Genomic DNA, 84,318 nt, shown 5'->3' on the forward strand with positions numbered 1-84,318 from the left:
TTCAATATAATCTGAGCGACACTGTAGAAACACAAAGTCAAAATTCTCTGAATAATACCAGGGGAGAATTGAATATACCTAACCCTGTCGCTGCGGGAAAACAAGTTCGTGATGATTCTACTCTCTACTCCAGATCGGATAAGTTTGAAAATAATGCCGCCGTGCGTGGAAATTTAGTTGGTAATGAATTGAATCGTGTAGTTACCCGTGGAGCAGCAGAAAGCCTTCTTGGTAATAATGGACAGATTCGGTCAAAAGCAAAGTTAGAAAATATTCAACAAGCTATTGAGCGGGTTACAGATGTCAACAATGATAATGATTTAGATAGCGAAATTGATAAATTTAAGCAAAAAGTTCTAGCAGGTCTTAAGAATATCCAAGGAATAATTGATCCTACACAAACAGCAATTGCTGAGGGTTTAGGTACATTACTAGCTGCTAATCAAGAAACACTTAAAATCCAAAAAGAGCAGATAAAAATTGTTGGCGAATCATACGCAAAATCTACGCAATTAGAACAGGCTTTGCAATATTCTAACTTAAATTTGGCCACTATTTCACAACAAACAGAAGAAGCCAATCGCGCTCGGAGAGTAGAAACATCTACAGAAGCGGCACGACTTTTACGAGCTACTTCTCAAATAGATTTGTTTGGAAGAGAAGTTAATAAGTAAAATTTTATGATTCAAAAAATTATGATTTCGTTAGGATGTAACATACATTTAAATCAGCAGTTATAAAACGAGCGAATCTAATTCGCTTAACAAACACCTCCTATCAATAATATTGTTACTCTGCGAATACAAAAAATATAAAATAAATCAAAATGAAACTTGCTATTCAACTAATTTTTGCCCAAGTAGGCATTGATGATGTTCTTGATAATGGTGTCGCAACTTCCCAAAGCATTGCTCAAGGTTGGGATAAACAATGGCTAGATTTATTACAAAATAATACCACTAATAACTTGTATGGAGCTATAACAAACCTGGGTATTTTTTTTGCAGTCGGAACGTTGTTATTTTTTATGCTACAATTCCTGAAAGATTTAATATCCTACGAATATAGCCGTCCAATATCAGCTTTGATTTGGCCTTTTCTAGTGGTAATCCTATTAAGTAATTCAGGTACTGGAAGTATACTTTCTAATTTGACGCTGGGAGTACGGAATTTTTTAAATACTGTGAATCAGCAAGTTGTGGCATCCGCAGATGCAGACAAAATGTATCAGCAAGCACTGAATATGAGTATTGCTGAAGACATAGCCGGTTCTTTGCTGCGTCCTTGTGAATCACTGACTGGCGAACAACAAAGTCAATGCTTTGTCAAAGCTGCTGAAAAAGTAAATGTTCTATGGCAGAAATATAGAGATAATTATGGAAATAAAAGCTGGATAATTAGACTGCAAAATAAGGTAGATAATATTAGATATGGCACTGGCTTTGTATCAGAAGCGTCTTTTAATTCCTTGTTAGGTTCTACAGTCCAAACAAGCATCAAAAACTTTTTAGTTTCCTTACAATATGCGTTTCAAAATTTGATAGAAGCTACTATGTTGCTAATAGCAGCTTTAGGGCCAATAGCTGTAGGTGGATCTTTACTACCTGTAGCTGGGAAACCAATCTTTGCATGGCTAACCGGATTTTTATCTATTGGAATCGCCAAGATTTCATTCAATATTATTGCTGTGCTAACTGCCGCAGTTATTGTCAATGGGCCAGGACAAGATGCTAATGTTGATCCAGACTTAATGTGGTTTATAATTTTTCTGGGAATTTTAGCACCAATTTTATCGTTACTTGTGGCTGCTGCTGGCGGTTTCGCAGTCTTCAGTGCTATTAATAATACGGCTTCTATAGTCAAGGAAAGGATATAAGGAATGGAAAATCCCAAAAGAATAATCTAGTCTTGGCTAGTCTCCTAGCTGCTGAATATATGCAAATTATTATATATAATAGCTGAAGTTTTTTTGGAGGAGGAGATGAGTAAATGGTGCGTTTACTAGAAAAAAAGCAAAGAATAGGAAGTGTTTTGACAGTTTTTGCGATCGCTACCTTCAGTTTACATATATTAGTTTTACTTTTCTTCATATTTCAAGGCATAAATATTCGTCAACTCAGTCTGAGAAAACCTCCCAACTTTGTGCAATTAATAGATGGGAAACCAGTAGCTAATATTGATGATTTAGAAAGAGAACCAGAAGTAATTCGCCGATTCATCAGCAAAACGATGATATCAATGTTTAGCTGGTCTGGAATTTTACCAGCACAAACTATCGAAGAATTTGCCAACCCAAAAGCAGATTTAGGAATTCCGATTAGAACACCCCAAGGCAGTAGCCAAAAAATTAGTACTAGCAGTTGGATAGCTAGTTTTGCCTTATCAGAAGACTTTCGCAAAGGTTTCTTAAGCACAGTTGCAGAAATGACACCGCCAGAAGTTTTCTCTGAAAACCCCAGCCTGGTTATGACATCACAATTAGTTATTAAGCGGGTTTATCCACCAAAACAAATTGCCCCAGGTAAGTGGCGAGTAGGTATGGTAGCTGACTTAATTCAAAAAAAACGAATTGGTGATGCAAAACTAATAACTCCTTTTAATAAAGATTTGCTTGTCCGGGCAACAGATTATTTCGCTAACCCACAAGTCGGCAATAGTACTATTTTGCAAAAAGCTATTTATAGTACCCGATCTGATAAATTAGAAATTTATGAGATTCGTAATTTATGCTTGCTAGATGACTACAATAATTTGAATGAAGAGAGTTTAAAAGAATGCAGAAGTAGAAGTGGTAGCTTCATAAGATAATCAATTTCTAATTTCATTGATAATAGTTAAATTTTAATATAAAAAATAAATTCCTAATGCAGCTACTTAAACCAGAAAATAAAAAAAATAACCCTTTACCAGTCTTAGCAGTAGGAACATTTGGTTTGCATCTGTTTACCTTGCTATTACTAATATTTAACGGGTCTATGTTACAACAGTTAAGTCGGCAACTTACACCTCAAAGTTTAGTACAACTTGTTGATGGTCGCGTTATAACAGTAGACCCACAACAAAATTTAGAGCGACAACCAGAGACGATTCGGCGCTTTGTGGGTGAAACTATGAGCTTAATGCTTACTTGGTCGCAGCAGCAGCCGCCACCAGAGGTCTGGGAAGTTAGTTCCCAACTGGTAGCTGATGATTTTAAACAAAAGCTTAAGTCAGAAATTACTAATTTAAATCCAGATAGCCAATTTGAAACCGTTACTAGAGGAAACGAGAATGTATTAGTAATACAAAAAGTTTCACAACCTACCAAAATAGGCGATGGAAAGTGGAAAGTGGAGATCCTCGCCAATCAATTAATCTTTAACGGTTATGATAAGTTGGGAAAATCAGTTTCCTTTAATAAACAAATTCTAGTTAAAGCTATAGATGAACCAGCAACTTCACTACCAAATGCAGCACTACCATTGCACTTCGCAGCTTACCGCCTCGGTGAAGCTAGGTTAGAAATTTATAATGTCTGTGAAATTCAAGATAAAAATTGTTCTGGGAATCCCAACCAAGTTCTACCATGACTAGATATTCAATTCCCGCAGAAACTCCTCCACAAAATCTATTTACTCTAACTACCGACGATCGCCAAATAGAATCTGTCGAATCTTTTGATTGGGAATCGCGGATGGCAAGGTTGGTGGGCTTTGAAGAAGAATCTTCTTCTGGCTATACCGAAGTTTCAGAAGACTCTGCAACGCCGCAAGAAGCGCTTTCTCAACCACAAGAAGTTCAAACGAAGGAACCTCTTTCATCTAACCCTTTTGCAAAATTAGGTTTAGTGGGGGCTGGTACCTTAGCTGTAGTTTTGGTGGCTGGTTTGTTTTTGTCTCAGTTGATGAACACTAGCAGTCAAAAACCAAAAAATATTGTTTCTCCCCAAGCGCGATCGCAGCCAATTAATGAATCTAGCTCTCAACAGCTAGCAAGCGAAGTAGATACTCTTAAAACGAAATTGGCTCTAACTGAACAAGCAGAGTTAGTGAAAGCCGCCCAACAAAATCTCAGAATGGCAAAACCAACGCCTACAGTAGCCGTACAACCAGAACCGTTAGTTTCTTCCAGAGGTAGACAGAGAGTGATACCAACATCCCCACCAATAGCTTACGTGCCTCGGACAGTCACAGTCGAGCGCATCGTTAAAGTGCCTGTTTCTCAACCTTTGCCAATAGCCCAGCTACCAGTTGTGAAGCCAGAGACTCAACCCGTAGTCATTACAACTTCACCACCGCCACCAAGCCCACTTGAAGAATGGGCAAAGTTAGCAAAATTAGGTAGCTACGGTCAAGTAAATGTCACCGATCAACCTAGTAATGTTGCAGCTACTTATGCACCTCCAAATGATAGCCAGGTGCAACGACAGCCGCCAAACCCCAATCCCGAACAAACTCCACAACCAGAAACTCCTGCTCCTGTGGTTAGTCAAGCGCAACAGCAGGGACAGAAATCTGTAGCAGTAGGAACCAGCGCCAAGGCTGTTTTGGCAACCGCAATATTTGGAGAAACTACTAAGTCAAGTAATGGGAATGACGCAGGTGAAGGGAAAAATGTCTTTGTGATCCGATTGAAAGAACCGCTAAAATCTACCGATGGTGCGATCGCTCTACCTGCAAACACCGAATTCTTAACTGAAGTTCGTTCCCTTTCCGAACAAGGTTTTTTACAGATGAATGTAGTAAAAGTTGTCTCGCAAAATAATGGCAACCTTACAGAAAGAAGCTTACCCACCAATGCAATTATTATTCGCGGTACCCAAGGTAAACCTTTAATCGCAAATAAATTTCCCAGTCAAAGTTCGTCCATAGCATCAATGGATGCAGGACTATTCGTTTTGGGAGGTATTAGCAAAGCCGCAGAGTTAATAAATCGCAGTGACACCGAACTCCAACCACTTATTTCAACAGTTACCAACGCCGATGGCACTACCAGCAGCAGCAGCCAACTTACAACTGTGACTACCAACAGACGCAACCTTGCAGCTGGTGTTGTAGAAGGTGGTTTGAACTCTGTAGTACCCCAAATTGCCCAACGCAATCAACAGGCGATCGCCCAAATGTCACAACAAACAAATGTTTGGTTTTTGCCAGCCGGTACAAATATTGAAATATACGTTAACCAAGTAACCCAATTTTAGGAGCTAGAATTTATACCAATTTTAGATTGTTGATTGGGTAATGGTAATTGGTAATAGTTTTCTTTCTATCTGCATTGTCTCCACTTGTTTTATCTACCAATGTCCTCCATTTGCAACGATGAAAAAGAATACTAACTTGTCAGGAAATACGCTAAATAATTCTTATTTCCTACCAATAGCTTCCTTAATTTTCTCGGTTGCTATATTGTTATTGGCAGGTCGGGCTGTAGCTAATAACGCCGTTCTGCGTTCCATCTTTTCCTGCCAAGCGCAAGGCTTAGGCGGACTAATACCTACAATTGATGTTTCGTATCAACAAGGAACAAACTTAAGCTTTATTCCGGCTGGAGAAGTAATTAAAAAAGTTTGGTTAAACGATCCATCACAGGTAACTATGGATTTTGATGGGCCAGTGTGTATGCAGTTTGGTTCCAAACCTGATAATAGTGCAGGAGATTGTAAAAACTCAGCAGCGAATGTCATTCAACTCAGACGAATTAAAAAACTGGATATTCCTGGGCTTCCAACCACTAGCAATACACTTTTAACAGTTGTTACTGAAGCGCAAGGGAAAAATAAGTTGTATACTTTTCGAGTGATGTATGGAACAGATAACCCTGAATATCACACTTTAGCTGTTTTTCCCGATCCTTCTGGTAAAGAAGCCTCTTGTGTCAGAGTTTCACAATAAACTTTTAGTAAAATTACCCTACAGGGCGACGGAAATCACTCCATAACAAGCGCTTGATAAACGCTAGAATTTAAATGTATTGGCTTAATCAGCCGTTCCCAGCCGCCATCTTTATAAATCTTCAGATAAAAGATAACCACAAATTCTAAATCTGTGTAAATATAAAGAAAAGCTTAAGAGGTTACAGACTCATGGTGACTGCTAAAATGATGCAACAGCTTTGGACTGTAATCGAGTCTACCCAGGTCAACACCCTGCTCCATTTTGACGATGCAGCTTTAGTACAATTGCTCCTCCAGCAGTTAAAAGCAAAGCAGGTAATTGATGCCCAGGCAGATAGCAGCCTCAATACTTATATAAAATCTAAACTGCCTCTTATTCGTGATACGGCTGAAGGTCGGTTATCCTTCGGGCAAGGCGGCAATCATTAGCACGAGAAATCGATTGCTCACTGCCAAGCATACGCTCAGAGTTCAAACAGTTGAATATTATGAATCACTGGCTAGTAATTGCCCTAGTAGCTTATCTCATTGGAGCAGCAATTGAAGGGGTAACTACAGCCAGTCAGCTATCTCGTTCAGTACCAGAACTAGCTAAAAGTACACAAGATCGCCCTTCAGAATCTCCCACTGACCCTAGTTCAAGTTGGCGAGTTTTGGCTGCCGTCGCCTCAGTAAGTATTTGTGGAGCTTTTTTCTGGCCTTGCCGCCTTATCCACCGTTTAATTAAAGGGAACGTTCATTCCTAAGCTTAAACCTGGCTGAACAAAAAATATATTTACAGGTGGTAAATTAAGCTATTTGTTCTGGTTCCGTCGCTACATTTTGCCCAATTTTTGGCTCAGTACCAGCAAACAGTCGTTCAATATTAGTGCGATGGCGCAAAATCACATACAATCCGCCGGCAATCCCAAACAGAATATAGGGTAACGGCTGATGCAAAAATACCATGAAAATGGAAACTGCGATCGCACCTGCAATTGAACTCAAAGAGACAATCCGCGATATCGCCACAACAACGGCAAACACACCGGCTGTTGCTAAACCTACCTGCCAACTCATAGCCAACAAAATCCCCAAGCTGATAGCAACAGATTTACCACCCGTAAAGCCCAAAAAAATCGATTTACTATGTCCCAAGATGGCAGCTAACCCAGCTAAAGTTACGATCCACGGTTGCCACAGTTGTACATCTACCCTTGGGGGGATAAAATTTTGACTTGAGGCAAAATTGAATAACCAGTAAACTAGAGCGATCGCTAATACTCCCTTTAAGGAATCAAGTACTAAAACGAATGCTCCTGGCCCTTTCCCCAAGGTTCTTAGCACATTAGTTGCGCCAGTGGAACCCGAACCAATTTGCCGAATATCAATACCCTTTAACTGCTTCACAGCAATGTATCCAGTGGGAAAAGAACCCAAAAGGTAAGCTATAAGTACAATTACGCCGCACAGAGTTAACCAGATAGCCATAATAAAATTTAAAAATCTAGAGAAATACCTCTTAATACCCTTTCTTTTTGAAAATGCGCCTATAGCAATTAAACAAAACTACATACTAGAGAGGCAATTCCTGAATTGCCCCTATGTAAATACAGTCAAGCATAGAATTGGTATGACCAATGACTAATTAAAAATCATCATCATAGTTTCTCACGGTTTTGGGATCGGGAGCAAAAGCTAACCACAAAGGAAATTGCAGTAGGGACAAACTGATTTGCTCCTCAGAGTCGTCAATGATAATTAAAGGCAATTGATTGGCTTTCGTCAATCGGTCTGCTTTCTGAGCCAGAGCATCAGATGCCTCAAATAATACCACGCCTCGGTCTGGGCCGAAATCTGGGCGACCGATTCCCAGACAGTCTTGCAAGCCGCGCCGCCATTCACCTAATCGCTCTGGTGTATTAGCTAAGACTAAAGTACGAATGCGATCGCCATACAGCTTGTGTAATATCGAAATTGCAGATGAGGCAATCAGAATATTTTGTAAGCGGCTGCCCATTGTCCGCAAACCACCCCGTCCCCCTTGGGTAAAAAACCAGTTAGAAACTCGTTCTGCGTGGATTGGTTCAAAGGTACGGCGTAGTTGCCATGCTGGGCCGTAGTAATCAGGTTTATTGCGGTATTGGTCAATTAGGCGGCGAATTTGCTTTGTAGTATCTTGAAACTGCTGTTGGGCAAATTGCGGTATTCCAGGTTGGGGTTCAACTGGTTTAGCCTCTTTTACAGATGGTTTTTCTCGTTCCACCACAGTTGGTGTTAATTGCAACTGTTCAGCTGCAACAGCCAAATCCTGTAAGCTACCCGTGAGATAGTCTTTAAAACCCTGTACCCGAATTGCTAAGTCTTGGGATGTACCAGCAAAAGTGGTTCGCATCTCGTTGCGGATACGTTCTTGACGACGTTCTAGTTGTTCTACAGAAATTTGTAGGGTTTGTTTGCGTTGTTCTAACTGCACCAGCGACTCTTGCACGAGTCGTCCCAGTGAAGTTTGAGTTTCACTCACTTGTACCTGAAGGTTTTTGTAAAAAGCTTGCAGCTTGGCTATTTCTTCTTTTAGGGCTACTTCAGCGCTCTGCAACTCTGCCACTCGCTGCTCTGCTTCTGCATATAATAAAGATCCTATTTCTGACCCCAGTGCGGTATTTTCTGGTTCCGACTGCGCCACAAACTCGCCATTTGAATTTTCTGTTAGCTCTACTGTAGTATCTACCACTTCTGCATTGGAGATGAGTGGCTCAAAAGTTGCGTAGTCTTCTGATGAGCTAACGCCTCCTGTTTCTCCCACTGACTCAACAGATGGATTGACTGGATGTTCAACTGCATTGTTCTGTTCTTGTATTTCTGCCAACCGCTCATCAATTGGTTCTGGGGTTTGAGATGCCTCTGGGTTCATAAACAATAGTGTAATTCCTATGACGCGAATAAATAGCTTTCAGAAATATTACAATTGACCGGCTATAAAAGTCGTGAGTAATGAGTGCTGAGTTATGAGTTTAGATCGAAACGACTCAGCACAGATGAGACTCATACCAGTTCTTTATAAAGCTGCATAAAATCAACTTTAGTAATATTTGGGGATTTTGCCCCAATTTCGGGATAAACCTCAGATTTAATCAGTATCAGCACTAAATACGACTAAATACGCGGGCAACGTTGTTCTAAGCAAGTTTTCAAGGTGTTAGGGTCAAACAAAATCGGCAAAAAGTGAATACTTTTAATTTCTTTAAAGTAAAACAGGATAGGGACTCCATTCCAGAAAATCCGCCAGTTTTGCCATTCCTGGTAAGGAAAGCGCCGAATTAATTTTTCGCCTCTGTAAATATCTAAGTCGGTGACGGTAAATTGCAAACGCAGCGTTAACGCCTGAAACATGAGAAACAAACCAAATAGTGTGAAAATGGAGCCTACCCACGGTTGTACCAACAGTAGGGGAATAGCAGTAATTACCAACACTATAGGTATGTTGTAACTAGGCTTTAGTTCCACAGTTGATGTGGAGTTAGGAGCAAATGAACTGGTCACAGTCTTAAATCCTGCTTTATTTAGTAGGCATATCTCCTATTTTAGGAGTCAGGAACTAAGAGTGAGGAATTCGGAGTTTTAACTCATAACTCTTAACTCCTGCACAGACGCGATTAATCGCGTCTCTCTTATAAGCCTTTCAAGAATGCACTGCCAAGCCCTTGAAACATTAACCAAGAAAGAAAGAAGTTGCTAACAAATATAATCAGTAAGGCAGTCACAACAGCAGTTGTGGTTGACTGTCCTACACCTTTGGCTCCTCCTGTTGTCGTCAACCCCCAACTGCAACCAATTACGGCGATTAAAATTCCAAAGCAACACGCCTTAATCATCGCACTCAAAATATCCCAGATGCCAAGAAAGTTACGGGCTGAGTCTATAAATACCGTATCAGATAGGTTGTAGACATTTGTAGCAATTAGAAATCCTCCGAACATCCCTGTTACCAAAGATAAGAGGGTTAAAATTGGTAGCATCAAACAGCAAGCAAGAACGCGGGGAATAACCAGGTAATCGATTGGATCTGTTTTTAACATCAACATGGCATCGATTTGTTCTGTGACTCGCATGGTACCGATTTCGGCTGCAAAGGCAGAACCGACTCGTCCCGCCAAAACCACTGCTGTCAACACAGGAGAGAGTTCTCGTGTCAACGCTACAGAAAGCACTCCGCCGATAATGTTTCCTGCGCCAAAGTTGATAAATTCCCGCGCCACCTGAATGGTAAACACCGCGCCGACGAAAATAGCCGTCAATAGGGCAATAAATAGGGAATCGGGCCCAACTGCTGCCATTTGTTCCAAGGTGTTGCGCCGATGGATTTTGCCTCTCAATAGGTGAACTAGGACTTGCCCACCCAGAAAAATCGCCGCCAGCAATCGCTGACTCCATTCTCCTAAACTGGATTTGGATGTAGTCTGGTTCAATGTTCTGTAGCTAACTCGGTAACTGCCTTAAGAATAGCGGAAGTCATTGGGATAGGGAATGGGGGATTGGGGATTGGGGATTGATTATTTCTCCTTCCTGCCTCTTACTCACAATGGGGGTGATTATTAACTTAGATTAAAGATGCTCTCAGAAAATGAAGCTGTTACTAAAGGTACCGCAAGCCAATAATATAGGTGTTAACTTAGTTTTAACCTTGATTTTGCAAGGCTTTTGGAGATTTAATTCATTTTATTATATCCCCAGCACGTGCTGTAACTAATAGCCGTTTATTTTAATTAAAACTTAAGATTCTTGACAGATTGTCTGCTTAGGAGCGATCGCACGTATTGTAGAAAATGACAAACCGCTATCTAGCTATTGTCATCTCTACTCACGGAGTTTGTCGTAAATGACTATTTTCATTAACTTTCTCCGCTCTTTACTACTCACAATCATTTTTAGTTTTGTCGCTCCCATCTTCCTCGTTGGCGGCGGACTGCTGTTTCTATCCCTCATTGGTTCCTTTCCAGGTTTACAAGACTTAACAGAGGCGATCGCTACTCAGATTATGCACTTTCTTGCCACCTTTGGCAGTGGAACTCCCCTCCGGGGATTATTTGTGATTAGCTTGACCTGTAGTTTCGTTGGGGCGCTGTTTGATACGTATGTTTGCTATCGGTATCAAATTTTACGGATAGATTCCTGAAGAGTGTAAATAGCTTCGTCAGGTATTCATGGCCTGTACAACAGAGGAAAAATTGATATTTTCCAAAGTGAAAGTACTACTGGTCTTAACCTAAATAGGGATTAGTGTTGCTGAATGAATTTTTATTAATTAAATTGAATACCGAAATTATTAAATTAAATACTTATTGTTAATTAGTTATTAGTTATTAATTACTGAGGATTTTTGCATGGGCGCGATCGCAGTAAAACAATCCTAAAACAGTCAAAAAGCTAGTATAGTAAGGGCTTTGAAACTTTGAATTATGCAAAACAGCTAAAATAGTCTGTGCTAAACCACCATGTTGGACGCTAAACTAGAGTTTGGCATTTTGTATTGACTGCAATTTTTCAGGAATTTATTAATATTCATCGAGAATATCAAATAAAACTCACTGCAAAAGATAAAAACTTCCTTAAAATCCTGATGAGCAAAATGCCTGCTCATGTTTCTTAACAGAGCAAAGGAGGTCGTCTGACCTTTGGGGATCTTATATTAAGTTTATTACGAGGTATGTTTACAGCTCATGGTTTGGCCGTTTAAGCCCAAGTTTAGAAAACAAATTGCGCGGATTGAAATTACTGGTGCGATCGCCGGTGCTACTCGCAAACGCGTCCTAGAAGCACTGAAAACTGTAGAAGAAAAGAAGTTTCCGGCATTATTGCTACGTATTGACAGCCCTGGCGGTACAGTCGGAGATTCTCAAGAAATCTACAGTGCCCTGAAGCGTCTGCGCGAAAAAATTAAAATCGTCGCAAGCTTTGGCAATATTTCGGCTTCTGGAGGTGTCTACATCGGTATGGGAGCGGAACACATCGTCGCTAACCCAGGGACAATTACGGGTAGTATTGGTGTGATTTTGCGCGGAAATAATTTGGAACGCTTGCTAGAAAAAATTGGTGTTTCCTTCCAGGTAATTAAGTCTGGGCCTTATAAAGACATTTTGGCTTTTGACCGGCAGCTGACTCAACCAGAAGAAAACATCCTGCAAGAGTTGATTGACACAAGTTATCAACAGTTTGTCCAAACGGTAGCTGATGGCCGTTCTTTAACAGTAGAAGCTGTGAAAAGTTTCGCTGATGGTCGGATTTTTACTGGACAGCAAGCCCTAGAATTGGGTGTTGTAGACCGCCTGGGCACAGAAGAAGATGCCCGTCGCTGGACAGCAGAATTAGTCGGACTCGATCCAGAAAAAACTCTCTGCTATACCCTAGAAGAACGTAAACCCTTATTGAGTCGTCTTCTACCAGGGAGTCGTCAGGTTTCATCAGGAATTCGAGCTGGTATTGATTGGCTTGAATTTGAAATGTCTACTAGTGGTTTACCGTTGTGGTTATATCGGCCATAAATGGTTATTTGTCATTGGTCATTTGTCCTTTGTCCTTTGTTCAGAGTCAAATAACCAATGACCAATAGACCAATGACCAATGACTAATTAAGGAGGATTTTGGCGTGGAGTGGCAAATGCGGGCTATTCGTGGAGCAACAACTGCTTCAGAAAATACTGTTGAGGCAATTCGAGAGGTGGTGACAGAACTACTAGATGAATTGGAAAACCGGAATCAATTCCAGCCGACGGATATGATTAGTGTGACTTTCTCTGTGACACGTGATTTGGATGCGATTTTTCCAGCTGCGATCGCCAGAGCGCGACCAGGTTGGGATAATGTGGCTATGTTGGATGTGCAACAAATGCACGTTGAAGGTAGCTTACAGCGCTGTATTCGGTTCTTAATTCACGCTTATCTGCCAGCCTCCGCCTCAATTCATCATATCTATTTACGCAATGCCGCTAGCTTGCGTCCCGACTGGAATTTGCCTCAGCCTTTACAAGCATCACACCCAGCAGTTAAGTCAAAAGTGTAAATTATTTCAGAAAATTCATGTAAAAAACTACAAAATTATCTGCTGATGTTGATTTGTGAAGGTGGTTTGCAATGAATCATGAAAAACATCTCACTGCAATACTTGTTCCATTCTATTTAGGAGAACAAAAAGATTCACAAGGTCGCACGATTCAAGAGATGTGGGCTTGGGATTTTGAAGAATTAGAGTGTGCCCACGATTACATTCAGTGGTTGTTTCCTTTGCTTGAGCGAAGTGCATTCAATCCTGATGCACCCATCGTTGATGAGGAAGTAATTCAAGTATTTCAAAATAACCCCCACCTCCGTCAAAATTTGCTGCACTCCTTGACAGTTATGCTTCAGTTTTATGGGTTGCAACGCCACGAAAGTAATGACGGAAAAATAGTTGTCAGCCAATCAGAAGACTATCAAAATCGCAAACGCGAATGGGTCTGTATATTTAACCACAATTATCTTCGCATCACCTGGATATTAAAGTGCTTAATCACATTCGGGTTGGAGAATGAAGCCGAAGCATTTTATGAATGTTTGCGGCAAATCTACCGTGAAGATAGCGATCGCATTGGAGGTGAAACATTTCAGTATTGGACAAATGCAGTGAAACCTAATACAACAATGTAACAATCTCGTTGGATGCCGATGGGATTGAAACTGCTGGCTAACACTAAAAGCCTACAAATATCAACACTTTAGTTAGTCTTAGCTTGATGCCAAAGAGTATCAACAGTCACAAACTCATAGCCTTGTTGTAGCAGTCGCGGAATGAGAATGTGAATTATGGCAGCAACATCTTCTCCACCGCAAACACCATCATGCAAGACAATCAGCGAACCATTTTTTACCTGCTGCATAACTCGCTCTACCACAGTGTTGACACCTGGCCGCACCCAGTCTTCTGGGACAACGCTCCACATGACTGGGCGATAATTCCACTGAAAAAATAATTTTAAACTAGCAGGTGTAAAAAAACCATTTGGGGGGCGGACATCTCGCACTTGTTCGGGTTGTAGATTGCAAGCATTGTAGATAGCAGCTTGGGTTTTTTCTAAACTGTCCTTCAAGTCATTTGGGGAAAGTAGGGGAAAAGAGCGATGATCGTAGCCATGCAATCCGATCCAGTGGCCGCTACCGCTAACGGCTTTAGCGATCGCTGGTGAACGGTTGACGCAAACACCCAACCAAAAAAAACTAGCTGTAATCTGGTAGCGGTCTAACACTGCCAAAACTTGGGGTGTGTATTGAGGATGTGGCCCATCATCAAAGGTTAGTGCGATCGCTTTAGTATGAGGATTTCCACGCCAAAGGCAATTGGGAAAACTCGGTTGGAGAATACGATAGACAATTGGGAACAAGGGAGCTAGTTGCATTTGCGTTTATCTGCTACTGACAACTTTTTGTAGATGTTGCTTGCGAATTGTTTCGAGATTGCTTAGTTGTGCTAATGCGGGTAATTTATATTTCTTGTAACTCAGATTTTAACCTCCAAAGTCAAATGTTCATCCCTTGGAAGACCGCATCTCTGTGTGTTTGTGCTAATGTTGCACTAATTGGGGTCGTAGACATAGAAATCACTCTCCAGTAAGTTTCTCAAATCTAGAGTGCCCAGATATACAACATAAATTTTCATTCATAAAATAAAGCTGGTTATTCTAATAAAGACTGATTAGGTGTTAACTCGCTCTCAAAACGGCTATAAACGACTTGGGTTGGATACCAAGAAGAAAACCAGTACAAATCTTGAATAACTTTGTCAGAATTACTCGCATCTGCAAACTCAAAATGAACCAGAGCTAAATTATTCAATCCAACTACTTCTCGCCCGTCTTGAAACCAACGAAATTTCCAAAACATCAGGGATTGTAACCATTTCCATTTAGCATTCTCGGCTCGTTTCCAGGGAGCTACCAATGGTGATATATCTGCTCCAAAGCGAGAAGTCTGAACGCTGTTTCGAGGTATCCACTCCAGCACACAATGCCAGTCAGAGTTAGTCAGCATCTGGCGATTATGGTGTAATTGTTTTGCAGAAACTTCTACCATATTGGGTGGATGAATCCACCCGATCCAATGTCGCACCTTTTCTGGTAGCAGCCAATCTTTCAATCGTGTATGAATTAGCCGCGTCAAAGTTTCTTCATTCTTCAATGCACTAGCGGTTAACTGCACTAAGACAGACTGCAATTTGGAATGGGTGCGTGTATAAGACAAGTGAGCAACAGAACTGTAATGGATATCTCCAGAGAGAATAACTATTTGTTGACGTTCTTCAAACAAGGTGATTAGAAATTTCGCCAGTGCCCTCATATTAATGTTCCAAGCATCTCCGACATCAGTTGAAAAAACTTTCTCTTGTTTTAAGTTCCAATGGTGAATCCAATCAACGACTTGCATTCCAAATACATTCGTGGGTGCAATCACAAATGTATTTTGAATCTGAGTTTCTTCAACTACTTGTTGTAAAGGTAAAACTAGTTGTTGCTCAAAGGCTTGCGGAGACAACAGCATCGGCGGCGCGATTGGTTTTTGATCGGCTGGATAACCGCGCCAAGTGCGTGTATCTAGCACAATTACTTCATGGCAATCGCTCCTGACTATATAGTGCCAAGTGAGTGCTTCCGGATCTCGATCCAGAATAAATACCGCACCGTCTCGGACTAAAATAGGTAAGCCTGTAGCGGGATCGTTGGCTGGCATCCCGACATAACGAGCGATCGCTTCATCAGCCTTTGCATCCATCCCAAGGGAAGCTGACCAAGCTTGTGCAGCCGTCAACAGCTTTTCACCGGCTTTACCCTTTGCAAATTGCTCTGGTGTATTGCCCCACCCTTGAAATACCGTGTAAGCTAACAAGGCATTTTGGACTATTCTTCGCCCCAAGGGACGACCCAGCACTCGCAAACACCAAGCTTGGTTTAAGTTCCAGTCATCACTAACATCATGGTCATCAAAGATAGTGTACGTGGGAATATTAGCAAGGGCGCGACGCACTTTCCAAAGCGTATAGATGAATTGCCGTAAATGCCAGACCGCTTGGTTCCAGTCTTTGATAGCATGGCGATCGCGCGTTACTTGATGTCCTTGGGGAAATGTAGTCGGCCAGCACACTGGCGACCAAGCTAGTAAATAAGTAGCGTAATATTCACCCAGGCTGAACAGATGACTGTTAACTTTTTCCGATTTATTATGTAATCCTGCGGTCAAACCAGCTTGATTTGTGGCAACATCAGTCCGCTCTCCAGGGGGTAGCTGCTGGGGGGTGCAGTAAACTCCATTTACTGGCAGTTGTTCTTCCCAACCCAACAGGGCATCACCCAGACTAGTGGCAACCCACAGCGATGGATCTGCTACATCATCACCGTAAATTTGATCTCCAGTGAGGAACAGCTGATGAGGGCGATGTTGGGGTTGATTAGCTGAAGCCTCAATCAAACTGTCAAGAATCGGCAGTGCATCAAACCCATGACCATGAGGTTTACGGCAGGAAGCATGGACAATTTGCAAATCTTGAAGACGGTTTGGCGGCAGAACAAAGGTTGGTTTCTGATGCTCAAAGTAGCTGATGCTGACTGTAGGAGAAGAATTTGAGCATAATGCTTGTTGCATTTGCCGGGTTTGGTCAGCAAGCGTAAACTGGAGGTCGTATGCATAGATGTAACCTCCTGTTAGGCGATACCCAATTGGAGATCGAGCCGTTATAGCAACTACATGAAGATTTTTACCTAGAGCAAAGCTCGATCGTTCTGCCTCCAACAAGCAATTTCCTAGCGCTTCACCATCATTTGTTGTTTCATAAACCTTGAGTTCTACTTGACAAGACTGTTTTAGAGCCACCCATACTGTCACTGACTCTGGTTCAGTATGTTTTAGAATTGGCCCCGCCAAAATTAGCGGCAGTTGTTGTAAAAACTCGTCCCCAGCTTGATACTTCACTCTAGTAATTATCCTTTGTCCACTCAAACTAAAATTCATTAAGCAAGAGTCATTCCCTTTTTGCGACATTTTAACTGTCCAGTGAACTATCTATACTGCTCACTGGACAGTTAATTAATTTTGCTGGTTTGCGTTCGCCCTTGGCGTTGGCGCAGCTATCGCTCTAGATAACTCTCTAAATAATAGATTCGCTACCTTAGACATCAGCTTATTTTGTAAGTGCTTGCCGTTGAGTAGCTGTTTACCAGAACCATCAACATTTTTTTTGAGCGTTTCTTTGTAATCAGCAATTTCCCTCCCTATAAGATTATCAGGCAACCGTCCATCGACTTCGATCTTAGTGATCACGTGCTGCCAGAAGTTCATTCGACATAGAGCGCTGCCGGCTCCTTTTTCAACTAATTTGTCCCCAGACTGCTCTAAGACAGTTCCCATGCCTAGCCTGAGCTTGAAAGCGTCTCTTGAACGGTTGCGCTTGACTCGCTTGACATCACCAGGGAGAAATTTCACCACAGATTTACCATTCTCGCGGCTAACTTGTTTTTTCTTTACCTCCCGGATTTCTCGTTCAATCAGTTGTTTACCATTACTCAGAAAAGCTTCAAAGGGGTAAATTCGGCTGAGTAAGCGAGCGCGAATCCTAAGACCAAAAGCAAATTGGTCAAAAATCAAGTTGTAAATTAAGAAAAGCTCATCATTGACCAGCGACTTGAGATTTGTTTCTAGTCGCTGCTCCTCGATGTCGATGTCACACAACCAATCGGCATGAAGGCGAACAGTCGGATCTATGGCTAACCCAAATTGCACCGCCGCCGATTGCTGGTACTTCTTGGATATGGATTTGTAACTTTGTGGGTGTACCTCTAATTCCCTTTCGGCCAACCAGCCCCAAAGCGGCGGAACGTTACCCAATTTAGTACTTTCAGTTTTACTGTGTGCTTTTTCTGGGAATTGCCACGCTAGGATCTGGCGAGTGTAGTTAATAATCGGTGATTGAACACGGTTTAGGTGTTCAAGTTGCTGAACCAGTTCTCGCACTTGGTCAATTAGCTCTGGACGGTGCATTAGAAATTGACGTGGGTTAAGTTCACCAGACTCTAAATAGTTTTCCTGATCTACAGCGTAGGCAGCCATAGCTAAAGCATCGGCCTCATCAGATTTATTAGGTAGATTCTTTCCACCGCGATAGCGGCGTAACTCAATGTGACCAACCCAGAGTATATTTATTCCTAAGCTTTCCAGAATTCTCGCCCATAACCTAGAATAATGATTTCCTGTCGGTTCAAGGATTGCCACATCAGGTTTATTCTGGGTTACATAATCAGCAAAATCAAAAGCTGATTTCTGCTTGCTTTTGCGCTTGGGACTAGAGTAAAAAGTTGGGAATAAAGTGTTAGCTTTAGTTCTGCTTTTTTGCCAGTAGGTCTTCAATCCACCTATAGGATATTGTGTTAAAATATGGCAAGTTACGCTTGACTTACTAACATCAACTCCCAAGGATATAATAGATTTAATTGTCATGGTTCGGCTGATTAATCGGGGTTTTTTGACATTCGTGTTGCTACCACGAATTATTTAAAAGCCCAGTTTGTACGCTTGAATCCCCTAACACCCCACCAAAAGAGGGGCGCGATTCACTCTTAACGCTGGGTTTAACCCGGTAGTTCTAGAGAAGGTGCGCTTGAAGTATCCAACACCCCACTTTTGGGTGTGCGATTCATTGCTAACGCCCCATTCTCTAGAAACAGTGGGACGGGTGCTTTGGACACAACCCGCAACGGTGGCATCGTTTCCACCGTTTCGGCTACTGTGTCAGGTAGCCCACGCTGTTAGCGCGATCGCAATTACGATTCATCAGGCGGTTTTAAATCTTTAATAGAATCAACTATTTCCTGGATTTCTCGACTAGATAATTCTCTGTATTGCTTACTAGCTATTCCACTTACATATTCTTTCCATGCTTTTATTTCTTCCCCTGTTAGTTTGGCAAGAAATTGTATAGCTACTCCCATAGCTAAAGTGTTTAGTACAAATACATCCTTGGGTACAAGAACAAATTTATCAAGTGATTCCTTAGTCATGGTCATCGGAATAATCTGTTAAATGGTTTTCGATAAGTTCTTCTAGTTGTTCTAAGGCTGGCTCAAGTATTTGCTTAAGCTTTTCATCCGTTGTGTTGTCTGCCAGTTCTTCACCAGAGATAAACTTCACTCCAGCGTTAATTTTATTTTTGATAGCCTCTAATAATTGCCAGACTTCGTAATAGTCCCAATCTGGATCTGGTTGGGAAATATTCAAATTATTCATAAATTTCGTCCTCATCAAATTCGTCGTAACCAACTAATGAATATGAGTTTTCGGGGTCAACTTGATTGAGAACATCAGTCATTGCTCGACCACTCAAAACTTCAAACACTGAGTAGCTACGACTAGCGATCGCAAATTCAATCTTCCTCATCTTTAGAGCTTGCTCCAGTTCTGGAGTTCTCAAGCGTGGGTCAACATCCTCAATAGAGTTAATCGGCGGCGGCACTTCATCCCCTTCAATCCAGCGATCGCGCTGGCTGTTATAAAATTCTGTGTATGCACGAGTACTCGGTGGCTGTGGTGCAGTTTCAAAAAAATCCGCCAGTTCCTTTTGCCTTTGGATACCTTCGTCGCCGCATTCCATAGAGTCAACCCACTGATGCTTCATAGCAAAGCCACCAACGCCGACTGCCCCAGATGCAACTTCAGTTGGATCAGCACCAGAACTGTCAGCAATAAGTTGAGCTATGGCGATAGATTGAATGCTACTGAGGCGTTCCAAATCAATAATCCACAGAGCTAGTTGTTCCCCGTCAGTTGTTTTGACTCGCTCCATTGGGAAAGGGTCACGCACGGGTATGCGTCCCCCTGTAAAGAGTTTTAAGATTGACTCGTAAGGATTGCCGGGTTTGAGTTTCACCCAAGTATCATGTTTAGTCATAGCAAAAATGTGATATTTTTTACTTGTACAAGTTTGAAGTGTTGGGAAAAAGCGATCGCACTTCTCCCAAAGCGCGATCGCAATTCAATTACCCCCCGAACTGTTTTCTAAGTCGCTCCAGCAGCGCTGCCCCCTCCCCATAGCGCTTGCCAGTGAAGCCAAGGACTTCCGTCACGATCGCACTATCACTTTTTCCACCTCCCAGGCGTTGAATTAGCCGCCAAAGTACCCGGTCATTCTCGGAACAATTTTCCTCCAAATCCGCTCTCGAAGCGGGTTTAAGGTCATTTTTAGCCTGTTTTTCGGGGTTGATCGCGAAGTCAACGTAAGGTTGTACTATGGTCGAACCACCGCGAACTGTTGCGGCTTTCATCTCCCTGTATGGAGGGAGTTTCAAGGGCTGATCGTCAAGTAAACAGTGTGACTGGTCAGTTTTTAACCAGTTAATAAGCTGCTCATTTTTCAATGATTTGGCGTGGGCTATCGCCTTTTTACCGAGGCGAATACGGTAGAAAGCATCAGCTAAATCGCTCTTACCGTCTAGTCCCCAGGCGGCTACTCGGTCATATTGGCTGAGAAGAACAGCAAAACGTCGGGCTTTACGTCCCCTCCTGGCGTGACGTTCTAGCCATTCGCCGGAACTTGACACTTTTGATACCAGTTCGGGGTACTCTTCCGCGATCATGACTCGTTCAGTTCCAGCCAAAGCACCATCACCGCGTTCGTTCCGTAGCTTTAGCTGGTTGCTTAAATCGTCTAGATCCTCAGCCATACCGCGCTCAATTGCGGCCCAATTTTCGCCTTTACCAATTACCTCAAGCCCTTGCCAGTCGGTCGGTGTACCTTCACACTCGTAGACGCGAACCCGTCCGCCCACTGTGTAGGCTAGGTATTGGGCTAGGGTTGATTTGCCAGTACCCATCTCGCCGATGATCATTACCTGTTTACCCTCAATGGCGGCGATGATATCGGTGATGATTTCCAGTGGTTCCTCAATTACCGCAGCGCTGGCTTCAATGACTTGAGACATGGGAACACCAGCATAAGGCAAGGCATCGTAAACCTTCAGGAGTTTTTTGATGGCGTTCTCGGTAGCTTGGGTGATGGTAATACCCAATTTCAGGGCAGCAGTGACACCATAAAGACTAAACAGCCCAAGGGAAAAGGCTACACGCCCTATTCCCCATGCACAATAACGTCCAAGGGTTTTGGCATTGGGTAAATGCATCTCTACCCAGGTGTGGGCTGTGGTGGATCTTGGGGGCGCTGCAACTTTGATATCTATTAGATCATTTGCCATATTGCACCTCAATTTTTAAGTAAAAAGGATGCTGAGTTTGCTGTTTACAAAGTGCAATGATGCCGATGATTAGCGCTGAAGCAATGAGAATCAGAATGAAAATTTGATTCATCCTTTCACCTCAATTTCAGGGATTTCAGGAACCGTAAGTGTTGGTGGATCAACTTCACAACTTAGGTAATCAAGCGCTGTTTGAGCATCACCTAGAGTCAGGTCTGGGTAATATCCTTTGGCTACAAGTAGTTTGTAGTCTGGATGAATAGCTATTTCATCCATTAGCTGTGTGGCTTGATTAATTAGTTTGATCAGTGGTGTCATCAGCCGATCCTCTTATACATGAAGGAATTGCTAGCAGAACCTTCACCGGCTACCAGTTCATCGTCTGGGGTATCGGCTATGATGTCAGCCCAGCCTGTTTTATCGTTGTTGCGGATGTTATTTTCTGCGATCGCACCCAGCCCAGGACGGGCCGATTCAAATTCGTCAACTACTTTCTGTTCTTTGGGTTTTAGTGGTTTCATGGTAAGTTTTGATTAGCTAGTAGACGATTCAATCGTCTTTTAACAAGCTCCAGGTCAAGACTGGGGCTTGTTTTGATTTGGATGATTTGACAAGGAGACTCGAAAACAGACACCGCCGCCAACCATGATCACCTCACGATCTGCAAGGCGAACAGCTTTGCTACGGCTGACTTTCATTAGGGGAAATGAACCATCTGCTGAAAGACTAAACATTTCATAATTCTTCAGGGAGTCCCATTGAACCCCTGTCCTGTCAGCCAAACCTGAATAATCGACTGAATTCATATCTGCAATCGCGGCGGCAGCTTGTAAAATTGGCAAGTTGCGTTTGCGCTTGTCTTTCTTTGGCTTTTCTTCGGCGCTTAGTGGTGTTTTAGTGCCATTGCTAATGGCTTCTAGTATTTCCATAGTGATTGCATATTAGGGTTATGGTGAGTTTTAATCATGCTCAAGCAGCACTTAAATAGGTCTTAAGTGACGGTTAAATCGGTGTTAGAGGTGTTTAACTACTGCTTTAGCAGTCAGGTCATTTTGGTCAAAAGCTTGTTATCACTGAGTTTTAGCACTTTTTAGTTTCCCTCCTCCCCGTCTTCGGTTTCACCGATCACTATTTCTACGGTGTTAATCACAGATTGGTAATCAACGATCGCAAATTCAGTATCGTCAACATCTCTTATGACTACTACCGTCTCAAGAGGATAATGCTTCAGGTTTTCGATCAGTTCTCGGATTGTGGTTGGCATGTTGGTTCATGGGTAAGTTTGTTTCATGTAAAGGGTGTTTCCGCTCCGGGCAATGGTGCGGGTGCTTTCTCCGGTTTGACCACGCAAGGTCTAGGCGTGGGGGAGCGAGATCACAGAAGCTTTACTTCTGAGTGAGAGACTGAAAAAAGACCAATCAAATAACGCACTTTTCCGAAGCCAGTTAGCTTGGCTGGTCTTTTGTTGTCTATACAAGTCTCATTATGAGGCTTCATTGTTGCTTATGTCAACAAGAGGCTTCATAATGAGATACGAACGGGTAAGATGAACGCAAAAAGCAAACGACAGAAACAGGAGAGTGATTCACCATTGGACGCTCTAAGGATAGAACGAACCGATTTAAACCAAGATGAACTCGCTATGCGTTGCGGTATTCCTAGAGCCACCTACCAAAGATGGATCTCAGGAAAGACCGAAGCCCGGCTCACCGTATCTCAATTTAAAAAGTTATGCCATGAACTAAAGATTGAGCGAGTTAACGAGTTACCCGAACATTTTGGGCCCCAGTCCAAGTAACAAAGTTACGAAAATCTAAAAAAAGCAAAAAGCCACCCAGATATCTAGTCGGTGGTGGCTTTCTGATTGAAATCAAACTAACAATATTATGCCAGAAAATAGCATACAAAATCAAGCTTTTTATCCACAACCCAAAGTTGTCTCTATCTCTAAAAACACAGAGAAGAGAGAACCAATTAAATACAATAAACCCCATTGCATAATCCCAGTAGCGGATATGACATGGGTGTTAAATCAAGCTAAAAGCATCCAATCATTGTGGAATGAATCTTGGCAAGCAGACCCCTTTGGTAGTCGATGGGTCAAGCTAACAACCACATTAAAATCATCAGCATTTAGATTAGCAAGACTTGCTTTATCAAAGAAAGGTCTGTTTCAATTCAAGCGTGAGACTTCCACAGATGATTCACGCAAAACAGAGTCATGGTCAGTCATCAATTTACACGGTGCTAGACGTATAAAAGACTTTTGGAACTCTGAAATAGCCGCCACAGATTCAGAGATATCCGCCATAGATTCAGCGATATCCGCCATAGATTCAACGATATCCGCCACAGATTCAACGATATCCGCCGCAGCCGTGGCGGATATCAAGAGTGAAAGCATTGCAAAGACTGGGGTTCCAGAACCTCTCAGTAACTCTTCATTATCTTCTCATGAACTTCTCAAAGAAGAAGTTCATGAAGAACCCACTATGAACGAACTCTTTGAGAGAGTTCGTTCTCGTGGGACAAAAATCGCGGATAAATTGGCAGATGCTATGGAGCGCTGTATGAAATTGTCCAGAGGAGAAGAACCCGAACAGTCTTTTAGGGAATTATTTGTTAGCAGGTACAAATGGCAAATTGATGAGGACAGATTTAAACAACTTCTTCAACTCACTAAAGAATGTACCCTTTCATTCTTTCAGAAATTCAAATACTTATACCAAAATGACGGTATGAGCGCCCCTAGAACATTTGATAAAGCCATAAGCCTTGTAATAAAAAATGCCTCAACTATCAATGAAGCAGTGAAATTACAGCTAGAAGCTTTCAATTATCAATCCACAAGTTGATTGATAAAAAAAGGCCGCTGTCACGGCCATGAATTCTTACTTCAAAAACATTATGAAACATAATTCTGATGTGCCTGGGCAATTAGCATTATTTGCTATTGCACCAACTTTTGAAAAAAGCACTACCATTCACGATCCTTACTGGGATGAAATACTTGCGCCCCAACACGAGGAACCAGAACAGAGGTGGAATCCTGCTGACTTTGGAGAAGTACCCCACAAATTAGACTCGGACGGTCAACTGACAATTTTCTACGACGATAGCGACGAGCCACCAGACCCAGACGATTTTAAAAACTTGGATGATTATCATCAAGCCTGGGCAGAGTGGCGAACACGTGTTGGGGCGCAAGTTACCACAAGCACCGTTGCGACCACAGTAGAATCTCGTGTTGGGGCGCAGGTATCACACATTACCCAAAAAGTTGCGCCCCAACACGATACCCACTGGGTAGAGCGCTACTGGGTGGAAAGGTCTGGTAATAAATATTGGTATTTTCGGTATTGTTGGATGACGGGCAGGAAGAAAAACCGCCGCTATATCGGCAGTGTGGACAGTATTACCGCAAAGGGGAGAAGGGAGTTGGTAGAAACTGCGATCGCAGATGGTAAATTACCAATTGAGATTGAGAAATTAATCAAAGGCTGGAAACATGAGCCGTCCACCATGCCCGAAATGCCACGGAATGCGCGTTTTTAAAAACGGCAGCTACAAGCTGTCTAACGGCCTTCTAAAACAGCGTTGGTTTTGTCAAGCTTGTCGCCAAGGCTTTATTCCTTCAACAACTCAGGAGATTCCCTCAGCAACTTCTGAAACTTCCGTAGTTCATCCTAGGTGCGAGCGGTAATATCCGGTTTTGTAAATTTCTGGGTAGACCGATAATTTTGAGTTCTCCAAGCAATGTAGCGGTCAATAAATTGTAAAAAATCCCCTGTGAGTTCGGGGATATTTCGAGATTCATCAAATATCAGCTTGGAATCTACCGCTCTAGCGTAATCCAAAATCTGATTTTCTAAGACAATGGGCACGCGGATAGTTTTCGTTTTCCCGTGGTTCCAGGTTGGCCCGAAGCTGGTGCTGTTTTTTCCTGGTCTGAGCATTAGCTGTTTCTTTAAATGCCTGTGTCAAGGCAGGATACAGCGATTGACAAGAAAATGCAATTACGAGTTACGAATTTGTTTTGCGATCGCCATTCGCCATTCCCCATTCCCTATTCCCCAATGACTAATGACTAATGAAAAGCGATCGCCACTTGCGTGCGATGGTGTACCCACCCTTTCCGTTGGCGATCGCAAGAACTATGAGGTTAGGTGTTATCAACTGACATTAGAGTATCCTCTGAAGCTGTGTTTTCACAAATATGGGTAAACCTGGTCTACCTCATCCCATGCCTGACTCGCTAAATTTTCGAGTGCCATCGCCAAGTACAGGGGATGGTCATATTCCCCTTGCTGCAAGCGCTCAAAGAAGATTTCGATTTGGAGGAATAGGAGTTTGGCATTCATAGAGTTGCTATAGCGCCGCGGCGTTCGTCCATTTCAATTTCAAAATAAGGGTCAAGTCCCTTGTTGTCGCGGTGTCCAGTGAAAGTGCGGATAATTTCTTTAGCAACTCCCGCTCGCCGCAATTTGTTGACCATACTCCGGCGGGTGCTATGAGTAGAAATTCCTTTAGCCTCAAATCCTGCCCCGTCCGATGCCCGCATGAAAATGTTATAGGCATTTTTCCAACAGATTGGCTTAGTTCCACATCTTGAGGGAAATAGCCACTCACTATCCGTTTGGGGTTGGTATCGCTCCAGGGACTCCTTCAAAATTTGATGCACTGGGATTTCCGTTGTTTCAGCTGTCCCGTCTGGCCTGTGTTTTCTGATGATGGCGGGGAAAATGATGTCTGACTTGGGCTGGCCTTTGCGATCGTAAACATCGCTCACCTTCAGTTGTACCAAAGCGCCCCACCTTTCACCCGTAAACCACGCTAAGTCTAAAAGCAATCTGTACTTCTCAGTTCGGATCTGCCGTCTAATTTTTGAATATTCACCATCTGTCAAGACGGCGGCTTTCCCCTTTCTGTTATTCTTTGGCATAGGTTCAGAATTAATTTTATATATTCCGCTTTTACCTGAGTCAGAGGTGAAAGCGGAATTATCTAAATATTTACTATTAGCAAATATTCGCTCAATCCTATTCGCAGCAATGGATACACCGCATCAGTGAATATTCCACTTCTACATAAAAGTGGAACATTTACATGAATTTCTAAAGCGAATACAACGGATTTATTCACTTCAAGAGAAAATTCGTTATGCAACCTGGAATCACTGACTTGTTTGGTGCAAACTCAACATTTTCCGGTTCACCAAAAGTATTAGAAATTCCTCTGACTTCCCTGCCTGCTCTTACAGGCGCAAATCCAACCGCTTTGGAACTGTATGCAGCGCTCGTCAGCTTTGCTCACAATTGGATTTCTGCAAACACCGACCAATCTGTATTGGTTGATAGCACTTTAACTATTTCATCGCCCATCACAAAAAACGGTATTGCGAGAACTCAATTTCAGTATGCTGAACGATTTTATGGCACTTACACTGCTCCAACTTTTGATCCTAATGCAGTTTAGATAAATGAGTAATTGCTATAGATTTTCTGGACAAGGGGTAAATAATGATGCCTTCTATGAATATTTTGCCTGTGGGGATTCCCCTTCTTTTCAAGCAATGGAAGGGGGACAAGCTTTATTTTTAGATGGCAGCCGACTAGGGGGAGGTGGATTTGTTTTTCGTACAGGAACTCAAGCCGTCTCTAGTTCCACAAACGACACACCTACCAGTGGCTATCAGACGTTTGGAAATTGTACAGCTTGCAAGCCAGTTATAGCTTTATATGATTGCATCAATGGGAAATGTACTGTTTCAACCCAATACAATACTCCTGGACTTTACGCTAACTTAACTGATTGTCAAGCCGTCTGCGCTAACGGCGGTGCTTGTGCGGCGGGCAAAAAATGCGTTGACCCGACGACATTCTGTCCAGATGGTAAAGTTTGCATCGACCAGGGCGAATTTGATTCAGCTGAAGCGTTGATTTCTAAAATTGGGAGTGAGGTTTGTTAGATGTCTAGTGCTGGTCAATCCTTAATTACCTCACTTTCAAATATCAGCAATTGCGCTGGACATCAATGTGATTGCTGTCAGCAATTACAGAGTCAAATTAATGAATTAAGGAATTTAATTAATAGTTCAAATAATGCGAATCTTCAGGGCGAGATTGATGCACTTAAACATCAGTTAGCTGATGTTTACCGCCAATTAGCACAAGACGAAATCCAAATTGGGAACCTAGAAACTGAACTTCACGATCTAGAAGCAAAACTAATCGCAATTGGTGCTGGAATTGCCGCAGTAGTAGCAGTAGTAGCCGCTCCTTTGATTGCTGCTGCACTTGAAGGTGTGTTTGCTGCGATCGCGGCATTAGGAGCAGAAGTAGCGGCTGCTGTTGCTGCTGCTGCCGGACTTCAAGCCGAAATTGTTGTGATGGAAGCCGAAATAGTGGGAGTAGGTGCAACTGCTGGCTCTGCTTTGGCATTAGCCACATCGGCTCAAGCTGAAATTATTACTTTAGAGGTCGAAATAGTGGGAGTGGGTGCAACTGCTAGCTCTGCTTTAGCTCTTGCTGGAACTGCTGAAGGAACTGCTGGTTCCGCTCTAGCTCTTGCCGGAACTGCTGAAGCTACAGCTAACTCTGCATTAGGAACAGCATTACCAGCATTAACCCTAGCTCAGAAAGCAGACTTGACAGCAGATTCAGCATTAGGATTAGCTGTTACGGCTGAAGGAACAGCCGATTCAGCATTGTCAATTGCTCAGATTGCGGAAGTTTTAGCTGGAACTGCTGAAGAAACAGCTATTGCAGCAGGTTCAACGGCTGGCATTGCTTTAACTACAGCAGAAACTGCGATTGCAGAATTGCAACCAATTGCGGCGCAAGTTCAATTTCAACAAGCAGAGCTTGCGTTCCTCGAACCACAAGTAAAAGTAGCTATCAGCTTGGGGACTGTAGCAGAAGGAGAAGCTGCCGCCGCCCTCGCTGCTGCTGAACTAGCAGAAGGTACAGCAGCTTCAGCGCTCCAACTTGGCACTGTAGCAGAAGGAGAAGCCGCCGCCGCTCTTGCTACTGCTGAACTTGCACTAGCTACAGCAGAAGCATCACTAGCTAAACCAATTATTCCAGGGCCCCCAGGGCCACAAGGTGAACCAGGACCAAAGGGCGATCCAGGAATACCCTTACCCCCATTGCAAGGCCCTCCAGGTGAACCAGGCGCTCCAGGACAGCCAGGGCCACAAGGTGAACCAGGAATACCCTTACCCCCATTGCAAGGTCTTCCAGGTGAACCAGGCGCTCCAGGACAGCCAGGGCCACAAGGTGAACCAGGCGCTCCAGGACAACCAGGGCCACAAGGTGAACCAGGCACTCCAGGACAACCAGGGCCACAAGGCGAACCAGGCGCTCCAGGACAACCAGGGCCAAAGGGCGAGCCAGGAATACCCTTACCCCCATTGCAAGGCCCTCCAGGTGAACCAGGCGCTCCAGGACAACCAGGGCCACAAGGCGAACCAGGGCCAAAGGGCGAGCCAGGAATACCCTTACCCCCATTGCAAGGTCTTCCAGGTGAACCCGGCGCTACAGGACAGCCAGGGCCACAAGGCGAACCAGGGACAAAGGGCGAAAACGGAAAGGACGCAGAAGTGAATTTAACAACAATTACCGTTCCATTTTTTGAAGGATGTAGCGATACTCACCAGCCCAATTATGGAACCCGAACAATAACTGTTATTCAAGGCACTGAAGTTCAAGAACTATTGAAATTCCAACAGATGGCAGAAATTGCAGGCGAGCAATGCAAAGTTGAAAATTCTGGCTCGTCAAATGTTATTGCAATAGCATCATTGCCTGAACGCTATCAACTTTCTCCCGATGGACATATTCCGCAATTAGTTTGTTTATTCCGTGAGTTGAAAAGTGATAATTCGCTAGGAAGTGATTGGTATCCAATAACAATCCCACATCCAAAAAACTCAATTGAAACTGAACAGACTTCTCTGCCAAATTACAAGAAAGGTTCATGGGAATTAATCTTGACTTTAAAAGACAATAGCAAAGTGTTTGTAAATGCTTTCTCTCAACAAGATGCAGAACAATTCTTGACAATTATTAAGACTCAGATTGACGCTGTGTATTTAGAAAATTCTTTTACAAAGATAGGGCAGAGAAAAGGACAAGCCTTAAAAGAAATAACAGTAAAAATGGTACGAGCAGATTATTATCCACAAGGTTCTATTAATTCCAAGCCGCAATGGTCTAAAAAGTTTGTCTAACGGGTCTAAAAAGCTTGGCTAATAACTCTCTTTGTACATACGTTGCTACGGAGCCTTAACACCTCCGCTCGTTGAGCTGTCGTTGTCGAAGCTATACTGTGTACAAATAACAACACAGTTGCTAAGTATGGCAAATCTAAAATCTTATCTATTAGTAATTGACAGTATCAATTACGCTCTGCACCTTGACAGTGATATTTACGACGGTATTAAAGAAATGGTTGGTTTAACTGATATGCCTGCCAGTCCTCCCGCATCTCTTAGGCAGACTTCTATAGCTGAATTAGAGAAGAATGGATTAGCTCATAAAATTAGCGTAGGTCTTGCGGGGACAGTAAATGGCAAGATCACAAAACGCAAAATAGTTTTTTGTCCTTCTACAAAGCCATTCAAAAACATGATCGGCAAACAGATTAAGAGCCTTTTTGTGAAATCTGCCAGCGTCAAAACCCATCGTAATTTTATCTAAGTAATAACAATAACTAAATAATAGGAGAAGCATGGCTGGACTTTATTCAACTCTAGCGGTTACTGGTACTCAGCTTGCACTTGATGCAACTGAAAAACCGTTTACATTTTATTTTCGAGGAGCAAAAGAACTTTACAAAGACAATGAGTGGTCAACAGCTACGGGAATTAAAGATGTTACTGAAACTCACGCAGGTCAAGTTGTTCTTACAGATATAGGCGATTTACTTTTACATGGCATTGTTCGGACTGCTGAAGTTGAAATTAAAGATTCTGATTCGGGTAAAGTTGTTGCGATAAAAAGAGTACGCTATGCCGGATCTAAGTCTTCAACAGTTGAAGAGAAAAAAGCTGACGGTGGAATTGTAGGATTAACTTGGAAAGGAGCTGGTAAGTTCCTTGGAAAACCAGTGACAGCAGTAATTGAAACTAGGAAGATGATTGTTGATTAAATTCATTAAATAAAATCTTCTAGTAAGTATGGATTTGTCTAGTGGTTGGACTTCTGTTGGAAATGGCAGTTTTACCTCTTCTAATGGCTACATTCCCACATTCACTGTACCAAGTCTTCTCAATGCCCAAGTCGTTGCAATTAAGATTTCGACAGATAACGCTAAACCTACTTGGTACACCGGGGCATGGGTAGATCAGAAAGTCTTGACCGGGCTAGATGGCTCAACTCCGTGGATTACTTTCTCTAAAAAAATTGGGCTTGGAGGGAATATTATCTTTTTCCCTCAAGTCATTTCTAACTATTTAGTAGATATTAGTTTTCCGACTTACTTTAAAACTGTATCTGTTGGGGTCTGGATACAATGATGAACACTCCAAAAGGCACTATTGCAGTTACCACTAATCCACAGCAAGGGATAGTTATAACCCTAGAAACTACAGAGATATTCTTAGCAACCCTTGTTAGTGTATCTATCTTATCTGGGGTGGCTATTCGAGTTATCAGTAAGATGAATACCATCTCATCTTCAATTACCCAAATTGAGAAAGCGCTTAAAGAGCAGGCGAGTAATACTGAAAAGATTGCTCGACTTGACCGGACTTTGGATTTACATATTCAGGAATATGTCAACCGAAAAGATGTAGTTCAAATGTTGATGGGACAGCTTGATCAAAAGATTAATCATAAGTTCAAAAGGCTGCTCTTTTATACAAGGGATATTCAACGCTTTCTACAGAAAGGCGGAAATTTCACAATTCGAGAATACGAAGAAAATACAGAGGAAGAATAAAATGTCTAAATCAACACTCAACACGCTTTCTACAATCGTTGGGTTGATTGCCGGCGGTTCATCTCTACTCGGCAGCACTGGGCTAATCAATCACTCTATTGCCGGAACTATTGGAGGCATTGCTACGGCTATTCTTGGCTATCTAGTCCAGCAGCCTGCCTCTGGTGAACAACCTCAACCTCAAAAGTAATAGATATGCCGCGAATCACTGAAGTTTTGCAAATTGTGAATTCACAAGGTAGGGGAATTGGCAAATGGCAATTAACTACTAGAGTTGATGAAAACAGCAAACCTCAAGGATTATGCAACCATCTACACAATTCTTACGATGAAGCTTGGAATTGTCTTGAGGCTTGGCAAGCAGCGAAAAAACTCTCTGGGGATTCATTGCAAACAGTTGACAAAATGGTGGGTTTTAGATGATATTGCTTTATTTATATAATCCAATCACCAAATGGGGACGAGTATTTCGCCATTCCTTAATCTCACTAGAAAGCGAGACGCGAGGCGTAGCTTGCTTCCCCGTAGGGGTGCGGCGGGCTATGCCTACACTAAACTGTAAGAATATGCTCATCAACAAAGGCAGGATGTAGGAATTTAGAACAGGATTTAACCCCATCTAATACAAAGCTTCCATTTTGGAGATTTTGGTGGGGACTTAAACCCGGATTTCTCACCACATCTCGATTAAGCCTGCGCTTGAGCAGGGGAGCAGGGGAGCAGGGGAGCAGGGGAGCAGGGGAGCAAGGGAGCAGGGGAGCAGGGGAGAGTTCAAATACCAAGTTCTTTCCCCTCTGCCCATCCTTCCCCTCAAGCTTGTGAGAAATGCGGGTTAAACCATTGCTTCCTCTGGTCGCAGGATCTTTGCAGATAGCAACACGAGAAAGCGAGTCCGCGAGCGTCAGGCAATCTTCCTCCTGGCTTCTGTCCTCTGCTTCCTGGGGCTTTCCAAGAAATAAATTATCCATTTTGTGGGATGGGCATCTTGCCATAGGTGTCAAGTTAAGGCAGATGCCCAAATGTCAAGTGAGGTTGCGGCGTTGCGTCGGTGTCGCTGACGCACTGCCTTAACTAGTCCCATAGAGCGTTGATGCTCAACCACCCAAGGAATAAGTTGTAGTTGTGGGTTTTGTAAAAGTGCGCGGTAAAAAAAATACAAACTGCGAAAAACCATTTCGACAGAAATACGTTCAATAGGCTGTTGCAAAGCCACAGCTACGTCGGCAGACAAATCATTGAGTACTGCATAAAAAATCCAGGTAGCATAGATTTGCATTTGCACACCATTAGTGCCGCCAACCCATAAATAAGATAAACCCAACAATCTTTTTGTGAGTAAAAATGCATCCTCAATTTTCCAACGTCGGCGATACAAATCACAGACTTGCTGTGGTGAAAGCTGTTGCGGGTCAAGGACATTAGTCAAATAATGATACCAAGTTTTACCCCAGAGTACTGACACTTGGCGCATCGGATAACCACAAGGATCAGTATGGTTGAGTCCCATTTGAATAATTTCATCTTTGTAATGAGAACTACTCGAAAGGCAGCGTACTACTTGATAGCGCACCTTGGCTTTTTGTCTAGTTAAAACATATTTTCCTTGCTGTGTTAGACTATCAAACCACTCAAACCCATAAAAACCCATATCTGTAATCAGTAAACCACCCACTGGCAGGCGTTGTGTTATTTCACTCCACCATTTGGTTTCGTTGCGTTTGGCATCAGCGTCAAAAAACGCAGCAACTGGGCGATGGCTAAATGCTTCTACTAGCATCAGCATCTTTCCCCCTAAAACTGCACCTGTTTTTTCTTGAAGTTGCCCCAAGTGTTTTTTGACTGCTTCCAAAGTCGATGCATCCGCAATCCATACTGCACTAAACTTCTCTCCTACTGATGCCCAAGGGAGTGCAATTCCAATTGGATTTTTTTTGGCTGCTAGGCGCTCTACTACTTGCTCAAACAGCTTACTAAACAACTGTGCTGGCAAGCTCTCAAGCCGTTGAGATAATGCTTGCCGACTTACAGACATTGCCTCTACCCACAACAATCCTTCAACTTCCAGGCAGCGAAGCACATCTGTTAAATAATTTATTTGTCGATATACCAAACTCAACATTATTGCTGCCATCACGGGTAGGGTTAGTATCCGCGATGCCTACGGCGGGCTGCGCCTACGCAAATTTCTCTGTTTGTCTTTTACATCTTTGAGATTGGCAAATGTCTCCGGACTTACCAGTTCAATCAACCGTGATTCTATCTCCTGATTTGTTGGGGCTGGGCAAGTTACCCGATGTCGAAAGTCTGGATTTCCTTGTTTTTTGCGTGGCTTACTCATGGCTATGAATTAACACCCTTGTGTTGAGTTTAACCACTGAGTTTGACCTACTTGACAAGTTTCTATTTTTCTTAACTTGACACCTATGGCAAGATGCCCATCCCACAAGAAAATTTGGGATATTTTTTTATTTGGAAGTCCCCTGCCTCCTTCACTTAATTCCGAGCGATACCTTCTTGACGGGCTGCTTGTTGTACAGCAGCAGCAACAGCGTTGACGACTCGCTCATCAAAGACTGAAGGAATAATATGTTCCCGATCCAAATCTGAAGGTTTGACTAAAGAAGCGATCGCATTTGCGGCTTCTAAATACATCGTGGTGGTAATTGTCTTTGCCCGACAATCTAAAGCCCCACGGAATACCCCAGGAAAAGCTAGGACGTTATTGATTTGATTGGGGTAATCACTGCGACCGGTAGCGATAACAGCAACATCTTTGCTGATTAATTCTGGCTGAATTTCTGGAATGGGATTTGCCATTGCAAACACAATTGGGTCTTTCGCCATTGAATTCACCATTTCTGGTGTCAAAACTCCTGGGGCGCTGACACCAATAAACACATCTGCCCCTTGCATTGCACCCGCTAATGTACCCTGAGCTTTCACGGCAAATTCGAGTTTTTCTTCTGTCAAATCGGTGCGACTGGTAGAGATAATCCCTTTAGAGTCGCACATCCAGATTTTTTCTACCCCAGCTTTACGGAGTAAGCGAGCGATCGCTACTCCTGCCGCCCCAGCACCGTTAATCACGATGCGGATTTCTGCCATTGTCTTATTTACCAGTTTTAGAGAATTAAATAACGCTGCCAAGGTGACAATGGCTGTACCGTGCTGATCGTCATGAAAAACGGGGATATCTAACTCTTCGCGCAATCTCTTTTCAATTTCAAAGCAGCGAGGTGCAGCGATATCCTCTAAATTCACACCTCCAAAAACTGGCGCGATATTCTTAACTGTCTGGATAATCTCTTCTGTATCTTGGGTGGCGAGACAGATGGGAAAAGCATCTAGTCCAGCAAATTCCTTGAATAGCATTGCTTTACCTTCCATGACTGGGAGAGATGCTGCTGGCCCCAGATTTCCCAATCCCAAAACGGCACTACCATCGGTAACAATGGCAACAGTGTTTTGTTTGATGGTTAACTTGTAAACTTCCTCTGGATCTTGAGCGATCGCCGTACAAATTCGACCAACTCCAGGTGTGTAAGCCATTGCTAGATCGGATACACTCTTCAGAGGAATTCTGCTAGTAATGCTGATTTTGCCACCGCGATGCAAATTAAACGTGCGATCGTAAACACTGAGTAGCTTGATGTCTGGCAAGGCTTTGACTGCTTGCACAATGGTTTCAGCATGTTCAGTACTAGCAGCATCTACAGTCAGATCGCGGATGGACTCTTTGCGGGTTTGCTCGATTAAATCAATTTGACCAAGATTACCGCCAGTAGTTGCGATCGCCTGTGTTATCGATGCCAACATCCCTATCCGATTGGGAATCTGCAAGCGCAGCGTCAAACTAAAACTAGAATTAGGAGTTAGGTCTGCCATGTTGATTTTGGATTTTAAGTTTTAGATTTTATATTGAATTGAGACGAAAACTAAAATTTCAGACTTGTAGTCAGTAGAAACACAATTAATGTCGTCAGTAGTTAGTTTACTCACTGCTGGCAGTTTTGATAATTATTTTTATTTATATCAGTGTATTTACTAATATAAATGAGTCACAATTTAGTAATTGTACCCAAAGACAGCAGATATTTTTTTAAAATTTTATTACTCAGCAACCTTGCCTAGCTAAATGTTCAACAAATTCGTCCGGCTTGAAGAGAAAATTACCACTTGAATCCCATATACTAGGCTCCGTTAATTCTATTTATGACTGGCTTTGTGATGTGGAAGCATCGCTATCGAACAAAATCTACTACAGGATTATATTAAACGGCCCGTTTTTTTTAAATAGGTACAAATAAAAAGCGCCCCCCATTTCTGGAGGGCGCTTTTTATTTAGCTAATCTTCAGAATTAACCGTTGATAGCAGGAGCAGTCATTGCTACAGGAGTGATTTCACCAGCAGCTAAGTCTAGGGGGAAGTTGTGAGCGTTACGCTCGTGCATTACTTCCATACCCAAATTAGCGCGGTTGATTACGTCTGCCCAAGTGCTGATAACGCGACCTTGGGAGTCAATGATTGATTGGTTGAAGTTGAATCCGTTCAGGTTGAACGCCATCGTGCTGATACCCAAAGCGGTGAACCAGATACCGACAACAGGCCAAGCTGCTAGCAAGAAGTGCAATTGACGGCTGTTTTGGAATGATGCGTATTGGAAGATCAAACGACCGAAGTAGCCGTGGGCTGCAACGATGTTGTAGGTTTCTTCTTCTTGACCGAACTTGTAACCGTAGTTAAGAGATTCGGTTTCGGTGGTTTCACGCACTAATGAAGAAGTTACTAGAGAACCGTGCATTGCAGAGAACAAGGAACCGCCGAATACACCAGCCACACCTAACATGTGGAAGGGGTGCATCAGGATGTTATGTTCTGCTTGGAACACAATCATGAAGTTGAAGGTTCCAGAGATACCCAAAGGCATACCATCAGAGAAAGAACCTTGACCGATAGGGTAGATCAAGAATACTGCGGTAGCGGAAGCCAAAGGTGCGCTGTAAGCTACGCAGATCCAAGGACGCATACCCAAGCGGTAAGAAAGTTCCCACTGACGACCGAGGTAGCAAGCGCAACCGATCAAGAAGTGAAAAACTACCAACTGGTAAGGTCCACCGTTGTACAACCACTCATCTAAGGAAGCAGCTTCCCAAATTGGGTAGAAGTGCAAACCGATAGCGTTGGAGGAAGGTACTACTGCACCAGAGATGATATTGTTCCCGTAGATCAATGAACCTGCGACTGGTTCGCGGATACCATCAATGTCTACTGGAGGTGCTGCGATGAAGGCAATTACGAAGCAGACAGTAGCAGCTAGTAGGGTTGGGATCATTAGAACACCGAACCAACCAACATATATACGGTTGTCGGTGCTGGTGATCCACTCGCAAAAGCGATCCCATACGTTAGCGCCAGAGCGCCGTTGTAAGGTTGTGGTCATGGTTTTATAAGTGCTGTTTTTTGTTAAAAATGGAACAAGCGGATATTATTTTCGCCTGTTAGATTACAGTCTACATGAATTTACTTGGATGCATACTGTGGCTTAATATTCTGTAATTAAATTCCTTAAAAAGCTCATCAAACTGTAAAGTTTTACTACTTAAACAAGACTGATAAGAGTGATAGATTAACTCTCTGTAAGGCATTTCAACACCAGACTAGCTATAACTTTCAATGATGCGATCGCCTATTTAATTCTCTTTACATTCGTTTACAAATCGCCTGGTTAAAAAATTTTAATTTTTGTTGATTCGTGAAAAAATAATAAGTTGGAAATTGCCTTATGTTGCTGTCGATTGTTGCTAGAAACTTAAAAATCAAAGTATATATAGGGCAAACTACCTTCAGGAGCTAATAACCAAACAGCGTAGAAACATAGAGGGACAAAGACAAGCTTAATAGGCCAGTTAAACTCTAACTTCAGCATTCTGTTGAAGGTATAGACTATAGCCATCATGGCCGCTAATGCTACAAGTACCCAAGTAAGTTGGTATTGACTGATGTTTAAGGCTTCTACATAGACTTTTTCAGCAAACTGAGCGTCAGCAGGATAACCCAAAAGGTGTCGAATTACTAAAGAAGAGTCTTGGAGATTAGGTAGACGGAACCAAATCCAAGAGGTAAAAACCATCAGTTGAGTCAATAACCAAGCGACAAAGATACCTAGAGGATTTTGCCAGAAATGTTCTAGATTTTCAAAGCGATCGCTCATCGCATCTGTAAGTCGATGAACCACCAAAGCTAACCCGTGGAATATGCCCCAAATGACATAACCCAAAGAAGCCCCGTGCCAGATACCAGCGATTAGCATCACAATAAATAAATTCCAGCAGGTACGGATTAAACCCCGACGGGAACCACCCAAAGGAAAGTAGACATAGTTACGTAGCCAATCTCCTAGAGTCATGTGCCAGCGCCGCCAAAATTCTCCAATACTGGTGCTGAAGTAGGGAAAGTCAAAATTCTCAGGTAGAACCAAGCCAAAAAGCAAGGCACTCCCACGGGCAATATCTACGTAACCATTGAAATCTAGATATAACTGCAAGCCGTAGGCGAATATAGCTAACCAGAGATCGGTACTACCGGCCCGTTGTAAGTTACCAAAACATAAATCGACAAAAATTCCCAGGTGGTCTGCAAAAATACCTTTTTTGACTGCCCCTCTGGCAATTAACCATAGCGCTTCTGCTACTCTATCGGCACTGGGAAAATCTAGCGTATTGAATTGATTTGCTAAGTTGTGATAGCGCGTAATCGGGCCAGAAATCAGTTTAGCGAAGAATAATTTGTAGGTGGCAAATTTGAGAAACTGCTCAGTAGCAGGGGCACCGCGATAAACATCGATTAAATAGGCAATACATTCAAAGGTGAAAAATGAAATTCCCAAAGGTGCAATCAATTTAAAGGAATTATCTGGTGAGTTGGTTTGGATATTGAAAACAAACTTGAATAAAGGGGTTAGATACTTAAAAGTTAATAATAGTAAAACATTTAGAGTTATACCCAACCACAAAAGTTTTAGACGACGACGATTCCAGTCACCTTGAGCAAATTGCCACTCTTCATTAGAAATTTGCCAGTCAAGAGAATGTTTTCCTGGTGATGTATTTTTTCCAATCTCCAGTCCCACACGGAAATTAATAAACGTCAATGCTAATAGTAATGGTATGTATTGGATGTGCAAAGATGCATAAAAAACCAAACTAGCAATTAACAATGTCCACAATCGCAATTTCTGTTGTGCTAAAGACCAGTAAATTCCTAAAACACTCAACAAGAACAGCCCATAGAAAATTGATATAAAGTTCATTTTTTAGTCATTTGTCATTTGTCATTTGTCATTCGGCATGTAGATTATTCTCCTTCGTCCCCAATCTTCGATCCCCTACTGCCTACTTCACTGGCCAAGGAATCATCGGGTCATTAGCCAACTTTTTAGAGACTTCGTATGCGCCAAAACGGTTGAGATGGCTGGGATCGGAAAAGTAGTCATTTGCTTTTGGCCACTTTTGGCTTAAATCTCGATAAATAAAGTTGGGATTAGTGGCTAGACGCAACATATATTGCTGAAATTGTTGCTCATATTGCTTCCGCACTGGATCTAAATAATCTGCCGTGAGAGGCATGTTAACAAAGACTAAGGAAATTTTCTGAGATTGGGTAAACTGAAGCACTTCTTGGAAAGCAGTATCTTGCTGTCCTTCTACTTGGAAAGATTTATAGTCGTTGTCGTAATTTCCGGGAACTCTAGAATGTTTTTGATAGTACCTAGCAGGATTGAAGCGAATAGACAAAGGTAGAAAGCCATCAAAGTCAACTGCTTGCTGAGAAATACTCTCATCTGAAGTCCCATCTGTTAGCTGTTTTTCTGATGCAACTGTCTGACTTCGACCAAGTACAAGCAATTGTTTTTGCAGTAAACTCTTTATTTGGTCGCGGTTTTGATAGCTAGCAGAAACAGATGCTAGAGCTTGATTTAACGACTGATTGACAGCTTGATATGTACTGACCTCTTGTTTTTCTTCGTTGGTTTTTTGTTCTGCCAAATTTACTGTATTCTCTTTTTCTGGCAAATCATTGGTACTTCCAGTTGTTGGTGTTTTTTGGAATGCTTGTTTATAACCGGCTGATGCAGCAAGGGATTTAAAGGTAATATCCTCGCGTCCACCGTTGAAAGCACGCGCACCATCTGCCCAAATAATTATTTTGGGTAGTTCTGATGGTTCCAGCACGTGACGAATTACAAAGTCTACAACTTGTGCGGTAGCACCGTTGATCCCAAAGTTAAACACGTCAAGATTTGGATAGCCCTGAGTTGCTAAAGCTTTAGAAAGTGCTGCCGGATCTACTCCTCTAAGGGCGCGGGAGGAGCCGATAATTAATACATCTGGCGGAGTACCGGTTCTAGCCAAACGTTGTTTGTACAGTGCTAGCTGCTCGTCTAACTGTCTAACATTGAAGCTTGGCAGCTGCGATCGCGCTGCTAAAAGAATAGCTGTTGCGGTTGCTTTTTCTTTCAGTGGTGCGGCTGCCAAATTCTTTGTCGGGGTATCATCACTTTGCGTAAATTCCGAAGCATTAAATACAGAACTTTGATTTGGCGGAGATTTTATTTTAGAAGTGTGGCTAAAAAATGTCGTTTTCTCACTCTGAGTTTTCCCAGATGTCAAAGATGTCTTTTGCCCAGAAGATGATGAAGCCACAACACTGGCTACTTTTGGCTGCGGCGTAGTTTGTGCAATAATTCGACCCAACACCCAATCAGTTTGCAGGGTGAGTAATAATCCCAGTGTTCCCCAAACTAGAGCAATTTTAAGTCCTTGATCGTCAGGGTTTTGTTCTACTGGCTGGTCGCTTTCAGTAAATAGCTGGCTTTTTAACAGGAATTTTTTCGCGGTTGCACTTGCCGTTGCTATCCAATCTCGCGCTACTTCTGTCACAAAACTTTGAACTTCTTCTGTCGTTAAGTCGGGGCGCAAAATTGGCTCACTAGTCTCAGAGGGTACTAAATCATTAACGTATTTAGAAGTAGCAGCGAATTCTGGGGTTGCTTCTGGTACTAAACGTTGGCGATGTTCGAGATCAACGCCATAGTGCCAAAAAGGTTCTTTATTCCCAGCCCGGCGACCGTAGATACGTACTCCCATAATACCGGGAATTTTCAAATGGCGAATAAACTGCGTAATTTTACTTGCTACTTGTTGACGACCTGGACAAACAGGCGCATCACATAAAATATGCAGTAAATCATTTTTTTTCAACAGGAGGACGCGAATTCCACCTGTCAATAAACGCCAATCCAGGTCAGGATTGAGTAAACGCTCCAGTAAAAATATGATGGCTGGTTCATCGCCAGTATTTGCCAAATCTAGCGGAGATGTGGCAAAGGCGGGATGGTTTGTGGCGGGTAAAGCTAGCCAATCAATCCAAGTGGGTTGCTTGTCGCCTGCTTTTTGTCCGTATACGGTGGCGGCAAGAATGCCTTGAGGGGCGATCGCTTCTAGCTGCGGTACAATCGCCTTTAAGCACACTGCTTTTTCGGGAATTGGCGCAGTTCCTAAAGGGTCAAAAGCTGGCGTACAAAAGATATGTAGTGTTGATTCTTTCAGAGAAGCTTGGACAGCAACTTTTAATCCTGATAATACCTCAGTTAATAATCGGGCGATCGCTTGGATATCACCCCAACGCGCCCATTCTTTCAGCATTACCTCTGGCGGCGTTAAATCCACACGCAGCAGCCAATCAGGGGCAGTTTCGCCCTTTACCTGGGAAACAATTACGGCATCTTGGTAGCCGGAAAGCTTGAGATAACGCAACTTCTGTGCTATTGGTTCAGCAAGCAACGATGCATCGGGGCTATAGCTCGACTGGCAAAATATCCACAGGCGATTTTCTTCTGGTTGAGAGTTCTTTGATGATTTATATGGCTTAATCTTTGCCTGTACTGACACCCCTAACGTACTTAGAGTTTCGCTGAGATATCGAGCGATCGCCTCTGGGTTCCCTTGACGTGCCAAACTTTCGTTAGAGACAATTAGCGCCCCACCCGATTGTTTTGATTTTTCTGAATCTGCTAGCAAGGCTTGTTCCACCTGCTCCAGATGCTTATCTATTTGATTCAAGTAAACCCGATGGCACCATTTGGGGCGCTGTTCCCCTTTTCTTCGGCCATAGACAAATACTTGATATATTGAGGTTTGTTCGCTGTTTGTGAGGATATCTAAGTTTGTTTGCTGTAGTGCTTGCAGCAAATCAGACAAAGTACGCCAACGCTGTGGACATTCTGTACCTTCACAAAGAATATGAAGATCATTTCCCCGTAACCGAACTTTCACCCCGAAAGTGTTGATCCCTGTGGCTTGGCTTACCCATTGCACTAAGGATTGCTGGCGATCTGGTAATACTGTTTTCATGGGAAGTTAACTTTACAGTCAGCGATTGTTGGGGGATAGTGCCTGCACTTGTAAACTAGAACCATAGGTCTATCACACTCTGACGTTTTTTTTTAACAATTTTGTTACCTTCGGAGCTCACAAAATCGGCCAAGATAGTCTTGTACGGGTTGCAAGTCTGACTAATATTGAGTTTTGCGTTTATTTTACTAATAGGGAGTCACAATTCAGAAGTCAGAAGTCAGAATAATTCTATATGACTAACTGATGACTTGTCCTTTAATACCGGATTCGCGTCTACTGTACCTGATGGACGAAACAGACAACAAGTTTATCTCATTTAAAGTCCATCCCTCGATCGTTGGAGTCATCTTAACTCCTAATTTCTGACTACTGTACAGACGCGATTAATTGCGTCTCTACTCATATCCCATAACCAAAAATTAGCAATGCCTCCTGTCAACCAAGAACCCTCAACCAACCCGCCATCCAATCTCGATTTATTTACCATTCCCAAATCGTTCCTTTTACAAGTAGGTACAGCGTCTATATTACTGCTGCTAATTACCGGAAAAACCACCGTAAGGGCACTAGAAACCATCGGGGAAGCCAGTGAAGAATTGTTTCGAGGCGATCGCCTACCCATTCTCGACTTCCCAGAGGAGCGCGAAACTAATCAAACTTAGAAAATATACACCAAATAATTATTTGCTCAGGAATAACCCGATGAGCATTCAGTAGAAAACCTAGAAGCGTAAACAGTAATTAGCTTTACAAGATAGAGAATATGGGTTCCCTTTTATACTCTTCGTCTCAAACTGCGGATATATACCCGGTGTCGGAATTATTTTTGCGTCATCGTCTCCAGGTAGTGGAAGAATTGTGGGAGTCAGTTCTCCGGCAAGAATGCGGACAAAATATGGTAGATTTGTTGCGGCAGTTGCGCGATTTGTGTTCGCCAGAAGGACAGGCAACAAATGACCAAGCATCCTCAGCCGTCAAATTAATTGAACAACTAAATATCAACGAAGCAATCCGTGCGGCTCGTGCTTTCGCTCTCTATTTTCAGTTGATTAACATCATTGAGCAGGAATACGAGCAACGGCAGCAATTGAGTCGCTATGAGGCAGAAACAGAAGCGACAGAGGCAGAAAGAGCATCTAATGTCAACTATTCGTCCAATCAAAGAGAAAATGACGCGCCTGTTAGCAAGGGACTAGCAGCAGAATTCCTGACTAAGAATTATCTAGAAAAAGCACCAGTCAAGCCAAAAGGGACTTTCGCTGCTTTGTTTCCCTATTTATTTAAATTGAATGTACCACCCCAGCAAATTCAACGTCTAATTGCTCATCTAGATGTCCGCTTAGTTTTCACAGCGCACCCGACGGAAATTGTTCGTCATACTATCCGTGATAAACAGCGACAGGTGGTGCAACTCTTGCAAAAACTGGATGCTTTGGAAAACCGTTCTGGGGCTGCATCTGGCGGATATGCTTGGGAAGCAGCAGATGTTCGCGAACAATTACTCGAAGAAATTCGCTTGTGGTGGCGCACTGACGAACTTCATCAGTTTAAACCCACGGTGTTAGATGAAGTAGATTATGCCTTGCACTACTTCCAAGAAGTTTTATTTGATGGCATTCCCCAACTTTATAAACGTTTCAAACACACCCTATCTAGTACCTTTCCTTGGCTAGAACCACCGAGTAAAAACTTTTGCTCTTTCGGCTCCTGGGTAGGCTCAGACAGAGATGGGAACCCATCAGTAACACCAGAAATTACCTGGCAAACAGCTTGCTATCAGCGCAAAATGGTGCTGGGGAGATATATTCAGTCAGTGAAAAATCTGATTGAATTGTTGAGTGTGTCGATGCACTGGAGTGATGTCTTACCAGATTTGCTGGAATCTCTAGAGTTAGATCAGTCCCAGTTGAGTGAAGTGTACGATGCACTGGCGCTGCGTTATCGACAAGAACCTTATCGGCTGAAACTAGCTTATGTGCTGAAACGGCTAGAAAATACCCGCGATCGCAATCTCGCTTTGTACAATCGAGAAACGCCAAAAAATCAAGATAGTCCCCTATATCGTTCGGGAGACGATTTTTTAGCAGAACTGCGGATGATTCAGCGCAACTTGACAGAAACAGGTTTAAGCTGTCGGGAATTAGAAAATCTCATCTGTCAGGTAGAAATTTTCGGTTTTAACTTGACACAGTTAGATATTCGTCAAGAATCATCCCGCCACGCCGATGCGCTGAATGAGATCCTAGAATACCTGCAAATATTACCTCAACCTTACAACGAACTATCTGAGGAGCAAAGAGTCGCTTGGCTCACAGGAGAACTGCAAACCCGTCGGCCATTAATTCCGGCAGAATTGCCATTTTCCGAAAAAACCAACGATGTAATTGAAACCTTTCGCATCGTGCGATCGCTCCAACAAGAATTTGGTCTTAACATCTGCCAAACTTACATTATCAGCATGTGCCGCGACGTAAGCGACGTGCTAGAAGTACTACTGTTAGCCAAAGAAGCCAGACTTTTTGACCCCGCCATAGCTGTGGGAACCATTCAAGTTGTCCCCCTATTTGAGACAGTAGAAGACTTACAACGCTCCAGAAGCGTCATGCGGAACCTGTTTGAACTCCCCTTATATCGTGCCTTGTTAGCCGGCGGCTACGAACAGACAAAAACAGAGACTGTTGTGGATGAAAATTCATCCCCCCCTGCCTCCCCTGCCTCCCCTGCTCCCCCCGCCCCCTCTTCCCCTCTCCCCGTGAACTTACAAGAAGTAATGCTGGGATATTCTGACAGCAACAAAGATTCTGGTTTTTTAAGCAGCAACTGGGAAATTCATAAAGCCCAAAAATCACTGCAACAAATAGCAGAAAACTACAATCTCAATTTACGGATTTTTCACGGACGCGGCGGTTCTGTGGGGCGGGGTGGCGGCCCTGCTTATGAGGCGATTTTGGCTCAACCAGGTCATAGTATCAATGGGCGAATCAAGATTACCGAACAAGGAGAAGTTTTAGCTTCTAAATATTCCTTGCTGGACTTGGCTTTGTATCACATGGAAACCATCACCACTGCTGTGATTCAAGCTAGCCTGCTGCGGACAGGGTTTGATGATATTGAACCTTGGAATGAGATTATGGAAGAGTTAGCAGCCCGATCGCGTCAACATTATCGGGCTTTAATCTACGAACAGCCTGATTTCGTTGACTTCTTCCACCAAGTAACCCCAATTGAAGAAATTAGCCAGCTACAAATTAGTTCCCGTCCAGCCCGCCGTCCATCTGGTAAGAAAGATTTAAGCAGTCTGCGAGCTATTCCTTGGGTATTTAGCTGGACACAAACCCGCTTTTTGCTTCCTTCGTGGTACGGCGTTGGCACAGCTGTACAAGAATTCTTGAACACAGAACCAGAAGAACACTTGAAATTGCTGCGCTACTTTTACGTTAAGTGGCCCTTTTTTAAAATGGTGATTTCTAAAGCCGAGATGACTTTGGCAAAAGTAGATATGCAAATGGCACATCACTACGTTCAGGAATTGTCAAAACCAGAAGATAGACTTCGTTTTGCAAAGGTTTTTGACCAAATTGCCAGCGAGTTCTATCTCACAAGAGATTTGGTCTTAAAAATCACCGATCACAATCGACTGTTAGATGGCGATCCTGTCTTGCAACGATCTGTACAGTTACGCAATGGCACAATTGTTCCCTTGGGATTTATCCAAGTTTCCTTGCTGAAGCGTCTACGCCAGTCTATGAATACCAATGCTACTTCTGGAGTCATCCATTCTCGTTACAGCAAAGGCGAGTTACTGCGAGGAGCATTGTTAACTATTAATGGAATTGCAGCTGGGATGAGAAATACAGGTTGAACCACTGTGTGGAGTCATTTGTCATTTGTCCTTAGTCCTTGGTAATCTTCAAATGACAAATCACAAATGACAAATGATTAAAAACAGAGTTTTAGTTTGCACTTTTTTGGCGCTGTCATCCGGTTTCTTTGGTGCTTACATCAGTGGGCAAATCACCATAATGCTGCATAGCCAAAAGTGTCAAAATCAACCTTGGGGTTTAAAAGAAATGTGCAACGCTTGGATGACACCAGGAGCAATATGGCAAGGTAGCACAACAGGACTATGGACAGGCACTATTTTAGGAGCGTTTGTTGGGGGTTTGGTAACGCGACAAGTTCGTGATTAATCTCAGTGGGAAAAAGGTGTCAGCAAGGCTGGTAAAATCTACCCATAGCCTTAAGAGCAAATCACTATGCCTACTGATACTAACCCAGGGAATCAAACTACCACAGGTGCTGATGCTATTGATGAAGCGATCGCACAGGGAATTGATTTTGATGGTTCTCCGATTCCGCCTGCCAAATTAGAACTTTATGGTAAAGTCATGGCGCTAGAGGGTAATAGACAACGCAGTGGCGTATCTAATACCATGCGATCGCGCATTGTGCGAATTGGTGCAAAACATATTCCCCAAACAGAACTCGACCAATTACTTGTAGATGCTGATTTCGCACCCCTAAAAGAAAAAGAAATTGCCTTTTTTTATAGCGGCAAATAAATATAGCTGGAGCAAATAAATTCGCGTCTACACAAACTCTCGTCCGCCTCCGCTGACTAAGAGAAAATTAAGGTTTTAACCCACACCGATGGTTAAACCCGCATTTCTCACAAGCTTGAGGGGAAAGATGGGCAGAGGGGCAGAGGGGAAAGAACTTGGTATTTGAACTCTCCCCTGCTCCCCTGCTCCCCTGCCCCTCTGCTCCCCTGCTCAAGCGCAGGCTTAATCGATATGTGGTGAGAAATCCGGGTTAAAGTCTCGTGTAGACACGGATTATAACCGCCGCTTTAACGTCAAATTAACTCTCTACCTCACACACCCAAAATTGCCATCGGTATTTTGGCTTCTTTAGTATTTTCCCAATCGCTTCAAAAACTGTATCTTCAGCAAGATATTGTCAAGTTTGCCTTGCATTTTGAATTGGCACACAGCTATATGTACTTAAGTAATAGCTGAAAGACTTGGAGAACAGATGTCAGGAACTACGCCAAATTCAGAAATGCTATATCGAGTTCTCGGCAATACCGGAGAAAAAGTTTCTGCGATTGGATTGGGTGGTTGGCACATTGCCTTAAAACACGTTGACGAGCAACTGGGTATCCGAATTGTTAGAACAGCGATCGATCGCGGCATCAATTTTATGGATAACAGTTGGGATTACAACGATGGAGTCAGCGAGATTCGCATGGGAAAAGCTCTGCGCGATCGCTACCGCGATAAAGTTTTCCTGATGACGAAAATCGATGGTCGCTCTAAAAAAGAAGCAGCAAAACAGCTAGACGAATCACTTCAACGCCTGCAAGTGGATTGCATCGATCTCGTTCAGCACCACGAAATTATTCGGTACGAAGACCCGCATCGAGTTTTTGATGAAGAAGGAGCGAATGCTGCCTTAATTGAGGCACGGAAGGCTGGCAAACTCCGATACATCGGCTTTACTGGACACAAAGACCCCCATGTTCATCTGCACATGCTGGAAGTTGCAGATGCTCACGGCTTTAAATTTGATACGGCTCAGATGCCTCTCAATGTCATGGATGCTCACTACCGAAGTTTTGCAAAGCTGGTTGTACCAGAATTGGTACAACAAAATATCGGCGTGCTAGGAATGAAAAGTATGGCAAATGGTATTCTTTTAAAATCCAATACTGTAACGCCGATTGAGTGTCTACACTATGCTTTGAATCTACCTACATCGGTTGTGATTACCGGAATTGACAGTATGGAGATTTTAGAGCAAGCTTTTGAAGCTGTGCGAACATTTCAGCCAATGAATGACGAGCAAGTGCGATCGCTCTTAGCAAAAACGGCAGAAGCGGCATCACGCGGCGAGTTTGAGCCTTTCAAAACCTCATCAATCTTTGATAGCACTGCCCAAAATCCAGATTGGCTAGGAGAGGAACCAGAGCGCATCCAACAATTGATGTCAGCGTAATGCTTTCTTAGTGTTGTCTCTAAAGAAGTTCACAAAATTATACAACACTAAAGCATCTTGCCGTTTAGTAATTGCATTGTCACGCTATTTAATGCAACCTCTGACAATAGGATTGTTTTAACTGACAATGCGAATGTTTCGACTGACAATGCGATTGTTTCGGCTGACAAAGGGATTGTTTCGACTGACAAAGGGATTGTTTCGACTAACAATGAGATTGTTTCGACTGACAATGCGATTGCGTAAACCCGCAAAAATAAACTCACGCTTTTTTTAACTTTGTTCTACCTAAAATCTGTCCATCTTCACGGCGTACATCTGTGCAACTGTTAGTTATATTGTTTCAATGGGCACAATAATAATGTCCCTTATAGCAGTATATATGCCTGTTCAGGATAAAACACGCCGTTTACCCTCTCAATCAATTAGTCAAGATATAACTTCATTGCACGGTTTACAAACCATCAATACATACAATACAACCCGTGCTGATGCGTCTTTAGCAAATTTACAACAAGCTTATCAGGCTATGTTGGTGCAGCAACAAACCGAAACCGAGAAACTAACTTTATACCGTGCTGCTGCTGATGCTGCGCGATTAGCAGAATGGGAATTTCATAATGCTGTGTTAGCCATGAAAGAAGTTGTGCGCGGACAATATGGATCGGATAGCGATCAAGCTCAAGCAGTTGGACTGAAGAAAAAATCAGAACGCAAGCGTCCCAACCGGAAAAAGTCAGTTGAGATTGCAAATTAATTAACTCAAAAGCGATCGCTGACTTTTCCCCAAGCGCGTTAGCGTAGCTCACCGTAGGTATCGCCCGTGTCTAAAATCCCGTAACCTGTTTAATTACCAGCAAAAAATCTTGACTCAAAATTCAATCTATCAAAATAGTGAACTTGTTTCATAACTAATGATGCAAGAACTTCTATCTAAGGATTGATATGGCAAATCAGCTAAATGAAGTAAAAATAGTATACTAAATCACATGAGATTGCATTCTATGAAATCAAATTCTTTTACAAAACAGCTTTCCACGGTAAAACGCTGGATGGCTACGACGCTGTTTTGTATGTTAGCGATCGCTTTTGTTTGGCAAGGTGCATTTTTCTCGAACACCTCAGCAATGGCCGATCCTGCTGCAACCTTGATCGCATCCTCAGACTCAGGCGATCGCGCTCAAGAAAAAGCCAGTAGAGATGCTGGACGAACCAAAAATTTTATTGATGATGCGGCAGATAAAGTGAAGGATGCTGCCAAGAGTAATGCCAGTAAAGTTGACCAAGCAACAGACAATGGTAGTTTTATTGAGCGCAAAGCAAAGAAAGATGCGGCTACAATTCAAAAAAGAGCAAATGAAGATGCCGCTCGGACTAAAGAAGCAGTAGACAACACAAAGAATGTTGTTGAACGCACCGTTGATAGCATCAAGGATGCTTTTGGTAAGTAGTAATCCTATTTGATTTGTGAAAATCTAAAGGCTTAGATCCCCGATTTCTTTGAGAAGTCGGGGATATTTAATTAAATACTGAATTTAGCTAAGACATATTTGTTGCGCCTAGATAAACTAGCGATCGCTATTGAAGAAGAATTCAGAAGTCAGAATGGCTAAACCTTAGCTATCCGCTAACAGGAGCGGAGCCGGAGACGTTTCCTGTCAACTCCTATCAGAATCAATACACTCTCTACGAGACGCGGCGCGTAGCTTGCTTAAGAGGATGTTTGAAAAGTCCTCTTGTGGGTATCAAAAATTTTAGATCCCCCTAAATCCACGCCACTTGCTTCACTTGGGGAGACCCCAAGACCGCAGTGGCTCCCCGATAAATTGGGGGACTTTGATTCTTCCCCCCAATTGATCGGGGGATTTAAGGGGGATCTAAAAGTGCCTAAAGTCACAGCGAAATACTTGTTCATTCAACCTCTAAGAGCAGGGGTTACGCAGACTCGCTCTAAGGGAAGCTATGCCGTAGACTTTACGCTCCGCTATCCGCTTTTTCAGTCAGAATACCCAACTGAATTCTGACTCCTGAATTCTGTTTGATAAAGTTAGACAGAATAATAAAATAATTATTAAATACTTGCCAGCAATTCTGCTGAACATATAGCTAGAAATTAAGATATTTAACTGTCTTTTGCGATCGCTTCAAAAAGCAAAACTGATTGACCGAGTTAAATAATTTCCGCAGAATTTTTCTGAAAGCTTGATTTTCTATACAAATTGTGGAGTGCATTTAAGTGGCATTACTTATTGACAAATGTGCTGCGAGTTTATGCGATCGCAACCTTATTTTGACGAATTGTTAATGATTTAGAGATTTTTCACCATTATTAATTACGAAGTTATACTTTCCACTACAACTTAGTAACAATGTAAGAGTGTGATTATGTGGACAACCCGACCGTGGGAAAATCAAAATACCGAAACTGGAAGTTAAAGAGGAAAACACTATAATATGCATCTGAGCGAAATCACCCATCCTAATCAGTTGCACGGTTTATCTGTTCGCCAACTACAACAGATTGCCCGTCAGATTCGAGATAAGCATCTCCAAACCGTAGCAGTTAATGGTGGACACTTGGGGCCAGGGTTGGGTGTTGTAGAATTAACACTAGGACTTTACCAGACACTGGACTTAGATCGGGATAAAGTGATCTGGGATGTCGGACACCAAGCTTATCCGCACAAACTCCTTACAGGACGCTACGATCGCTTCCACACCCTCAGACAAAAGGACGGAGTTGCAGGTTATCTCAAACTCTGTGAAAACAAGTTTGACCATTTTGGTGCGGGACATGCTTCTACAAGTATTTCCGCAGCATTGGGCATGGCTTTAGCGCGAGACTTGAAAGGCGAAAAATTTAAAGCCGTTGCTGTGATTGGGGATGGGGCGCTGACTGGCGGTATGGCTTTAGAAGCCATCAACCACGCGGGACACATGCCGAAAACTAACCTGTTGGTTGTTCTGAACGACAACGACATGTCCATATCTCGCAACGTCGGCGCGATTCCCCGCTATCTGAATAAAATGCGCCTCAGCCAGCCAGTGCAATTTATCAAAGATAATCTTGAGGAACAACTCAAGCAAATTCCCTTCGTGGGTGAATCTTTGTCTCCCGAACTCGGACGCATCAAAGAAGGTATGAAACGTTTGGCTGTTCCCAAGGTAGGGGCAGTTTTTGAAGAACTCGGTTTTACCTACATTGGCCCAGTAGATGGGCATAATCTCGAAGAATTGATTGCCACCTTCCAACAAGCACATCAAATCCAAGGCCCAGTTTTGGTACACGTAGCCACCATTAAGGGCAAAGGCTATGAAATTGCTGAACTAGATCAAGTTGGCTACCACGCCCAAAGCCCCTTCAACGTTGCAACCGGCAAAGCCATTCCTTCCAACAAACCAAAACCTCCGGCTTATGCCAAAGTCTTTTCTCACACTCTTGTGAAACTTGCCGAACAAAACCCCAAAATCGTTGGGATTACTGCGGCTATGGCAACGGGAACAGGTTTAGATAAACTTCAAGCCAAACTACCCAATCAATATGTTGATGTCGGTATTGCTGAACAACATGCAATTACCCTAGCAGCAGGACTTGCAACTCAAGGGATGCGCCCCGTAGCCGCCATTTATTCTACCTTCCTGCAACGCGCTTACGACCAAATAATTCACGATGTCTGCATCCAAAATCTGCCAGTATTTTTCTGCTTAGATCGGGCAGGAATTGTTGGATCTGATGGCCCCACTCACCAGGGTATGTATGACATCGCTTATCTGCGTTGCATTCCCAACATTGTAATAATGGCACCGAAAGACGAAGCAGAACTGCAACGCATGGTAGTAACTGGTGTTAACCATACCAGTGGCCCGATCGCTATGCGTTACCCTCGTGGCAATGGCTACGGCGTTCCCTTAATGGAGGAAGGTTGGGAACCTTTGGAAATTGGTAAAAGCGAAATTCTCCGCACCGGCGATGACGTGTTAATCGTCGCTTATGGCACAATGGTCTATCCAGGAATGCAAGCTGCCGAAATTCTCAGCGAACACGGCGTTGAAGCAACTGTAATTAATGCCCGTTTTGTTAAGCCTTTGGATACCGAGTTGATTTTACCTTTAGCTAAGAAAATCGGCCGTGTTATCACCTTAGAAGAAGGTTGTATCATGGGTGGCTTTGGTAGTGCGATCGCTGAAGCCTTAATGGATGCAGATCTTCTCGTTCCTGTCAAGCGATTTGGTGTCCCAGATGTGTTAGTAGATCATGCTGAACCTGATGAATCTAAAACAGAACTAGGTTTAACTAGTCATCAAATAGCAGAGAGAGTGTTGCAAGCTTTCTTTAAGCAGCAAGTATCTGCTGTTGTTTAGTTAATTCTTTGTAGAATGAATCGCCCATACTTGTGACTCAGGTGTGGGCGATCGCGTATAAAAACAGCAAAACTAATATTAGTAGATTAAAAATTTAGCGATCGCCTACGTAACGATTATCTCTATACTTAATCTAGTTTATGGTCAGGATTTCTATATTACTAATTTAGTAGCAGTATCAGTGCATTAACACGCGATCACTTCATAATTTTCATGGGTTCAACAACTGAAGTTTAACCTAACATTTTGTCAATTCATTTTTTAAAAATCAAACTTGATTCTGATATTAAATAGGCTTCTTAATTAATATTTAATATTAAGCTAATACAAATAATGTAATATCTATTACATCGTGTGTCAATTTACATTTCCACCATTTTAAACCCAAAAAAAGACGGTAAAACTATGGCTATTCAAGGAACAAATAATAACGATACTTTAGTTGGCACTTCTGGCAATGATACTATTCAAGGCTTAAACGGTAATGATAGCCTTTCTGGGCTAGGTGGAAATGACCGTTTAGAAGGTGGTAGAGGCGATGATACCTTGTATGGTGGGACAGGAAATGATGTATTTGACTTGGCATACTATCAAGAAAACGATGTCGTCATGGATTTTATCCAAGGACAGGATAAAATTGATGTCAGAAGCCTAAACATTAGTGATTGGACTACCCTGCAAAAGCTGATTACTAATGACGGTCAAAATAATGCTTTAATTACAACTTTCTCTGGTGGTTATCCTGCCCAACTGAAACTCAATGGCATCAATCCTAGCCTACTGCAAGCCAGTGATTTCCTTTTGAATACTGATAACTTTGCTCAGACTATTGATGGTAATGACTATTACGCAGATCAGTTGTTCGGTGGTTTAAATAATGATACCCTCAGAGGATTGAGAGGTGATGATGTCCTGTTTGGCGAACAAGGAAATGACCGTTTAGAAGGTGGTGCGGGTGATGATACTTTGTATGGTGGTGCTGGAAATGATACCTATTATTTCCTAGCTAATAGTGCCTTGGGAACCGACACCATTATAGAAACAACAACAGATGGTACTGATACTATTGATTTTAACGGTACTACAACTGCCGTAAATGTAAATTTAGGTCTAACCACTTCCCAAACGATTAATAGCAACCTCAAACTCATTCTCTCTGCCAACAACGTTATTGAAAATGCAACAGGCGGCACAGGAAATGACACCCTCATTGGTAATACACTCAATAACAATCTTGTTGGTGGTGGCGGAAATGACCAACTCCAAGGGTTAGTAGGAAATGATACTTATTCTTTCTTCGCTAATAGTGCTTTGGGAACCGACACAATTACAGAAACCACAACAGGTGGTACTGACACTATTAACTTTAGCGGTACTACAGTTGCCGTCAATCTAAATCTAGGTCTGACTACCTTGCAAACGGTTAATAGCAATCTCCAACTCATTCTCTCTACCAACAACGTTATCGAAAATGCAACAGGTGGCACAGGTAATGACAGTCTCACTGGTAATACGCTGAATAACACCCTAATTGGTGGTGGCGGAAACGATCAACTCCAAGGGTTAACAGGAAATGATACCTATTCTTTTGTCGCTAATACTGCTTTAGGAACCGACACAATTATAGAAACCACAACAGGTGGTACTGATACTATTAACTTTAGTGATACTACAGTTGCCGTCAATGTCAATCTAGGTTTAACCACCTCGCAAACTGTTAATAGTAATCTCAAACTGATTCTCTCTGCCAACAACGTTATCGAAAATGCAACGGGTGGCATAGGTAATGACAGTATCACTGGTAATACACTGAATAATGCCCTGATTGGTGGTGACGGAAATGATACTCTTCAGGGAGGTGATGGTGATGACCAACTTTTAGGAGGACTAGGCAATGATATTCTCATTGGTGGAACTGGGAAGGATAAATATATGTTCCAAAGTAACGGTGTTTTTGACACAAGCTTAGGTGTTGATAACATCACTCAGTTTGAAAAGGGACAAGATCAGATTGTGCTGAGTAAAACCACTTTTAATGCTGTTACTAATAGTGTGGGTCAAGCTTTAACTGACTTTGCAGTTGTCACTAATAATCAATCTGTGAATGCTAGTAATGCACGTATTGTGTTTAGTCAAAGCACTGGCAGCCTATTTTATAACCAAGATGGCAATCTCCTGGGTACAGGAACAGTATTTGAGTTTGCCCGTTTAGGAAATCTTGGTATTACTCTGAGTACCAGCGATTTTAGTCTCATTGCCTAGAACACCAATTCAGCCCTCTCCTTATAAAAGCTACGGTGTACAGTACACAAAAGTCGGAAATAGTTGATAAATCAGGGTTTTACCGCACCCTCCCGATGCATTGGGGAGGAAACTAGATTTTCTGGTTTCCCTCCTTTATAAGGGCAGGGCTGTTTGCTTCCCTCTCAAACAGGATTTGTCAAGATGATTAGCGATAAAAATCATACTTTTTTTATGACACTTTCCACAAACCATGTTTATCCCGTTATTTGGCACAACGATTCGGTGTCACTAATTGACCAAACACGCTTACCCAACGAATATACATTTGTAGAAATCCACCGCAGTGAAGATATGGCGCGGGCGATTAAAACGATGATTGTGCGGGGTGCGCCGGCAATTGGTGTAGCTGCGGCTTATGGAATGTATCTTGGTGCAAGAGAAATTGAGACAAGCGATCGCACCGAATTTTTGCAAAACTTAGATAAAGTTGCCCAGTTGTTACGTTCTACTCGGCCGACGGCGGTAAATTTATTTTGGGCAATTAGTCGAATGATGAAAGTTGCTAAAGAAACGCTGGGAACTGTAGAAGACATTAAGCAAAACCTTTTCCAAACAGCCCAAGCAATCAATGTTGAAGATTTGCAAACCTGTCAAGCGATCGGTGACAATGGTTTGGCAGTTTTACCCGCTACTCCCGAAAGGCTGACGCTACTTACTCACTGTAATGCTGGGGCATTAGCTACGGCTGGTTATGGCACTGCATTGGGTGTTGTGCGTTCTGCTTGGAGAGAAGGACGTTTAGAACGTTTATTTGCTGATGAAACCCGCCCCCGTTTGCAAGGCGCAAAACTCACTGCTTGGGAATGTGTGCAAGAAGGTATTCCGGTGACATTAATTACTGATAATATGGCAGCCCATTGCATGAAACAGGGTTTGATTCATGCTGTGGTTGTGGGTGCCGACCGCATTGCTGCTAATGGTGACACTGCTAATAAAATTGGTACATATAGTGTTGCGATCGCAGCTAAAGCCCATAATATCCCTTTCTTTGTGGCTGCGCCCCTTTCCACCGTTGATTTTGAATTAGCTGATGGCAGCAAAATTCCCATTGAGGAACGCGATCCAACAGAAATATATCAAGTGGGGAATACTATTCTCACGCCTGAAGGTGTAGATTTTTACAATCCAGCTTTTGATGTGACTCCGGCTGAATTAATTACAGCCATCATTACAGAGAATGGAGCGATCGCGCCTGATAAATTAGCGAAATCACAGGTAAAGCAATTAGTGTAATTGAGTACAAAGAGGATAAAAGTTTTAAATGTTCATCGACACCACTCGCCAAATCGCCGAAACTCTATATTTTTTGTTGAGTGGTGTCGATTGCTTACTGGGTAACGAGGAAACCGAAGTATTTCCACTCGATGCCAAAGCTAAAAGGCATCCCTCCCGATTGGGTTAAATCGGAATTAATGGATAACTTGCACCGAGTTATCGATAACTCTAGCGATCGCTCTACATCCGAATAACGGAAACTTTATAGGGGATTGCCCCAAAAAAATCCCCAGCTTTTTAGAAAAGCCGGAGACTTTGTTTTTTTAACTACTTACTACCTTAAAATCTGACTGTTCAAAATACACATTATTTATCAGTAATTTTTTCAAAAAATTTATCTAAACTTCATATTTTAACTAAATTGAATAAGCAAAATCCGCAAATAGTTACTCAAAATAAGCTTTGACTTACTCAAACCCCAGTTTGCTTTTTGATTTTGGTGTTTTCCGCAAGTAAAAGAAGCTTTGACTTAATCAAAAGAAGCTTTTGCTTTCTCATTTTGGTGTTTTCCGCAAGTAAAAGAAGCTTTGACTTACTCAAAAGAAGCTTTTGCTTTCTCATTTTGGTGTTTTCCGCAAGTAAAAGAAGCTTTTGCTTTCTCAAAATGCCATTTGACTTACTCAAACCCCAGTTTGCTTTCTGATTTTGGTATTTTTTGCAAATCAAATGCCATTTCGCTTTTTTAAAATAGTTAATTTATCAGAGGATGTCTGAGAAGTATTAAATATTTGTTGATTCCCCTTAACCTCCCTTAAAAAACCGTGTATACACAAGTCAAATTACCCCCCTTAATCCCCCCGATGCATTGGGGGGAAACAAGAAATCTAGTTCCCTCCCCTTTATAAGGGGAGGGTTAGGGTGGGGTAATTCGACTTAGCCCTAATGAACTTAACCAAAATGCTGAATAATTGCGTCGGCAAATTCAGAACATTTTAAAGGTTCAACTGGCGGTTCTAGCAACCGGGCTAAATCGTAGGTGACTTGACTATTTGCGATCGCATCGCTTAAACCTTTCTTAACTAGGTCTGCGGCTTCCTGCCAACCCATAAATTCCAGCATCATCACACCAGACAAAATCACTGAACCAGGATTAATCCGATCTAAGCCGGCGTGTTTGGGTGCAGTACCGTGGGTAGCTTCAAATATGGCACTAGAATCACCAATATTTGCCCCTGGCCCCATTCCTAATCCACCAACAATGGCAGCAGCAGCATCAGACAAGTAATCGCCGTTTAAGTTCATCGTCGCCAAAATCGAATATTCATCCGGTCTAGTTTGAATTTGTTGAAAAATACTGTCAGCAATCCGGTCATTCACCAAAACTTTCTCTTTCCATTTGGCATCGCCGTGGGTTGTCCAAATTGTGTTAAGAACAGTTTCGACTTCCTTGACAATTTGCGCTTTCTTCTCATCGGTGAGACTATCAAACCCAGGATCGATTTGTCGAGCGTTTTCTTCCAAAGAAATATTCGGATTTTTTTCCTTGTTACTCAAAATCCAAGATTCCCGTTCAGTGACAGTTTCTTGGCGAAATTCACTAGTTGCTAGTTCATAACCCCAATCACGGAAAGCGCCTTCGGTGTACTTCATGATGTTACCTTTATGCACCAAAGTCACTTGTTGCTTATCTTTGGGCAAAAGCAAGGCGTGTTTGATGGCACGTCTAACTAGGCGCTGAGAACCAGTTTTGCTGATGGGTTTGATGCCAATACCAGAATCAAGAGGAATGCGTTTTTTCCCATGTTCTGGGGTGGCGGGGATTAGTTCTTCATTGAGAATTTTAATTAAGCGATCGCCAATTTCGCTACCTTGTCGCCACTCAATGCCTAAATAAATATCTTCCGTATTTTCTCGATAAACAATTACATCCAGCTTTTCGGGATTTTTGTGGGGAGAGGGCGTACCTGCATAGTAACGACAGGGACGCACGCAGGCATATAAGTCAAAAATTTGCCTTAGTGCCACATTTAAAGAACGAATTCCTCCCCCAACGGGAGTAGTCAAAGGCCCTTTAATAGCTATACCATACTCTTCAATTGCCGTGAGAGTATCTTGTGGTAAATACTGGTAAGTACCGTATAAATCGCAAGCTTCGTCACCAGCATAAACCTTGAACCAACTAATTTGACGTTGACCTTTGTATGCTTTGGCTACCGCAGCATCGAGAACTTTTTGGGTAGCAGGCCAGATGTCGATACCTGTTCCATCGCCACGAATAAAGGGGATAATTGGATTGTCCGGTACGATTGGTTCACCATTTGTGAAGGCGATCTTTGCTCCGGCTGCGGGGGGGGTAATCTTGTCGTACATCGTTCACACACTCCTAATCGATACGCTGCTAGTCAAAAAATCCTTATGTGGCAGGCTTGTATATTTTGCTATATCTTTTGTTCACCAAGCCATAAGGCAAAGATTTTCCCCCTATTCTCCTTGTACATTATTTGGAGATTAAGTGTGGGATTCAGTGAAGCGATCGCAATTTTGTACGATCAAAAATAGTAAACTACTTTTCGCTATCAATGCTTCACTTTGGAGAATGCCAGATAGCTTACCACTCTTTCAATGACCGCTAAAACGAGAATGGCATGACAGACCCAATGATTTTATCAGGCCCTGCTAATGACATCGACTCCCTCCGACGACCGTTAATCGCTGGGTCTGAAAAAGTCCAACAGCAGATAATCCCACAGTTAGCTGAGTTGGGTAATGAGGGATTAGACGTGTTGATGGAATTTTTACTCAAACGACGTGAGAAGCCAGCGACTTGGATTGATGGCAAAGCTTATCAAGTCCTCTATAACTCCGATGCACCTCAAGCCAAAGAATTTTTGCGCTCCTGTTTTCCTGAAGGAATTGTACCTCTAAAATCAGAGTGCGGGATAAACTACAATTCTTTGCAACAGCTGCTTGTTACTCAAGACTTCCAAGCAGCCGATCGCGTCACCATCGAAAAAATGTGTGAACTATCAGGGCCAACGGCTGTACAACGCAAATGGTTGTACTTTACTGAGGTAGAAAATACCCCGGCTGTTGACTTGCAAACCATTAATAACCTCTGGTTAGTCCACTCCGAAGGTAAATTTGGCTTTTCAGTGCAGCGAGAAATCTGGTTAAGTTTGGGTAAAAATTGGGAAAACTTCTGGCCAAAAATTGGCTGGAAAGAAGGTAATAACTGGACGCGATACCCTAACAGCTTTACCTGGGATTTGAGTGCGCCGAGAGGTCATTTACCCCTCTCTAATCAACTACGGGGGGTACGAGTCTTTGCTTCTTTACTATCTCACCCTGCTTGGACAAAGAACTCAGAAAAATAATGATTTTGAGCTTACGGACAAATAGATTATGATCAATCCCACCAAGCGAGAATTCTACGTCATCATTGAACGGGATGAAGATGGTTACTTTCTGCACTTGCAAAACAGCCTCACAGTTCCTCAGATGGGACGGATTAAAGCCCCTAGTACTGAGTTAAAACGCAGATCCCAAACTGTAAATATCAAAATGGATAATGGCAAACGTTCGTCTAGAAGATATTAAGCGTAGATTCAATAACGTCACCGCGATCGAGGATATTACCTTTGAAATTCCCGATGGCGAGTTTTGGGTTTTAGTCGGGCCATCGGGTTGTGGTAAATCTACAATTTTGCGAACGATCGCAGGTTTAGAAACCGCCACATCAGGTAAACTGTTCATTGGCGATCGCTTGGTGAATAATATTCCAGCCAGACAGCGAGATGTGGCGATGGTGTTCCAGAACTACGCCCTCTATCCTCACATGAGCGTGGCAGAAAACATCGGCTTTGGCTTGCAAATGCGGAAGGTTGACCGAAAAATCATTCAAGAACGGGTGATGAATGTAGCGCGATCGCTTTCTCTGGATCACCTGCTAGATCGTAAACCCAAACAACTTTCTGGAGGACAGCAACAACGGGTAGCATTAGGAAGAGCGATCGCTCGTGAACCCCAAGTGTTTTTACTTGATGAACCTTTATCTAATTTAGATGCCCAATTACGCGACGATACAAGGGCAGAATTAAAACAGTTACATCAAGAATTAGGGATTACAACTATTTACGTCACCCACGATCAAGTTGAAGCAATGACTTTGGCTGATAAAATAGTCGTGCTAAATCGCGGGCGAATTCAACAAATTGGCGATCCCCAAACTATTTATGCAAGTCCTGCTAATCAGATGGTGGCAAGTTTTTTAGGTAGTCCACCAATGAATATTTTGTCTGCGATTTATCAAAATGACGGTTTTGATGTGAGTAGGCAATTATTAACGATTCCAGCAGATGTGAAAGAAAAATTACATTTGCGTCAGGGACACAGTTACGATCTGGGGATTCGTCCAGAGCATATTTTTATTAACGAATCGCCCTCTGGGTTCACAGTCGCCTACGGCGGAAAACCCGCCTACAGCGCTGATTCACCAAGTCGCCAAGAAAGAAATGATAGTCATCTAATTGTGGAAGTTAAGGTGGTAGAACCTTTGGGAAGGGAAACTTTGATTCGTGCTGGCTTACCTGGTTCGACGGTGGTGTTGAATATTCAGGTAGGCGGGGATGTGCGTCTGCGTCTAGGCGATCGCCTTTCTCTACAACTTGATTTAAATCACTTGTTTGTATTTGATCCCAAAACTGGGGACAGAATGTTATAAGCGCGTAACTCTGACCTTGCCCTTGCGTCGTGCGATCGCGGTCATTTGTTAACCCAATAGCGAAAATTTGCTGTATCTCTTGCTGAGTAACAATCTTGGCGCGTCCATGCCAATTTACTTTCACCTTTGGCCGCTACACCCCGTTAACTCTTAATTTTCAGGTTACAGCAGTGTGAAGTGTTTATATCCATAATCAGGATGAAATAATGATTCAATCACTACAAAAACTATTTACATTTGATGAATATTTAGAGTTTTTAGAAACACAACCGGAAAACATTCGTTATGAATTACACGATGGAGATATTATTCAAATGCCGCCACCATCAGGAAAACACGAGCAAATAGTAGCATTTTTGACAATGATATTAGGGTATGAGTGTCTTCGTCTTAAACTTTATTACGGTATACCTAAAACAGCCACAGTGAAGCCAGAAAATAAAATGTCAGGGTACTATCCTGATGTATTATTAATGAATTTTTCTAACTTGGGTAATGAACCATTATGGGAGAAACAATCTATCCTTAGTAAACCAGCTTCAATTCCATTAGTAATTGAAGTTGTCAGTACTAACTGGAGAGATGATTATCATAAAAAGTTTGCTGACTATGAAGAAATGGGTATTCAAGAATATTGGATTGTGGACTATGCTGCTTTGGGTAGCAAAGAATTGATCGGCGACCCCAAACAGCCAACAGTCACAGTTTACTCTTTAAGTGATGAGGGTGAATATCGTGGGAAAAAATTTAGAGGAGACGACCGTATAGAGTCGCCAACATTTCCAGATTTCAATCTAACCGTTGAACAAATTTTTTCAGTACGTTATTGATAAACAGGCATTTCCCGACATTTCACCAAAAATACAAAACACTAAACAACTAATAATGTTGATAAATATGCCGATGTTACTCCTAAATATAAGGAGGAACTTAAACCTATTACTAAAGAAAATAGTCAAATACATATAATTGTCACCCTACTCACGAAAGGAGCAACGCTCGATGAATTTGATAATGAGAAAAGGAATATCGGAACCGGACGGGAAGGATCGCGAGCATTCTTCGGTAAATACATAAAACGTGTATGGGGATACGGGACTAAGCGTACTGTTGACCCGTCTGATCCTACTAACATAGATAAGTATGTGTTTCATTTACACTTACCCCCAGGACTTGATCAGCCTATATTTGATTTTAAGTGAGGAAAAAATAAGAAGAAAGTATAATGTGGGTGAAATGCCTGACGACCTCGATTAACTACCCAATACCCCACAATTCCCTTAACACCGCGTAGCGCCTCTTGTGACGATAGGGTTTGTTTTTTGGTGGTTGGGTGCGAACCTATGATTAGTTGTAAAAAGATAGTTTAAGTAAAAATACATAACTTTTTGAATATTAGTAATTAATATTACAAATTTTGTAAATAGTTTATTAAACTGCCAGAAATAATCGCAAACTTCCAATTTTTTGTAGCCAAAATCTAAGAAAATAAAAACGGCAATAGAGACTTAATGGATTAGCTGCAAAAACTTATATGACTATTAATCGACGCAATTTCTTGTTTTTACTCACAGCAGGTGCGGGTGCTTTTGTATTCGATGCTTGTGCATGGGCAGAAAAATCTCCTAAAGGAAACACTGCAATTCCTGAAACAACACCTGAAACAACACCAAATAAAACATCAGAAAAAACAGGTGCTATCCAACTACCGCCTTTAGCCTACGCATACGAAGCACTGGAACCACACATCGATGCTAAAACGATGCAGTTTCACCACGATAAACACCATGCAACTTATGTAAAAAACTTGAATGCAGCGTTAGATAAACACCCAGAACTGAAAGGCAAAACTATTGAAGAACTGTTGCAGAAACTTGACAGTGTACCAGAAGATATTCGCAAAATAGTACGCAATAATGGCGGTGGTCATGTAAATCACTCAATGTTCTGGGAAATTATGAAGCCAAAAGGTGGGGGAGAACCAACAGGAAATATAGCCTCCGCGATTAATCAAAGTTTTGGTAGTTTTGCCGCTTTCAAAAAACAGTTTAATGAAGCTGGTGCTGGTCGTTTTGGTAGTGGTTGGGTTTGGCTAGTACGTAACAAAGGTGGCAAGTTAGAAGTGACGACTACAGCTAACCAAGATAGTCCTTTAAGTGCAGGTAAATATCCCATTCTAGGTAATGACGTATGGGAACATGCATATTATCTAAATTACCAAAATCGCCGCGCAGATTATTTAGATGCTTGGTGGAACGTAATTAATTGGGATGAGATTAACAAGAGGTTTGCAGCTGCAAGTAAATTAGCTTAGACATTGGAACAAAGGAAGAGATATAAAAAATAAAAACTCCATCTTCCGTCCCTATCAAAATAATTCGTAATTACAACCAGTAGAAGCTTGTACTCTTTCTAATTACGAATTACGAATTACGAATTATTCAAAGGGGCTTTTGAGTAGGTACACCAATAGCACGGGGAAACTCAATTGGTGTGGTGGCTACCTTACGCAAATACACACAGTGCCGGATGCTGTGACTCAAGGGTGTTGTAAATTGTTCGATTGATTCAATAACGCCACCCAACAGTTTCACAGCATTCTGCAAAACTGTGGTTTCATCCTTTGCCCAATTACCGCGATAAATTATAGCTAAACCTCCCTGTTTGAGCAGTGGTAGGGTATATTCTGCACAGACAGAAGTTGCCCCTACAGCACGGATCAATGCAATATCATAAGCTAGTCGATACTGAGTATGCTGACCGATTTCTTCAGCCCTACCAACAAAAGTTTTGGCATTAATAAGGGCAAGTTCAGTTAATATATTGTCGATAAAAGTAATTTTTTTACGAGTTGAATCGAGAAGAGTAATTGTGCAATTAGGTACTGTAATTGCCACTGGAACACCAGGAAAACCTGCACCTGTACCAATATCGATAATAGTAGGGGAAGCTGGGAATAAGTTTCCTGATAACAGGGGTACAATTCCTCGTAGAGAATCCCAAAGATGTTTTTCCCAAAACTCTTGGGGGTCAGTAATGCGAGTTAAATTTAGTTGACGATTACCTTCTAGGATTAACTCATAAAGCCTTTGGAATTGAGCTTGCTGTTGGACAGTTGGTTGCCAATTCAGAGTTTGCTGCCAGATTTCTGCCATCTCAGGCAATAAGTTTGTCATTGGTCATTTGTCATTTGTCATTTGTCATTTGGGATCGGGTATTGGGTATTATTTTTTCCCCAGTCCCCAGTCCCCAATTGCCTTTTATGCCGATGGCAGAGGTTCTTTAACTTTGGGTTCCAGTGTCTTTGGGTCTACTGATTGTAGTTCGCCGTGGTTGAGTGTCCAGCAACGATCTGCGATCGCTAACAGATCCCCAGCATCGTGTGTCACTATCAACAGTGTCCAATCTTGTTTGAGTTTCGCTAATAAATTTACCAGTTGCCGACGCATTGACCAATCTAACCCAGCGGTCGGTTCATCCAATAACAGTAAATTTGGCTGGCGAATCAGTTGCACTGCTAAAGCTAAACGCCTCTGTTGACCACCACTCAAAGCATGGGGAGCAGCAGAAAGCGATAAATGCTCTAATCCCACCTCAGTTAAGGCTTGTCTAACTCGTTCTGACCCTAACTCAGGATGTCCTAAACGCAATTCTTCTAAAATTGAACCACCACAAAAGTGCCGTTCTGGAAACTGAAATACCAACCCAGCTAATTGTTGTAGTTGTTCGGCTATAAGTTCTTGTTCCCGCCAGAAGAGTGCGCCAGTAGTGGGTTCGGCTAGTCCCGACAAAATTTCTAGTAAGGTACTTTTTCCCGAACCACTGGGGCCAATAATCAGACCTAGCTGCTGGGGTGCTAATTCCAAGTTTATCGATTTAAGAATCGCTGTTGGACACGCTGTGGGGTGATAATTTACATTTCGGAGATAGAGCATTTGTTAAGATTACCAAAAAGTCAGCAAATTACTAATTAACTACACTGAGAGTACCTGGAAAATTCTAGAAAAATTTATAGCGTATTACCTGAATCAACACCTTAATCTAGCAGCAAGAATCATCCAATTTTCCTCCATTGTGGCAGACTCACCCTAAATCCGGATTTCTCACCACATTTCGATTAAGCCTGTGCTTGAGCAGAGGAGCAGGGGAGCAGGGGAGCAGGGGAGCAGGGGAGCAGGGGAGCAGGGGAGAGTTCAAATACCAAGTTCTTTCCCCTCTGCCCCTCTCAAGCTTGTGAGAAATGCGGGTAAAAACTTTGGCTATGACGAGCCTGGAAACATGGAAAAATTACCAAAGTTAACCTTTATATAAGAAAATTTGGGTTGAGGCAGAGGCAAATTAGAATTAATCATTTTTTGCATTCTAAGTAACACATACAACTATTTCAACCGCAATTATTCTGAGGGTTAAAATGACTAAAAGGTTCTATCCGTCTCAATTAGTAGTGCCTACGAGACTCACTACCCTTGCTCAGACTGCTTTTGGTGCTGCGTTCGCCTTTGGCGTTGCCCCTTGGGTAATCGCACTTAATCTGTGGATAAACCCTTCACTAGCTGGCGATCCCTTTCGCAATAGCGAACCTCATCAAATTGGCGACCAAACAGAAGCAGGTTTTAAGGCAATTTTCCAACAGGGCAACTATCCAGCAGCAGAGCGTTATCTACAACAGGCAATATCTAAAGAGCCAAATGAACCTCTAGCTTACGCGATGAAAGCATCTTTGGCATACGGAAATAAAGATTGGGCTAAACTAGATATCTACAGTCAGAAAACTCTAGAAAGCGGGCAAAAACTGATTCCCAACAATCCATTGCGTGGTAATTTATACACTGCTGTTGGTCATTTTTTAGAGGGAGCATTAATTCTCACCCGCCAGGGCACTGTCAACGGTGTGCCCCAAGCTTTTAGTCGGCTGCGGCAAGTTTATGAATATTTAGACAAAGCCGAAGCAATTTCTGCCAACGATCCAGAACTGAATTTAATTAAGGGTTATATGGATTTACTTTTGGCGGTTAATTTGCCTTTTGCTAGTCCCGATCGGGCAATTGAACGTTTAGAAAAGAATGCTGCTCCTGGGTATCTTGTGGATCGGGGTATCGCTCTTGCTTACCGGGATTTAAAACGATATCCACAGGCACTAGAATATGTGAATCGGGCGCTCAAAACCACATCTGATAATCCAGAAATTTATTATCTCAAAGCCCAAATCCTGAAAAACCTGGGGCAAAGAGAAAAAAGCCAGCAGATGATCCGGGAAGCGATCGCTAATTTTGACAAAGCGTTGACTAAAAAATCTCAACTCCCAGGCGATTTAGTCAAACAAATTCAGAGTGAACGCAAAAATGCTGTTAGCCTAAGTAATGCTGGGTAATTGAGCATTAGGGTAAGACGAGAAGAATTTTTTCTCCTATTTTCTGCTTTAATATGCTTATTTCCAGAAGAGTACTAGAGATATTAGACCAAAATGGAGATTCAGTTCCGCGAAATTAATCCTTTTGATATGTGGATTTGGCTGAAATTCAGCACAAATCCTTCTGCGCGTGAAAAGCAGTATGTAGAAGAAGTTTTCAATTCCTGGTTTTATCTGGGTAAATTAGGTGCATTTAATGCAGAGAACCTCCAGGTGCAGGACACTGGACTCGATATCAGCTACATGAATTATGATGAACAAGGGTATGACAAAAGCTTGTTAGCACTGATGCACAATATCGGTGAGTTTGAATATGAGGGACAGTGGGGGCGTTGTTGGTTTGACTTAGGAACCAGTGATGCGATCGCATTGGATATTTTACTCAACGCTCTCACCCAGCTAAGTCAGGAATATGTGACCATTGAAGAATTGTACATCGGCGGCGAGAATCCAGATTGGCCTATTGAGGATAGTGAAAGTCGTCCTCAATCTATTTATGATAATTAGTTACCAAAATGAATAAAGCAGGCGAAATTCGGGTAATAGCCTTGGGGCTAATTCGGGATGGCGAACGCATATTTCTTTCTGAAGGCTACGATCCCGTAAAGCAAGAAACATTTTATCGGGCTTTGGGCGGTGGGGTTGATTTTGGCGAAACCAGCCACGCCGCCTTAGAACGGGAATTTCAAGAGGAAATTCAGGCAGACTTAACGAATATTAAATATCTCGGTTGTATAGAAAACCTGTTTACATTTAATGGTAGGCAAGGTCATGAAATTATTCAGCTTTATCAATGTGACTTTGTTGATTCAAAATTTTATCAACTGGAAAGTTTAGTTTTTTCCGAATCACAACATCATAAACATAAAGCGTTATGGATAGATATATCTCGCTTGAAATCAGGAGAATTAAAATTAGTACCTGAAGTATTTTTTGAATATTTATAAATTATCTGGAAATCGCACTCAACAAAGACACAATATACTGATTGAGACTAACGCCTGGTTAAATCAGAGCGATCGCTAACATCTTGCCGTAACTGGGTGAGGTGAATTTACTCATATTGATGTCACGGTCAGCAGACAGATAAGCCATTGCCTGATTCCAAATTTTCATCCCCAATCCAAGCCCACGAAACTGCGGCTTCACAATGTAAAAACCAAGAAAGCCGAAATAGCGGTCGTAAGCTACAGCAGAAATACATCCCACAGGCTCACCGTTCAACTCACCCAAGAAAAAACCGCGCTCGTCAGTTTGATAAAAAGATTCAGCATCATACCTGCCTGGATTCCAGCCTTCGGCTGCTGCCCAACTAATCGCCAAGTCCACTTCCGACCTGTTCATTGGGCGAAGGATGAAGTTGTCTATGGTCATAACATGTTTTTACTGCTGGGCTGTCAATTATTTAAAGTCGCTTTGGCAAGCATAATGATAACTCTTAACATTTTTATACTTAATAGCTGTATGGTGCTTGCTTTGTTTATTGCCTCAGTGTTGTTTTTGTATTCAGAAAAAGTCAGGTCTAGCCGAGAAACTTGAGCAAAATGGATCAAACACCAACCGCCTCTGGAATCGCACCCTGCATTCTCCCGAAAGCATCAATCAAATTCTGCAATTGTTGATCTGCTTTAAATACTCCTAACCCGCGCACCGTCACTTTACCAGGAGAATACACAAACCGCGTCTTGAGATTGTCTGGTAAATTCCCTGCCAACAAATTCCAAGCTGGTTCCTCCATTGGCGTTTCTAAAACAACGTGCTGCTTGTTTTCTGGTTTAATCCGGCTAAATCCGAGTTTTTTCGCTAGCTGTTTGAGTTCCATGACTCGCAAAAGTTGATTTGCCGACACTGGTAAAGTACCATAGCGATCGCTCCACTCGGCGGCAATCTGCTTTAATTCTGATTTAGATTTAGCTGTGGCCACTGCCCGATAAGCACTCATCTTTTGATCCAAATCGGTAATGTAATCTGCTGGGATAAATGCCGTCAAATTGAGATCGATCTGCGTATCCTCCACTTTCGGAATTTCTTGACCTCGGATTTCCCGAATTGCTTCTTCCAGCATTTCCATGTATAAATCGAAGCCGATGGCATCCATTTGACCGGATTGTTCTGCACCTAGCAAGTTACCCACGCCTCTGATTTCCATGTCGCGCATCGCTAGCTGATATCCAGAACCTAACTGAGTAAATTCTTGAATTGCTCTTAAACGTTGCCTGGCTGCATCAGATAACGTCCGTTGCTTCGGATAAAATAACCAAGCATGAGCTTGGATACCTGCGCGTCCCACACGACCGCGTAATTGATACAACTGTGCTAATCCAAAGCGGTGAGCATCTTCAATCAAAATCGTGTTGACTCGCGGAATATCTAAGCCAGATTCAATAATTGTCGTACAAACGAGGATATCTGCGTCACCATTGCTGAAGGTGAGCATGGTTGATTCTAACTCGCTTTCATCCATTTGACCGTGAGCGATCGCAAACCTAGCTCCCGGTATCACTTCTCGTAAATTGGCTGTTGTCTCCTCAATGCCATCTACTCGTGGAACTACATAAAAAACCTGTCCACCTCTGTCTAATTCTTGACGAATTGCACTGCGGATGCTTTCGGAATTTATCGGTGAAAGATGGGTTTTAATTGCTCGTCTAGTTGGAGGTGGTGTGGTAATCAAACTCATTTCCCGAATTCCCGACAAAGACATATACAAAGTCCGGGGAATGGGAGTCGCGGAGAGGGTAAGCACATCCACTTGAGTTTTCAAGCTTTTAATTTTCTCTTTCTGGTTTACCCCAAACCGTTGTTCTTCATCCACCACCAACAGTCCTAAATCCCGGAACATCACACCTTTACCCAAAAGTTGCTGTGTACCAACAACTACATCTAGTTCACCCGTTGCCAATCGCTTTTGAATATCGCGGCGTTCTTCAGCCGAACGAAAACGGTTGAGCAAACCGACATTTACGGGGTAGGGTGCAAAACGTTCTTTAAGTGTATGGTAATGCTGCTGTGTTAAAATCGTTGTTGGCGCAAGGAGTGCCACTTGTTTCCCGGCGGTGACTGCTTTGAAAATAGCACGAATCGCCACTTCCGTCTTTCCGAAACCGACATCGCCACAAACTAAGCGATCCATTGGGCGATCGCTTTCCATGTCGCGTTTGACATCTTGGACAGCTTTGAGTTGATCCGTCGTGGGTTGGTAGGGGAAAGAATCTTCCAATTCTTCCTGCCAAGGCATATCACCTGGAAAGCTAAAACCTTGTTGTTGCGATCGCGCTGCATACAATTTCAACAAGTCCACCGCCAATTTTCTGATGGCTTTGCGGACTTTATTCTTGGTATTTTCCCAAGCTTTACCAGTCATCCGATTGAGTTCCGGTGCTTTATCACCTCCGGCGCGGAACCGAGATAAAGCGCCCACTTGATCGGCTGCGACTCTGAGTAACCCATCAGCATACTGCACCGCCAAATAATCACGGGTTTCGTTATTAATCGTCAAACTTTCCAGCTTGACAAATTTGCCAACACCATGATTTCTGTGAACTACATAATCGCCTGGACGCAGTTTATTGGGATCGACTTGCTTAGAAGTAGCTTTGTGGCGCTTACGGATATAGCCGGGAGTCGCCAAGGAATGCTGTCCAAAAAATTCCCGATCTGTGACGATTACTATTCGGTATGTCGGGAGAATAAAACCTTCGAGTTCCGCAAGACCAGAATATTTCAGCGCTATGGGAGTATGGTTAATTTGCAGCTTATCGATCGCTTGGTAGTCGCGGGGATTGGGGATAAACTGAGCCGGACAATCATGTTCTTGCAACAGCGAGACGGAACGCGAAGGTTGAGCAGAAAGCAGCCAGATCGAGAAATTGCGATCGCGTTCTTGGCGGATGGTTTCAGCTAGTTTCGCAAACTGGTGCGGCGTAACTGGAAGCGATCGGCTAGAAAGGTTGATCCCGCTATTTTCCTCTGACAGTTCCGATAAATATAGTGTTTTAAATTTGGTGATATCAGCCAAACACTCATCAAAAGACCGATGAATTTTCGGTACTTGGTTAAATTCTTCCCCAGTCCCCAGTCTCCATTGTTCCTGGGCATTTTCTACCCAGCGATCGCTATGAGCATGGCACTGTTCTGGCTCATCAATAGCAATCAAGGTATTTTCTGATAAATAATTTAGCAAAGACGCTGGCTGCTCGAAAGCCAACCCCAAAAAGCGACGACTACCTTCCAATAGTGATGAGTTCTCAGTCCTAAGTTCTGAGTCAGAATTTAACTCATAACTCTTAACTGCTAACTCAGAATTATTCTTAAGTGCTGCCATCACGATAGGAGCAAAGCTAGTGGGGGTAAGAATTAACTGCTCAACTTTATCAAGAGCGGAACGTTGTGTTGCAGGGTCAAATTCACGTATTTGCTCGATTTCATCGCCAAACCATTCTAGCCGGACTGGAAACTCAGATGAAACTGGGAACACATCAACAATATCACCCCGCCGGCTCCATTGCCCTTCCATTTCCACTAGAGGTACTCGGTCGTACCCCAGAATCGTTATTTTCTCACTGAAGACATTCAAATCTAATTCCATCCCTCGTTTCAGGGTAAGACAGAATTGCCCAAAAGCCTCTGGTGGTGGTAAATGTGGTTGCAGCGCCCCTTGAGTAGCCACGATCGCTAAATTTGTCATTTGTGCTTTGTCATTTGTCCTTTGTCCTTGGTTTGTTTCTAATGACAACTGACTAATGACCAATGACTCTTGATTTTTACGCAAATCTGCTAGTACCTGCATTTGTCCCCAACTCATCTCAGTTTCTGGGTCAAAAGGTTCGTAGGGAGAAGCCTCGGAGGTGGGGTAAAAATGTACGGTTTGCCATCCCATCGCCTCTAATTGTGCATAAACGCGTCCAGCTTCTTCCAGGGTGGCGCAAACCACAAATAAATCCTTACCCTGAGCTTGCGCCAATGCTGAAGCTACCAAACCCTTCGGCAATCGAGAAATGCCATTTAACCGCAATTCTTGTTGTCGGTTTAGCTTAGAAATAAATTCAGTGGTGAGCGGCGATCGCGCTAAGGCACGCACAATAGAAGAAAATGACATAAGTACTACTAGCGGTGGGAGTCTTGTGAGCCAGAAAATCTTGAGGCAGTTTATGTCAACTATTTTAAAAGTGTTGACAGCCTTCTTCTTATTTCGGTGGAAGCATAATTCACAGCAACTAATAGACTTAAGAACTATAACTACTACTTTGTGTACAGTCAAAGCATTTCTAGAAGCACCTTTAATACTGGATACTAGGTATTGAGCTACATTCGCTCTGAGAAGCGGCAATTTTAAACATGTCCCCCATCACTTTTGAAATTTTAATCATTTTGGTGCTAATTATTGCCAATGGCGTGTTTTCTATGTCTGAGATGGCAATTGTCTCAGCCCGGAAAGTCAGGCTACAACAGCTTGCTAATCAAGGAGATGCCAAGGCAAGAGTAGCATTGAAACTCGCTGAGTCTCCAAATCATTTCCTGTCAACCGTTCAAGTAGGTATTTCCCTAATCGGTATCCTGACTGGTGCTTTTGGAGGAGCAACAATTGCCAGTCGCTTGGCAGTTTATGTAAAACTTGTCCCTTTGTTAGCACCTTATAGTGAACCGCTCTCCTTCGGAATAGTGGTTTTACTGATTACCTATTTCTCACTCATTGTTGGCGAATTAGTACCAAAGCGTCTGGCATTAAATAATCCAGAAAGGATTGCTTCGATTGTAGCGATTCCCATGCAAGCCTTGGCTGCGATCGCTTCTCCAGTAGTCTTTTTATTAAGCGCTTCGACAGATTTGATCTTGCGAGTGCTGGGAATTACAGCTTCTACCGAGCCGCAAGTCACCGAAGAAGAGATTAAAATCTTAATTGAGCAAGGGACGGAGGCGGGAACCTTTGAGGAAGCCGAACAGGATATGGTAGAGCGAGTTTTTCGTTTAGGCGATCGCCCCGTCAGCTACTTAATGACACCTCGTCCCGATATCGTCTGGTTAGACTTAGACGACTCTGCCGAAGAAAATCGCCAAAAAATGGTTGATAGCGCCTATTCTCGATATCCAGTTTGTCAGGCGGGACTTGACAATGTGTTGGGTGTGATCCCCGTCACCGATTTATTAGCCAGGAGTTTCCGAGGAGAACCGCTAGACTTGACAGTGGGATTGCGACAGCCCGTATTCGTGCCAGAAAGCACGCGTGGTTTGAAAGTTTTAGAATTGTTCAAGCAAACCATCACTCACATGGCGCTAGTCGTAGACGAATACGGCGTGATTCAAGGATTAGTCACTCTCAACGACATTATGAGTGAAATCGTGGGTGATGTTCCTTCAACAGATGGACAGGATCAACCCCAAGCTGTGCAACGCGAAGATGGTTCCTGGCTTTTAGATGGGATGTTGCCTGTAGAGGAGTTTTTAGAACTTTTTGGTATGGAACAGTGGGAATCCGAGGAACGCGGCAGTTATCAAACCTTGGGCGGTTTTGTCATCACCCATTTAGGGCGTATTCCTGCCGCAGCAGATCATTTTGAATGGCAAAGTATGCGAATTGAAGTGATGGATATGGATGGGAACCGCGTTGATAAGGTGCTAGTCGTACCGAAGGTAGCTAAATTAGCAGATCCGAAAAAATCTGACTAGGGATCGTTGAGAAGTTGGGAGAGACGCGATTAATCGCGTCTGTACAGGAGTTTGGAGTTATTTATTGCCCAATAATCCCAATCCCCAATTCATCAAGTCTTAGATAGACGTTTGACCTCCTCACCTGCCAACATCTGATGCGCTTGCTCCAGAAATTGTGGGATTTTATCCGCGTGGGGATTGTGGGCGAGACATGGCCGCAAGTTTAATTCGTCTAGCCGATCGGCTTTATTACCAGGAAACCAATGACCGCCATTACCAAGTAAGTTGTAGCGCATTTTTGCATAATCTACTAGATCGTAAGCGATCGCTAAATTTCGCAGCCACAAAATCACCCGAATATTTACCTCGCCGGGGGTTTCGTCAAAAGTCGGTAAATTTGTTTCCCAGGATTTTACCCAATTTTCTCCCAAAGTAGCGATCGCTTCTGACTCCAACCTTGCTAAAATTGCTGGCAAAATTTCTGATGCCCGATCTACTAACTCTAAAGTCTTTAGGTGTTCATCAAAATCTTCTGGTTTTGCTGCTCCTACACTCAGAGTATGTACCTCTTGATGACTCAAACAAAACAAATCATTAAACACCATTGGACTCAAGGGGGCGCAAAGATTCACTAATTTTTCTGGAGGTTCATATAACAAACCTCCTTTATTAGATGGACTAATAATAAACACCCCCATATCGTGGCGTTTAGCTGCTTCAATTGCTGCCCAATTCCATTGATTAATGTAGTACCAATGCAGGTTCACATAATCAAATAGATTGGTATTAATTGTTTGCACAATTATATCTGTTGATCCGTGGGTAGAAAAGCCAATAAATCTAACTTTTCCCTCTGCTTGCAATTGCTGGGCTACTTCCAAACAGCCACCGGGACGAATGCTATAGTCTAATGACTCAGTATGGTTGATCCCGTGTAACCCTAAAAGATCAACATAATCTAGCTGGAGATTTTGTAATGATTTTTCAAATGTTTCGCGGAATTCTTTCGCATCTTCCTTTGGGTTTATTTTGGTCTGAACAATCAACTTTTCACGGGGAAGCTGGGGTAAAATTCTTCCCAATTGCATTTCAGAAGTTCCATAACCACGAGCAGTTTCAATGTGATTAATTCCAACCTCGACTGCCCTTCTAATCGTCGCTTCTAGATTCGCCTGACTATCAGCAGGAATTTCATTATTGGGAACATCGTCCCATTTGAACTGATATCTCATGCCACCGCAGGAAAACACTGGCATTTGTAATTCTGTGCGTCCAAATCGTCTATATAGCATCAGTAGATTGTGGATTGCTTACTAACTTAAAATCTTAAAATGACGGTCATTCAAGCCTACAGTGCCACAATAACTACCTCTGTTCAATTTGTAACATCTGCAAGATTCATCGCATATTAAATCGGTCAGGTCTTTTGGTTATTGGACTACGACCAGGATTCCAGTTCCACATCATAATTATCTTATCCTAGTTGCCACTAGCAAGGGTTTTTCGATTATTCTCCCAATTGATTTTTAGACTAAGAAACAACAAAACGACCCAGCAATGCTGAGTTGTGTGAAGGTAAACTGAGGGAAGGGAATTGAAATTAATTTTCTGGAGACTGTGCCTGAGTTAAGCAATTTCTCAATGTTTCGGCTAACACTTGTACATGGGGTTCTTTAAGTATCTCAAGATGAGATCCGGGAATGTAATCGACATCTAATCCCCCAAGCACTAAGTTGTTCCAGCCGAATTGAGGATCGTATTGTGTGCCTACAGCTTCGTCCCGATTTTTATCTTCTGTCCGCAAGAGAATAGCCCGACCCAGGTAAGGTAAAAGGATATATTCACTCATGGCTTGAATGTTAGTATCTATAATCTTTAAGTGCTTGTCAGTTTGAGGTAAATAAAGTGCGTTTTCTAAGTAACGCTTATATCTATTTTGGAGATGCTGCTTGCGCCAATAGCTCCATTTCATAACCTGTTGCAAAAGGTAAATTGGCCCTTGTTGAACTATGTTATTTAAATGCAAAAAAAGTCGCTTGGTAAATGGCGCTCGCCAACTATAACCTGGAAGACAGGTATCAAGCATAACTAGAATACCAACTTGTTTGCCTTGCTTTTGCAGTTGCCGAGCCATCTCAAAAGCAACTACCCCTCCAAAAGAATAACCTCCCAGAAAATAAGGCCCATTAGGCTGAAGGATCTGAATTTCTTGAATATAATGGGCTGCCATATCTTCAACCCGCCTATGGAAGGGGTGTTTTTCATCTAGTCCTTGTGGCTGTAGTCCGTAGAATGGTTGATCTGAACCTAGATGCAGTGCTAATTCACGGAAACACAACACTTCTCCACCCAGTCCGTGAATGCAGAAAAAAGGAGGCTTGGAACCGTTGGCTTGAATTTCTACCAGGGATGACCAGCTAGATTTTGATTCGTCTAAGGTATTTACTAAAGCCTTGTTTTTTACCACACCTTCTTCAGAGATTATTTTGGCTAGAGCCTCTATAGTCCCTGACTGAAACAGAATGGCAAGAGGCAGATTTTTATTAAATGTCTTCTCAATTTGCCAAAACAGTTTTACTGCTAATATCGAGTGTCCTCCTAACTCAAAGAAGTTATCTCTGACACCGATGGGCTGGACACCTAAAATTTGTTCCCAAATTTTGGTTAGTTGCAATTCTAATCGATCGCGGGGAGCAAGATATGTTTTTTCTAAATCAAGCCTTGTTGAGTCTGGTGCTGGTAAAGCGCGGCGGTCGATTTTGCCGTTGGGGGTTAGGGGTAGGGTGTCTAGTAAAACGAAAGCACTAGGCACCATATATTCTGGCAGTTGCTGTTTGAGGAAGTGACGCAGTTCGTCTGTGTTTAATGTCTGTTCTGGGTGAGGAACAATGTAGGCAACTAGTCGCTGGTTTTCTGGATTATCAACTTTAGCTGTAACGACAGTTTGCTGTATGCTGGGATGTTGCGCTATTAAAGCTTCAATTTCTCCAAGTTCAATGCGGAAACCACGAATTTTTACCTGATGATCGATTCTACCGATGTATTCAATATTTCCATCGGGAAGATAGCGAACTAAATCTCCAGTTTTATAAAGTTTTTCGCCTTCTTTAAAAGGATGGGAAATAAATCGCTCGGCTGTTAAGTCGGGACGGTTGAGATAGCCTTTAGCAACTCCAATACCACCAATATAAAGTTCGCCGTTTGCACCCAACGGAACTGCTTGCAGATGAGAGTCAAGAATATATAGTTGAGTGTTAGCGATCGCTCTACCAATTGGTACACTTTTTAAGTTGCTCTCGCTTTGACACTGCCAAAATGTGACATCAATTGCCGCTTCGGTAGGGCCATAGAGGTTGTGTAGTTCGCATTCCATCCGGTCAAAAAACCGCTCTTGGAGTTCAACAGGCAAGGCTTCTCCACTACAAAATACCCGTTTTAAAGGCTGACAACGTTCTAGACCTTTGGTTTCTAGAAATATCTGCAACATCGAGGGGACAAAGTGCAGTGTTGTAATTTCCTCTTGGATGATGGTGTTAACTAGGTAAGTCGCATCTCGCTGTCCCCCTGGTTGAGCCATCACTAAACGCGCCCCTGTCAATAGTGGCCAGAAAAACTCCCAAACGGAAACGTCGAAACTAAAAGGCGTTTTCTGAAGAACCCGATCGATTCCAGTTAACTTATAAGCATCTTGCATCCACAGTAAGCGATTACAAATTCCCTGATGGCTATTCATCGCGCCCTTTGGTTTACCGGTGGAACCAGAGGTGTAAATTACATAAGCTAAATCCAGAGGCTTGACCCTTGAATTGGGATTGTGACTGCTTTGTTGAGAAATGATTTCCCAGTCAGTATCCAGACAAACTTTTTGGCTACTTGTAGGGAGGCGATCGACTAAATCCCTTTGGCTTAATAGTACTGCGGCTTGACAATCGCCTAGCATATATGTTATACGCTCTTGAGGATATTCGGGATCGATAGGTACATAAGCACCACCAGCTTTGAGAATCCCTAACAGTCCGACTACCATTTCTAAGGAACGCTCAATACAAATGGCTACGAGTACATTTGGCTGGACTCCACAAGTTTGCAAGTAGTGTGCTAGTTGATTGGCGCGATTATTCAGCTCGCGATAGGTAAAGTGCTTGTCTGCAAATTTTACAGCGATCGCATCTGGTGTTTTCTCTACCTGCGCTTCAAATAACTGATGTAGACATTGAGATAAATCATAGTCAATTTGAGTATTATTCCACCCGACTAGTAGCTGATGCTGTTCAGGCGCTGTTAACAGAGGTAAATCGCAAATATGCTGTTCTGGGTTAGCGACGATCCCCTCAAGTAAGGTTTGGAAATGCCCTAGCATTCGAGCGATCGTTGTTGCATCGAATAAATCTGTGTTGTATTCAATTCCACCTTTGATCCCCTGTGAAGTTTCTGTCAAATCGAGGGTAAGCTCAAACTTGGCAGCGCCGTTATGAACTTCTAGAGGGGTAATGGTCAATTTTGGAAGTTCCCAGAGTTCCTTTGGGGTATTGTGAAAGGCAAACATTACCTGAAACAGTGGCGAGTGGCTCATGTCTCGCTCTGGCTGTAGTTCTTCTACTAGCTTCTCGAAGGGTAGGTCTTGGTGGGCATAAGCTCCTAATGTTACTTCTCGAACTTGACTAAGTAACTGTCGGAAACTTGGGTTGTCTGCCAGGTTAGTTCGGATGGCGAGGGTATTGACAAAGAAACCAATCAACCCTTCGGTTTCAACTTGGTTGCGGCCAGCAATGGGAGAACCAATGAGAATGTCTTCTTGCCCAGTATAGCGGTGTAGGACTGTCCCAAAAGCCGCCAGCAATGTCATGAAAAGGGTGACACCTTGCTGATGGGAGAATTCCTTGAGCGATGCACTCAGATACTGGGGTAAGATCAGGGATTGCACCGCTCCCTGGTAAGTTTGGACTGGTGGCCGTGGTCGGTCTGTTGGTAATTCTAATACAGTATTAGCACCTGCTAACTGGGTTTTCCAATAGTTGATTTGGCTGGAGAGTTTTTCACCTGATAGCCATTGGTGTAGCCAGACAGCAAAATCGCTATACTGAATGGGCAATTTTGACAATGGAGAAGACTTTCCACTCAAAAAAGCTTCATAAACGGCTGCTAATTGCTGCCAAAAAATGTTTATTGACCAGCCATCTGAGGCGATATGGTGCATGACCAACAAGAGTATATGCTCTTGTTGGTCTATTTGGAGCAAGGTAGCTCGCAGCATCAAGTCAGATTCTAAGTTAAAGGGGTGTTGGGCCTCTTCACTTAGGAGACATTCCACTTGCTCCTCTTTCACCTCAATTATTTTGAGTTCCACTGGTCGAGGCGTGCCAATTACTTGTATGGGGCTACCATCAAGTGATGTAATAAAGTTTGTTCTCAGTGCTTCGTGATGGACAACGATCGCATCTAGTGACTGTTGTAATACACCAATGTTTAACTTACCCCTTAAGCGCTGTGCATTCGAGAGGATATATGCTCGACTGTCGGGTTGCAACTGCTGCAAAAACCACACTCGCTGCTGGGCAAAGGATAAAGGGAGTGATTCTCGGTTGGTTATTTGGGGAATAGTTTGATTTTGGGGATCGTTTTCTTGACTCTCGTTTTGGGTAAACGCTTGAGCTAAAGTAGCGATCGTTGGATTCTCAAATAAGAGTTGTAAGGGTATTTCTCTTTGAAAAGCTTGGCGAACCCGAGACATCACTTGAGTTGCCAGTAATGAATGACCTCCCAATTCAAAAAAATTATCGTGAATACCTACTTGTTCCAGACGCAAAACTTTCGCCCAGATGCTAGCTAACACCTCTTCTCTAGCATTCTGGGGTGGAACAAAATTAGTTGACACCAAATCAGATGTATGCGGTGCAGGTAAAGCGCTACGGTCTATTTTGCCGTTAGGGTTTAATGGCAAGGTGTCCAAAAAGACAAAAGAGGCAGGCACCATATATTCAGGCAACCGACCTTGTAAAAAGCGACGCAATTCAACCTGGCTAGGAATTTGCTCTGGCTTGGCAACAATATATGCTACAAGTTGCTTGTCACCAGGAACATCCTCTCTGGCTATAACTAGAGTCCTTGTCAGTGATGGATGTTGGCTTAATATCGCTTCAATTTCTCCTAATTCAATTCGGAAGCCACGAATCTTCACCTGGTAGTCAATACGACCGAGAAACTCGATATTACCGTCTGGTAGGAAACGGGCTAAATCCCCAGTTTTGTAAAGATGTGCCCCAACTTCAGAGCTAAAAGGGTGGAAAATGAACTTCTCTGCGGTCAATTCAGGACGGTTAAGATAGCCTCGCGCTAGACCAATACCGCCAATGTGCAGTTCACCTGATTCACCAACAGGTACAGGCTGCAAATTTTCATCAAGGATGTGAATCTCTGCATTGGTGATGGGGCGACCAATGGGAGCAATAGTATAATTAGTGCCGCGTTGACAAGTCCAGAAAGTGGTATCAATAGAAGCTTCTGTCGGGCCATAGCAATTATGGAGAACATTGTCCAAATTCAGTTGAGCAAAAAAGCGTTCTATAAGTTCGGTAGGTAAAGCCTCACCACCGCAGGTAATATGCCTAATGAATCGGCAATTCTCAATACCTTTCTCTTCCAGTAAGACACGTAGTATGGAAGGCACTAAGGCCAGAACAGTGATTTGCTGCTCGGTAATCACCTTCACAAGGTAGGCAGTGTCTTGATGTCCACCAGGGCGAGCTACGATCAATTGTCCCCCAAAACACAATGGCCAGAATATCTGCCATACTGAAGGGTCGAAGCTAAAAGAAATGGTCAGTAAAACTTTGTCTGCCTGAGTTAATCCAAAGGTTGTTTGCTTCCAGTAAAGTTGATTGCAGATCCCACGGTGAGGGATCATTACACCTTTGGGCTGTCCTGTAGAACCTGATGTGTAGATTACATATATGAGATTATCAGCCGTCGTTTCATTTACAAGATTTTCTAGACTGTTTTGGATATTCCCTTGCCAGTCTGAGTCTAGACAAACCACTTGTGCTTGATGCGGTGGTAGGTTCTTGACCAATTTTTCTTGGGTTAATAATACTGGTGTCTGTGTATCTTCTAAGATGAAGGTTAAACGCTCTGGGGGATACGCGGGATCTAAAGGCACATAAGCGCCCCCAGCTTTGAGAATACCCAGTATTCCTACGATCATCTCCAAGGAGCGTTCCAGGCAAATCCCCACAAGTACTTCAGGCCCAACGCCTAAAGCACGTAGATGGTGAGCTAGTTGATTCGCGCGTTTGTTTAACTGTTGATAGGTAAGTTGTGTATCTTCAAATACTACTGCAATAGATTCAGGCGATCGCTCAACTTGCATCTCAAATATCTGATGGATGCACATATCTTGACGATCGGCTGCTTGGGTGTTCTTCCATTCCTGTAGAACTTGAGTGCCGATAATGTGAGTGAAGCTATTTAACTGAGTATTTTGCTTATACTCTGAAGTCTCGCTATCTATCTGCATTTTTTATCTATCAGCTCCATCAGGAAATAGGATTTTATTAATTTATTTACTATCGTAGAAACTGGACATTAACTTTCTCAGTATAGAAGCTTGAGGCTACATAAACAAAGACCTCGCTGGTCTTAAGAGCGTGATGGTAAGCGAACGGTTTCTGTTTTGCAGTACCCAGGATAATACATACATTTTCAAAAATATTTAGTATTTATAGAGTTGTCACTAATCTATTAGATCGTTTTATACTTAATATAAATAAATACAATATGTTTACGCAATATCTTATTTTTCCAATAAGACTTTCAAATCCAAAAATACATTACTGCATTGCTGAATTACGCCCATAGAGAAACATTTGTATTTACAGCTTGACTTTAGTTGACAATTTTTTGTGTTTTATATACATAATATGTTGGTTAGCTTAAACATAGTGCTGACAAGAATTTATCCTTTTTTCTTAAAATTTACTTGAGGAAAAAATAATTATTACCGAATCTTCATGGTGTTTGTTTATATATAAAAATCGTGTAAAGCCATAATTATTATTTGCTTAGGTAATTGAGTAGCTTGCAAAAACACTTGCTACTATATAAGGGAAGCCTACTTACACAAAAAGCAGAATAATCAAGGATTAAAAGCCCATATAGGAGGTTTTGTTCTAAAAGCCTTGGCTTTTAATTATCGGATTTGGTATGAAATTAGACATTTAAACAAGCTCAAAGTCTTCAGCTTTTGAGAGACAATATTAAAGTTGCCTAAAATGTGAGTGATTTAGACACAGAAAATTTTATCGAAAAAATTGACTTTCTGGGATGGTAAAAATGTCTATAATGCAGACATAACATAAATCTCCAGATATCAAACATTATTGATATTACCTTTGATACCTTAAAATTTATTTCTCATTAATCTGTAACAAATACTCATAAAACGAACAAAGTTTAACTATGATATCAATGACATCAACTTATGTAAAGTTTTGTAACAATAGACAAATTTTTGATGCTTTTTGTTATAAGTTATGTATGTAAGTTTTGCTAATCAGTAATTATGCGTAAACAAACAGATAACTTCTAAGCACAACTGAGTTAGTATAGCTAAACGTGCTACAGTAAGTTCAGAAAAAGTGCTATCCTAGCGAATAATAAAGTATAACTCTGCGACAGAAGTGTGGTAGTTCGGTTTAATTATTACGTACGTAACTTAAAAATCTCAATATTTTTACCTGAGCTACTTGCTTATTAACATCAGGAATCTATTCAACCATAAGTGAACTCACCAACAAATCCTTCTTTAGCACCTAAAGCTCAAAATTTCTAGACTAAACCGAATTATATCCTCTAATAAAAACTAAGTACCTGGGTAGTAAACGCACTCAAGCCAACTCTGAGAAAATGTTTTTGATAAAGAACTGTAAAGTTACTCCTAAGTTACTCCTAAGGACAAAATCCTTGCATAGCAAAAATGTGAGATACCCAACTTTTTTTATATAAAATTCAATCAATCTTTAACTACACCAAGTGTTGCTAACTATGAGTAATCAAAGCATTACAACAAATAAATTCAGTGAAGTACCTTTGGATTTACGCGCATCTTCATTTGTCAGAGTCCGTAAGGGTTCCTGGTGGTTGAGATTAACAACATTGTTTTTAGTAGACTATACTCTTTTATCCTTAGCATGGATTTTAGCCGGATATCAGTCTTCTTATGATAGTTTTAATTGGTATATACCAAGCAATTATTTACCTATTTTTATAACTATTGGCATTCAAATAGGATCGTTAGCTCTCGAAGGTATTTATCGAGAAGGTCAAAAACGCTATGACTATTTCAATATTATAAAATCCCTAACTTTTGCTCATGGATTAATACTCCTAGTTTCTTTTTTGTACAAACCAGTAATTGATATTACACGTCCAAAATTAATATTATTCTCTTGGTTACTAAGCATATTTTTTATTTGTAGCGGTAGATATGCTGTTAACCTTACTCTTGAATATCTGCGGAAGCAGAAAAAAATAGTTCGTTCTTCTGTTTTCATTATTTGTGATTCTCAAGAGCATGAGCAAATTGCTAGCTTTATAAAAAAAGAGAAGCATTACATTGTATCTGGAACAGCTAATGCTAGCTCATTAGACAGATATCAACGTCAAAAAACATTGAGTCAACTTAATGAGTTGGGTGTAACAGAAGTTTTTATCTCTTGGGATGCTCTAAAAAATAGAATGTTTTTATGCTGGTTATTTCAAGCCTCTGGCATCCAAGTACATATTTTACCGATGGAATTAAAACCAATTTATAGAAATGTAGAATTTAGCAAAATAGGAGGAATGCCTTGTCTAAATTTAGATTGCCCGATAATTACAGGTAAAGATTTTTGGATAAAACGTAGTTGTGATTTCTGTTTTTCAACTTTGTTCGTAATGTTTTTATTCCCTATTTATGTAGCTATAGCTATAGCTATCAAACTGGACTCTCCTGGCACAGTATTTTATAGGCAAACTCGTATAGGCTTACATGGGCAACAGTTTAAAGTATGGAAATTTCGAACTATGAGGTCTGATGCAGAAAAATTGCAGAAAGAACTAGAAGCTTTAAATGAAACTAAAGATGGAATTATCTTTAAAATTAAAGACGACCCTCGGATTACCCGTGTTGGAAAATTTCTCCGTCGTTACAGCTTAGACGAATTACCCCAACTTTTTAACGTTATCCTTGGAGAAATGAGCATAGTCGGCCCTCGCCCTTTACCTACTAGAGACGTAGATAAGTTTTCTGAACATCATTTTATTCGGCATGAAGTTTTACCTGGCATTACAGGTCTTTGGCAAGTCTCAGGTCGCTCAGATATTGTAGATTTTGAACAAGTTATAAATCTTGATCTGAACTACATTGAAAATTGGTCGCTTGGTTTAGACTTTGAAATTCTACTCAAAACAGTTATGGTGGTTTTGAAAAAAGAAGGTGCTTACTAAGGTCAGAAAAACAAAATAATAGTGGAAACTAGATAATTATAGTCGTTTATGTATAGATGCAAATATTACAATTCACACTATAATTTTTATCTAGTTAAATTTAGATTTTTCTACTTTACTGTAGTGATTAGTTAAATGGCAATGACAGAATTTCGTTTTGGTGATTCAAAATGAACTGATTAAGCTTAATTAAAAATTTTAGAATGGTAGAAAAGTATAAATTCATAAGTAATTCTATTTCAATGATAGTTAATCGATTAGTACAAAGCATTACAGCTTTCGTATTAACCTCTGCCATTGCTCGTACTCTGGGAGCTGAAGCCTTAGGACAGTATCTACTAGCGTATAGTTACTACTTCATATTTGTGGGCATTGCTTCACAAGGTCTAAAGACATTGTTTACTAGAGAACTAGCCCGTGAGCCAGAAAGAACACCAGTTTATTTAATGAGTGGTACCTGGCTGCAATTAATATTTAGTTTCTTTAGTTATGGGGCGTTGGTGATTGTAGTTTTTTTACTTCCCTATAGTTCCAAAACATCGACTATTTGCTACATCATGGGCTTGACGATAATTCCTTTTGCACTTTCTAACATCACGGAGGCGGTTTTTCAAGCCCAAGAAAAGATGCATTTGATTGCCATCGCTACAGTCCCAGTGTATATCCTACGCATCATAATAATGATCTGGGCGATGCGACTAAAATACGGAATTGAATATTTAGGATGGATTTTATGTTTTTCAGAAACACTAATTTTGGTCATTGAATGGATTTTTATCACCCGTTTCGTCAAAATACAATGGCAGGTTGATGGTAATTTTATATTTAATACAATTAAAATTGCCCGGACATTTTTTGCTATTGAAGCAATAGCTGTAGTTAGTGGTAGAATTCAAATTTTGATTCTTTCCTTATTAGGAAATGAGTTTTTAGTAGGGCTATTTGGTGGGATAGCACAATTACTACAACCATTTTTAATTATTGCTAATAGTATAACTTTAGCAATGTTCCCTAGACTTTCAAAAGCCGTAGCTCAAGGACGCGAGCAACAGAGGCGGATCACTGAGAACATGATTGAAATCCTATTAATGATGGCATTACCATTATTTCTGGGACTGTTATTTTTCGGCAAAGATTTACTAATTTTTGTTTATGATCCTAGCTTTGCTCAGGCAAATTTAGCTCTTAGCTTAAGTGCTGTATCATTGATTCTATTGCCCTTTATACGCTCATTATCCTATCTACTTGTGGCTAATGGTTTCGAGATAGTGAACCTGCGTGAAGTAGTTATTACCACTACAATAGGAAGTTTAATTGGTGTGGCATTAGTTTCACAATATCAGTTACTAGGTGCAGCTTTCATGGCATTATTAATGACTATTAGTGGTTTTATCCAGTATATTTACTTCACTTATACTCGCTTATTCTCATTAAATTTATGGCGAATTATATGTCGACCCTTACTCATAAGCCTTTTAATGGTACCTATATTTATCTTATTGCAAAAATTTAGCTTAAATTTTCTATTCACTTTACTTGTAGCAACTGGTGTATATAGTTTATTTATGATTTATCTAGGTATTCGTGCGTTTGGTGGGTTTCGTTTTTTGTGGATAAAATTTTTAAAAGAATCGTAATTGTTTTAATTTAAGATTCTACCAATAATTTATACAAATTTGTTGAGTAAAAAATTTACGTAAGAATATAATTT

Annotated in this window: 79 protein-coding genes and 1 pseudogene (1 of these 80 cut by a window edge); 47 read left to right on the plus strand and 33 right to left on the minus strand. The window is 42.1% G+C overall.

Annotated features, from left to right (window positions below):
• The 8 genes from V7K42_RS10575 to V7K42_RS10610 all read left to right on the plus strand — a co-directional run.
• Positions 1 to 674, plus strand: the 3' portion of a protein-coding gene (locus V7K42_RS10575; RefSeq protein WP_334915926.1) for a hypothetical protein. It extends 136 nt beyond the left edge of the window; only the last 674 of its 810 coding nucleotides appear in the window; the start codon falls outside the window, past its left edge; the stop codon is at positions 672 to 674.
• Positions 675 to 826: 152 nt separating this feature from the next.
• A complete protein-coding gene (locus tag V7K42_RS10580) occupies positions 827 to 1,876 on the plus strand; it encodes a hypothetical protein (RefSeq protein WP_334915928.1) in 1,050 nt (349 codons plus the stop codon).
• A gap of 113 nt (positions 1,877 to 1,989) precedes the next feature.
• Positions 1,990 to 2,808 carry a hypothetical protein gene (locus V7K42_RS10585; protein ID WP_334915930.1) on the plus strand — a complete coding sequence of 273 codons (819 nt, stop codon included), beginning with the start codon at positions 1,990 to 1,992 and terminating at the stop codon, positions 2,806 to 2,808.
• 56 nt (positions 2,809 to 2,864) lie between these two features.
• On the plus strand, positions 2,865 to 3,569 hold the full coding sequence (locus tag V7K42_RS10590; RefSeq protein ID WP_334915932.1) for a hypothetical protein: 705 nt from the start codon (positions 2,865 to 2,867) through the stop codon (positions 3,567 to 3,569).
• A complete protein-coding gene (locus V7K42_RS10595; RefSeq protein WP_334915934.1) occupies positions 3,566 to 5,179 on the plus strand; it encodes a hypothetical protein in 1,614 nt (537 codons plus the stop codon). Before V7K42_RS10590 ends, V7K42_RS10595 begins: the two co-directional genes overlap by 4 nt.
• 118 nt (positions 5,180 to 5,297) lie before the next feature.
• Positions 5,298 to 5,870, plus strand: coding sequence for a hypothetical protein (locus V7K42_RS10600; RefSeq protein WP_094330018.1), 573 nt, complete (start codon positions 5,298 to 5,300; stop codon positions 5,868 to 5,870).
• Positions 5,871 to 6,061: 191 nt separating this feature from the next.
• Complete coding sequence (locus tag V7K42_RS10605; RefSeq protein WP_094330019.1) at positions 6,062 to 6,301, plus strand: hypothetical protein; 240 nt, start codon at positions 6,062 to 6,064, stop codon at positions 6,299 to 6,301.
• Between the two features lie 59 nt (positions 6,302 to 6,360).
• A complete protein-coding gene (locus V7K42_RS10610; RefSeq protein ID WP_334915936.1) occupies positions 6,361 to 6,618 on the plus strand; it encodes a hypothetical protein in 258 nt (85 codons plus the stop codon).
• A 43-nt stretch (positions 6,619 to 6,661) separates the two neighbouring features.
• Here the strand turns inward: V7K42_RS10610 and plsY are convergent, their stop codons facing one another.
• The 4 genes from plsY to V7K42_RS10630 all read right to left on the minus strand — a co-directional run bounded on the left by plsY (position 6,662) and on the right by V7K42_RS10630 (position 10,320).
• A complete protein-coding gene (plsY, locus tag V7K42_RS10615; RefSeq protein WP_334915937.1) occupies positions 6,662 to 7,342 on the minus strand; it encodes a glycerol-3-phosphate 1-O-acyltransferase PlsY in 681 nt (226 codons plus the stop codon).
• A gap of 157 nt (positions 7,343 to 7,499) precedes the next feature.
• Positions 7,500 to 8,765, minus strand: coding sequence for a DUF3086 domain-containing protein (locus tag V7K42_RS10620; RefSeq protein WP_334915939.1), 1,266 nt, complete (start codon positions 8,763 to 8,765; stop codon positions 7,500 to 7,502).
• 242 nt (positions 8,766 to 9,007) lie between these two features.
• Positions 9,008 to 9,394 (minus strand): DUF3119 family protein, encoded by a 387-nt coding sequence (locus V7K42_RS10625; protein ID WP_334915941.1) that lies wholly within the window; start codon positions 9,392 to 9,394, stop codon positions 9,008 to 9,010.
• Between the two features lie 128 nt (positions 9,395 to 9,522).
• Positions 9,523 to 10,320, minus strand: a complete 798-nt coding sequence (locus tag V7K42_RS10630; protein WP_334915943.1) for an MlaE family lipid ABC transporter permease subunit — start codon at positions 10,318 to 10,320, stop codon at positions 9,523 to 9,525.
• A 410-nt stretch (positions 10,321 to 10,730) separates the two neighbouring features.
• Here V7K42_RS10630 and V7K42_RS10635 point away from each other — a divergent pair, with 410 nt between their 5' ends.
• The 4 genes from V7K42_RS10635 (at position 10,731) to V7K42_RS10650 (ending at position 13,534) form a co-directional block, all read left to right on the plus strand.
• A complete protein-coding gene (locus tag V7K42_RS10635; protein ID WP_334915945.1) occupies positions 10,731 to 11,027 on the plus strand; it encodes a hypothetical protein in 297 nt (98 codons plus the stop codon).
• Positions 11,028 to 11,571: 544 nt separating this feature from the next.
• Positions 11,572 to 12,393, plus strand: a complete 822-nt coding sequence (gene sppA, locus V7K42_RS10640; RefSeq protein WP_334915947.1) for a signal peptide peptidase SppA — start codon at positions 11,572 to 11,574, stop codon at positions 12,391 to 12,393.
• Positions 12,394 to 12,509: 116 nt separating this feature from the next.
• Positions 12,510 to 12,911: a chorismate mutase gene (aroH, locus tag V7K42_RS10645; RefSeq protein ID WP_334915949.1), complete on the plus strand. Its 402-nt coding sequence runs from the start codon at positions 12,510 to 12,512 to the stop codon at positions 12,909 to 12,911.
• Positions 12,912 to 12,982: 71 nt separating this feature from the next.
• The gene (locus tag V7K42_RS10650; protein ID WP_334915951.1) at positions 12,983 to 13,534 is read left to right on the plus strand and encodes an opioid growth factor receptor-related protein; all 552 of its coding nucleotides are present in this window, start codon (positions 12,983 to 12,985) and stop codon (positions 13,532 to 13,534) included.
• Positions 13,535 to 13,602: 68 nt separating this feature from the next.
• Here the strand turns inward: V7K42_RS10650 and V7K42_RS10655 are convergent, their stop codons facing one another.
• The 3 genes from V7K42_RS10655 to V7K42_RS10665 form a co-directional block, all read right to left on the minus strand.
• Positions 13,603 to 14,280 (minus strand): polysaccharide deacetylase family protein, encoded by a 678-nt coding sequence (locus V7K42_RS10655; RefSeq protein ID WP_334915953.1) that lies wholly within the window; start codon positions 14,278 to 14,280, stop codon positions 13,603 to 13,605.
• A 277-nt stretch (positions 14,281 to 14,557) separates the two neighbouring features.
• The gene (locus V7K42_RS10660; RefSeq protein ID WP_442938552.1) at positions 14,558 to 16,843 is read right to left on the minus strand and encodes a PhoD-like phosphatase; all 2,286 of its coding nucleotides are present in this window, start codon (positions 16,841 to 16,843) and stop codon (positions 14,558 to 14,560) included.
• Positions 16,844 to 16,957: 114 nt separating this feature from the next.
• A complete protein-coding gene (locus tag V7K42_RS10665; RefSeq protein WP_334915956.1) occupies positions 16,958 to 18,364 on the minus strand; it encodes an IS110 family transposase in 1,407 nt (468 codons plus the stop codon).
• Positions 18,365 to 18,524: 160 nt separating this feature from the next.
• Here V7K42_RS10665 and V7K42_RS10670 point away from each other — a divergent pair, with 160 nt between their 5' ends.
• Positions 18,525 to 18,719 (plus strand): hypothetical protein, encoded by a 195-nt coding sequence (locus tag V7K42_RS10670; protein WP_334915958.1) that lies wholly within the window; start codon positions 18,525 to 18,527, stop codon positions 18,717 to 18,719.
• Here the strand turns inward: V7K42_RS10670 and V7K42_RS10675 are convergent.
• The 9 genes from V7K42_RS10675 to V7K42_RS10715 all read right to left on the minus strand — a co-directional run bounded on the left by V7K42_RS10675 (position 18,688) and on the right by V7K42_RS10715 (position 22,375).
• Entirely contained in the window at positions 18,688 to 18,924 is a 237-nt protein-coding gene (locus V7K42_RS10675) for a hypothetical protein (RefSeq protein WP_334915960.1), read from the minus strand. The genes V7K42_RS10670 and V7K42_RS10675 overlap by 32 nt on opposite strands.
• Positions 18,917 to 19,150, minus strand: coding sequence for a hypothetical protein (locus tag V7K42_RS10680; RefSeq protein ID WP_334915961.1), 234 nt, complete (start codon positions 19,148 to 19,150; stop codon positions 18,917 to 18,919). Before V7K42_RS10680 ends, V7K42_RS10675 begins: the two co-directional genes overlap by 8 nt.
• On the minus strand, positions 19,143 to 19,811 hold the full coding sequence (locus V7K42_RS10685; RefSeq protein ID WP_334915962.1) for a hypothetical protein: 669 nt from the start codon (positions 19,809 to 19,811) through the stop codon (positions 19,143 to 19,145). Before V7K42_RS10685 ends, V7K42_RS10680 begins: the two co-directional genes overlap by 8 nt.
• 88 nt (positions 19,812 to 19,899) lie before the next feature.
• Positions 19,900 to 21,111 carry a hypothetical protein gene (locus V7K42_RS10690; RefSeq protein ID WP_334915964.1) on the minus strand — a complete coding sequence of 404 codons (1,212 nt, stop codon included), beginning with the start codon at positions 21,109 to 21,111 and terminating at the stop codon, positions 19,900 to 19,902.
• Complete coding sequence (locus V7K42_RS10695) at positions 21,101 to 21,223, minus strand: hypothetical protein (protein ID WP_334915966.1); 123 nt, start codon at positions 21,221 to 21,223, stop codon at positions 21,101 to 21,103. Before V7K42_RS10695 ends, V7K42_RS10690 begins: the two co-directional genes overlap by 11 nt.
• Entirely contained in the window at positions 21,220 to 21,429 is a 210-nt protein-coding gene (locus V7K42_RS10700; protein ID WP_334915968.1) for a hypothetical protein, read from the minus strand. The genes V7K42_RS10695 and V7K42_RS10700 overlap by 4 nt, the downstream gene beginning before the upstream one ends.
• Complete coding sequence (locus tag V7K42_RS10705; protein ID WP_334915969.1) at positions 21,429 to 21,632, minus strand: hypothetical protein; 204 nt, start codon at positions 21,630 to 21,632, stop codon at positions 21,429 to 21,431. The genes V7K42_RS10700 and V7K42_RS10705 overlap by 1 nt, the downstream gene beginning before the upstream one ends.
• A gap of 54 nt (positions 21,633 to 21,686) precedes the next feature.
• Positions 21,687 to 22,040: a hypothetical protein gene (locus tag V7K42_RS10710; protein WP_334915971.1), complete on the minus strand. Its 354-nt coding sequence runs from the start codon at positions 22,038 to 22,040 to the stop codon at positions 21,687 to 21,689.
• 161 nt (positions 22,041 to 22,201) lie between these two features.
• Positions 22,202 to 22,375 (minus strand): hypothetical protein, encoded by a 174-nt coding sequence (locus V7K42_RS10715; RefSeq protein ID WP_334915972.1) that lies wholly within the window; start codon positions 22,373 to 22,375, stop codon positions 22,202 to 22,204.
• Positions 22,376 to 22,657: 282 nt separating this feature from the next.
• Here V7K42_RS10715 and V7K42_RS10720 point away from each other — a divergent pair, with 282 nt between their 5' ends.
• The 3 genes from V7K42_RS10720 (at position 22,658) to V7K42_RS10730 (ending at position 24,666) form a co-directional block, all read left to right on the plus strand.
• Positions 22,658 to 22,909: a helix-turn-helix transcriptional regulator gene (locus tag V7K42_RS10720; protein ID WP_334915973.1), complete on the plus strand. Its 252-nt coding sequence runs from the start codon at positions 22,658 to 22,660 to the stop codon at positions 22,907 to 22,909.
• Between the two features lie 88 nt (positions 22,910 to 22,997).
• Complete coding sequence (locus tag V7K42_RS10725) at positions 22,998 to 23,966, plus strand: hypothetical protein (RefSeq protein WP_334915975.1); 969 nt, start codon at positions 22,998 to 23,000, stop codon at positions 23,964 to 23,966.
• A 52-nt stretch (positions 23,967 to 24,018) separates the two neighbouring features.
• Complete coding sequence (locus tag V7K42_RS10730; protein ID WP_334915977.1) at positions 24,019 to 24,666, plus strand: hypothetical protein; 648 nt, start codon at positions 24,019 to 24,021, stop codon at positions 24,664 to 24,666.
• Between the two features lie 131 nt (positions 24,667 to 24,797).
• Here V7K42_RS10730 and V7K42_RS10735 read toward each other — a convergent pair whose 3' ends face one another.
• The 4 genes from V7K42_RS10735 to V7K42_RS10750 are packed head-to-tail and all read right to left on the minus strand — an operon-like array spanning position 24,798 to position 26,053.
• A complete protein-coding gene (locus V7K42_RS10735; protein WP_334915979.1) occupies positions 24,798 to 25,067 on the minus strand; it encodes a hypothetical protein in 270 nt (89 codons plus the stop codon).
• A gap of 60 nt (positions 25,068 to 25,127) precedes the next feature.
• Positions 25,128 to 25,262, minus strand: coding sequence for a hypothetical protein (locus V7K42_RS10740; RefSeq protein WP_334915981.1), 135 nt, complete (start codon positions 25,260 to 25,262; stop codon positions 25,128 to 25,130).
• Between the two features lie 57 nt (positions 25,263 to 25,319).
• Positions 25,320 to 25,472, minus strand: coding sequence for a hypothetical protein (locus V7K42_RS10745; RefSeq protein ID WP_334915983.1), 153 nt, complete (start codon positions 25,470 to 25,472; stop codon positions 25,320 to 25,322).
• On the minus strand, positions 25,469 to 26,053 hold the full coding sequence (locus V7K42_RS10750; RefSeq protein ID WP_334890627.1) for a tyrosine-type recombinase/integrase: 585 nt from the start codon (positions 26,051 to 26,053) through the stop codon (positions 25,469 to 25,471). The genes V7K42_RS10745 and V7K42_RS10750 overlap by 4 nt, the downstream gene beginning before the upstream one ends.
• A gap of 218 nt (positions 26,054 to 26,271) precedes the next feature.
• On the opposite strand from V7K42_RS10750, the gene V7K42_RS10755 reads away from it, so the two are divergent.
• The 9 genes from V7K42_RS10755 to V7K42_RS10795 all read left to right on the plus strand — a co-directional run bounded on the left by V7K42_RS10755 (position 26,272) and on the right by V7K42_RS10795 (position 31,476).
• Positions 26,272 to 26,586 carry a hypothetical protein gene (locus V7K42_RS10755; RefSeq protein ID WP_334915985.1) on the plus strand — a complete coding sequence of 105 codons (315 nt, stop codon included), beginning with the start codon at positions 26,272 to 26,274 and terminating at the stop codon, positions 26,584 to 26,586.
• Between the two features lie 4 nt (positions 26,587 to 26,590).
• Positions 26,591 to 27,079, plus strand: a complete 489-nt coding sequence (locus V7K42_RS10760; RefSeq protein WP_334915986.1) for a hypothetical protein — start codon at positions 26,591 to 26,593, stop codon at positions 27,077 to 27,079.
• Positions 27,080 to 29,341 (plus strand): hypothetical protein, encoded by a 2,262-nt coding sequence (locus V7K42_RS10765; RefSeq protein ID WP_334915988.1) that lies wholly within the window; start codon positions 27,080 to 27,082, stop codon positions 29,339 to 29,341. It begins immediately after the preceding gene.
• A 127-nt stretch (positions 29,342 to 29,468) separates the two neighbouring features.
• Positions 29,469 to 29,810: a hypothetical protein gene (locus V7K42_RS10770; protein ID WP_334915990.1), complete on the plus strand. Its 342-nt coding sequence runs from the start codon at positions 29,469 to 29,471 to the stop codon at positions 29,808 to 29,810.
• Between the two features lie 31 nt (positions 29,811 to 29,841).
• Complete coding sequence (locus V7K42_RS10775; protein WP_334915992.1) at positions 29,842 to 30,261, plus strand: hypothetical protein; 420 nt, start codon at positions 29,842 to 29,844, stop codon at positions 30,259 to 30,261.
• 28 nt (positions 30,262 to 30,289) lie between these two features.
• Positions 30,290 to 30,628: a hypothetical protein gene (locus V7K42_RS10780; protein WP_334915994.1), complete on the plus strand. Its 339-nt coding sequence runs from the start codon at positions 30,290 to 30,292 to the stop codon at positions 30,626 to 30,628.
• Complete coding sequence (locus tag V7K42_RS10785) at positions 30,625 to 31,053, plus strand: hypothetical protein (protein ID WP_334915995.1); 429 nt, start codon at positions 30,625 to 30,627, stop codon at positions 31,051 to 31,053. The genes V7K42_RS10780 and V7K42_RS10785 overlap by 4 nt, the downstream gene beginning before the upstream one ends.
• Before the next feature lies 1 nt (position 31,054).
• The gene (locus V7K42_RS10790; protein ID WP_334915997.1) at positions 31,055 to 31,243 is read left to right on the plus strand and encodes a hypothetical protein; all 189 of its coding nucleotides are present in this window, start codon (positions 31,055 to 31,057) and stop codon (positions 31,241 to 31,243) included.
• A gap of 5 nt (positions 31,244 to 31,248) precedes the next feature.
• Positions 31,249 to 31,476 (plus strand): hypothetical protein, encoded by a 228-nt coding sequence (locus V7K42_RS10795; RefSeq protein WP_334915998.1) that lies wholly within the window; start codon positions 31,249 to 31,251, stop codon positions 31,474 to 31,476.
• Positions 31,477 to 31,483: 7 nt separating this feature from the next.
• Here V7K42_RS10795 and V7K42_RS10800 read toward each other — a convergent pair whose 3' ends face one another.
• The 6 genes and pseudogenes from V7K42_RS10800 to V7K42_RS10825 form a co-directional block, all read right to left on the minus strand.
• Positions 31,484 to 31,672, minus strand: coding sequence for a hypothetical protein (locus V7K42_RS10800; RefSeq protein ID WP_334915999.1), 189 nt, complete (start codon positions 31,670 to 31,672; stop codon positions 31,484 to 31,486).
• Between the two features lie 378 nt (positions 31,673 to 32,050).
• Positions 32,051 to 33,397, minus strand: a pseudogene (locus V7K42_RS10805) (IS4 family transposase).
• 149 nt (positions 33,398 to 33,546) lie between these two features.
• Complete coding sequence (locus tag V7K42_RS10810) at positions 33,547 to 34,938, minus strand: malic enzyme-like NAD(P)-binding protein (RefSeq protein ID WP_334916000.1); 1,392 nt, start codon at positions 34,936 to 34,938, stop codon at positions 33,547 to 33,549.
• A 473-nt stretch (positions 34,939 to 35,411) separates the two neighbouring features.
• Positions 35,412 to 36,494, minus strand: coding sequence for a photosystem II q(b) protein (psbA, locus tag V7K42_RS10815; protein WP_334916001.1), 1,083 nt, complete (start codon positions 36,492 to 36,494; stop codon positions 35,412 to 35,414).
• Positions 36,495 to 36,863: 369 nt separating this feature from the next.
• Positions 36,864 to 38,363, minus strand: a complete 1,500-nt coding sequence (locus V7K42_RS10820; RefSeq protein ID WP_334916003.1) for an MBOAT family O-acyltransferase — start codon at positions 38,361 to 38,363, stop codon at positions 36,864 to 36,866.
• Between the two features lie 82 nt (positions 38,364 to 38,445).
• Positions 38,446 to 41,466 carry a DUF1574 family protein gene (locus V7K42_RS10825; protein WP_334916006.1) on the minus strand — a complete coding sequence of 1,007 codons (3,021 nt, stop codon included), beginning with the start codon at positions 41,464 to 41,466 and terminating at the stop codon, positions 38,446 to 38,448.
• Positions 41,467 to 41,894: 428 nt separating this feature from the next.
• Here V7K42_RS10825 and V7K42_RS10830 point away from each other — a divergent pair, with 428 nt between their 5' ends.
• The 11 genes from V7K42_RS10830 (at position 41,895) to V7K42_RS10880 (ending at position 55,534) form a co-directional block, all read left to right on the plus strand.
• Positions 41,895 to 42,131 carry a hypothetical protein gene (locus V7K42_RS10830; protein ID WP_334889551.1) on the plus strand — a complete coding sequence of 79 codons (237 nt, stop codon included), beginning with the start codon at positions 41,895 to 41,897 and terminating at the stop codon, positions 42,129 to 42,131.
• 101 nt (positions 42,132 to 42,232) lie between these two features.
• Complete coding sequence (locus tag V7K42_RS10835; RefSeq protein ID WP_334916008.1) at positions 42,233 to 45,331, plus strand: phosphoenolpyruvate carboxylase; 3,099 nt, start codon at positions 42,233 to 42,235, stop codon at positions 45,329 to 45,331.
• Between the two features lie 73 nt (positions 45,332 to 45,404).
• Positions 45,405 to 45,659, plus strand: coding sequence for a hypothetical protein (locus tag V7K42_RS10840; RefSeq protein WP_334916010.1), 255 nt, complete (start codon positions 45,405 to 45,407; stop codon positions 45,657 to 45,659).
• A gap of 66 nt (positions 45,660 to 45,725) precedes the next feature.
• Entirely contained in the window at positions 45,726 to 46,031 is a 306-nt protein-coding gene (locus tag V7K42_RS10845; protein ID WP_334889557.1) for a small RNA NsiR4-regulated ssr1528 family protein, read from the plus strand.
• Between the two features lie 472 nt (positions 46,032 to 46,503).
• Entirely contained in the window at positions 46,504 to 47,466 is a 963-nt protein-coding gene (locus V7K42_RS10850) for an aldo/keto reductase (protein ID WP_334916012.1), read from the plus strand.
• Positions 47,467 to 47,848: 382 nt separating this feature from the next.
• Positions 47,849 to 48,223, plus strand: a complete 375-nt coding sequence (locus V7K42_RS10855; protein ID WP_334916060.1) for a hypothetical protein — start codon at positions 47,849 to 47,851, stop codon at positions 48,221 to 48,223.
• 247 nt (positions 48,224 to 48,470) lie between these two features.
• Positions 48,471 to 48,917 carry a hypothetical protein gene (locus V7K42_RS10860; RefSeq protein ID WP_334916014.1) on the plus strand — a complete coding sequence of 149 codons (447 nt, stop codon included), beginning with the start codon at positions 48,471 to 48,473 and terminating at the stop codon, positions 48,915 to 48,917.
• Positions 48,918 to 49,920: 1,003 nt separating this feature from the next.
• On the plus strand, positions 49,921 to 51,828 hold the full coding sequence (gene dxs / locus V7K42_RS10865; RefSeq protein WP_334916016.1) for a 1-deoxy-D-xylulose-5-phosphate synthase: 1,908 nt from the start codon (positions 49,921 to 49,923) through the stop codon (positions 51,826 to 51,828).
• 405 nt (positions 51,829 to 52,233) lie between these two features.
• On the plus strand, positions 52,234 to 54,090 hold the full coding sequence (locus V7K42_RS10870) for a calcium-binding protein (protein ID WP_334916018.1): 1,857 nt from the start codon (positions 52,234 to 52,236) through the stop codon (positions 54,088 to 54,090).
• A 213-nt stretch (positions 54,091 to 54,303) separates the two neighbouring features.
• On the plus strand, positions 54,304 to 55,365 hold the full coding sequence (gene mtnA / locus V7K42_RS10875; RefSeq protein ID WP_334916062.1) for an S-methyl-5-thioribose-1-phosphate isomerase: 1,062 nt from the start codon (positions 54,304 to 54,306) through the stop codon (positions 55,363 to 55,365).
• A gap of 28 nt (positions 55,366 to 55,393) precedes the next feature.
• A complete protein-coding gene (locus V7K42_RS10880) occupies positions 55,394 to 55,534 on the plus strand; it encodes a hypothetical protein (RefSeq protein ID WP_334916020.1) in 141 nt (46 codons plus the stop codon).
• Between the two features lie 761 nt (positions 55,535 to 56,295).
• On the opposite strand, the gene V7K42_RS10885 is transcribed toward V7K42_RS10880, so the two are convergent.
• Entirely contained in the window at positions 56,296 to 57,717 is a 1,422-nt protein-coding gene (locus V7K42_RS10885; RefSeq protein WP_334916022.1) for an NADP-dependent isocitrate dehydrogenase, read from the minus strand.
• Positions 57,718 to 57,992: 275 nt separating this feature from the next.
• On the opposite strand from V7K42_RS10885, the gene V7K42_RS10890 reads away from it, so the two are divergent.
• The 5 genes from V7K42_RS10890 to V7K42_RS10910 all read left to right on the plus strand — a co-directional run bounded on the left by V7K42_RS10890 (position 57,993) and on the right by V7K42_RS10910 (position 62,381).
• Positions 57,993 to 58,721, plus strand: coding sequence for a GUN4 domain-containing protein (locus tag V7K42_RS10890; protein WP_334916024.1), 729 nt, complete (start codon positions 57,993 to 57,995; stop codon positions 58,719 to 58,721).
• 28 nt (positions 58,722 to 58,749) lie between these two features.
• Complete coding sequence (locus V7K42_RS10895; RefSeq protein ID WP_334916026.1) at positions 58,750 to 58,944, plus strand: hypothetical protein; 195 nt, start codon at positions 58,750 to 58,752, stop codon at positions 58,942 to 58,944.
• A complete protein-coding gene (locus V7K42_RS10900) occupies positions 58,916 to 60,067 on the plus strand; it encodes an ABC transporter ATP-binding protein (RefSeq protein ID WP_334916028.1) in 1,152 nt (383 codons plus the stop codon). Before V7K42_RS10895 ends, V7K42_RS10900 begins: the two co-directional genes overlap by 29 nt.
• Positions 60,068 to 60,273: 206 nt before the next feature.
• Positions 60,274 to 60,897, plus strand: a complete 624-nt coding sequence (locus V7K42_RS10905) for a Uma2 family endonuclease (RefSeq protein WP_334916030.1) — start codon at positions 60,274 to 60,276, stop codon at positions 60,895 to 60,897.
• 704 nt (positions 60,898 to 61,601) lie between these two features.
• Positions 61,602 to 62,381, plus strand: coding sequence for a superoxide dismutase (locus V7K42_RS10910; protein ID WP_334916032.1), 780 nt, complete (start codon positions 61,602 to 61,604; stop codon positions 62,379 to 62,381).
• Between the two features lie 127 nt (positions 62,382 to 62,508).
• On the opposite strand, the gene rsmG is transcribed toward V7K42_RS10910, so the two are convergent.
• Together rsmG and V7K42_RS10920 are read right to left on the minus strand one after the other, a co-directional pair.
• Positions 62,509 to 63,243, minus strand: coding sequence for a 16S rRNA (guanine(527)-N(7))-methyltransferase RsmG (gene rsmG, locus V7K42_RS10915; protein WP_334916034.1), 735 nt, complete (start codon positions 63,241 to 63,243; stop codon positions 62,509 to 62,511).
• A gap of 84 nt (positions 63,244 to 63,327) precedes the next feature.
• Complete coding sequence (locus V7K42_RS10920; protein ID WP_334916036.1) at positions 63,328 to 64,002, minus strand: ABC transporter ATP-binding protein; 675 nt, start codon at positions 64,000 to 64,002, stop codon at positions 63,328 to 63,330.
• Between the two features lie 476 nt (positions 64,003 to 64,478).
• On the opposite strand from V7K42_RS10920, the gene V7K42_RS10925 reads away from it, so the two are divergent.
• The 3 genes from V7K42_RS10925 (at position 64,479) to V7K42_RS10935 (ending at position 66,424) form a co-directional block, all read left to right on the plus strand.
• The gene (locus V7K42_RS10925) at positions 64,479 to 65,438 is read left to right on the plus strand and encodes a Sll0314/Alr1548 family TPR repeat-containing protein (RefSeq protein ID WP_334916037.1); all 960 of its coding nucleotides are present in this window, start codon (positions 64,479 to 64,481) and stop codon (positions 65,436 to 65,438) included.
• A gap of 93 nt (positions 65,439 to 65,531) precedes the next feature.
• The gene (locus tag V7K42_RS10930) at positions 65,532 to 65,984 is read left to right on the plus strand and encodes a DUF3531 family protein (RefSeq protein ID WP_094333058.1); all 453 of its coding nucleotides are present in this window, start codon (positions 65,532 to 65,534) and stop codon (positions 65,982 to 65,984) included.
• Positions 65,985 to 65,992: 8 nt separating this feature from the next.
• On the plus strand, positions 65,993 to 66,424 hold the full coding sequence (locus tag V7K42_RS10935; protein WP_334916038.1) for an NUDIX hydrolase: 432 nt from the start codon (positions 65,993 to 65,995) through the stop codon (positions 66,422 to 66,424).
• A gap of 58 nt (positions 66,425 to 66,482) precedes the next feature.
• Here the strand turns inward: V7K42_RS10935 and V7K42_RS10940 are convergent, their stop codons facing one another.
• Positions 66,483 to 66,851, minus strand: a complete 369-nt coding sequence (locus V7K42_RS10940; protein ID WP_334916039.1) for a GNAT family N-acetyltransferase — start codon at positions 66,849 to 66,851, stop codon at positions 66,483 to 66,485.
• 175 nt (positions 66,852 to 67,026) lie between these two features.
• Positions 67,027 to 70,575: a transcription-repair coupling factor gene (mfd, locus tag V7K42_RS10945; protein ID WP_334916040.1), complete on the minus strand. Its 3,549-nt coding sequence runs from the start codon at positions 70,573 to 70,575 to the stop codon at positions 67,027 to 67,029.
• Between the two features lie 239 nt (positions 70,576 to 70,814).
• On the opposite strand from mfd, the gene V7K42_RS10950 reads away from it, so the two are divergent.
• Positions 70,815 to 72,143: a hemolysin family protein gene (locus tag V7K42_RS10950; RefSeq protein WP_334916042.1), complete on the plus strand. Its 1,329-nt coding sequence runs from the start codon at positions 70,815 to 70,817 to the stop codon at positions 72,141 to 72,143.
• A 92-nt stretch (positions 72,144 to 72,235) separates the two neighbouring features.
• Here V7K42_RS10950 and V7K42_RS10955 read toward each other — a convergent pair whose 3' ends face one another.
• Together V7K42_RS10955 and V7K42_RS10960 are read right to left on the minus strand one after the other, a co-directional pair.
• On the minus strand, positions 72,236 to 73,417 hold the full coding sequence (locus V7K42_RS10955) for an aldo/keto reductase (RefSeq protein ID WP_334916044.1): 1,182 nt from the start codon (positions 73,415 to 73,417) through the stop codon (positions 72,236 to 72,238).
• 308 nt (positions 73,418 to 73,725) lie between these two features.
• Entirely contained in the window at positions 73,726 to 79,638 is a 5,913-nt protein-coding gene (locus tag V7K42_RS10960; RefSeq protein ID WP_334916046.1) for an amino acid adenylation domain-containing protein, read from the minus strand.
• 1,526 nt (positions 79,639 to 81,164) lie between these two features.
• Between V7K42_RS10960 and V7K42_RS10965 the strand changes: the two genes are divergently transcribed.
• Both V7K42_RS10965 and V7K42_RS10970 read left to right on the plus strand, forming a co-directional pair.
• Positions 81,165 to 82,607: a sugar transferase gene (locus tag V7K42_RS10965; protein ID WP_334916048.1), complete on the plus strand. Its 1,443-nt coding sequence runs from the start codon at positions 81,165 to 81,167 to the stop codon at positions 82,605 to 82,607.
• A gap of 203 nt (positions 82,608 to 82,810) precedes the next feature.
• Positions 82,811 to 84,244 (plus strand): oligosaccharide flippase family protein, encoded by a 1,434-nt coding sequence (locus V7K42_RS10970; protein ID WP_334916050.1) that lies wholly within the window; start codon positions 82,811 to 82,813, stop codon positions 84,242 to 84,244.
• The last annotated feature ends 74 nt before the right edge of the window (positions 84,245 to 84,318 follow it).

The organism is Nostoc sp. (assembly GCF_036917455.1).
Taxonomy (GTDB): Bacteria; Cyanobacteriota; Cyanobacteriia; order Cyanobacteriales; family Nostocaceae; genus Nostoc.

What these genes read in the sequence shown, in the direction of transcription:
- V7K42_RS10580 (WP_334915928.1), top strand. Translation starts at nt 827, where the DNA reads ATGAAACTTGCTATTCAACTAATTTTTGCCCAAGTAGGCATTGATGAT.
- V7K42_RS10585 (WP_334915930.1), top strand. Translation starts at nt 1,990, where the DNA reads ATGGTGCGTTTACTAGAAAAAAAGCAAAGAATAGGAAGTGTTTTGACA.
- V7K42_RS10590 (WP_334915932.1), top strand. Translation starts at nt 2,865, where the DNA reads ATGCAGCTACTTAAACCAGAAAATAAAAAAAATAACCCTTTACCAGTC.
- V7K42_RS10595 (WP_334915934.1), top strand. Translation starts at nt 3,566, where the DNA reads ATGACTAGATATTCAATTCCCGCAGAAACTCCTCCACAAAATCTATTT.
- V7K42_RS10600 (WP_094330018.1), top strand. Translation starts at nt 5,298, where the DNA reads ATGAAAAAGAATACTAACTTGTCAGGAAATACGCTAAATAATTCTTAT.
- V7K42_RS10605 (WP_094330019.1), top strand. Translation starts at nt 6,062, where the DNA reads ATGGTGACTGCTAAAATGATGCAACAGCTTTGGACTGTAATCGAGTCT.
- V7K42_RS10610 (WP_334915936.1), top strand. Translation starts at nt 6,361, where the DNA reads ATGAATCACTGGCTAGTAATTGCCCTAGTAGCTTATCTCATTGGAGCA.
- plsY (WP_334915937.1), bottom strand. Translation starts at nt 7,342, where the DNA reads ATGGCTATCTGGTTAACTCTGTGCGGCGTAATTGTACTTATAGCTTAC.
- V7K42_RS10620 (WP_334915939.1), bottom strand. Translation starts at nt 8,765, where the DNA reads ATGAACCCAGAGGCATCTCAAACCCCAGAACCAATTGATGAGCGGTTG.
- V7K42_RS10635 (WP_334915945.1), top strand. Translation starts at nt 10,731, where the DNA reads ATGACTATTTTCATTAACTTTCTCCGCTCTTTACTACTCACAATCATT.
- sppA (WP_334915947.1), top strand. Translation starts at nt 11,572, where the DNA reads ATGGTTTGGCCGTTTAAGCCCAAGTTTAGAAAACAAATTGCGCGGATT.
- aroH (WP_334915949.1), top strand. Translation starts at nt 12,510, where the DNA reads ATGCGGGCTATTCGTGGAGCAACAACTGCTTCAGAAAATACTGTTGAG.
- V7K42_RS10650 (WP_334915951.1), top strand. Translation starts at nt 12,983, where the DNA reads ATGAATCATGAAAAACATCTCACTGCAATACTTGTTCCATTCTATTTA.
- V7K42_RS10655 (WP_334915953.1), bottom strand. Translation starts at nt 14,280, where the DNA reads ATGCAACTAGCTCCCTTGTTCCCAATTGTCTATCGTATTCTCCAACCG.
- V7K42_RS10665 (WP_334915956.1), bottom strand. Translation starts at nt 18,364, where the DNA reads ATGACAATTAAATCTATTATATCCTTGGGAGTTGATGTTAGTAAGTCA.
- V7K42_RS10675 (WP_334915960.1), bottom strand. Translation starts at nt 18,924, where the DNA reads ATGACTAAGGAATCACTTGATAAATTTGTTCTTGTACCCAAGGATGTA.
- V7K42_RS10680 (WP_334915961.1), bottom strand. Translation starts at nt 19,150, where the DNA reads ATGAATAATTTGAATATTTCCCAACCAGATCCAGATTGGGACTATTAC.
- V7K42_RS10685 (WP_334915962.1), bottom strand. Translation starts at nt 19,811, where the DNA reads ATGACTAAACATGATACTTGGGTGAAACTCAAACCCGGCAATCCTTAC.
- V7K42_RS10690 (WP_334915964.1), bottom strand. Translation starts at nt 21,111, where the DNA reads ATGGCAAATGATCTAATAGATATCAAAGTTGCAGCGCCCCCAAGATCC.
- V7K42_RS10695 (WP_334915966.1), bottom strand. Translation starts at nt 21,223, where the DNA reads ATGAATCAAATTTTCATTCTGATTCTCATTGCTTCAGCGCTAATCATC.
- V7K42_RS10700 (WP_334915968.1), bottom strand. Translation starts at nt 21,429, where the DNA reads ATGACACCACTGATCAAACTAATTAATCAAGCCACACAGCTAATGGAT.
- V7K42_RS10705 (WP_334915969.1), bottom strand. Translation starts at nt 21,632, where the DNA reads ATGAAACCACTAAAACCCAAAGAACAGAAAGTAGTTGACGAATTTGAA.
- V7K42_RS10710 (WP_334915971.1), bottom strand. Translation starts at nt 22,040, where the DNA reads ATGGAAATACTAGAAGCCATTAGCAATGGCACTAAAACACCACTAAGC.
- V7K42_RS10715 (WP_334915972.1), bottom strand. Translation starts at nt 22,375, where the DNA reads ATGCCAACCACAATCCGAGAACTGATCGAAAACCTGAAGCATTATCCT.
- V7K42_RS10720 (WP_334915973.1), top strand. Translation starts at nt 22,658, where the DNA reads ATGAACGCAAAAAGCAAACGACAGAAACAGGAGAGTGATTCACCATTG.
- V7K42_RS10725 (WP_334915975.1), top strand. Translation starts at nt 22,998, where the DNA reads ATGCCAGAAAATAGCATACAAAATCAAGCTTTTTATCCACAACCCAAA.
- V7K42_RS10730 (WP_334915977.1), top strand. Translation starts at nt 24,019, where the DNA reads ATGAAACATAATTCTGATGTGCCTGGGCAATTAGCATTATTTGCTATT.
- V7K42_RS10735 (WP_334915979.1), bottom strand. Translation starts at nt 25,067, where the DNA reads ATGCTCAGACCAGGAAAAAACAGCACCAGCTTCGGGCCAACCTGGAAC.
- V7K42_RS10745 (WP_334915983.1), bottom strand. Translation starts at nt 25,472, where the DNA reads ATGAATGCCAAACTCCTATTCCTCCAAATCGAAATCTTCTTTGAGCGC.
- V7K42_RS10750 (WP_334890627.1), bottom strand. Translation starts at nt 26,053, where the DNA reads ATGCCAAAGAATAACAGAAAGGGGAAAGCCGCCGTCTTGACAGATGGT.
- V7K42_RS10755 (WP_334915985.1), top strand. Translation starts at nt 26,272, where the DNA reads ATGCAACCTGGAATCACTGACTTGTTTGGTGCAAACTCAACATTTTCC.
- V7K42_RS10760 (WP_334915986.1), top strand. Translation starts at nt 26,591, where the DNA reads ATGAGTAATTGCTATAGATTTTCTGGACAAGGGGTAAATAATGATGCC.
- V7K42_RS10765 (WP_334915988.1), top strand. Translation starts at nt 27,080, where the DNA reads ATGTCTAGTGCTGGTCAATCCTTAATTACCTCACTTTCAAATATCAGC.
- V7K42_RS10770 (WP_334915990.1), top strand. Translation starts at nt 29,469, where the DNA reads ATGGCAAATCTAAAATCTTATCTATTAGTAATTGACAGTATCAATTAC.
- V7K42_RS10775 (WP_334915992.1), top strand. Translation starts at nt 29,842, where the DNA reads ATGGCTGGACTTTATTCAACTCTAGCGGTTACTGGTACTCAGCTTGCA.
- V7K42_RS10780 (WP_334915994.1), top strand. Translation starts at nt 30,290, where the DNA reads ATGGATTTGTCTAGTGGTTGGACTTCTGTTGGAAATGGCAGTTTTACC.
- V7K42_RS10785 (WP_334915995.1), top strand. Translation starts at nt 30,625, where the DNA reads ATGATGAACACTCCAAAAGGCACTATTGCAGTTACCACTAATCCACAG.
- V7K42_RS10790 (WP_334915997.1), top strand. Translation starts at nt 31,055, where the DNA reads ATGTCTAAATCAACACTCAACACGCTTTCTACAATCGTTGGGTTGATT.
- V7K42_RS10795 (WP_334915998.1), top strand. Translation starts at nt 31,249, where the DNA reads ATGCCGCGAATCACTGAAGTTTTGCAAATTGTGAATTCACAAGGTAGG.
- V7K42_RS10800 (WP_334915999.1), bottom strand. Translation starts at nt 31,672, where the DNA reads ATGGGGTTAAATCCTGTTCTAAATTCCTACATCCTGCCTTTGTTGATG.
- V7K42_RS10810 (WP_334916000.1), bottom strand. Translation starts at nt 34,938, where the DNA reads ATGGCAGACCTAACTCCTAATTCTAGTTTTAGTTTGACGCTGCGCTTG.
- psbA (WP_334916001.1), bottom strand. Translation starts at nt 36,494, where the DNA reads ATGACCACAACCTTACAACGGCGCTCTGGCGCTAACGTATGGGATCGC.
- V7K42_RS10820 (WP_334916003.1), bottom strand. Translation starts at nt 38,363, where the DNA reads ATGAACTTTATATCAATTTTCTATGGGCTGTTCTTGTTGAGTGTTTTA.
- V7K42_RS10825 (WP_334916006.1), bottom strand. Translation starts at nt 41,466, where the DNA reads ATGAAAACAGTATTACCAGATCGCCAGCAATCCTTAGTGCAATGGGTA.
- V7K42_RS10830 (WP_334889551.1), top strand. Translation starts at nt 41,895, where the DNA reads ATGCCTCCTGTCAACCAAGAACCCTCAACCAACCCGCCATCCAATCTC.
- V7K42_RS10835 (WP_334916008.1), top strand. Translation starts at nt 42,233, where the DNA reads ATGGGTTCCCTTTTATACTCTTCGTCTCAAACTGCGGATATATACCCG.
- V7K42_RS10840 (WP_334916010.1), top strand. Translation starts at nt 45,405, where the DNA reads ATGATTAAAAACAGAGTTTTAGTTTGCACTTTTTTGGCGCTGTCATCC.
- V7K42_RS10845 (WP_334889557.1), top strand. Translation starts at nt 45,726, where the DNA reads ATGCCTACTGATACTAACCCAGGGAATCAAACTACCACAGGTGCTGAT.
- V7K42_RS10850 (WP_334916012.1), top strand. Translation starts at nt 46,504, where the DNA reads ATGTCAGGAACTACGCCAAATTCAGAAATGCTATATCGAGTTCTCGGC.
- V7K42_RS10855 (WP_334916060.1), top strand. Translation starts at nt 47,849, where the DNA reads ATGCCTGTTCAGGATAAAACACGCCGTTTACCCTCTCAATCAATTAGT.
- V7K42_RS10860 (WP_334916014.1), top strand. Translation starts at nt 48,471, where the DNA reads ATGAAATCAAATTCTTTTACAAAACAGCTTTCCACGGTAAAACGCTGG.
- dxs (WP_334916016.1), top strand. Translation starts at nt 49,921, where the DNA reads ATGCATCTGAGCGAAATCACCCATCCTAATCAGTTGCACGGTTTATCT.
- V7K42_RS10870 (WP_334916018.1), top strand. Translation starts at nt 52,234, where the DNA reads ATGGCTATTCAAGGAACAAATAATAACGATACTTTAGTTGGCACTTCT.
- mtnA (WP_334916062.1), top strand. Translation starts at nt 54,304, where the DNA reads ATGACACTTTCCACAAACCATGTTTATCCCGTTATTTGGCACAACGAT.
- V7K42_RS10880 (WP_334916020.1), top strand. Translation starts at nt 55,394, where the DNA reads ATGTTCATCGACACCACTCGCCAAATCGCCGAAACTCTATATTTTTTG.
- V7K42_RS10885 (WP_334916022.1), bottom strand. Translation starts at nt 57,717, where the DNA reads ATGTACGACAAGATTACCCCCCCCGCAGCCGGAGCAAAGATCGCCTTC.
- V7K42_RS10890 (WP_334916024.1), top strand. Translation starts at nt 57,993, where the DNA reads ATGACAGACCCAATGATTTTATCAGGCCCTGCTAATGACATCGACTCC.
- V7K42_RS10895 (WP_334916026.1), top strand. Translation starts at nt 58,750, where the DNA reads ATGATCAATCCCACCAAGCGAGAATTCTACGTCATCATTGAACGGGAT.
- V7K42_RS10900 (WP_334916028.1), top strand. Translation starts at nt 58,916, where the DNA reads ATGGCAAACGTTCGTCTAGAAGATATTAAGCGTAGATTCAATAACGTC.
- V7K42_RS10905 (WP_334916030.1), top strand. Translation starts at nt 60,274, where the DNA reads ATGATTCAATCACTACAAAAACTATTTACATTTGATGAATATTTAGAG.
- V7K42_RS10910 (WP_334916032.1), top strand. Translation starts at nt 61,602, where the DNA reads ATGACTATTAATCGACGCAATTTCTTGTTTTTACTCACAGCAGGTGCG.
- rsmG (WP_334916034.1), bottom strand. Translation starts at nt 63,243, where the DNA reads ATGACAAACTTATTGCCTGAGATGGCAGAAATCTGGCAGCAAACTCTG.
- V7K42_RS10920 (WP_334916036.1), bottom strand. Translation starts at nt 64,002, where the DNA reads ATGCTCTATCTCCGAAATGTAAATTATCACCCCACAGCGTGTCCAACA.
- V7K42_RS10925 (WP_334916037.1), top strand. Translation starts at nt 64,479, where the DNA reads ATGACTAAAAGGTTCTATCCGTCTCAATTAGTAGTGCCTACGAGACTC.
- V7K42_RS10930 (WP_094333058.1), top strand. Translation starts at nt 65,532, where the DNA reads ATGGAGATTCAGTTCCGCGAAATTAATCCTTTTGATATGTGGATTTGG.
- V7K42_RS10935 (WP_334916038.1), top strand. Translation starts at nt 65,993, where the DNA reads ATGAATAAAGCAGGCGAAATTCGGGTAATAGCCTTGGGGCTAATTCGG.
- V7K42_RS10940 (WP_334916039.1), bottom strand. Translation starts at nt 66,851, where the DNA reads ATGACCATAGACAACTTCATCCTTCGCCCAATGAACAGGTCGGAAGTG.
- mfd (WP_334916040.1), bottom strand. Translation starts at nt 70,575, where the DNA reads ATGTCATTTTCTTCTATTGTGCGTGCCTTAGCGCGATCGCCGCTCACC.
- V7K42_RS10950 (WP_334916042.1), top strand. Translation starts at nt 70,815, where the DNA reads ATGTCCCCCATCACTTTTGAAATTTTAATCATTTTGGTGCTAATTATT.
- V7K42_RS10955 (WP_334916044.1), bottom strand. Translation starts at nt 73,417, where the DNA reads ATGCTATATAGACGATTTGGACGCACAGAATTACAAATGCCAGTGTTT.
- V7K42_RS10960 (WP_334916046.1), bottom strand. Translation starts at nt 79,638, where the DNA reads ATGCAGATAGATAGCGAGACTTCAGAGTATAAGCAAAATACTCAGTTA.
- V7K42_RS10965 (WP_334916048.1), top strand. Translation starts at nt 81,165, where the DNA reads ATGAGTAATCAAAGCATTACAACAAATAAATTCAGTGAAGTACCTTTG.
- V7K42_RS10970 (WP_334916050.1), top strand. Translation starts at nt 82,811, where the DNA reads ATGGTAGAAAAGTATAAATTCATAAGTAATTCTATTTCAATGATAGTT.